Source organism: Pantoea sp. paga (genome assembly GCF_007558755.1).
GTDB lineage: Bacteria > Pseudomonadota > Gammaproteobacteria > Enterobacterales > Enterobacteriaceae > Pantoea > Pantoea agglomerans.
Genome location: NZ_VLTF01000009.1, coordinates 1 through 114460, shown reverse-complemented (window position 1 = coordinate 114460; position 114460 = coordinate 1). Strand labels below are relative to the sequence as shown.

At 55.5% G+C, this 114460-nt stretch carries 107 protein-coding genes, 6 tRNA genes and 2 pseudogenes (1 of these 115 cut by a window edge); 67 read left to right on the top strand and 48 right to left on the bottom strand.

Features of this window, described 5'->3' with window-relative positions:
* The 3 genes from guaB to FOV68_RS20005 form a co-directional block, all read left to right on the top strand.
* Positions 1–1204, top strand: the 3' portion of a protein-coding gene (gene guaB / locus FOV68_RS20015) for an IMP dehydrogenase (protein WP_039390792.1). It extends 263 nt beyond the left edge of the window; the window shows 1204 of its 1467 coding nt (coding positions 264–1467); the start codon falls outside the window, past its left edge; its stop codon occupies positions 1202–1204.
* A 68-nt stretch (positions 1205–1272) separates the two neighbouring features.
* Positions 1273–2853 (top strand): glutamine-hydrolyzing GMP synthase, encoded by a 1581-nt coding sequence (gene guaA / locus FOV68_RS20010; RefSeq protein ID WP_010671325.1) that lies wholly within the window; start codon positions 1273–1275, stop codon positions 2851–2853.
* A gap of 309 nt (positions 2854–3162) precedes the next feature.
* Complete coding sequence (locus FOV68_RS20005) at positions 3163–3936, top strand: DUF3750 domain-containing protein (protein WP_031594025.1); 774 nt, start codon at positions 3163–3165, stop codon at positions 3934–3936.
* 30 nt (positions 3937–3966) lie between these two features.
* On the opposite strand, the gene FOV68_RS20000 is transcribed toward FOV68_RS20005, so the two are convergent.
* Complete coding sequence (locus FOV68_RS20000; RefSeq protein WP_022624131.1) at positions 3967–4146, bottom strand: hypothetical protein; 180 nt, start codon at positions 4144–4146, stop codon at positions 3967–3969.
* A gap of 193 nt (positions 4147–4339) precedes the next feature.
* Here FOV68_RS20000 and FOV68_RS19995 point away from each other — a divergent pair, with 193 nt between their 5' ends.
* A complete protein-coding gene (locus tag FOV68_RS19995; protein WP_143991404.1) occupies positions 4340–4585 on the top strand; it encodes a hypothetical protein in 246 nt (81 codons plus the stop codon).
* Between the two features lie 20 nt (positions 4586–4605).
* A complete protein-coding gene (locus tag FOV68_RS19990; protein ID WP_134161081.1) occupies positions 4606–5103 on the top strand; it encodes an AlpA family transcriptional regulator in 498 nt (165 codons plus the stop codon).
* A gap of 3 nt (positions 5104–5106) precedes the next feature.
* Here the strand turns inward: FOV68_RS19990 and mgtE are convergent, their stop codons facing one another.
* The 5 genes from mgtE to ppk1 all read right to left on the bottom strand — a co-directional run bounded on the left by mgtE (position 5107) and on the right by ppk1 (position 11216).
* Positions 5107–6540, bottom strand: coding sequence for a magnesium transporter (mgtE, locus tag FOV68_RS19985; protein ID WP_010671330.1), 1434 nt, complete (start codon positions 6538–6540; stop codon positions 5107–5109).
* 140 nt (positions 6541–6680) lie between these two features.
* Positions 6681–6866: a YfgG family protein gene (locus tag FOV68_RS19980; protein ID WP_010671331.1), complete on the bottom strand. Its 186-nt coding sequence runs from the start codon at positions 6864–6866 to the stop codon at positions 6681–6683.
* 101 nt (positions 6867–6967) lie between these two features.
* Positions 6968–7582 (bottom strand): tellurite resistance methyltransferase TehB, encoded by a 615-nt coding sequence (tehB, locus tag FOV68_RS19975; RefSeq protein ID WP_010671332.1) that lies wholly within the window; start codon positions 7580–7582, stop codon positions 6968–6970.
* Positions 7583–7623: 41 nt separating this feature from the next.
* On the bottom strand, positions 7624–9150 hold the full coding sequence (gene ppx / locus FOV68_RS19970; protein ID WP_010260078.1) for an exopolyphosphatase: 1527 nt from the start codon (positions 9148–9150) through the stop codon (positions 7624–7626).
* Positions 9151–9155: 5 nt separating this feature from the next.
* Positions 9156–11216, bottom strand: coding sequence for a polyphosphate kinase 1 (ppk1, locus tag FOV68_RS19965; protein WP_010260075.1), 2061 nt, complete (start codon positions 11214–11216; stop codon positions 9156–9158).
* Positions 11217–11366: 150 nt separating this feature from the next.
* Here ppk1 and FOV68_RS19960 point away from each other — a divergent pair, with 150 nt between their 5' ends.
* Genes FOV68_RS19960 through pstB form a run of 3 tightly spaced genes read left to right on the top strand, consistent with a single transcriptional unit; the run spans position 11367 to position 15865 of the window.
* Positions 11367–13454: an ABC transporter permease subunit gene (locus tag FOV68_RS19960; RefSeq protein ID WP_143991403.1), complete on the top strand. Its 2088-nt coding sequence runs from the start codon at positions 11367–11369 to the stop codon at positions 13452–13454.
* Positions 13451–15085, top strand: a complete 1635-nt coding sequence (pstA, locus tag FOV68_RS19955; protein ID WP_143991402.1) for a phosphate ABC transporter permease PstA — start codon at positions 13451–13453, stop codon at positions 15083–15085. Before FOV68_RS19960 ends, pstA begins: the two co-directional genes overlap by 4 nt.
* 12 nt (positions 15086–15097) lie before the next feature.
* On the top strand, positions 15098–15865 hold the full coding sequence (gene pstB, locus FOV68_RS19950; RefSeq protein ID WP_010260068.1) for a phosphate ABC transporter ATP-binding protein PstB: 768 nt from the start codon (positions 15098–15100) through the stop codon (positions 15863–15865).
* 282 nt (positions 15866–16147) lie between these two features.
* Here pstB and purN read toward each other — a convergent pair whose 3' ends face one another.
* Positions 16148–16786, bottom strand: a complete 639-nt coding sequence (purN, locus tag FOV68_RS19945; RefSeq protein ID WP_115763804.1) for a phosphoribosylglycinamide formyltransferase — start codon at positions 16784–16786, stop codon at positions 16148–16150.
* Positions 16783–17823 carry a phosphoribosylformylglycinamidine cyclo-ligase gene (purM, locus tag FOV68_RS19940; protein WP_031592563.1) on the bottom strand — a complete coding sequence of 347 codons (1041 nt, stop codon included), beginning with the start codon at positions 17821–17823 and terminating at the stop codon, positions 16783–16785. The genes purN and purM overlap by 4 nt, the downstream gene beginning before the upstream one ends.
* Before the next feature lie 230 nt (positions 17824–18053).
* Between purM and upp the strand changes: the two genes are divergently transcribed.
* The 3 genes from upp (at position 18054) to hda (ending at position 20919) form a co-directional block, all read left to right on the top strand.
* Positions 18054–18680, top strand: coding sequence for a uracil phosphoribosyltransferase (gene upp, locus FOV68_RS19935; protein ID WP_009088774.1), 627 nt, complete (start codon positions 18054–18056; stop codon positions 18678–18680).
* 146 nt (positions 18681–18826) lie between these two features.
* The gene (gene uraA, locus FOV68_RS19930; protein WP_010671338.1) at positions 18827–20110 is read left to right on the top strand and encodes a uracil permease; all 1284 of its coding nucleotides are present in this window, start codon (positions 18827–18829) and stop codon (positions 20108–20110) included.
* A 107-nt stretch (positions 20111–20217) separates the two neighbouring features.
* A complete protein-coding gene (gene hda / locus FOV68_RS19925) occupies positions 20218–20919 on the top strand; it encodes a DnaA inactivator Hda (protein ID WP_195719715.1) in 702 nt (233 codons plus the stop codon).
* On the opposite strand, the gene arsC is transcribed toward hda, so the two are convergent.
* Positions 20916–21257, bottom strand: coding sequence for an arsenate reductase (glutaredoxin) (arsC, locus tag FOV68_RS19920; RefSeq protein WP_039390809.1), 342 nt, complete (start codon positions 21255–21257; stop codon positions 20916–20918). The two genes, hda and arsC, sit on opposite strands and share 4 nt — an antisense overlap.
* 32 nt (positions 21258–21289) lie before the next feature.
* Positions 21290–22753 carry a M48 family metallopeptidase gene (locus FOV68_RS19915; protein ID WP_039390812.1) on the bottom strand — a complete coding sequence of 488 codons (1464 nt, stop codon included), beginning with the start codon at positions 22751–22753 and terminating at the stop codon, positions 21290–21292.
* Between the two features lie 753 nt (positions 22754–23506).
* On the opposite strand from FOV68_RS19915, the gene FOV68_RS19910 reads away from it, so the two are divergent.
* The 9 genes from FOV68_RS19910 (at position 23507) to FOV68_RS19870 (ending at position 32143) form a co-directional block, all read left to right on the top strand.
* Positions 23507–24112, top strand: coding sequence for a DsrE family protein (locus tag FOV68_RS19910; protein ID WP_010671340.1), 606 nt, complete (start codon positions 23507–23509; stop codon positions 24110–24112).
* 31 nt (positions 24113–24143) lie between these two features.
* Positions 24144–24752 carry a DsrE family protein gene (locus tag FOV68_RS19905; protein WP_010671341.1) on the top strand — a complete coding sequence of 203 codons (609 nt, stop codon included), beginning with the start codon at positions 24144–24146 and terminating at the stop codon, positions 24750–24752.
* A gap of 124 nt (positions 24753–24876) precedes the next feature.
* Positions 24877–25902, top strand: a complete 1026-nt coding sequence (locus tag FOV68_RS19900; protein ID WP_143991401.1) for a LacI family DNA-binding transcriptional regulator — start codon at positions 24877–24879, stop codon at positions 25900–25902.
* Positions 25886–26908 carry an ABC transporter substrate-binding protein gene (locus FOV68_RS19895; protein WP_143991400.1) on the top strand — a complete coding sequence of 341 codons (1023 nt, stop codon included), beginning with the start codon at positions 25886–25888 and terminating at the stop codon, positions 26906–26908. The genes FOV68_RS19900 and FOV68_RS19895 overlap by 17 nt, the downstream gene beginning before the upstream one ends.
* Positions 26908–27783, top strand: coding sequence for an ABC transporter permease (locus tag FOV68_RS19890; RefSeq protein ID WP_143991399.1), 876 nt, complete (start codon positions 26908–26910; stop codon positions 27781–27783). Before FOV68_RS19895 ends, FOV68_RS19890 begins: the two co-directional genes overlap by 1 nt.
* On the top strand, positions 27780–28595 hold the full coding sequence (locus tag FOV68_RS19885) for an ABC transporter permease (protein ID WP_022624145.1): 816 nt from the start codon (positions 27780–27782) through the stop codon (positions 28593–28595). Before FOV68_RS19890 ends, FOV68_RS19885 begins: the two co-directional genes overlap by 4 nt.
* Positions 28592–29575, top strand: coding sequence for an ABC transporter ATP-binding protein (locus FOV68_RS19880; RefSeq protein ID WP_143991398.1), 984 nt, complete (start codon positions 28592–28594; stop codon positions 29573–29575). The genes FOV68_RS19885 and FOV68_RS19880 overlap by 4 nt, the downstream gene beginning before the upstream one ends.
* Positions 29576–29585: 10 nt before the next feature.
* Positions 29586–30416 (top strand): phosphodiesterase, encoded by an 831-nt coding sequence (locus FOV68_RS19875; protein WP_143991397.1) that lies wholly within the window; start codon positions 29586–29588, stop codon positions 30414–30416.
* Positions 30417–30577: 161 nt separating this feature from the next.
* Positions 30578–32143, top strand: a complete 1566-nt coding sequence (locus tag FOV68_RS19870) for a sensor domain-containing diguanylate cyclase (protein WP_115757921.1) — start codon at positions 30578–30580, stop codon at positions 32141–32143.
* Between the two features lie 99 nt (positions 32144–32242).
* Here FOV68_RS19870 and bcp read toward each other — a convergent pair whose 3' ends face one another.
* Complete coding sequence (gene bcp / locus FOV68_RS19865) at positions 32243–32710, bottom strand: thioredoxin-dependent thiol peroxidase (protein WP_010260016.1); 468 nt, start codon at positions 32708–32710, stop codon at positions 32243–32245.
* Between the two features lie 157 nt (positions 32711–32867).
* Positions 32868–33449: a glycine cleavage system transcriptional repressor gene (locus FOV68_RS19860; RefSeq protein ID WP_064703348.1), complete on the bottom strand. Its 582-nt coding sequence runs from the start codon at positions 33447–33449 to the stop codon at positions 32868–32870.
* 143 nt (positions 33450–33592) lie between these two features.
* Between FOV68_RS19860 and dapA the strand changes: the two genes are divergently transcribed.
* From dapA to ypfH, 6 genes are all read left to right on the top strand, one after another.
* Positions 33593–34471, top strand: coding sequence for a 4-hydroxy-tetrahydrodipicolinate synthase (dapA, locus tag FOV68_RS19855; RefSeq protein WP_010260008.1), 879 nt, complete (start codon positions 33593–33595; stop codon positions 34469–34471).
* 14 nt (positions 34472–34485) lie between these two features.
* On the top strand, positions 34486–35517 hold the full coding sequence (bamC, locus tag FOV68_RS19850; protein ID WP_109650972.1) for an outer membrane protein assembly factor BamC: 1032 nt from the start codon (positions 34486–34488) through the stop codon (positions 35515–35517).
* Positions 35518–35662: 145 nt separating this feature from the next.
* Positions 35663–36376 carry a phosphoribosylaminoimidazolesuccinocarboxamide synthase gene (purC, locus tag FOV68_RS19845; protein WP_010260002.1) on the top strand — a complete coding sequence of 238 codons (714 nt, stop codon included), beginning with the start codon at positions 35663–35665 and terminating at the stop codon, positions 36374–36376.
* Positions 36377–36505: 129 nt separating this feature from the next.
* The gene (locus tag FOV68_RS19840) at positions 36506–37372 is read left to right on the top strand and encodes a neutral zinc metallopeptidase (protein ID WP_010259999.1); all 867 of its coding nucleotides are present in this window, start codon (positions 36506–36508) and stop codon (positions 37370–37372) included.
* Positions 37372–39372 carry a tRNA(Met) cytidine acetyltransferase TmcA gene (locus FOV68_RS19835; RefSeq protein ID WP_143991396.1) on the top strand — a complete coding sequence of 667 codons (2001 nt, stop codon included), beginning with the start codon at positions 37372–37374 and terminating at the stop codon, positions 39370–39372. Before FOV68_RS19840 ends, FOV68_RS19835 begins: the two co-directional genes overlap by 1 nt.
* Before the next feature lie 73 nt (positions 39373–39445).
* Positions 39446–40126, top strand: a complete 681-nt coding sequence (ypfH, locus tag FOV68_RS19830) for an esterase (RefSeq protein ID WP_031592573.1) — start codon at positions 39446–39448, stop codon at positions 40124–40126.
* A 270-nt stretch (positions 40127–40396) separates the two neighbouring features.
* On the opposite strand, the gene FOV68_RS19825 is transcribed toward ypfH, so the two are convergent.
* From FOV68_RS19825 to narQ, 6 genes are all read right to left on the bottom strand, one after another.
* A complete protein-coding gene (locus FOV68_RS19825; protein WP_003848800.1) occupies positions 40397–40585 on the bottom strand; it encodes a YpfN family protein in 189 nt (62 codons plus the stop codon).
* 22 nt (positions 40586–40607) lie between these two features.
* On the bottom strand, positions 40608–41735 hold the full coding sequence (dapE, locus tag FOV68_RS19820; protein WP_143991395.1) for a succinyl-diaminopimelate desuccinylase: 1128 nt from the start codon (positions 41733–41735) through the stop codon (positions 40608–40610).
* Position 41736: 1 nt separating this feature from the next.
* Entirely contained in the window at positions 41737–42105 is a 369-nt protein-coding gene (locus tag FOV68_RS19815; protein WP_109650968.1) for an ArsC family reductase, read from the bottom strand.
* 581 nt (positions 42106–42686) lie between these two features.
* Positions 42687–45803, bottom strand: a complete 3117-nt coding sequence (gene acrD / locus FOV68_RS19810) for a multidrug efflux RND transporter permease AcrD (protein ID WP_039390832.1) — start codon at positions 45801–45803, stop codon at positions 42687–42689.
* A gap of 167 nt (positions 45804–45970) precedes the next feature.
* Positions 45971–46600, bottom strand: coding sequence for a two-component system response regulator NarL (narL, locus tag FOV68_RS19805; protein WP_010259976.1), 630 nt, complete (start codon positions 46598–46600; stop codon positions 45971–45973).
* 137 nt (positions 46601–46737) lie between these two features.
* Entirely contained in the window at positions 46738–48426 is a 1689-nt protein-coding gene (gene narQ, locus FOV68_RS19800) for a nitrate/nitrite two-component system sensor histidine kinase NarQ (RefSeq protein WP_143991394.1), read from the bottom strand.
* Between the two features lie 254 nt (positions 48427–48680).
* Here narQ and FOV68_RS19795 point away from each other — a divergent pair, with 254 nt between their 5' ends.
* From FOV68_RS19795 to FOV68_RS19780, 4 genes are all read left to right on the top strand, one after another.
* Positions 48681–48953, top strand: a complete 273-nt coding sequence (locus tag FOV68_RS19795) for a DUF1471 domain-containing protein (protein ID WP_031592576.1) — start codon at positions 48681–48683, stop codon at positions 48951–48953.
* A 280-nt stretch (positions 48954–49233) separates the two neighbouring features.
* Positions 49234–50730: an L-asparagine permease gene (gene ansP / locus FOV68_RS19790; protein WP_010671357.1), complete on the top strand. Its 1497-nt coding sequence runs from the start codon at positions 49234–49236 to the stop codon at positions 50728–50730.
* A 143-nt stretch (positions 50731–50873) separates the two neighbouring features.
* Positions 50874–51452, top strand: a complete 579-nt coding sequence (gene nudK / locus FOV68_RS19785; protein ID WP_143991393.1) for a GDP-mannose pyrophosphatase NudK — start codon at positions 50874–50876, stop codon at positions 51450–51452.
* A 189-nt stretch (positions 51453–51641) separates the two neighbouring features.
* Positions 51642–52715 (top strand): DUF1176 domain-containing protein, encoded by a 1074-nt coding sequence (locus FOV68_RS19780; protein WP_010259965.1) that lies wholly within the window; start codon positions 51642–51644, stop codon positions 52713–52715.
* On the opposite strand, the gene ampH is transcribed toward FOV68_RS19780, so the two are convergent.
* From ampH to amiA, 5 genes are all read right to left on the bottom strand, one after another.
* Positions 52712–53875, bottom strand: a complete 1164-nt coding sequence (gene ampH, locus FOV68_RS19775) for a D-alanyl-D-alanine-carboxypeptidase/endopeptidase AmpH (protein WP_186289764.1) — start codon at positions 53873–53875, stop codon at positions 52712–52714. The two genes, FOV68_RS19780 and ampH, sit on opposite strands and share 4 nt — an antisense overlap.
* A gap of 256 nt (positions 53876–54131) precedes the next feature.
* Positions 54132–56132, bottom strand: a complete 2001-nt coding sequence (gene tkt / locus FOV68_RS19770; protein ID WP_010259958.1) for a transketolase — start codon at positions 56130–56132, stop codon at positions 54132–54134.
* 57 nt (positions 56133–56189) lie between these two features.
* Positions 56190–57140, bottom strand: a complete 951-nt coding sequence (gene tal, locus FOV68_RS19765) for a transaldolase (RefSeq protein ID WP_010259954.1) — start codon at positions 57138–57140, stop codon at positions 56190–56192.
* Positions 57141–57486: 346 nt separating this feature from the next.
* Positions 57487–58401, bottom strand: a complete 915-nt coding sequence (gene hemF, locus FOV68_RS19760) for an oxygen-dependent coproporphyrinogen oxidase (RefSeq protein WP_143991391.1) — start codon at positions 58399–58401, stop codon at positions 57487–57489.
* Positions 58402–58501: 100 nt separating this feature from the next.
* The gene (gene amiA, locus FOV68_RS19755; RefSeq protein WP_010259947.1) at positions 58502–59350 is read right to left on the bottom strand and encodes an N-acetylmuramoyl-L-alanine amidase AmiA; all 849 of its coding nucleotides are present in this window, start codon (positions 59348–59350) and stop codon (positions 58502–58504) included.
* A 207-nt stretch (positions 59351–59557) separates the two neighbouring features.
* Here amiA and FOV68_RS19750 point away from each other — a divergent pair, with 207 nt between their 5' ends.
* The 10 genes from FOV68_RS19750 to FOV68_RS19705 all read left to right on the top strand — a co-directional run bounded on the left by FOV68_RS19750 (position 59558) and on the right by FOV68_RS19705 (position 68329).
* Positions 59558–59983: a GNAT family acetyltransferase gene (locus FOV68_RS19750; RefSeq protein ID WP_003848834.1), complete on the top strand. Its 426-nt coding sequence runs from the start codon at positions 59558–59560 to the stop codon at positions 59981–59983.
* Positions 59973–60440: a DUF2919 family protein gene (locus FOV68_RS19745; RefSeq protein WP_010259942.1), complete on the top strand. Its 468-nt coding sequence runs from the start codon at positions 59973–59975 to the stop codon at positions 60438–60440. Before FOV68_RS19750 ends, FOV68_RS19745 begins: the two co-directional genes overlap by 11 nt.
* Before the next feature lie 65 nt (positions 60441–60505).
* Complete coding sequence (locus tag FOV68_RS19740) at positions 60506–61123, top strand: RpoE-regulated lipoprotein (RefSeq protein ID WP_010671361.1); 618 nt, start codon at positions 60506–60508, stop codon at positions 61121–61123.
* 252 nt (positions 61124–61375) lie between these two features.
* Complete coding sequence (locus FOV68_RS19735) at positions 61376–62392, top strand: sulfate ABC transporter substrate-binding protein (RefSeq protein ID WP_010671362.1); 1017 nt, start codon at positions 61376–61378, stop codon at positions 62390–62392.
* Positions 62392–63225: a sulfate/thiosulfate ABC transporter permease CysT gene (gene cysT / locus FOV68_RS19730; RefSeq protein ID WP_010259932.1), complete on the top strand. Its 834-nt coding sequence runs from the start codon at positions 62392–62394 to the stop codon at positions 63223–63225. The genes FOV68_RS19735 and cysT overlap by 1 nt, the downstream gene beginning before the upstream one ends.
* Entirely contained in the window at positions 63225–64100 is an 876-nt protein-coding gene (gene cysW, locus FOV68_RS19725; RefSeq protein ID WP_143991390.1) for a sulfate/thiosulfate ABC transporter permease CysW, read from the top strand. Before cysT ends, cysW begins: the two co-directional genes overlap by 1 nt.
* A complete protein-coding gene (gene cysA / locus FOV68_RS19720) occupies positions 64090–65178 on the top strand; it encodes a sulfate/thiosulfate ABC transporter ATP-binding protein CysA (protein WP_031590525.1) in 1089 nt (362 codons plus the stop codon). The genes cysW and cysA overlap by 11 nt, the downstream gene beginning before the upstream one ends.
* A gap of 81 nt (positions 65179–65259) precedes the next feature.
* Positions 65260–66144 carry a cysteine synthase CysM gene (gene cysM / locus FOV68_RS19715; RefSeq protein ID WP_039390845.1) on the top strand — a complete coding sequence of 295 codons (885 nt, stop codon included), beginning with the start codon at positions 65260–65262 and terminating at the stop codon, positions 66142–66144.
* Between the two features lie 167 nt (positions 66145–66311).
* On the top strand, positions 66312–66992 hold the full coding sequence (locus FOV68_RS19710) for a response regulator transcription factor (protein WP_010671364.1): 681 nt from the start codon (positions 66312–66314) through the stop codon (positions 66990–66992).
* A complete protein-coding gene (locus tag FOV68_RS19705) occupies positions 66989–68329 on the top strand; it encodes an ATP-binding protein (RefSeq protein WP_143991389.1) in 1341 nt (446 codons plus the stop codon). The genes FOV68_RS19710 and FOV68_RS19705 overlap by 4 nt, the downstream gene beginning before the upstream one ends.
* 61 nt (positions 68330–68390) lie before the next feature.
* Here FOV68_RS19705 and crr read toward each other — a convergent pair whose 3' ends face one another.
* From crr to cysZ, 5 genes are all read right to left on the bottom strand, one after another.
* Positions 68391–68891: a PTS glucose transporter subunit IIA gene (gene crr, locus FOV68_RS19700; protein WP_010259911.1), complete on the bottom strand. Its 501-nt coding sequence runs from the start codon at positions 68889–68891 to the stop codon at positions 68391–68393.
* A 42-nt stretch (positions 68892–68933) separates the two neighbouring features.
* A complete protein-coding gene (gene ptsI, locus FOV68_RS19695; protein WP_003848857.1) occupies positions 68934–70661 on the bottom strand; it encodes a phosphoenolpyruvate-protein phosphotransferase PtsI in 1728 nt (575 codons plus the stop codon).
* A gap of 161 nt (positions 70662–70822) precedes the next feature.
* Positions 70823–71080: a phosphocarrier protein Hpr gene (gene ptsH / locus FOV68_RS19690; protein WP_003848868.1), complete on the bottom strand. Its 258-nt coding sequence runs from the start codon at positions 71078–71080 to the stop codon at positions 70823–70825.
* A 387-nt stretch (positions 71081–71467) separates the two neighbouring features.
* Positions 71468–72436, bottom strand: a complete 969-nt coding sequence (gene cysK / locus FOV68_RS19680) for a cysteine synthase A (protein WP_010259895.1) — start codon at positions 72434–72436, stop codon at positions 71468–71470.
* A gap of 141 nt (positions 72437–72577) precedes the next feature.
* The gene (gene cysZ, locus FOV68_RS19675; protein WP_134161051.1) at positions 72578–73345 is read right to left on the bottom strand and encodes a sulfate transporter CysZ; all 768 of its coding nucleotides are present in this window, start codon (positions 73343–73345) and stop codon (positions 72578–72580) included.
* Between the two features lie 218 nt (positions 73346–73563).
* Here cysZ and zipA point away from each other — a divergent pair, with 218 nt between their 5' ends.
* The 3 genes from zipA to FOV68_RS19660 all read left to right on the top strand — a co-directional run bounded on the left by zipA (position 73564) and on the right by FOV68_RS19660 (position 76877).
* Complete coding sequence (gene zipA, locus FOV68_RS19670; RefSeq protein ID WP_109650952.1) at positions 73564–74562, top strand: cell division protein ZipA; 999 nt, start codon at positions 73564–73566, stop codon at positions 74560–74562.
* A 76-nt stretch (positions 74563–74638) separates the two neighbouring features.
* Entirely contained in the window at positions 74639–76666 is a 2028-nt protein-coding gene (gene ligA, locus FOV68_RS19665) for an NAD-dependent DNA ligase LigA (RefSeq protein WP_143991388.1), read from the top strand.
* On the top strand, positions 76659–76877 hold the full coding sequence (locus tag FOV68_RS19660) for a DUF3820 family protein (RefSeq protein WP_003848878.1): 219 nt from the start codon (positions 76659–76661) through the stop codon (positions 76875–76877). The genes ligA and FOV68_RS19660 overlap by 8 nt, the downstream gene beginning before the upstream one ends.
* A gap of 27 nt (positions 76878–76904) precedes the next feature.
* On the opposite strand, the gene FOV68_RS19655 is transcribed toward FOV68_RS19660, so the two are convergent.
* Positions 76905–77915, bottom strand: coding sequence for a bile acid:sodium symporter family protein (locus FOV68_RS19655; protein ID WP_031590532.1), 1011 nt, complete (start codon positions 77913–77915; stop codon positions 76905–76907).
* 95 nt (positions 77916–78010) lie between these two features.
* On the opposite strand from FOV68_RS19655, the gene FOV68_RS19650 reads away from it, so the two are divergent.
* Entirely contained in the window at positions 78011–78931 is a 921-nt protein-coding gene (locus tag FOV68_RS19650) for a LysR family transcriptional regulator (RefSeq protein WP_010259882.1), read from the top strand.
* Here the strand turns inward: FOV68_RS19650 and FOV68_RS19645 are convergent.
* From FOV68_RS19645 to FOV68_RS19625, 5 genes are all read right to left on the bottom strand, one after another.
* The gene (locus tag FOV68_RS19645) at positions 78928–79269 is read right to left on the bottom strand and encodes a FlxA-like family protein (RefSeq protein WP_069026538.1); all 342 of its coding nucleotides are present in this window, start codon (positions 79267–79269) and stop codon (positions 78928–78930) included. The two genes, FOV68_RS19650 and FOV68_RS19645, sit on opposite strands and share 4 nt — an antisense overlap.
* A 450-nt stretch (positions 79270–79719) precedes the next feature.
* A tRNA-Lys gene (locus FOV68_RS19640) sits at positions 79720–79795 on the bottom strand.
* Positions 79796–79799: 4 nt separating this feature from the next.
* Positions 79800–79875, bottom strand: a tRNA-Val gene (locus tag FOV68_RS19635).
* Positions 79876–79909: 34 nt separating this feature from the next.
* Positions 79910–79985, bottom strand: a tRNA-Val gene (locus FOV68_RS19630).
* Positions 79986–80026: 41 nt separating this feature from the next.
* Positions 80027–80102: transfer RNA gene (locus FOV68_RS19625), tRNA-Val, on the bottom strand.
* 272 nt (positions 80103–80374) lie between these two features.
* Here FOV68_RS19625 and gltX point away from each other — a divergent pair.
* Entirely contained in the window at positions 80375–81790 is a 1416-nt protein-coding gene (gltX, locus tag FOV68_RS19620) for a glutamate--tRNA ligase (RefSeq protein ID WP_143991387.1), read from the top strand.
* 33 nt (positions 81791–81823) lie between these two features.
* Here the strand turns inward: gltX and FOV68_RS19615 are convergent, their stop codons facing one another.
* From FOV68_RS19615 to FOV68_RS19605, 3 genes are all read right to left on the bottom strand, one after another.
* A complete protein-coding gene (locus tag FOV68_RS19615) occupies positions 81824–82177 on the bottom strand; it encodes a YfeC-like transcriptional regulator (RefSeq protein ID WP_010257835.1) in 354 nt (117 codons plus the stop codon).
* A 24-nt stretch (positions 82178–82201) separates the two neighbouring features.
* On the bottom strand, positions 82202–82555 hold the full coding sequence (locus FOV68_RS19610; protein WP_010257838.1) for a YfeC-like transcriptional regulator: 354 nt from the start codon (positions 82553–82555) through the stop codon (positions 82202–82204).
* A gap of 111 nt (positions 82556–82666) precedes the next feature.
* Positions 82667–83455, bottom strand: coding sequence for a formate/nitrite transporter family protein (locus tag FOV68_RS19605; RefSeq protein WP_010257841.1), 789 nt, complete (start codon positions 83453–83455; stop codon positions 82667–82669).
* Positions 83456–83814: 359 nt separating this feature from the next.
* Here FOV68_RS19605 and FOV68_RS19600 point away from each other — a divergent pair.
* Both FOV68_RS19600 and FOV68_RS19595 read left to right on the top strand, forming a co-directional pair.
* Positions 83815–83890, top strand: a tRNA-Ala gene (locus FOV68_RS19600).
* A gap of 44 nt (positions 83891–83934) precedes the next feature.
* Positions 83935–84010, top strand: a tRNA-Ala gene (locus tag FOV68_RS19595).
* A 325-nt stretch (positions 84011–84335) separates the two neighbouring features.
* On the opposite strand, the gene FOV68_RS19590 is transcribed toward FOV68_RS19595, so the two are convergent.
* Positions 84336–85526 carry a NupC/NupG family nucleoside CNT transporter gene (locus FOV68_RS19590; protein WP_010671371.1) on the bottom strand — a complete coding sequence of 397 codons (1191 nt, stop codon included), beginning with the start codon at positions 85524–85526 and terminating at the stop codon, positions 84336–84338.
* Between the two features lie 369 nt (positions 85527–85895).
* Between FOV68_RS19590 and FOV68_RS19585 the strand changes: the two genes are divergently transcribed.
* The gene (locus FOV68_RS19585) at positions 85896–87137 is read left to right on the top strand and encodes an Nramp family divalent metal transporter (protein ID WP_031590537.1); all 1242 of its coding nucleotides are present in this window, start codon (positions 85896–85898) and stop codon (positions 87135–87137) included.
* 357 nt (positions 87138–87494) lie between these two features.
* Here FOV68_RS19585 and FOV68_RS19575 read toward each other — a convergent pair whose 3' ends face one another.
* Together FOV68_RS19575 and mgrA are read right to left on the bottom strand one after the other, a co-directional pair.
* Entirely contained in the window at positions 87495–87890 is a 396-nt protein-coding gene (locus FOV68_RS19575; protein ID WP_010257849.1) for a DUF2502 domain-containing protein, read from the bottom strand.
* A gap of 171 nt (positions 87891–88061) precedes the next feature.
* A complete protein-coding gene (mgrA, locus tag FOV68_RS19570) occupies positions 88062–89051 on the bottom strand; it encodes an L-glyceraldehyde 3-phosphate reductase (protein ID WP_010257851.1) in 990 nt (329 codons plus the stop codon).
* Between the two features lie 219 nt (positions 89052–89270).
* Here mgrA and ipdC point away from each other — a divergent pair, with 219 nt between their 5' ends.
* Positions 89271–90923, top strand: coding sequence for an indolepyruvate decarboxylase (ipdC, locus tag FOV68_RS19565; protein ID WP_143991385.1), 1653 nt, complete (start codon positions 89271–89273; stop codon positions 90921–90923).
* A gap of 160 nt (positions 90924–91083) precedes the next feature.
* Positions 91084–92049 carry a glucokinase gene (glk, locus tag FOV68_RS19560; protein WP_010257856.1) on the top strand — a complete coding sequence of 322 codons (966 nt, stop codon included), beginning with the start codon at positions 91084–91086 and terminating at the stop codon, positions 92047–92049.
* Between the two features lie 156 nt (positions 92050–92205).
* Here glk and FOV68_RS19555 read toward each other — a convergent pair whose 3' ends face one another.
* Complete coding sequence (locus tag FOV68_RS19555) at positions 92206–92934, bottom strand: LytTR family DNA-binding domain-containing protein (RefSeq protein WP_031590540.1); 729 nt, start codon at positions 92932–92934, stop codon at positions 92206–92208.
* Positions 92931–94601, bottom strand: a complete 1671-nt coding sequence (locus tag FOV68_RS19550) for a sensor histidine kinase (RefSeq protein WP_031590542.1) — start codon at positions 94599–94601, stop codon at positions 92931–92933. The genes FOV68_RS19555 and FOV68_RS19550 overlap by 4 nt, the downstream gene beginning before the upstream one ends.
* A gap of 278 nt (positions 94602–94879) precedes the next feature.
* Between FOV68_RS19550 and FOV68_RS19545 the strand changes: the two genes are divergently transcribed.
* Together FOV68_RS19545 and alaC are read left to right on the top strand one after the other, a co-directional pair.
* Positions 94880–95404: a GNAT family N-acetyltransferase gene (locus tag FOV68_RS19545; RefSeq protein ID WP_031590544.1), complete on the top strand. Its 525-nt coding sequence runs from the start codon at positions 94880–94882 to the stop codon at positions 95402–95404.
* 117 nt (positions 95405–95521) lie between these two features.
* Positions 95522–96754: an alanine transaminase gene (alaC, locus tag FOV68_RS19540; protein WP_033758563.1), complete on the top strand. Its 1233-nt coding sequence runs from the start codon at positions 95522–95524 to the stop codon at positions 96752–96754.
* A gap of 51 nt (positions 96755–96805) precedes the next feature.
* Here the strand turns inward: alaC and ypdK are convergent, their stop codons facing one another.
* The 3 genes from ypdK to FOV68_RS19525 form a co-directional block, all read right to left on the bottom strand.
* Entirely contained in the window at positions 96806–96880 is a 75-nt protein-coding gene (ypdK, locus tag FOV68_RS19535; protein WP_099257831.1) for a membrane protein YpdK, read from the bottom strand.
* Between the two features lie 202 nt (positions 96881–97082).
* On the bottom strand, positions 97083–98111 hold the full coding sequence (locus FOV68_RS19530; RefSeq protein ID WP_010257869.1) for an HlyD family secretion protein: 1029 nt from the start codon (positions 98109–98111) through the stop codon (positions 97083–97085).
* A gap of 2 nt (positions 98112–98113) precedes the next feature.
* Positions 98114–99712 (bottom strand): MFS transporter, encoded by a 1599-nt coding sequence (locus FOV68_RS19525; RefSeq protein ID WP_143991384.1) that lies wholly within the window; start codon positions 99710–99712, stop codon positions 98114–98116.
* A gap of 149 nt (positions 99713–99861) precedes the next feature.
* Here FOV68_RS19525 and FOV68_RS19520 point away from each other — a divergent pair, with 149 nt between their 5' ends.
* The 5 genes from FOV68_RS19520 to FOV68_RS19500 all read left to right on the top strand — a co-directional run bounded on the left by FOV68_RS19520 (position 99862) and on the right by FOV68_RS19500 (position 103867).
* On the top strand, positions 99862–100647 hold the full coding sequence (locus tag FOV68_RS19520) for an IclR family transcriptional regulator (protein WP_010257875.1): 786 nt from the start codon (positions 99862–99864) through the stop codon (positions 100645–100647).
* Positions 100648–100654: 7 nt separating this feature from the next.
* Complete coding sequence (locus FOV68_RS19515; protein ID WP_010257878.1) at positions 100655–101107, top strand: universal stress protein; 453 nt, start codon at positions 100655–100657, stop codon at positions 101105–101107.
* A 9-nt stretch (positions 101108–101116) separates the two neighbouring features.
* Positions 101117–101923, top strand: coding sequence for a hypothetical protein (locus FOV68_RS19510; protein WP_061901221.1), 807 nt, complete (start codon positions 101117–101119; stop codon positions 101921–101923).
* A gap of 274 nt (positions 101924–102197) precedes the next feature.
* Positions 102198–102479: a hypothetical protein gene (locus tag FOV68_RS19505; protein WP_031590547.1), complete on the top strand. Its 282-nt coding sequence runs from the start codon at positions 102198–102200 to the stop codon at positions 102477–102479.
* Positions 102480–102991: 512 nt separating this feature from the next.
* Positions 102992–103867: an SMP-30/gluconolactonase/LRE family protein gene (locus tag FOV68_RS19500; protein ID WP_143790180.1), complete on the top strand. Its 876-nt coding sequence runs from the start codon at positions 102992–102994 to the stop codon at positions 103865–103867.
* A 38-nt stretch (positions 103868–103905) separates the two neighbouring features.
* On the opposite strand, the gene FOV68_RS19495 is transcribed toward FOV68_RS19500, so the two are convergent.
* Positions 103906–105132 (bottom strand): OFA family MFS transporter, encoded by a 1227-nt coding sequence (locus FOV68_RS19495; RefSeq protein ID WP_031590549.1) that lies wholly within the window; start codon positions 105130–105132, stop codon positions 103906–103908.
* Positions 105133–105417: 285 nt separating this feature from the next.
* Between FOV68_RS19495 and FOV68_RS19490 the strand changes: the two genes are divergently transcribed.
* Positions 105418–105651 carry a hypothetical protein gene (locus tag FOV68_RS19490; protein WP_010257893.1) on the top strand — a complete coding sequence of 78 codons (234 nt, stop codon included), beginning with the start codon at positions 105418–105420 and terminating at the stop codon, positions 105649–105651.
* A 36-nt stretch (positions 105652–105687) separates the two neighbouring features.
* On the opposite strand, the gene FOV68_RS19485 is transcribed toward FOV68_RS19490, so the two are convergent.
* Complete coding sequence (locus FOV68_RS19485; RefSeq protein ID WP_031590550.1) at positions 105688–106587, bottom strand: DMT family transporter; 900 nt, start codon at positions 106585–106587, stop codon at positions 105688–105690.
* A gap of 177 nt (positions 106588–106764) precedes the next feature.
* On the opposite strand from FOV68_RS19485, the gene FOV68_RS19480 reads away from it, so the two are divergent.
* From FOV68_RS19480 to FOV68_RS19440, 9 genes and pseudogenes are all read left to right on the top strand, one after another.
* Positions 106765–107634, top strand: a complete 870-nt coding sequence (locus FOV68_RS19480; protein ID WP_143991383.1) for a helix-turn-helix domain-containing protein — start codon at positions 106765–106767, stop codon at positions 107632–107634.
* Positions 107635–108200: 566 nt separating this feature from the next.
* The gene (gene tssB, locus FOV68_RS19475) at positions 108201–108701 is read left to right on the top strand and encodes a type VI secretion system contractile sheath small subunit (protein WP_143790178.1); all 501 of its coding nucleotides are present in this window, start codon (positions 108201–108203) and stop codon (positions 108699–108701) included.
* 33 nt (positions 108702–108734) lie between these two features.
* A pseudogene (gene tssC / locus FOV68_RS19470) lies at positions 108735–109637 on the top strand (type VI secretion system contractile sheath large subunit); the annotation flags it as partial.
* Between the two features lie 365 nt (positions 109638–110002).
* A pseudogene (locus FOV68_RS24430) lies at positions 110003–110131 on the top strand (type VI secretion system baseplate subunit TssE); the annotation flags it as partial.
* A 14-nt stretch (positions 110132–110145) separates the two neighbouring features.
* Positions 110146–110616 (top strand): hypothetical protein, encoded by a 471-nt coding sequence (locus tag FOV68_RS19460; protein WP_143790158.1) that lies wholly within the window; start codon positions 110146–110148, stop codon positions 110614–110616.
* Positions 110617–110718: 102 nt separating this feature from the next.
* On the top strand, positions 110719–112104 hold the full coding sequence (locus FOV68_RS19455; RefSeq protein ID WP_143991382.1) for a VasL domain-containing protein: 1386 nt from the start codon (positions 110719–110721) through the stop codon (positions 112102–112104).
* 398 nt (positions 112105–112502) lie between these two features.
* On the top strand, positions 112503–113357 hold the full coding sequence (locus tag FOV68_RS19450; RefSeq protein ID WP_109651108.1) for a DUF6387 family protein: 855 nt from the start codon (positions 112503–112505) through the stop codon (positions 113355–113357).
* A gap of 99 nt (positions 113358–113456) precedes the next feature.
* Positions 113457–113663 (top strand): AlpA family transcriptional regulator, encoded by a 207-nt coding sequence (locus FOV68_RS19445; protein ID WP_050679705.1) that lies wholly within the window; start codon positions 113457–113459, stop codon positions 113661–113663.
* Between the two features lie 12 nt (positions 113664–113675).
* Entirely contained in the window at positions 113676–113999 is a 324-nt protein-coding gene (locus FOV68_RS19440; RefSeq protein WP_109650923.1) for a hypothetical protein, read from the top strand.
* A 94-nt stretch (positions 114000–114093) separates the two neighbouring features.
* Here the strand turns inward: FOV68_RS19440 and FOV68_RS24070 are convergent.
* The coding region (locus FOV68_RS24070) for a hypothetical protein (RefSeq protein WP_186289763.1) at positions 114094–114460 on the bottom strand (367 nt) is incomplete at its 5' end.

Here is a 114460-nt window from a genome sequence, read left to right as displayed (position 1 = left end):
ACATGAAAGCGGCGTGGTGACTGAACCACAAACCGTCCTGCCAACCACCCCACTGGCTGACGTTAAAGCGCTGACCGAGCGCAACGGCTTTGCGGGCTATCCGGTGGTTAACCGCGACAACGAACTGGTGGGTATCATCACCGGTCGTGACGTGCGCTTTGTCACTGACCTTTCACAGCCTGTCTCTGCAGTCATGACCCCGAAAGATCGTCTGGTGACGGTAAAAGAGGGCGAAGCCCGTGATGTCGTGCTGCACAAAATGCATGAAAAGCGCGTTGAGAAAGCGCTGGTGGTAGATGACAGCTTCCATCTGCTGGGCATGATCACCGTTAAAGATTTCCAGAAAGCCGAACGCAAACCTAACGCCTGTAAAGATGCGCAGGGTCGTCTGCGTGTCGGTGCGGCAGTTGGCGCCGGTGCAGGTAACGAAGAGCGTATCGATGCGCTGGTTGCAGCGGGCGTTGACGTGCTGCTGATTGATTCTTCACACGGCCATTCTGAAGGCGTGCTGTCACGTATCCGTGAAACCCGTGCCAAATACCCGGACCTTGAAATCGTTGGCGGCAACGTAGCCACCGGTGCCGGCGCACTGGCGCTGGTTGCGGCAGGTGTCAGCGCCGTTAAAGTGGGTATCGGCCCGGGCTCTATCTGTACTACCCGTATCGTGACCGGCGTGGGCGTTCCGCAGATCACTGCCGTCTCTGACGCAGTTACCGCGCTGGAAGGCACCGGTATTCCGGTGATTGCCGATGGCGGTATCCGTTTCTCCGGTGACATCGCGAAAGCGATCGCCGCCGGTGCGTCCTGTGTCATGGTCGGTTCGATGCTGGCGGGGACCGAAGAGTCACCGGGCGAGATCGAACTCTATCAGGGCCGTTCGTTCAAATCCTATCGCGGTATGGGTTCACTGGGCGCGATGTCTAAAGGCTCTTCTGACCGCTACTTCCAGACCGATAACGCCGCTGACAAACTGGTACCGGAAGGTATCGAAGGTCGCGTGGCCTATAAAGGCCGTCTGAAAGAGATCGTGCATCAGCAGATGGGCGGCCTGCGCTCGTGCATGGGCCTGACCGGTTGCCCGACCATTGATGACCTGCGCACTAAGGCGGAATTTGTCCGCATCAGCGGCGCCGGCATCAATGAGAGCCACGTGCATGATGTGACCATCACCAAAGAGTCACCGAACTACCGCATGGGTTCATAATCCCGATTTCCCGCCCGGCTTCAGCCGGGCGCTTTTATTGATCAAGTCACCGTTCTGGAAAACCCTCAATGACGACGGAAAATATCCATAAGCATCGCATTCTGATTCTCGATTTCGGCTCACAATATACTCAGCTGGTTGCACGTCGCGTGCGCGAGCTGGGCGTTTACTGTGAACTCTGGGCATGGGATGTCACCGAAGAGCAGATTCGCCAGTTCAACCCAAGCGGCATCATCCTTTCCGGTGGCCCGGAGAGCACCACCGAACTGAACAGCCCGCGTGCGCCTGAATATGTCTTCAGCGCTGGCGTACCGGTGCTGGGTGTCTGCTACGGTATGCAGACGATGGCGATGCAGCTGGGCGGCACCGTTGCTGGCTCAACCGAGCGCGAGTTTGGTTATGCGCAGGTTGAAGTGACGACGCCAAGCGCCCTGGTTCGCGATATTGAAGATGCGATCAGCGCCGCTGGCAAACCGCTGCTGGATGTCTGGATGAGCCACGGCGACAAAGTCACGGCGATCCCGGCTGACTTCGTGACCGTTGCCAGCACAGAAACCTGTCCGTTCGCCATCATGGCTAACGAAGAGAAGCGTTTCTACGGCGTGCAGTTCCACCCGGAAGTGACCCATACCCGCCAGGGCCTGCGGATGCTTGAGCGCTTCGTTATCGACATCTGTGAATGTGAAGCCCTGTGGACGCCAGCCAAAATCATTGAAGATGCGGTTGAACGCCTGCGTGTGCAGGTCGGCAACGACAAAGTGATCCTCGGCCTGTCAGGTGGTGTTGACTCCTCCGTGACGGCAATGCTGCTGCATCGCGCCATTGGCGACCGTCTGACCTGCGTGTTCGTGGATAACGGCCTGCTGCGCCTGAACGAAGCACAACAGGTTATGGATATGTTTGGCGACCACTTCGGCCTCAACATTATTCACGTTGAAGGCGAAGCGCGCTTCCTCGACGCGCTGGCAGGTGAGAATGAGCCGGAAGCGAAACGTAAAATTATCGGTCGCGTCTTTGTGGAAGTCTTCGATGAAGAAGCGCTGAAGCTGCAGGACGTTAAGTGGCTGGCACAGGGCACCATCTATCCGGATGTCATTGAGTCTGCGGCCTCTGCAACCGGTAAGGCGCACGTCATCAAATCGCATCACAACGTCGGCGGCCTGCCGAAAGAGATGAAGATGGGCCTGGTTGAGCCGCTGCGTGAGCTGTTCAAAGATGAAGTGCGTAAGATTGGTCTGGAGCTGGGCCTGCCTTACGACATGCTCTACCGCCATCCGTTCCCGGGTCCAGGTCTGGGCGTGCGCGTTCTGGGCGAAGTGAAGAAAGAGTATTGCGACCTGCTGCGCCGTGCCGATGCCATCTTCATTGAAGAGCTGCATAAAGCGGATCTCTATAACAAAGTCAGCCAGGCGTTCACCGTCTTCCTGCCGGTACGTTCAGTCGGTGTGATGGGTGATGGTCGCAAATATGACTGGGTTGTCTCGCTGCGTGCGGTGGAAACTATCGACTTTATGACCGCACACTGGGCGCACCTGCCGTATGATTTCCTGGGTCGTGTCTCTAACCGCATCATCAATGAAGTCGACGGCATCTCCCGCGTGGTGTATGACATCAGCGGTAAGCCACCAGCGACGATTGAGTGGGAATAACCTGGCCTCAGCCAGTTAAGCCCTGATAATTCTGAAGCCCGCTCCCCAGCGGGCTTTTTTATTGCTCTGACCGTGCGCAGACTCGCTGTTTTAACCTTTCAGCGCATCCAGGTCCATCGCTGGTGTTTTCATGTTCACTTTACTGTGAATTACGCTATCCTCCATGCAGTAAAAGCCCGCAACTGACGTCAGTGGTGTCCCGCTCTTACCCGCCGCTTTCACCGATCGTCCGTATCTCAAAGCCGCCGCTTACTGAAACCGCCTGCTGAACAGGCGATTCGCGATTCTTACGTCACCAGGAATGTTGTCATGCTCTCACTTAAAGTGTTCAGCCTGTTTTTTGTTGCCGTACTGCTGCTATCGCTGGGAGCCAGCATTGCGCAGGCGACGCGTCACAGCGAAACCGCAGAGCCAGGCGGCTGGGCGACCGCCCGACGTGATTCGTCCGGGATAGCACCCGACCCGCGCGCTTTATATAGCCTGGCTATTGTACAGGTCTATGCTGCGCCGACCTATGGCTGGAAAGGGGCGGTGGCGGTGCATCCGTGGATCATCTTCAAGCGCGCAGGTGAAACGCGATTCACTCGCTACGAAGTGATTAGCTGGGGCAGCGGCGATAAAGTCCGGCGCAACACCAACCTGCCTGATGGCTACTGGTATGGCGCAAAACCGCGGCTGCTGGTGGAACATCGCGGACCGGAAGCAGAAGCGATGATCCCGCAGATTGAAGCCGCCATTAAATCCTATCCGTGGCCGACAACCTACCGCGCCTGGCCAGGACCGAACAGCAACACCTTCCTGGCGCATATTGGCCGCGAAGTACCCGCTTTAAGGCTTGATCTGCCCGCTAACGCGCTGGGTAAAGATTACCGGCCACTGTGGCGTCCGGTCGGGCTGCCGCCATCCGGGCGCGGCCTGCAGGTGTCGATTCTGGGTGTGGCGGGAGTGACGCTGGGTGCAGAAGAGGGATTTGAAGTGAATCTGCTGGGTCTGAACATGGGAGTCGATTTCACACCGTTCCGGCTGCGTCTGCCGTTTATTGGCGGCCTGGGAAATGACAACCTTCAGCAGGATAAGCCCTGACAGTCTGGCCCCGTCAGGGGCCGTTTCACCTCAGCACACGCCAAAGTCACCCTCTTCGTGATAGAGATTGACGCTCTCTGCTTTCACTTCGATCTCTTTTTTCGCTGCATCATCAACGCGTGCACACCATAAGGTGTCACCTTCGACGCGCAGCACCTGCATTTTCGGGCCGCCGGTTTTCGACTGAACAAAATCCTCTGCTTTAAACATATTGCCTCCGTTGTTAATCGTTTCTGCTGCCAGATGACTTCTGGCGCTGATCGTTTTTTGTGTGACGTTTTCCAGTTTATACCCTGACTGTTTTACTGCGAGAAAAAGTCTGCGCATGCTGAGCCGCACTAAGATAATTTCATCGAGTTGTCAGTTGACAACTTATCAATTCAGCGTCAGGATAGGGAAAAACATGGCAAGGAAGCGGCATCCCAACAAAGAGATCGAAGCGGCGTTACGTTACGCCGAATCCCATGGCTGGCTGGTCGTCACGGGAGGCCATCACGCCTGGGGCAAAATGTACTGTCCGAAAAATCTGTTGATGTGCCGATGTGGGGAGTTTTGTCTGACCTGTATCTGGAGCACACCAAAAAACGCACATCAGCATGCCCGTGCGCTGCGGCGCGTGGTCGACAACTGTCACTATCTGAAGTCCTGATGCAGCACAAGGAGAAGCATATGGAATATTGTTTCACATTACGGTTCAGCCTGCCGGAAGGGCACGCGCCGGTGGATGAACTGCTGGAAACGCTGGCAGCGGCAGGCTGTGATGATGCGCTAATCGGCCTGGGCATGCCGGGCAGAATTGCACTGGAGTTCACCCGCGAGTCTGACTCCGCAATGGATGTATTGAAACAGGCAGAAGAGGATGTGCTGCGTGCGATACCGGGTGCCACGCTGGTGGAAGCCGCACCCGATTTTGTGGGATTGACGGATGTGGCGGAGATCATCGGCATGACGCGTCAGAATATGCGTAAGCTGATGCTCAGCCACCGCCCGCCGTTTCCGCTGCCGGTGCATGACGGTAAAACCGCCATCTGGCACTTAGCGGATGTGCTGGAGTGGCTGAGTCAGCGTGGTAACTATACGCTGCCTGCGGCGACCCGAGAGCTGGCACAGGTAACGCGGCAGCGCAATCTTAACGGGTCGCTGCAACGTTACGGCCTGCAAGCCTGACGATTAGTGCGGCAGCAGGAAGATCGTCGCCAGCCCCAGGAAAATAAAGAAGCCGCCGGTGTCAGTAAGGGCGGTGATCAATACGCTGGAGCCGACGGCGGGATCGCGATTCATTTTAGTCATGACCAGCGGCACCAGCACGCCCATCAGCGCGGCCAGCAGCAGATTCAGCGCCATGGCCAGCATCATAACGCCGCCCAGCGCCATATTGTCATACATCAGCCAGGTGATACCGCCCATGATGCCGCCCCAGAACAGGCCGTTGATCAGCGCCACGCCAAGCTCGCGGACGATCAAAAACGAAAAGTTGCCCGGTTCAACCTGATGTAAGGCCAGCGCCCGCACAATCATGGTGATGGTCTGATTACCGGTATTGCCGCCGATACCCGCGACGATCGGCATCAGCGTGGCCAGCGCCACAATTTGCGAAATCGTCCCTTCAAACAGCCCGATAACCCGTGAGGCGACAAAGGCGGTGCAGAGGTTAATCGCCAGCCAGGCCCAGCGTTTACGTACCGATTTACGCACCGGCGCAAACACATCCTCTTCCTGACTGATCCCCCCCATTTTACGAATGTTGCTTTCGTTTTCGGCATTCACCAGGTCGATGATGTCTTCAATGGTCACGCGGCCAATCAGCTTGCCTTTGGCGTCGGTGACGGCGGCAGAAATGAGGTTATAACGTTCAAAGGCGCTGGCTGCGTCTTCGGCCTTATCATTGAGCTGGAAGGTGGTAGGGCGCGCGTTCATCACGTCGCTCACCAGGGTTTTGGGTTTGTTAAGCAGGATGTCCGTCAGCAGCAGCTCGCCCAGCAGCTGATTATCTTTATTGGTGATAAAGAGTTTATCGGTACCGCCCGGCATGCTTTTGCGCTTGCGCAGAAAGCGTTGCACTGTTGCAAGCGTGACATCTTCACGCACCGTCAGGATATTGAAATCCATCACCCGGCCCACGCGGTCACGGTCAAGCTGCACCATATCGAGCATGCGGGCGCGCAGGGCGGGCTCCACAGTTGCCAGCAGGCGTCCGGTCAGGTCACGTGGCAGATAACGCGCCAGCCAGACCTGATCGTCGATATCCAGCGGCTGGATAGCGCGCAGGATATCGCGGTCGCTCATCTCTTCGGTGAGGCTGGCCCAGACCGTTTCAGACGCTTCAACCAGCACATGGCCGCGCCGCTCGTTCGGCACCAGCCGCCACAGCGCCTGACGTTCTTCTTCGGGCAGGGCTTCGAGAATATCCGCGAGGTCAGCGGCATGCAGTTGCAGAATGTCCTGTTCCAGCGCGTCACGCTGGGCCGCATTTTCACGTTGCTGTTCAGGATTGAGATCGCCCGATTTCTCCAGCAGGGCATCAACCAGATCGTGCTCGCTGAGCAGCAGCGTCAGAATGCGATGACGTATTTCACTTAAACGTTGAGAGTGAGAGGCAGACACATTGGATCCCTTAAGTCTGAAAGCACCAGCACGAAGTGTAGCGTTTTGCCTGAAAAAGGGATGCAAAAAAGAGTCCAGTTATCTGGATAACGTTTAAGTTTCAGGTGCGTTTCAGGCGAAATGTCGTTATTGGTTATTCGCTATCGCGTATCGCCTGATGTTATGGCAACCGGTTCAGGAATAGCTTTCTGTTGCTGATGATGCTCGAAGGCAGCAGGCAGGATAAAAATCAGGCGACTAAAAAGAATGATAAAACTAATCAGCAGCACAATGCGGGTCATGGTGCCGGTTTTTTGACGTCTTCGGGGAGAAATAGCGCTGTTCACGCGGGGTGGTTCCTGTAATGACCCCATCTGGGGCGACTGCAATATTTAGTCACAGTCGCCTGATGAAATCAATCGCTGTTGAAAAAAACAGCAGATAAAGATCAGTAACTCGCTTTTTGCGCCAGCAGCGTCGCAAACCGACAGGTGATGCGGTTGCCATTTTCATCTGTGCGATGCAACTGACCGGGGTGCTCGTTGTACTTCACGATGTGCCAGTTGCGGTAGTAGTGGCTGAGCTCGCCTGATTTAAACGCAAAGGAGAAATCAGCCGGGCAGGGCATATCGTCCGTGTTCATTGCCGCTACGATCAGGTTAAAACCGTCTCTGACCGTACAGGCTTGCATGTCGGCAATCAGCTGCGGAATGGTCTGCGGCTGCAGAAACATCATCACCACGGTCGACAGCACAAAGTTGAAGCCGCCATTAAAGCGCGTGTTGTTCAGGTCGCGCTGCTCGGTATGAATGCCGCTGAGATTTTCCTGCGCAATAATCTCCTGCAGGCGCGCCAGGCTTTGCGGATTATGATCCCACGCCGTGACGTCAAAACCGTGCTGATTCAGAAACAGCGTATTGCGTCCCACGCCACAGCCAAGGTCAAGTGCCTTGCCGACGTTAAGCTGGGGCAGCGCCGCAACCACTTCGGAGTGGGGCGGCGTTAAACCATAGGTTTCGGCAAAATAGTTTTCGCCTGAAAGTGGTGCGGTTGGTTGTGTCATATTCATCAATTCAGTTAAACGGGCGCCAGGCGCCCGGGTTGTCAGACTTCTTCTTCGAGGATCAGTTTCCATCCCGTGACGTCATTCCAGTAAACCTGCTCCCGTTCAAGATCGAGCTGAACCAGGTTGTTCTGCGTGAAGTAGCCCGCCGGAAAGGTCAGCGTCCAGTGGCCGTCATCGCATTTCAGGGTTAACGCCTCCGGACGCGTGGTGGCCTGTCGCTGATTATTCAGCAGGGTACCCAGGCGCAGCAGGAAAATCAGCGGCACAAACTGCTTTTTCTTGAACAGCGTCACGCGCGGCAGCTCATCAAGCTTTATCGCTTTACGATGGAATCTGACCAGCGCCGCCAGCAGCATCTGCTGATCCTGATTGAAGCCCGGCAGGTTGGTGTTTTGCAGAATATAGGCTGAATGGCGTTGCAGGCCGCTGTGATTAATGGTCAGGCCCACTTCGTGCAGCATCGCCGCCCATTTCAGCAGTGCGGCCAGTTGTGGATTCGCCAGTTTCTGATTCTGCTCGCGCCACTGCAGATAAAGCTGCTCGGTGGTGTCGAGCACGCGTCGTGCCTGATCGCTGTCGATGGCGTAATGGTTTGCCAGACTCTGTGCCGTACGGCTGCGAATATCCTGATGGCGGAAACGGCCCTCCATCTCATAGAGCACGCCTTCACGCAGCGCACCGTCGGAGAGGCGCAATTCGCGAATGGCCAGCGCATCAAAGACGCCGCACAGAATCGCCAGCCCGGGTACAAACACGCCTTTACGCTCTTCCGACAGACCCGGCAGGCTGAGTGCAGCAAAGGATTTGTGTTTCATCACTTCGTCATAGAGCTTTTCAAGGCGCTCAGGCGTAATCAGCTTCTCTTTTTCATCCATCGCCAGCAGCACTTCGCAGGCGGCTTTGATGGTGCCGGACGCGCCCAGCGCATATTGCCAGCCATGCAGACGATATTGCCACGCCAGCGTTTCCAGCTTCTGCGCGGCCGCTAAACGCGCGCGACGGAAGTTTTCACGGCTGATTTCACCTTTCGGGAAATAGAGCTGGGCGAAACTGACACAACCCATGCGTCGGCTCTCAACCAGTTGCGGTTCAAAATCCTCGCCAATGACCAGCTCGGTTGATCCGCCGCCGATATCGATTACCAGCTTGCGGCCTTTCTCCGGCTGGGTATGTTCAACGCCCATAAAGATCAGGCGAGCCTCTTCATGGCCCGAAATCACCTCTATCGGATAAGGGATCACCTCGGCCGCACGTTGCAGGAAGGTTTCGGCGTTGACCGCCTCGCGCAGCGTATGGGTACCGACAATCGTCACGTTGCTCGGACTGAACCCCTGCAGGCGCTCGGCGAACAGGGCCAGGCAGGCTAACCCCCGCTCCATCGCTTCCTCGCTGAGGTTGTGCCGGGCATCCAGCCCGTCAGCCAGATGGACGCGCTGCTTAAGGCGGCCCAGTACCTGCATCGCACCATCGACAACCCGCGCAATCACCATATGGAAACTGTTCGAGCCCAGGTCAATCGCCGCAAACTCCTGGGGTTTTGGCGTACTTTTATGAGAAATTGGCATAGGATTTATTCAGGTTGTTCCAGTTTCTTGATGTAATCATAAATGGCCAGCTGCGATCGCACTTTACGACGATTGCCGCGCTGGACGTAATGGTTACTCAACTCTTTATCCACGATGCGGGCTTTCACCGTATCACTCAACTGAATAGCAATAATGTCGAGTATGCGCTGCCGGATGTGGGGATCGAGAATCGCCACTGCCACTTCGATACGGTAATCAATGTTACGTGTCATCCAGTCAGCGGAGGAGAGGAACACCTTCTTATCGCCGCCATTCTCAAAAATATAGACGCGATCGTGTTCCAGATAACGGTCAACAATACTGATGACACGAATATTTTCACTGATCCCGGGCAAGTCAGGGATTAATGAGCACATTCCGCGCACCAGAAGATTGACCTTCACCCCTACGCTGGAGGCTGTATAAAGCCGATCAACCAGACCTTTGTCCACCAGATTGTTGATTTTCAGAGTAATGCCGCAGGGCTTATTCTGCTGCGCATTAGCAATTTCGGTGTCGATTAGCTCATACAACATCCGGCGCGAGTTCTGCGGCGAGACCATCAGATGATCGAACGTCACGGGCCGGTAGGGATTCTCAATAAAGTTGAACACCCGACGTACTTCATTGGTGATGCGCGCATCCGCGGTCAGCAACGAGTAGTCCGTATAGAGACGCGCGGTTTTCTCGTTAAAGTTGCCGGTACCGATATGCGCGTAGCGCACAATCTCTTCGCCTTCGCGGCGTGAAATCAGGAACAGCTTGGCGTGGATCTTCAGGCCTGGTGCGGAGAAAATGACATGCACGCCCGCTTCAGTCAGGCGTTTCGCCCAGTAAATATTGGCTTCTTCATCGAAGCGCGCCTGCAGTTCCACCACCACCGTGACTTTTTTACCGTTATAAGCGGCATGGATCATCGCATCCATGATGCGGGAATGTTTAGCAACGCGGTAGATGTTGATTTTGATCGCCAGCACGCTGGGGTCGAACGACGCCTGACGCAGCAGCTCCAGCACATGCTCAAAGGTGTGGTACGGGTAGTAGAGCAGTACGTCGCGATTGCGAATCGCATCGAAGCCGTTGCGGAAACCATCAAAGCCGATGTGGCGAATCTGCGGCAGCGGGCGGTTCACCAGGTTGTTTTTGCCGACGTTCGGGAAGCCGATAAAGTCTTTGAAGTTGTGGTAGCGGCCGCCTGGCAGGATGGAGTCCAGGTTTGAGATGGAAAGCTTGTGGCACAGCAGCGACACCATCGTGTCGGGCATATCGCGCTGGTAGACGAAACGCACCGGTTCCGCCGTCAGTCGCTGCTTCAGGCTGGAGGACATCAGTTCCAGCAGGCTCGACTCCATCTCCGTGACCAGGTCGTACTCGGCGTCACGCGTCATTTTCATTGAATAGGCGTTGAGCGCGTCGTAGTCGTAGAAGCCTTTAAAAATGTCATCCAGGCAGTAACGTAAGATGTTATCCAGCAGGATCATCGGCTTACGGCGGCGCGGTGGCTCTGCCGGTAAATTGATGAAACGCGGGACTTTGTCGGACGGAATTTCCAGCAGCGCATACTGAATATTGTCACCGCGAATTATCTCTACCGCCAGATAGGTGTAGTCATCTTTTAGGAATTCGGTCAGATCCGTTTCATGGGTGATCAGAATCGGCGAGATATGCTGACGCAGCTCGTGCTTGAAGTAGTGGCGCAGCCACGCCTGCTGATTGGATGAGAGCTGACGTTCGTTGATCAGGAAGATCTGGTTACGTGCCATCTCCAGCAGCAGATCGTTATATAGCGCATCAAACTCCTGATCGGACTTCATCACCCGCTGCTGAATTTTCTTAAACAGATGGCGTGGCGTACTGGCGGAACCCTGCTCTTCACCAATCAGAATGCGGCGTTTGAGGTCGGCAAAACGCACTTTATAGAATTCGTCGAGATTATTGGAGTAGATACCCAGAAAGCGCATCCGCTCAATCAGTGGATTGCTTTTGTCTGCTGCTTCCTGCAAAACCCGTTCATTAAAGGATAACCAGCTTAATTCTTTTTCAATATAAAGCTTTACCTGACCCATTCTCACTCCATTTAGCGGTTGCAGGACTGAAGATCCAGTATCCACCAACATTATGGCGAGAGTATGGCAGCGTTGTCCAACGCCAGGAGTTGTCTTATCAATCGGCTACGGGCAACATAGCGGCTTATTTTGGCCTGCTAGCGGAACCGCATGAGCGCAAACCACATTCCTGTCCAATTCAGCGATCGTAAGCGTCGTGCCGTTGACCGTCTGACACGGCGACTGGTCACCTGCTGTGGCGTGGCGATCCTGCTATTGATGCTGCTGCTCTTCTGCTGGCTGATTGGCGTGGTATTACCGCTGTTTAATGCGCCGGGCCTGCAGATTGCGGCCAGCCAGCAACTCTGGGATCGTGCGCCAGCCTTAGCGATTGGCAATCAGGGGAAGGTCGGATGGCGCATCAGCGAGCGCGGTGCGGCGCGTTTTATCCCGCTGGATGGTCAGCCTGCGGAACCGGCACTGGCCCTGACCCCGCCGCCCGGCGAGATAGTGCGGAGTGCCGATGAGCAGACGCTACTGCTGAATATGCAGGGTGCGCTGACACTGATGCAGCCCACGGCCGACCAGCAGTGGCGTTTTCCGCTGGGCGACAAACCGTTTCATCTGCCCGATGGCGCAGTGACGAAGATGGCGCTGGCGACGCGCCATGCGGGTCAGTGGCGTATAGCCGCACTCACTGAGGCCGGACTCCGGGTGCTGACGCTTGGGACCGATCGCCAGGCCTCGGTTATCCCGCTGCCGCAACGCCAGCTGGATCTGCTGGCGCTCTCGCCGTCCGGCGATCTGCTCTACACCACCGAAGGCAATCTGCTGCGGGTCTGGCAACTTGATGATGACCGTGCACTATTGCGCGAAACGCACACCCTGCCGCATCAGCCAAAAAGTCTGCATCTGCTGGTGGGCGGCAGAAGCCTGCTGATCCAGGATCGCAGCGGTGTCACGCAGTGGTTTGCTATCGCCAGCGAACAGGGGCCGCGCCTGCAGCGCATTCGTACCTTTGCCAGCAGCGACGGCGAGACCATTCTGGTGACGGAATCACAACGTCGCGTGTTTGCGACGCTCAGCAAACAGGGGCTGTTACGGCTGTTCGCCAGCAAGCAGAATGGCCCGATACTGGAGCGTCAGCTGGAACCTGGCATTGTGCAGGCGCAGTTTTCGCCACGTGGCGACAGCCTGCTGATTGAACGGGCGGGAAGCTGGCAGACCCTGCGGCTTGATAATCCGTGGCCGGACGTTACCTGGCGCAATTTCTGGCAAAAAATCTGGTATGAAAATTATCCCGGACCGGACTGGATCTGGCAATCGACCGCGGCGGGTGACAGTTATCAGGCCAAGTTCAGCCTGATGCCGATGGTGATGGGTACGCTGAAAGCGGCGAGTTTAGCGCTGCTGTTTGCCACACCGCTGGCGCTGGCGGCGGCGATGTACACCGCCTGGTTTATGGCGCCCGGCCTGCGACGCTGGGTCAAACCGGCCATTGAGATGATGGGTGCGCTGCCAAGCGTGGTCGTGGGGCTGATTGCCGGGATCTGGCTCGCGCCGCATATTGGTCAGGCGCTGGTGGGTGTGCTGCTGCTGCCGCTGACGCTGGCGGGCACGTTGCTGCTGTGCGGCGTATTCAGCGCGCGTTTACCGCCGCGCTGGCGTCAGCCGGGTCGTGAAGTGCTGATTCTGCTGCCGCTGTTGCTGCTGGTCACGCTGCTGACGCTGTGGCTGCCCACGCTGTTGATACCGGATGCGGGCGACTGGCTGCCGCATTACGAACAGCGCAATCTGCTGGTAGCCGCGCTGGCGATGGGCTTTGCGCTGGTACCGCTGATCTTTACCCTCTCTGAGGATGCGCTGTTCAGCGTGCCCGCAGCGTTAGGGCAGGGCTCGCTGGCACTGGGCGCGACGCCGTGGCAAACCCTGACACGCGTCGTGCTGCCGGGTGCTTCCGCCGGTATTTTTGCCGCCCTGATGATTGGTCTGGGGCGTGCCGTAGGAGAAACCATGATTTTGCTGATGGCGACCGGCAACACGCCGCAAAGTGAAGGTGGCCTGTTCAGCGGCCTGCGCGCGCTGTCCGCCAATATCGCCATTGAGATGCCGGAAGCGGCGGCGGGGAGTGCTCATTATCGCGTGCTGTTTCTCAGCGCCCTGATGCTGCTGCTGTTTACGCTGGTGATCAACACGGTTGCCGAGCTGATCCGTCAGCGACTGCGCCAGCGCTACAGCCAGCACGAGGAGCAGGCATGAAAGCGATGCGACAGAACGATCGCTGGCGCTGGCTAACCGCCGGTGCCGTAGCCGTCTGCCTGCTGGCCTTTACGCTGCTGATTGGGTTACTGGCCTGGCAGGGCGTGCGCGCTTTCTGGCCGCAGCGCGTCGATCTCTACACGTTTAGCCAGCCTGAAGGGGGCGAGACGCGGCTGCTGGGTGAAACCCTGGAACATCAGCGGCGCTTTCCGGCCCCGGCAGATGAGCAGGGCAACAGCGGCGGACAGGTTAATCGCTATCTGATTAAAACCGGTAACCGTGACTGGGACGCACCCGATTTCCGGGTAGTTTACAGTCGCACGGCGGCGCAGGTCAGCCAGCCAGCGGACATCATGGTGCTGCAGCGCCGTAGCCACGGTCAGGCATACGGCTGGTTTGTCGGCCTGCGTGAAGATGATGAAGAGCTAACTGCGCAGGATCCCGATGCGCTGCTGCATCAGCGGCTCGGACAGGTGCAGATGCTGGTGCGGCAGGCTAATCAGATTCGCCGGGTCGATATGGCGCGCCTCAACAGCCAGCGTGAGCAGCTTGATGAGCAGGCGACCACAAACCGTGCTGCCGGGCGCTTTGATCTGCAGGCCGAGTCAGAATATCAGGCCAATCAGGCCGCTTTGCAGCGCCGTTTTAATCAGCTGAGCGAGACACTGGCTTCGCTGCAACAGCAGAGTCAGCGCGATCTGTTAATCCTGCGGGATGTGCATGGCACCGAACATGCGATCCCGCTGACCGAAATCGTTGACAGCTGGAAGCCGAACGCGATGACGCTGACCGGCAAAACGCTGCATTTCCTGGAGCAGCTGTGGCGTTTCGTCAGTGATTCACCCGCTGAAGGCGAGAGTGAATCCGGGGCGTTCCCGGCGATCTTTGGCACCGTGCTGATGGTGTTGCTGATGTCGGTGGTCGTGATGCCGCTGGGTGTCATCGCCGCCATCTGGCTGCATGAATATGCCGGACGCAATGCGCTGACCAGACTGGTGCGCATCGCGGTGGTCAATCTGGCAGGCGTCCCTTCAATCGTCTATGGCGTATTTGGTCTGGGCTTCTTTGTCTGGCTGGTGGGCGGCACGATAGACCAGCTCTTCTTCGCCAGCGCGCTGCCCAATCCCACCTTCGGAACACCTGGTTTGCTGTGGGCGTCGCTGACTCTGGCGTTATTAACGCTGCCGGTGGTGATTGTGGCGACCGAAGAGGGATTATCCCGCATTCCCAACAGCCTGCGGCAGGGTTCGCTGGCGCTGGGCGCGACTCAGGCGGAAACCCTGTGGAACGTGGTGCTGCCGATGGCGGTGCCTGCCATGCTGACCGGCCTGATTCTGGCGGTGGCGCGTGCCGCCGGTGAAACCGCGCCGCTGATGCTGGTTGGCGTGGTAAAAATGGTGCCGGAACTGCCTGTCGACGCGGTGTTTCCTTATCTGCATCTGGACCGCAAGTTTATGCATCTGGGCTTCCAGATTTACGATCTGGCGTTTCAGAGTCCGAATATTGAAGCTGACCGGCCGCTGGTGTTCGCCACCGCGCTGCTGCTGGTGCTGATTATTCTGTCGCTTAATCTGCTGGCGATGGGCCTGCGTCACCGTCTGCGTGAACGCTATCGCCTTATGACTCAATAACAGGCTATGACTATGACGTCCGACACGGATATCGCGCTGACCGTTAACCAGCTGTCGCTGTGGTATGGCGAGCGCCAGGCGCTGCAGGCTATTTCGCTGCAGGTGCCGAAAAACAAGATTACCGCGCTGATTGGCCCCTCCGGCTGTGGCAAATCGACGCTGCTGCGCTGTTTTAATCGCATGAATGATGTGATTGATCATTGCCGGGTCGAGGGTGAGGTGTTGCTGGGATCGCAGCCGATCCTGCGACCTGAACAGGATCTCTCGGCGCTGCGTCGTCGGGTCGGCATGGTGTTTCAGCGCCCCAATCCTTTTCCAAAATCGATCTATGAAAATGTGGTCTACGGGCTGCGCTTACAGGGTGTACGCGATCGGCGGGTGCTGAACGAAGCCTGTGAACGTGCGCTGCGCGCGGCGGCGTTGTGGAGTGAGGTCAAAGATCAGCTGTCACAGAATGCACTGACGCTCTCGACCGGACAGCAGCAGCGACTGGTAATTGCCCGTGCCATTGCGATTGAACCGGAAGTTCTGCTGCTGGATGAGCCGACTTCCGCACTCGATCCCATCTCCACGCTGGTGATTGAAGAGCTGATGACCACGCTCAAGCAGCATTTCACGCTGGTGCTGGTGACGCACAACATGCAGCAGGCTTCTCGCGTGTCAGATTACACCGCGTTTATGCATCAGGGCGCGTTAGTGGAGTTTGATGAGACTGACCGTATCTTCACCGCGCCAAAACAGCGACGCACCGAAGATTACATTACGGGGCGCTACGGCTGAGAAAGGGGAAAAGCAGGCTTTCGTAAGGTGGGAATGAAGCACCGGCTCAGGGAGCCTGTACCCTTCGTAAAGACGCAAAAAACGCCATCCCTGGCGGCTCAGCGCGGGCGATTACGCACCTCATCCCTGAGGTGCGCCCGTAGCCGGGCCAACGCTTTGCGTTGTTCAAAACGCTCCCGACGTTTTTGTCCATGGCCCGCGATGCTTTACTACGGGTACAGTCTCCCATCGCTTTGATTTTTTCAGCCGTCTGTGGGAAAACCCGCAACGGCTTCTGAAGCGTCAGTCGTTAGCATAACCCTGCGGCGGCAGCGGTTCGCCATCCAGCCAGGCCTGGCCGTCACGCATCGCCAGACGATCCTCCACAAACCAGCCGATTACCATCGGATAGATGGCATGCTCCTGGTGCTGCACCCGCTCCGTAATCTCCGCTTCGCTGTCGCCGGGAAATACCGGGACTTTTGCCTGCAGGATCACCGGCCCCCCATCCAGTTCGTCAGTGACGAAATGCACGGAGGTGCCATGTTCGCTGTCGCCATTTTCCAGCGCCTGACGATGCGTATGCAGACCCGGATATTTCGGCAACAGGGAAGGGTGGATATTCAGCAGGCGATCGTGAAAATGGGCCACGAACGCGCTGCTGAGAATGCGCATATAGCCGGCCAGCACAATCAGGTCTGGAGTGTAGGCTTCGATTTCAGCGATGAGCTGGCGATCGAAGGCTTCGCGGTCGGCGAAGTCGCTGGCGGCAAGCGAGTGGGCGGGAATCCCCGCCTCCTGCGCCCGCGTCAGGCCATAAGCGGCGGCACGATTGCTGAACACGGCAGCCACGCTGCCGTGAATCCGCCCGCTTGCACAGGCGTCAAGGATGGACTGAAGGTTACTTCCGTTGCCGGAAATCAGTACAACCAGCTTTTTCATCCGTTGATGACCACACGCTCTTCGGCATCAGACGCTTTAATCACGCCGAGCTTCCAGGCTTTCTCGCCCGCAGCCTGCATCAGCGCAATCGCGTTATCCGCGTCTGCCGGACTCAGGGCGATGATCATGCCGACACCGCAGTTAAAGGTACGGTACATCTCGAAACGGCTGACGTTGCCCGCCTGCTGTAACCAGCTGAAGACGGCCGGCCACTGCCAGCTCTTCTCGTCGATAACGGCCTGAGTATTGTCGGGCAGCACGCGCGGAATATTTTCCCAGAAGCCGCCGCCGGTCAGGTGTGCGATAGCGTGCACATCGACCTGCTCAATCAGGCTCAGAATATTTTTCACGTAGATGCGGGTCGGTTCCAGCAGATGATCGGCCAGCGGTTTACCTTCCAGCTGTTCAGTCTGTGGATCGGTGTTGCTGACTTCCAGAATCTTGCGCACCAGCGAATAGCCGTTGGAGTGCGGGCCGCTGGAGCCGAGGGCAATCAATACGTCGCCATCCTGCACCTTGCTGCCATCAATGATCTCTGACTTTTCCACCACGCCAACACAGAAACCGGCCACGTCGTAATCTTCGCCGTGATACATGCCTGGCATCTCAGCGGTTTCACCGCCCACCAGCGCACAACCCGACTGCAGACAACCTTCGGCGATGCCGGTGATCACCGCAGAAGCGGTATCCACATCCAGTTTGCCGGTAGCGTAGTAGTCGAGGAAGAAGAGGGGCTCGGCGCCCTGTACTACCAGGTCGTTGACGCACATCGCCACCAGGTCAACACCAATGGCATCGTGACGTTTGAGATCCATCGCCAGACGCAGCTTGGTGCCAACGCCATCGGTGCCGGAGACCAGCACCGGTTCACGGTATTTTTGCGGCAGCGCGCAAAGCGCACCAAAACCGCCCAGTCCACCCATCACTTCCGGGCGACGCGTCTTTTTCACTACGCCTTTAATACGGTCAACCAGAGCGTTACCAGCATCTATATCAACACCGGCGTCTTTGTAACTGAGAGAGGTTTTGTCGGTCACTGCGAGGTCCCCACGCGAGTTGCGGTTGGTGGTTTAAAATAAAGCGCGGCAATTCTATCAGTGCAGGCAAACGTTTGCGAGTCCGGGATTGCGCATCGGACGATTTTCATTAATCCTCTATTTGTCCCGGTAAAACCCGCGGCTTTGCGCAAGAGCAGGTGGCGCGGAGCGCAAAAGGCGGTATAATCCCGCGATTTTTTTTTAGCTCAACTCATTCCGGGAGAACACCAATGAAGATCGTGGAAGTCAGACACCCGCTGGTCAAACATAAACTGGGCTTGATGCGTGAGCACGATATCAGTACAAAGCGTTTTCGCGAGCTGGCGTCTGAAGTGGGCAGCCTGCTGACCTACGAAGCGACCGCCGATCTGGAAACAGAGCGCGTAACCATTGAGGGCTGGAACGGCCCGGTAGAGATCGATCAGATCAAAGGCAAAAAAATCACGGTGGTGCCGATTCTGCGTGCCGGCCTTGGCATGATGGAAGGGGTGCTGGAGCACGTTCCCAGCGCCCGTATCAGCGTGGTGGGTGTTTACCGTGATGAAGAGACACTGGAGCCGGTTCCCTATTTCCAGAAGCTGGTCTCTAACATCGAAGAGCGTCTGGCGCTGGTCGTCGATCCTATGCTGGCGACCGGCGGTTCCATGATCGCTACCATCGACCTGCTGAAGAAAGCGGGCTGCACCAGCATCAAAGTGCTGGTACTGGTTGCCGCACCAGAAGGGATTGCCGCGCTGGAGAAAGCGCATCCTGACGTTGAGCTTTACACCGCGTCAGTGGATCAGGGACTGAATGAGAAAGGTTACATCATTCCCGGACTCGGCGATGCCGGGGACAAGATTTTCGGAACCAAATAATCGCACAGCCGACCAGAGAGTCGGCTTTTTTTTGGCAAAAAAAAGATCCCCGAACGGGTTTGGTGTGGCTGCAAGGCTCACCGGCGTGCCTGCTGCTGTGCCAGAGGCGCGCGCCCTGGGGGATAAATAACACAAGGGGATAAATGATGACTCGTCGCGCCATTGGCGTCAGTGAACGACCGCCGTTACTGCAAACCATTCCACTCAGCCTGCAACACCTGTTCGCCATGTTTGGTGCCACGGTACTGGTACCGATTTTGTTCCACATCAACCCGGCGACGGTGCTGTTATTCAACGGCGTAGGCACGCTGATCTACCTCTTTATCTGTAAAGGCAAAATTCCCGCTTACCTCGGTTCCAGTTTTGCCTTTATCTCGCCAGTACTGCTATTGCTGCCGCTGGGTTATGAGGTCGCGCTGGGCGGATTTATCCTGTGTGGCGTGCTGTTCTGTCTGGTGGCGCTGATTGTCAAACGCGCGGGCACCGGCTGGCTCGATGTGATGTTTCCCCCGGCGGCGATGGGCGCGATTGTCGCCGTCATCGGTCTGGAGCTGGCAGGGGTAGCCGCCAATATGGCAGGTCTGCTGCCCGCGGAAGGCAGCGCGCCCGACAGTACAACCGTGCTGATTTCGCTGGTCACGCTGGCAGTGACGGTATTCGGTTCCGTGCTGTTTCGTGGCTTCCTGGCGATCATCCCGATTCTGGTTGGGGTGGTGGCGGGTTATCTGCTCTCTGCATTTATGGGCATCGTTGACTGGAGCGGCGTGGTCAAAGCCCCCTGGTTTGCGCTGCCAACCTTCTATACCCCGCGCTTTGAGTGGGTGGCGATGCTGACGATCCTGCCTGCGGCGCTGGTGGTGATTGCCGAGCATATCGGTCATCTTGTAGTCACCGCCAACATCGTAAAGAAAGATCTGATTCGCGACCCTGGCCTGCATCGTTCGATGTTCGCCAACGGCTTATCAACGGTCATCTCCGGCTTCTTTGGTTCAACGCCTAACACCACCTACGGTGAAAACATCGGTGTGATGGCGATTACCCGCGTCTACAGTACCTGGGTGATTGGCGGTGCGGCGATTCTGGCGATCCTGCTCTCCTGTGTCGGCAAACTGGCGGCGGTGATTCAGGCGATCCCGGTACCGGTAATGGGCGGCGTGTCGCTGCTGCTGTATGGCGTGATTGGCGCATCCGGTATCCGGGTGTTGATCGAATCCAAAGTCGATTACAACAAAGCGCAAAATCTGATCCTGACCTCGGTGATCCTGATCATCGGCGTCAGCGGTGCGAAGGTGCATATCGGTGCTGCGGAGCTGAAAGGCATGGCGCTGGCGACGATCGTGGGGGTGGGATTAGCGCTGATCTTCCGTGTGATCTCGCTGTTGCGCCCGGAAGAAGTGGTGCTGGAGGCTGAAGAATCGCGCGAGCCGTGATCGCAGCAAGCCTGACAGGATCGGGGCAGGGACGCCCCATTCATCTCTTTCTGAAAACTGTGTTAGACTTCCCCCGATTTTTTGCTTGTTCTCTTGCTGAGGTGCTTCTGAACACGCCGGCACAATTGTCATTGCCACTCTATTTACCTGACGATGAAACCTTCTCCAGCTTCTGGCCGGGGGAAAACCCGTCGCTGATTGCCGCGCTGAAAGGCGCTCTCAACCAACAACATGGCAGCTATCTCTACTTCTGGTCACGCGAAGGCGGAGGGCGGAGCCATTTGCTGCACGCCGCGTGCGCCGAGATGTCAGCGCGCAGCGAAGCGGTCGGTTACGTTCCGCTGGATAAACGCACCTGGTTTGTACCGGAAGTACTGGAAGGGATGGAGCAGCTGTCACTGGTCTGCATCGATAACATCGAGTGCATTGCAGGCGAGCCTGAATGGGAAATGGCGATCTTCGATCTCTATAACCGTATTCTGGAAACCGGTAATACGCGCCTGTTTATTACCGGCGATCGTCCGCCACGCCAGCTTAATCTGCAACTGCCCGATCTCGCCTCGCGGCTGGACTGGGGGCAGATCTATCGCCTGCAGCCTCTCTCCGACGAAGACAAATTACAGGCGCTGCAACTGCGCGCCGGGTTACGCGGATTTGAGCTGCCGGAAGATGTGGGACGCTTCCTGCTGAAGCGACTGGATCGTGAAATGCGCACCCTGTTTGATACGCTGGATCGGCTTGATCGCGCCTCGATCAGCGCCCAGCGTAAACTCACCATTCCGTTTGTGAAAGAGACACTCGGCCTTTAAAACAGGTCGAGCACCGCTTCGGGCGGACGTCCGATCCGCGCCTTGTCGCCATTGATCACTATCGGCCTTTCAATCAGCACCGGATGTTCCACCAGCGCATCCAGCAGCGCACTTTCGCTTTTGTCGCTGAGTGCCAGTTCGCTATAGATCGCCTCTTTAGTCCGCATCAACTGCTGTGCGCTCTGCATTCCCAGTTTCTTTAACAGGATTTGCAGCGTCTCGCGATCGGGCGGCGTTTGCAGATAGAGCACCACTTCCGGCTCTATCCCGCGGGCGTTCAGCAGCGCCAGCGTCTCGCGGCTCTTGCTGCAGCGCGGGTTGTGGTAAATCGTCACCATCTCAGACTCTCCTTTATTCGCAGCATGAATGCTCAGCCTTTCTGATATTGCTTAAAGCGCTGTTGTAACTGGCGCAGCTGATCGATACGGGCATCGTAGCGCGCCTGTTTCAGGCTGCCGAGCGGCACCTGTGCGCTGGCGCTGCCAAGTGCGGTGATCGCCTGATCGAGCTGGCCATTCAGCGCCAGACTCTCTGCCCGCGCCGATAACTCTTCATCATTCAGTCCCTGCTGTGCAGACGCCTGGGCCAGCAAATCCCAGCCGTTAGGATCATCTTTATTAGCCCAGGTGTAGCGATTCAGAATGCGGCTGGCGTTGGCATACTGTTTCGCTTCAACGTAGGCGTTGGCCAGGTTGAGCTGCACCACCGGGCTGTTTTTTGCACTGGTGGCGGCGCTGAGCAGGGCGATCGCCTGTTGGGGCTGATTCAGGCCGATATCGATGTCTGACATAAGATCCAGGAACCAGACGTTATTCGGCTGTTTGGCCAGCAGCGGCGTCATAATCCGCTTCGCATCGGCAAAGCTTTTCGCCTGCAAAAACTGTATGGCTTTGCCATATTGTGACGCCAGCTGCTCACGAGAATTGCCGCTGGCATACTGGTTCAGCAGTTCGTCGGTAAGCTGATTACGCCCGGTGGAGTACATGCCCAGTGAACGCACCTTTGCCAGATAGAAATCTTCTGTAGATTGCACCACCACCGGCCGCATCTGGTTAGCGCGGTTACGGGCATCCGCCAGACGGCTGTCGGGCAGGGGATGCGTCAGCAGAATTTCAGGTGGCTTCGAGGAGAAGCGGCTCTGATCGGCCAGCTTCTGCAGAAAGTTCGGCATCGCCTGGGGATCAAACCCGGCGCGCTGCAGTACCTGAATTCCGATGCGGTCGGCTTCCTGTTCATTACCCTGGGTAAAACTGATAATTCCCTGCTGAGTTCCCGCCAGGGTGCCGGTCAGTGCTGCCATGCCCGCCTGCGGATTGGCCATCGCCAGCAGAATAGAGCCCAGCGCACCGACCCATGTCAGTGGCGCATTGCGCTTCTGATCTTCCATTGCGCGCGCCAGATGGCGCTGGGTAACGTGTGAAATCTCATGCGCCATCACTGACGCCAGCTGGCTTTCATTTTCGGTATAGCGGAACAGCGCTGAGTGCAGCACCACGTTGCCTCCAAAAAAGGCAAAGGCGTTGAGCTCATCGTTCTGAATCAGAAAGAAGTGGAACGGGGTTTTCACCGAATCGGCATGCGACACCAGTCGCTGACCCAGCTGATTAATATACTGATTAAGCAGCGGATCGTTGATCAGCGGCGCACTGGCACGCAGCTGGCGCACATAAAAGTCGCCCATCTGCAGTTCCTGATTAATCGACAGCGTCGAACCGGCCGTAGTGCCAATATCGGGAAGTGAATCACTGACATCGGCGTAAGCAGGTGACAGAGTAGTGAAAATGAGCGTCGGAAGGAGCGCGGCGATCAGCGTTTTCTTTAACCGGTTCAACATGCCTTAATCCTGTAGAGAGGCCCTGAAAATGGACAGGTGCGCAGCGGGAATGTTCCATTTTTCGCAGATAACGACGGTTCGTGACTATCTTAACCAGAGCATCAAAAGAATGAAATGTCGTTTTCTGGCAAACGACCGGCGTGATTTGTGCAAGATCGCCCATTTTGACGAAAAAAATTGAACATCCTTCCAACGTAAACCGCAGCTAAACGAACAGAAACCGGCGGAGTATCGCCGGGTTTGTGAGCGTTTAAGTGACGCCTTATTCATTTATTCCCAATGCGCTTCGGCAGAATAAAGCAGAATCTGCTGCCACGCAGATTTAGCCAGTGAGCGTATTTTTTTAAAGTTATGTAAATTCACTCAAAAAAACTGACTATGGCATGAGTTTTTCCAGGTCTACTCTGAAAAAATAGCCCTCTCTGAGCCGTTAATCTCCTCTTTGCCATTGATAAATTAAATCGTAACCCCCGCCTTTATCCTGCTTATTCCAGCTATGCCTGGCTGTTATTTATTTCTGTTAATGTCACAGGAAGGGATAAGAGCTAAAAGAGTCAGGTCCATTCTGATTAAGACCTTTTTTTCCTCATAATGAAAATTTTCGATTAATTCGGAAGGTGAATAATTTCAGCAGTTATCAGCCGCGCGCTGACCTGAATTTACACAGGCGAGAATTATGCCTGCGCTGTGATATAGATAGCCGACCTGATTCTGTCCTGAATCTGCCAGACATATTTGCCGGAGAGAAGTGTTATGCGTTCAGTGGTTTCATACGCGTTAATCGCCATTATTGGCGGAGTCGTTGGCGCGGCTGTCACTCAGAGTGGCGAGATTTATGACAAAGTGACACGCCATTTTGCAACCGAGCCTCAGGAAGCTCCGGGATTCTGGAGCACACCGGCGATTGAAGGTTACGGCAAAATTCATTATGAGCCCGACGCCGCGTTTAAACCGGTGGCGGGCCTGAGCAATAAAATTGTTTTCCAGATTACCCGAAGCGATGGCGCGATGACCGCGCCCAATCTGGGACTGGAGCGTGTGGCGCGCGTGGTGAATTTATATATCGCCTCCGGCATTCCGGCCGATCAGCTGAAGTTTGTTGTTTCGGTCACCGGCGACGCGACCCCCGCCATGCTGGATAACGCCCATTTTAAAAAGTTTTATGGCATCGAAAATCCAAACCTGAAGCTGATTAATGAGCTGAATCAGGCGGGAGTGAAAGTCTCGGTCTGCGATCAGTCCGTGGCATTCCATCACTATCCCAATAACTGGATTGATAAATCTGTAGTCCATGCACTTTCCAGTCCGACCACCGTATCAACCCTGCAAAACCAGGGATACGCGTGGCTGGCAATGTAATTAATGTTTTAAACGATCGGGAGAAGAGTTAATGCGTCCAGCAGCTTTAGTGGTGATGGCAGCCGTAGCGGGATTTATCGGCGGCAATGTTTTACAGTTGCCGGAATTATTCGATAAAGTCAGCGGAAAAATGGCGGATAATAAATCCGAACCTGCTGATTTCTGGAGTACGCCAGCGATTGAAGGCTACGGCAAAATACATTATGTCGATACGCCTGCATTTAAACCCGGCACGACAGCGGGCCTGAGTAATAAAATAGTATTCCAGATCAACCGCAGTGAAGGGGATATTCGTAAGCCGAATCTCGGTCTGGAGCGCGTAGCGCGCGTCACCAACCTCTATTATGCGGCGGGTGTGCCACTCGACCAGCTGAAATTTGTGGTGTCAATTAACGGCGACGCGGTTTCATCAGCGCTGAATAATGACCAGTTCAGCAAAGCCTACGGCGTCGATAACCCGAACCTGAAGCTGATCAGCGAGCTGAAAAAAGCGGGCGTTCAGGTCACTATCTGCGATCAGTCAGTGGCGTTTCATCAGCTTGAGCGCAACTGGATCGACCCGATGGTCACTCACACCATCTCCAGCGGCACCACCGTTGCCACCCTGGAAAACAGCGGTTACGCCTTCCTGATGCTTTAATTCCCCCACAGCGGCGTCACTGCCGCTGTCATCTGCCCGTCAAATTGCTGTGATGCCCCTGTCATAGAACGCCACTAATGTTGTCGCAATGAGATCGATCTCATCGACAATAAATGAGGCAGTCATGACCGATTTAATCAGCGTAGCCAGACTGGCAGGGGTCTCCCGCGCAACCGCTGCGCGCGCCTTTTCTGACCCTCATCTGCTAAAACCTGGCACGCTGCAAAAGGTGCTTGCCGCCTCGGAACAGATCGGTTTCCGCCCGAATCATATTGCCCGTCAGCTCCGCACCCAGCACTCCACCACGCTTGGCGTCCTGTTGCCTTCGCTGCTCAATCCGGTTTTTGCCATGCAATTACAGGCGATGGAGCAGCAGGCTCGTCTGGCGGGATATGGACTGCTGGTGGCAACCAGTGATTATCAGGCTGAGCGGGAAGCGGCCATTGTCGAACATATGCTGCACCAGCGTGTCGCCGGTCTGGTACTGACGGTGGCAGATGCCGACAGCAGTGCGCTGCTGCCAACACTGGCGGCGGCGAAGATGCCCTTCGTGCTGACCCACAATGTTCCGCAACAGCACGAATGGCCCGCGCTGTGTGTAGATAACCGCAAAGCCATTGCCGAAGCGACCGCCCATCTGGTGTCACTGGGCCACCGCCACATCGTGATGGCTGCGGGTCCTATGCAGCAATCTGACCGCGCCCGTCTGCGCTACCTCGGCTACTGCGATGCCATGCAGCAGGCCGGTCTGACGCCGCAGGCGATGATTGAGATGCCCAGCCATATCCAGTCCGATTTCCATCCGCTGCTGCCGCTGATTACTGCACCTTCGCCGCTGACGGCGGTGATTTGCAGTAACGATCTGCTGGCTATCAGCCTGCTGGGTGCCGCTGCGCGTGCCGGCGTCAGCGTTCCGAATCAGCTCTCCGTGATCGGCTTCGATGGCATTGAGCTGGGCGAACAGCTTTCACCTTCACTGGCCAGTGTGGTGCAGCCGATTGCGCTAATGGGCGCGCGCGCCATTGACCTGCTTCTGAATCCCATCGGCGGTAAAACCCATCTGCTGGCACATCATTTACGTCTCGGGGAGAGTGTCGCCCCGGCATTTCATGGCTCTTTTTCAGGGGAACATCATGTCATTCACCGTTAACTTCAAACCTATCGCCAGCGCTGCGCTGCTGGCCGGATGCACGCTTGCCTCATCGTGGGCGCAGGCGGCAGAAAATGCTATCTGCTACAACTGCCCGCCAGAGTGGGCCGACTGGGCGACACAGCTCCAGGCGATCGAAAAAATGACGGGCATTCATGTGCCGCAGGATAATAAAAATTCGGGTCAGGCGCTGGCGCAACTGGTCGCCGAGAAAAGCAACCCGGTCGCCGACGTGGTCTATTACGGCGTCAGCTTCGGCATTCAGGCAGTCAGCGCAGACGTGGTCAGCGCTTACAAACCGGCAAACTGGGATCAGATCCCGGCAGGCATGAAAGATCCTGCTGGTAAGTGGGTGGCGCTGCACTCCGGTACCATGGGCTTTATGGTCAACGTTGATGCGCTGGGTGGCGCGCCGGTGCCGCGTTCCTGGGATGATCTTCTGAAGCCGGAATATAAAGGCATGGTGGGCTATCTTGATCCGGCCAGCGCCTTTGTGGGCTACGTTGCAGCCGTCGCGGTGAATCAGGCCAAAGGCGGCAACCTGCATGACTTCACCCCGGCCATCAACTGGTTCAAAGCGCTGCAACGCAACCAGCCGATTGTGCCTAAGCAGACCGCCTATGCCCGGCTGATTTCAGGCGAAATCCCGATTCTGATCGACTACGACTTCAATGCCTATCGCGCCCGCTATAAAGATCACGCCAATGTGGAATTTGTGATCCCCAGCGAGGGGACGGTCACGGTGCCTTACGTCATCAGCCTGGTGAAAAACGCGCCGCATCCGTCCAATGGTAAGAAAGTGATCGATTTCGTGCTGTCAGATGCTGGTCAGGCGATCTGGGCTAATGCCTGGCTGCGTCCGGTCCGGGCGGGGGCGATGTCACCCGAAGCGAAGAAATATTTTCTGCCTGACAGCGACTATGCGCGCGCTCACACGGTGGATTATCAGCAGATGGCCGACGCGCAGAAGAGTTTCTCCGCCCGTTATCTGAGCGAGATCCGCTGATGTCACTCTCAGAGATCAATCCGTTTGCTGCTGGCGGCCCGGTTCGCCACCGCCTTCGGCCGCTGGGGGCAAACTGGCCGTGGATGCTGCTGCCTGCGCTGCTGTTTTTTGCTGCCTTCTGGCTGTTGCCGTTTGCTCGTCTGTTGCAGATCGGTATGACGGAGGATCGCACGACTCACCAAAGCGGCTACTGGACGGTAATCAGCCAGCCGCAATATCTGCAAAGCCTGCTGAATACCGTGCTGCTCTCGGCGGCAGTCACACTGGTAACGCTGCTGATTGCTGCGGTGGTGGGCTGCTTTCTGGCACGGCAGCGCTTTACCGGGCGAGGCACTCTGCTGGCGCTGCTGACCTTTCCGCTGGCCTTTCCGGGCGTGGTGGTGGGATTTCTGATGGTCATGCTGGCGGGGCGTCAGGGGGTTCTGGCGCAACTCAGTCTCAGTCTGTTTCATGAGCGCTGGATCCTGGCCTATTCGCTCAGCGGCTTATTTATTGGCTATCTCTATTTTTCGCTGCCGCGCGCCATCGTGACGCTGGTGGCGGCCAGTGAAAAGCTGGACCGTTCGCTGGAAGAGGCCGCCCGATCGCTGGGGGCCAGCCAGTGGCGCATCATCATTGACGTCATCATTCCTGGGCTGAAACCGGCGCTGCTCTCCTGCGGCGCGCTCTGTTTCGCCACCAGCATGGGCGCCTTTGGCACCGCATTTACCCTTGGCACAGAGCTCGCGGTGCTGCCGCTGACCATTTATGGCGAGTTCACTAATTACGCCAACTTTGCCACCGCAGCGGCGCTTTCGGTGGTGATGGGGGCGGTGGCCTGGCTGGGGCTGATGCTGGCGAACGGACTGGCTGCCCGCCGCAAGGAGAGGGTATGAAGCGCCGGGGGCTGTTCTGGCTGCAGGTGGTGATCACCAGCCTCACCGCGCTGTTTATGATTGTGCCGGTTGTGCTCTCGATGCTGGCGGGCGTCACGCAGAACTATTTCACTGGCCTGCGCAGCGGCCTGACGCTGAAGTGGGTGGAACAGGTGTGGCAGATGTATGCCGACACCTTCTGGCTGTCGCTGCTGATCGCTCTGAGTTGTCTGGCGGTGACGGTTATCGCTGGCGTGCCGGCCGCCTGGGGCTTACTGAAATCACCGTCACGCTGGGCCAGCCGCATTGAGGAGTGCCTGATGCTGCCAGTCGCATTGCCGGGCCTGGCCACCGCTCTGGGCATCATTCTGCTTTATGGTCAGTTCAGCGCGTTGCGCGACAGCTGGCTCTTCATCCTTATCGGCCATGTACTCTTTACCTTGCCCTTTATGATCCGACCGGTGCTGTCGGTGATGCAGGCAATTGATCTGCCGCGCCTTGAAGAAGCCGCCGCCAGCCTGGGGGCGGGCTTCTGGCGCCGCTTCTTTACCGTGGTCGTCCCGAACTGCCGCAACGGCATTCTGGCGGGCGCATTTATGGTGATCACCCTGTCGGTGGGGGAGTTCAACATTACCTGGATGCTGCACACGCCACTGACCAAAACCCTGCCGGTTGGTCTGGCCGACAGCTACACCTCGATGCGGCTGGAAGTCGGGTCCGCCTATACCCTGATCTTTATTATGATGATTTTACCGCTGCTGCTGTTGCTCAACGCCTGTAATCACTGGCTGGAACGGCAATCTTCGCGGCAGCAGAGAGAGGAAACCGTATGAAAGAGGCCGTCAATGTGACGCTGCGCCACTGCTCGCGTCGCTTTAATCAGCAGGTCGCGCTGCATCCGCTCGACCTGCAGGTTCACGCCGGTGAAACACTGGTACTGCTGGGGCCGTCAGGCTGTGGCAAAACCACGCTGCTGCGTATTATCAGCGGTCTGGATAGCAGCGATTCCCCGGGAGAGATCTGGTTTGACAAGCGTAACGTCACCGCGCTGCCGATTGAGAAACGCAATGTTGGCATGGTGTTTCAGAACTACGCGCTGTTCCCGACGCTCAACGCGGCGCAGAACGTCGCCTATGGGCTGAAGGTGCAGGGCGTGCCACGTGCCGAGCGTGACGCACGGGTCGCGGAGATGCTGGCACTGGTTGACCTGACACATCTGTCCCACCGGGCGATTGATAAATTGTCCGGCGGGCAGAAGCAGCGGGTGGCGCTGGCACGTGCGCTGGCCGCCCGGCCCAAAGTCCTGTTGTTCGATGAGCCGCTGGCGGCGCTTGACGCCAGGCTGCGCGATCGGCTGCGACTGGAGATCGGCGCGCTGCTCAAGCGGCTGGCGATTACCGCGGTTTACGTCACCCACGATCAGCAGGAGGCGATGGCGCTGGGCGATCGCATCGCGGTGATGGAGCAGGGCCGTCTGGTGCAGTTGGATACTCCGCAGGGAATTTATCAGCGCCCGGCCTCCCGCTTTGTGGCGGATTTTGTGGGCGCCATTAACTGCATTGCGCACGATCCCGACGGTCATCCCCTGCGTTTTTGCCGCCCGGAAGATGTGCTGCTGGCCGACGACACACGCTATGCCCAGCGCGGTGTGGTGGTGGGCAGTACGTTTCTTGGCGCCTCGCAGCGCTTACTGATCGATATCGGGCTGGATAACCCCATTCAGGTCGAGCGTCATGCCCGCGAAATCTGGCAGGCGGGACAGCGCATCAGCTGGTCGCTGACCCGCCAGGCCGCGCTGGAATTTAGTTGCTAAGGAGTCTGTTGTGTCTGTTCAACCCACGGTCATCGCTCAAATCAGCGATCTGCATATCAAGGCCTTTGGTCGTCTCTCTTATAAACAGGTCGATACCCATGCCGCTTTACTGCAGGTTATCGATACTCTTAACGCGCTGCAGCCGCGCCCCGATGTGGTGGTGATTACCGGCGACCTGGTCGATTTTGGCAGGCCGGAAGAGTACCAGACGCTGCGCGAAGCCCTGCAGCGCCTCCAGCTGCCCTTTTATCTGATGGCGGGCAATCACGATGATCGCCAGGCACTGCGGGCTGCCTTCCCGGATCACACCTACCTGCAGGCGGGACCAACCCTGAACTGGCAGCTTAGCGTGGGCGGCGTCAGGCTGCTGGCCCTGGACTCCAGCGTACCGCAACAGCCGTGGGGCGAGGTGGATGAGCAGCAGTTGCAATGGCTGGATCAGGCACTGCGCGAGGCCGCGGATCAGCCCACGCTGGTGATGCTGCATCATCCCCCTTTTGCCTGTGGCATTGCGCATATGGATCGGCAACGGTTACGCCATCCTGAGGCACTTGCGGCGATCATTGCCCGCCATCCGCAGGTTGAGCGGGTGCTCTGTGGTCATCTGCATCGCAGCCTGCAGACCCGCTTTGCCGGAACCCTGGCCTGTGTCGCGCCAGGCGTGTCGCATCAGGTGGCTCTGGATCTGCATCCGGAGGGGCCGGCTCACTTTATTCTGGAGCCGCCTGGCTTTTTGCTCCATTGCTGGCAGCCAGTGCAGGGAATGGTCACGCATCAGTGCGCGATTGGCCACTTTTCGGGACCCTGGCCATTTTACGATAGTCAGGGGTTAATCGATTAGTGCCAGCTAAATCTGTATTAAGCGGGGTGATATTTGTCTTAATGCTGCTCAAAAATGCCGACACAGTGTAGACTTAAGCCCGGCTATCAGGGCTTCTGGCACACATTAAAAAAATAATCAGGCATTCACGACATGACACTCTTCTCCAGGGCGGCGACGCCATGCTAAAGCTCTTTCGGCCCAAGGCCGACTTGCGCAATCTGATCGCCCTGCTGGTGATTGTCAGCATTGTTATCACGCTCGCGAATACGCTCTACGCCACCTGGCGGGTGCAGCGCCAGGTACTGATTGACACCACGCTTGAGGCTAACCGGGCCTATGCCGCCAAGCTGGCCTCAACCAGTGAAATCTTTTTCCAGCTGGCGCAGTCACAGCTGCACTACAGCGCCAACCAGCTAAGCCGTGATTTTAATAATGAAGAGCTGCTGAATAGCGAAGTCAATCGTCTGCGTGAGCAGACCACCAGTTTCAACTCGGTGGCCGTGGTGGATGAGCAGGGCGCGATCAAAGCGATCTCGCCCGAATCCCTGACGCTGAAAGGGATGCGTGTCACCAGTGACGCCTCCCGCGAAGCGCTGACGCTGCGGCAGCCGATCATCAGTAAACCGACCCTTTCTGCAGCCAATAATCTGCTGGTGTTTGTCTCCTGGCCAATCTGGAGTCCCGATGGCGACTATCTGGGCTACATCGGCGGCACAATCTATCTGAAGAAAAAAAGCATTCTGAATGCGTTACTGGGTGAACAATTCTACCGTGATGGCACCACGGTCTATGTGCTCGACAGTAATAATGAGGTGTTGTATCACCAGAATCGTCAGCTGATTGGTAAAGTTCTGCCCGCCATCGTCAGTCCGCGTGACGAGAAGACCAATGGCTCGCTGATGCTTGCGGGTGCAGGTGAGTCCACGCAGCTGGCGGGCTATGCCGTCGTGCCGACCACCGGCTGGACGGTGGTGGCGCTGAAGCCGATTAACGTCACGCTGAACCCGCTCTCAGGCCTGTTAATGAAAGTCCTGAAAAACTCGGTGCCGTTCGCGTTGCTGACCCTGCTGGTTGCGTTGGTGCTGGCACGGCTGATTGCCCGCCCGCTGTTCCAGCTGGCCCGCAAAGCCAGCCGGATGGATGCGCAGGGCGTATCAAAAGAGATTGGCGGCATCAGTGCCTGGTATTTTGAGGCGGCGCAGGTCAAGCGCGCGCTGCTCACCGGCATCGGACTGGTGCAGGATAAGATCGGTCGTCTGAGTTCGGAAGCCCAGACCGATCCCCTGACTCAGTTGCTGAATCGGCGTGGTCTTAATGCGGTACTGGAGTATTACCGCACGCTACGCCAGCCTTTCTCGGTGCTGGCGCTGGATATCGATCACTTTAAAAGCGTCAACGATAGCTGGGGCCACGATGTGGGTGACCGGGTGATTCAGCAGGTCGCTAGCACGCTGCGTGCCAGCGCCCGTCAGTCTGACGTGGTGTGCCGCAACGGCGGAGAGGAGTTTCTGATGCTGCTGCCGGGAACGGCGCTGGATGAGGCGCAGATTATCGCCGAGCGCGTGCGACTGGGTATTGCAGAAGCCTGGCTCACCGACGTAGGACGCATAACCTTGTCTATCGGCGTCGCGGCCTGGAATGGTTCGCAGGATGCCGGGCTGGAAGGCAGTTTAAAACAGGCGGATGCGGCGCTCTATGAAGCGAAAAATGCCGGGCGCAACTGCGTTATCGTGGCCGCCGCGTAATCGCGTGAACTCAGAGTATTTCGCAACGGCAGGATAAAAACGGGCGGGGAAGAGGCAGCTAAGCAGGGCGCGGCGTTAAGGCTACCGCGCCCCTCAACATCAGGCTGACTTGACGTAATCCAACACCATGTCGTGGTGATTCGAAGTCTTAAAGTTATCAAACACTTTTTCGATCCTGCCCTCAGCATCTATCAGGAAGCTGATGCGATGAATGCCGTCATAGGTTTTCCCCATAAACGTTTTTTCACCCCAGACGCCAAACGCCTGGCAGACTTCATGGTTTTCATCGGAGAGCAGGGTAAAGTTCAGCAGCTCTTTTTCGACAAACTTTGACAGTTTTTCCGGTTTGTCGGTGCTGATGCCCAGCACTTCCACGCCCGCTTTTTTCAACTCATCCATGTTGTCACGCAGACCGCACGCCTGCACGGTGCAGCCTGGTGTCATCGCTTTCGGGTAAAAGTACACCAGAACGCGCTGTCCCTGGAAGTCGGTCAGATTCACGTGTTCGCCGTCCTGATCGGGCAGGCTAAATGCGGGTGCAGTATCTCCGGCTTTCAGTGGATTCATCACATCTCTCCATTTTCTTATTCAGGCTGTGGGTAATACACCATCCGGTCAGAAACGGCCAGAGGGAAAATTACCATCAGGGGGTATTTCACCACATAGCCGATCACCTTTCAGTGGCAGTAATGTGGAGAAATAACTCCGGTTAATTGACCAAAGCTTAGCGTACCGCGCTGACAGATTCGCTGCTGTCGGCATCTGACACACTGTAAAGACGCAGCGTTCCCTTGGCATTCAGCTCCTGACACAGGGTATTAAACGCCTGCTCAAACGGGGTGCCACTGGTTCGCGTCGGACTGTGAGCGGTCATTTGAATATAGAGCGTAGGTGGCAAATTGTGTTGCGCTGGCGTAATGCGCGACACCAGTTCAGCCACATTCATCTGATGCTTATCGATAAGATCGGTAAAGCGTTCAATAATATGCGGCGAATCAGCCACCTCAACCTGAATGAACGCGGTGTCGGGCATCGGCGGACGGAGCCGGGCATTGGTGCGCTTCATGACGATCAGCAGTTCCAGTTCTGCCCCTTTCAGTGGCAGGGTCGATTCAATCAGCGTGATCGCGTTCCAGCTGCCCGACAGCAGCATGATAAAGGTGAACTCATCCCCAAGCATGGCAAGACGGCTATCTTCAATATTGCAACCGCAGCTGCTGACGTGTCGGGTAATGGTGTTGACGATACCCGGACGGTCAACACCGAGCGCGGTGATCACCAGATGATGGGGCTGAGATTGCGGCAAAATGGCTTTTCCTCTGCTTTCGCTAATAACCATAAGGTAAACATAAAAAAAACTGCTGACAAGCGCGGGAATGGCGTGGCTGGCTTGCTTTTCCCTAAGTGTAAAACGTACCATGAAGCACTTGTTTGTCGAGGGGATCGCCAATGTTTACGGGAAGTATTGTTGCACTCGTTACGCCAATGGATGACAGCGGTAATGTCTGCCGGTCGAGTCTGAAAAAACTGATTGATTATCACGTCGCCAGCGGCACCGCGGCGATCGTTTCCGTCGGCACCACAGGCGAATCTGCTACCCTGAGCCATGAAGAACATGGTGATGTGGTGATGCTGACCCTGGAGCTGGCCGATGGCCGTATTCCGGTGATTGCCGGAACCGGGGCAAACGCCACCGCTGAAGGCATCTCTCTGACTAAGCGTTTTGAAAATTCCGGCGTTGTGGGTTGCCTGACCGTGACCCCATATTACAACCGTCCGACGCAGGAAGGGCTGTTCCAGCACTTTAAAGCGATTGCGAATAGCACCAGCCTGCCACAGATGCTGTATAACGTTCCCTCGCGTACCGGTTGTGACATGCTGCCGGAAACCGTTGCCCGCCTGGCCGAAATCAAAAATATTATCGGAATCAAAGAGGCAACCGGGAACTTATCGCGGGTTAGTCAGATCCAAGAGCTGGTTAATGAAGATTTCATTCTGGTGAGTGGCGATGACGCGACTGCGCTGGACTTTATGCAACTGGGCGGCAAAGGCGTCATTTCGGTGACGGCCAACGTGGCTGCGCGCGAAATGGTCGAACTGTGTCAACTCGCACAGCAGGGCAATTTCGTCGAGGCACGCCGCCTGAATCAGCGTCTGATGCATCTGCACCAGACGCTTTTCTGTGAACCCAATCCTATCCCGGTGAAATGGGCTGCGAAACAGCTAGGATTAATCGCTAACGACACGCTGCGTCTGCCAATGACGCCACTGACTGCAGCCGGCCAGCCGAAAGTGGAGCAGGCGCTGGTGAAAGCGGGTTTGCGATAATTTAGGGAGTTTGAATGAATTACTCAGTAAAGCGGTCAACAGTAGCCACAGTGGTGGGGCTTTCTACCCTGATGCTGTTGTCGGCCTGTTCAAGCGATCAGCGTTATAAGCGCCAGGTCAGCGGTGACGAATCTTATCTTGAAGCCAGTCAGTTAAATGAACTGAAAGCGCCTGCCGGAATGATCCTGCCGGTGCAGCGTGGTGATTTCGATGTGCCGCGCACGACCAGTCAGGCACCCACCGGCAAGCAGCTCGACATCCGTCCGCCAGCCCAGCCGCTGGCGCTGATGAACGGCACCCGCGCACAGTTCAGCAACAATACCGGCGCGCTGATGATTGATAACAGCCGCGGTTCAGTCTGGTCGCAGGTCGTCAACGTGGTGCAGTCATACAAATTCCCGATTGCCTCCCGTAATGATGCAGGCCAGCAGCTGACGACGGACTGGGTGCAGTGGAACCGTGCTGATGAAGATCAACAGTATCGTGGCCGCTACCAGATCAGCGTGCAGCCGCAGAGCTATCAGCAGCAGTTAACCGTTCGTCTGCTGGAGCTGCAGCAGGATGGTAAAACCATTACCTCGCCTGTGCAGATCCAGCGTTACACCGCGCAGATGCTGAATGACATCAGCACCGGTATGGACAAGATTGATACGGCGAGTGAAAACGCGGCCTCTGGTCGGGTGAATGGGGCCATTGACGTGCAGAGCGGTGCAGATGATACCGGCCTGCCACTGCTGATCCTGCGTACGCCATACAACGTGGCATGGCAGCGTCTGCCTGATGCAATGAAACGCGTTGGGATGGAAGTGACCGACACGACCCGCTCAACCGGCAGCATGAAGGTGACCTACAAGTCACTGAGCAGCAGCGACTGGGATTCAGTCGGTGCGAAAGATCCGGAATTACCAAACGGTGATTACAAAGTGCAGGTCGGCGATCTCGACAACCGCACCAGTCTGCAATTCATCGACCCGAAAGGGCATGTGCTGACCCAGTCGCAGAACGATGCGCTGGTGGCCGTGTTCCAGGCGGCGCTGAACAAATAAAGTTGCCCCAGGCCGGAGATTCTCCGGCCTTTTTATTTTGTTTTTGGCATAATAGCGCGCGGCGAAGTAAACGATTGCGTCAAGGCAATCGCCGCAGCGGCACTGGCCGCTGAACACCCGTTATTTCAAGTCTGGAGTGAACAAGATGCAAAAGCGAGCTGAGTTGTATCGCGGTAAAGCGAAAACCGTATACAGCACCGATAACCCGGATCTGCTGATACTCGAATTCCGCAACGATACATCAGCAGGTGATGGCGCCCGAATCGAGCAATTTGATCGCAAGGGAATGGTTAACAACAAGTTTAACCATTTTATCATGACTAAATTGCAGGAAGCGGGTATCCCGACCCAGATGGAAGCGCTGCTGTCAGATACTGAAGCGCTGGTGAAGAAGCTGGAGATGGTGCCGGTAGAGTGCGTGGTACGTAACCGCGCCGCAGGCTCGCTGGTAAAACGTCTGGGCGTGGAAGAGGGCATTGTGCTCAATCCGCCGCTGTTTGATCTTTTCCTGAAAGATGATGCAAAGCATGACCCGATGGTCAATGAATCCTACTGCGAAACCTTTGGCTGGGTCAGCAAACAGAACCTGGCGCGGATGCAGGAGCTGACCTTTAAAGCCAACGAGGTGCTGAGCAAACTGTTCGACGATGCGGGCCTGATTCTGGTCGACTTCAAACTGGAGTTTGGTCTGTTTAACGGCGAAGTGACGCTGGGCGATGAGTTTTCGCCAGACGGTGCGCGCCTGTGGGACAAAGAGACGCTGGATAAAATGGATAAAGACCGTTTCCGCCAGAGCCTCGGCGGCGTGGTGGAAGCCTATGAAGCGGTTGCACAGCGGCTGGGCGTGAAGCTCGACTGAGTTTGCCTGCCGCGCAGAAAGAAAAAGGAGAGCCCCGGCTCTCCTTTTTTCATTTCAGGGTAAAGCTGGTGATTGCTGCCTCACACAACTAAAATCATGCCATCTGAAAAATGACTGAGGGAATACAGCATGCGCTGGCAAGGGCGTCGCGAAAGCGACAATGTAGAAGACCGTCGCGATCAATCGTCCGGTTTAGGCGGCGGAGGCCGCCAGATTCGTCTGCCGCGCGGTAAAGGCGGTATTGTGCTGCTGATTGTCGTGGCCATCGCAGGTTATTACGGTTACGACCTGACCGCACTGCTGACAGGTGGCGAAGTTGCACCGACCAGCCAGCAGCAACAGCGCAGCGTCAGCGCCAATGATGATGAGGCTGCGAAATTCACGAAGGTGATCCTGGCCACCACGGAAGACACCTGGGGCAAACTGTTCCAGCAGATGAACAAACAGTATGTGGCACCAAAGCTGGTGATGTATCGCGGCGCAACCCGCACCGGCTGTGGTACCGGACAGTCAGTCATGGGGCCGTTCTACTGTCCTGCCGATCAGACCGTCTACATCGACCTCTCTTTTTATGACGAGATGAAAACCAAACTCGGCGCGGACGGTGACTTCGCCCAGGGCTACGTCGTCGCGCATGAAGTTGGCCACCATGTCCAGAAACTGCTGGGCATTGAACCGAAAGTGCGTGAGATGCAGCAGGGCGCCAGCCAGACGCAGGTCAATCAGCTCTCCGTCAAAATGGAACTGCAGGCGGACTGTTTTGCCGGTGTCTGGGGACACTATATGCAGCAGGAAAATATCCTTGAAGCGGGCGATCTGCAGGAAGCGCTGAATGCCGCCGAGGCAATTGGCGATGACCGCCTGCAGCAGAAAGGTCAGGGCCGCGTGGTGCCGGACAGCTTCACCCACGGGACGTCTGAGCAGCGCTACACCTGGTTCAAGCGCGGTTTTGATGGTGGCAATCCAGGACAGTGCAACACCTTCGCCAGCAACTGATGAGTCTGCAGCCTCTTACGCAGCTTATGCAGCAGGCCGGTGTGCGTCGTCTGGCGGTGATCAGCGGCGACCCGGCCTGGTGTTTACTACGGGCTGCGGCGTGGCGTGAAACGCTGACCGGCGACTGGCTGGAGTTGAGCCCGGAACCGCTGTTCTCTGCTTCAGATATAGGGCCGGGTCAGTATAAAACGCCTGTCCTGCACAAACAGCCTGCTGCGGTGCGCACGCTGCTTGGCCGTGAATTTCGTCATGCCCTGTTTGACGCCCGTCAGGGCTTTCATGCCGACGCTTTCGCTGCGCTGGCTGGCACGCTCACCGCCGGTAGCTGGCTGTTACTGCTGGTGCCGCCCTGGGAACAGTGGGCGCAGCAGCCTGACAGCGACAGCCTGCGCTGGGCAGATGTCGCTGAACCCATCGCCACCCCTTATTTTGTTCACCACCTGCAACAGCTGATATTAGCGGATGACCAGGTGCTGCTGGAGCGGCAGCATCAGCCATGCCGTTTTCCGGCGCAGCCGGACTGGCCGCAGTGGCACTGTCAGGCACCGCAGCAGCAGCAGGCGATACTCGCTCAGTTGATGAGGCTGCCAGCGGGGGTTGCCGTGCTGACCGCGCCCCGCGGACGCGGTAAATCGGCGCTGGCGGGCATGCTGGCACGAATGAACGGACATTGTCTGGTGACGGCTCCGGCCAAAGCCTCAACGGAGGTGCTGAGCACCTTTGCCGCTGACGCTTTTCACTTTATGGCACCCGATGCGCTGCTGGCGGTGGAGGCGTCGCCGCAGGCGGAATGGCTGATTGTGGATGAAGCGGCGGCGATCCCGACACCGCTGCTGCAGGCGCTGGTCAGTCGATATCCCCGCGTATTGCTCACCACCACCGTACAGGGCTACGAAGGAAGCGGGCGCGGGTTTATCCTTAAATTCTGCGCCGGGCTTCCTGATGCACACTATTTTACGCTCGATGAGCCGCTGCGCTGGTCGCGTTTCGATCCGCTGGAGCAGTGGCTGCACCAGGCGCTGCTGTTTGACGATACCGCCGCACCCGCACCCGATTCTCCTGTAACGCCTCATCGTGTTGAGCGCCACGATTTCGGTGCGCTGGAGGCCGCGTATCGTCTGCTGACCAGTGCGCACTATCGTACCTCGCCGCTTGATCTGCGCCGCCTGCTGGATGCTCCGGGCATGCAGCTGTGGCGGGCCGGTGATGCGCCGGCGTTACAGGGCGCGCTCTGGCTGGTGGAAGAGGGCGGTCTTGAACCTGCACTGGCACAGGCGGTCTGGGCGGGCACCCGGCGACCCCGCGGGAATCTGGTGGCGCAGTCGCTGGCAGCCCACGCCGGTCTGGCTGAGGCGGCGACATTGCGCTCGCTGCGCATCAGCCGTATTGCCGTGGCGGCGGAGCGACGTCGTCTGGGAACCGGACAGCAACTGGTTGCGGCAGCGGCCAGTGCGGCCGCCGGATATGACTACCTCTCCGTCAGCTTCGGCTACACTGAATCTCTCTGGGCGTTCTGGCGCGCCTGTGGCTTTAGCCTGGTGCGGATTGGCAGTCAGCGCGAAGCCAGCAGCGGCTGCTACGCGGCGATGGCCATGTTGCCCTGTTCTGCTGCGGGTGAGGCATTGCAGCACCGCGCTGCAGAACAGCTGGCGCGAGACTGGCCGCTGTTGCGCCAGCATATCGCACTGGAACTGCAGTTTGATCAGGTTACTGACGACGGATTGACCGCGCAGGATATCCATCTGGCGGCGGGTTTTGCCTGGGCGCAGCGGCCACTGGAAGCGAGCCTGCCGGTGTTGCAGCGTCTGGTGCAGGCCAGTTCAGCCTCTTTACCGCTGCTGGCTGCGGCGGTTGCCACACCCACAGCCCTGGGCGAACTGGCCCGGCAGGCGGGAGTGAGCGGGCGCAAAGCGCTGATAGCTAAGCTGCGTCAGCAGGCGGCAGCGGCCCTCCAGACACTGGGCGCTGATGCGGCCTTGCTGCACCTGCCGTTGAAATAATTCGACCAGCTGGTTCAAATTATCCTTATATGATTTTGTGCCAGGCGGCGTAGAGTGAATACAGGAGGTCAACATGACACTGAAATATGTAATCGTTCAACAGCCTGCCACTACAGCGCAGCTGTTTCTGCTCTACCATGGCGTTGGCGATAATCCGGATTCAATGGGCGAGATTGGCAACTGGTTTGCCCGAACGTTTCCCGACGCGCTGGTGGTGTCCGTCGGCTCGCCTGGTGCGGGTCGTCAGTGGTTCGGCGAAACCGACCTGCACGATCAGACCGTCCAGCAGCGGGTTGATGCGGCCATGCCGCAGTTTGTTGAGTCTGTGCGCCACTGGCAAAAAAAGAGCAGCGTGCGGCCGGAAGCGACAGCGTTAATCGGCTTTTCGCAGGGCGGCAGTATGGTGCTGGAAGGGGTTAAGGCGCATCCGGATCTGGCGGGCCGCGCGGTGGTGTTTAATGGCCGGTTTATCACCCTGCCAGAGAAGGCCAGTACCCGCACCACCATTCACCTGATCCACGGTGATTATGATGAGCAGATCCCGCTGCATCATGCGCAGCAGGCGGAGCAGCGGCTGACCGCCTGCGGTGGCGATGTTACCCTGGATATCGTTGACGATCTGGCGCACGCCATCGATCACCGCAGCATGGAGCTGGCGCTGAATCATCTGCGTTATACGGTGCCAAAACGCTACTTTGATGAGGCGTTAAGCGGCGCAAAACCGGGTGACGATGATGTTATCGTGATGATGTAAAAAGCCCCTGCGCAGCAGGGGCATTTCAGACTGCTGACAACGCCGAATCGGGGTAATCCCACCGCCACGCATAAATTCAACACGCAGGGAACACGGTCAGAGGAGGAAAGCGTCCCGCGCCAGGGATGGTGCGGGCCGAGCGGCCAGGGAATGGCTTTAGCGACTTTCCGATCTGACCGTGTTCTCTGCGCAAGCTCGATCTTAACGCTGATGAGAGCTGACTTTGTGAAGAACCATAAAAAAGCCCCTGCATAGCAGGGGCTTTTTCGTTTACTTTTTCTTCGGCCAGTTGTCGTCGTCATCCCATTTATCGTTGAAATCACGATGCGGCGGCAGGTCAGGTTTGTTATCCATAAATTTTTTATGATCGATGCGTTTCAGATCTTTATAAACGTTCATCAGCACGCCAACCATCAGCAGGATCACCAGGATCCACCAGTAATCTTTAATAAATTCCATTTGCTGCTCCTTAAAACCGCCGTCAGGCGATCAGTTGTTCCATGATGCGTTGGTACATCCGGCTCAGCATCTGCAGGTCGGAGGCTTTCACACACTCATTGATTTTATGAATGGTGGCATTCACTGGCCCCAGTTCCACCACCTGTGCACCCATCCGGGCAATAAAGCGGCCATCGGAGGTTCCGCCCGTGGTCAGCAGCTGCGGCTTAATTTCATTATAGTGCGCTACAGCTTTCACGACGGCATCAACCAGTTTACCGCGCGTGGTCAGGAAGGGCTGGCCAGAGAGTTTCCACTCAATGGTGTAACGCAGCTGGTGACGATCCAGCAGCTCTGCGACCCGCTGACGAATCATCTCATCGGTAAGTTCGGTACTGAAGCGGAAGTTAAACTGCACAAACAGCTCGCCGGGGATCACATTGTTACTGCCGGTGCCCGCCTGGACGTTGGCAATCTGCATGCTGGTCGCCGGGAAGAACTCATTCCCCTGATCCCACTCGGTCGCGACCAGCTCGTTCAGCGCCGGCATCGCCCGGTGAACCGGATTATCCGCCAGATGCGGATAGGCGACGTGGCCCTGCACGCCATGCACCATCAGGTTAGCGGTGATTGAGCCGCGACGGCCATTTTTCACCACATCACCCACTACTTCTGTGCTGGAGGGCTCGCCGACCAGGCAATAGTCGAGCCGTTCGCGACGCGCCATCAGTCGTTCAACCACTTTAACTGTGCCGTTGGCCCCGCTGGCCTCTTCATCGGAGGTAATCATAAAGGCGAGTCGCCCTCGGTGATTGGGACGCACCGCAACAAAACGTTCGGCAGCCACCACCATTGCCGCCAGCGATCCTTTCATGTCGGCCGCGCCGCGACCGAACAGCATGCCGTCGCGGATGGTGGGTTCAAACGGCGGATTAATCCAGCGGCTGGCATCGCCAGGCGGCACCACATCGGTGTGACCGGCAAACGCCAGCGTTTCACCTTCGCCACGGGTGGCCCAGAAATTCAGGGTGTCGTCGATGTTCATCTTTTCAATCTTAAAGCCAATGGCTTCAAGACGGGCGATCAGCAGAGCCTGACATCCGGCATCATCGGGGCTGAGAGAGGGGCGACGAATAAGCTGCTGCGTCAGCTCAATGACCGGGCAAAACATATTATGACTTCTCCTGGATAGCATTCTGATAGGTGGCTTCGCTGAAACCGGCGAGCAGGGAGCCATCCGGGGCGCGCAACAGCGGACGCTTAATCATGGCGGGATGCGCCAGCATCAGCGCTTTGGCGCTGCTGGCATCGGTAACCGCGTCGCGATCACTCTCAGGCAATTTACGCCAGGTGGTGCCCCGGGTGTTAAGCAGAGCCTGATAACCCAGTGCATCGATAAACTCCTGCAGCAGGGCATCGCTCAGGCCATCCGCACGGTAGTCGTGGAAGTGATAGTTAACGCCTGCGTCTGTTAAAAAGCGCCGGGCTTTTTTTATGGTGTCGCAATTTTTAATCCCGAACATCACCCACTGCGTGCTCATGGCCCGATCCTTATTGTCCTGTGAGAAGTGAAAGCTGAAAAAAGCAGCCAAAGTGCGAGTTTACCATAGTGTGATCCGTTGCGGCATCTGCCACGGCGCGGGAACAGGGCCGCAGGGCACGGCAGCGAGGCCATCGTCTGGCATCGGGTAAACGCTATCAATTTCGCAGCTAATCATTACCCTGCTTATCAATAAGAGCTTAGGAATTTCGCCATGTTGATAAAATAGTCTACCGTTGGGTTTAAAATAAATTATTTTCAACGGGGTTAAGGAGTTGCTGAAGTGTGCGTCAGCTTGCAAAACCAGCAACATTCATGTTTTTATGACGGTTGCCGATAGATATAACAGGTGTAAACGTATTCACCTGTATAAAAAAAGCGCGTAATATTGCCAGCACAATAAGAGAGGGCATTATGATTGACACTGAAATGGGAACCTGGAAAGAATTTATCGAAGCGATGTTACGCAACAAGTAACGCGCGAAGAAAAAAGCAGGTTAATCCCGCTTGCTGGAATTCTTACCACACACAGAAATAAGGCGGCCACTGAAATCAGTGACCGCTTTTTATTTGCGCCTCTATTTAGTCGAGCGGCTTCTCTTTGAGCGGGAAGCGGCGGCGTACCAGCACAAAGAACAGCGGCACAAAAAAGATCGCCAGCAGTGTGGCAGAGATCATTCCGCCCATCACACCGGTTCCCACGGCATGCTGGCTGCCGGAGCCCGCTCCGCTGCTGATCGCCATGGGCAGTACACCAAAAATAAAGGCCAGCGAGGTCATCAGAATCGGCCGCAGACGCTGACGCGATGCCTCCAGCGTAGATTCCACCAGCTCGCGTCCACGGCTGTTGATCTCATTAGCAAATTCTACAATCAGGATGGCGTTTTTGGCGGATAACCCCACTACCGTCAGCAGGCCAACCTGGAAATAGACATCATTTTCCAGCCCGCGCATCCAGGTGGCGATTAGCGCCCCGACCACGCCCAGCGGCACCACCAGCATCACCGAGAACGGGATCGACCAGCTTTCATACAGCGCGGCCAGGCAGAGGAAGACCACCAGCAGCGAAATCGCATAAAGTGCCGGCGCCTGCGAACCGGAGAGCCGCTCCTGATAAGAGGCACCGGTCCACTGAAACCCGACGCCAAGCGGCAGGGCATTAACCAGTTTTTCCATCTCATCCATCGCCGTGCCGCTGCTGACGCCGCTGGCCGCTTCACCGACAATCTCCAGCGACGAATAGCCATTGTAGCGTTCAAGACGCGGGGAACCGGTCTCCCAGCGGCTGGTGGCAAATGCGGAGAAGGGCACCATTTTGCCGCTGCTATTGCGCACGTACCATTTGTTGATGTCGTCTGGCAGCATGCGGAATTCAGCGGCGGCCTGCACATAGACCTTCTTCACCCGGCCACGATCCAGGAAGTCATTCACGTAGCTGGAGCCCCACGCAGTGGTCAGGGTGTCGTTGATGGTATCCAGCGACACGCCCAGAGCCTGCGCTTTACGTGCATCAACATCGATCTGCAGCTGCGGGCTGTCATCCAGTCCATTGTGTCGTACCCGCGACAGCGCGTTGTCATTGCCCGCCATCTCCAGCAGTTTGTCACGCATCGCCATCAGTTGGGTATGACCGACGCCCGCGTGATCCTGCAGTTGCAGGTCAAAGCCGGAGCTGCTGCCCATGCCGGTGATGGCTGGCGGGCTGCTGGCAATCACCCGACCCTCTTTGATCTTCTGGAATGCCTTCGTCGCGCGATCGATAATCGCGAACGAGGTGCGATCCGCACCGGGCCGCGCTTCCCAGTCTTTCAGCCGCACAAACAGACGCGCCACGTTTTGTCCATTGCCGCCCGGACCTGCGCCGATGGTGGAGAAGACCGACAGCACATTGGCCTTCTCCTCGGTGAGATAATAGTTTTCGACTTTGGCGACGACGCTGGCAGTTTGCTCAAGCGTCGCGCCAGCCGGAAGCTGAACCTGCGTCAGGAATACGCCGCGATCTTCCAGCGGCAGAAACGACGTCGGCAGACGCAGAAACAGAAAGGCCATCAGGCCGATGATGCCGAGATAGAGCAGCAGCCAGCGACCGCCCTTGCGCAGGATACCCGCGACCCCGCGCTCGTAGCGGTCAGCATTGCGATTAAAGTGACGATTGAACCAGCCGAAGAAGCCGCGACGCTCAGGCTGCTCGCCCTGCGCCACGGGTTTGAGCAGCGTGGCACAGAGCGCCGGTGTCAGGATCATCGCCACCAGCACCGACAGCACCATCGCCGACACAATGGTAATTGAGAACTGACGGTAGATGGCGCCGACGGTGCCGCCGAAAAACGCCATCGGCACAAACACCGCAGAGAGCACCAGCGCGATGCCCACCAGCGCGCCCTGAATCTGGCCCATCGATTTTCGGGTGGCGGCACGCGGCGAGAGTCCCTCTTCATGCATGATACGTTCAACGTTTTCCACCACCACGATGGCATCATCCACCAGCAGCCCGATCGCCAGCACCATGGCAAACATGGTCAGGGTATTGATGCTGAACCCGCAGGCATAGAGCACGCTGAAGGTGCCGAACAGCACTACCGGCACCGCAATAGTAGGAATTAAGGTGGCGCGGAAGTTCTGCATAAACAGGTACATCACGCCAAATACCAGCACAATCGCCTCCAGCAGCGTCTTCACCACATCGGTGATTGACGCTTTAACGAAAGGGGAGGTTTCATAGGCGATTTTTGCTTCCAGACCGTGTGGGAAGTAGTGGGACAGCTCCTCAATGCGCGCCCGCACCAGCTTATCGGTGTTCATCTCGTTGGCACCGGACGCCAGCTTCACCCCCAGGCCTGACGCGGGCTGGCCGTTGTAACGACTCAGATAATCATACTTCTCAGCGCCCAGCGCCACGCTGGCGACATCGCCCAGCGTCACCACCGAACCATCGGGATTGTTCTTCAGGGTAATCGCCCGGAACTGCTCAGGGGTCTGCAGCATCGACTGGGCGTTGACCGTGGCGTTAAGCGCCTGTTTCTCTACCGACGGCAGGCCACCCACCTGACCCACGGCAACCTGGGTGTTCTGCGACTGGATTGCGCTGACCACATCTTCCGTGGTCAGCGAGTAGGCGATCAGTTTATTGGGATCGAGCCAGATACGCATCGCATATTGCGAGCCGTAAGCATCAACCTGGCCGACGCCATCAATACGGCTTAGCGGATCCTGAATATTACTGGCGACATAGTCTGAAATATCCTGCTTATCCATGCTGCCGTCGGTTGAAACGAATGCCACCATCAGAATATTACTGTCACCGGTTTTATTGACGGTCACACCCTGCGACTGCACCGCCTGCGGCAATTTGCGCAGTGCGGATTGCAGCTGGTTCTGTACCTGCTGACGGGCTTCATCGGGATTGGTCCCGGCGGTAAAGGTGAGGGTGATCTGTGCCTGGCCGGTGTTGCTGCTGTTAGAGGACATGTACATCAGATTATCGATGCCGGTCATGTTCTGCTCGATCACCTGGGTAACGGTGTTTTCCAGCGTCTGGGCGGATGCGCCCGGATAGTTAGCGGTGATGCGCACGTTGGGCGGTGCCAGATCGGGGTACTGTTCAATAGGCAGCGAAATAATCGAAAGCGTGCCACACAGGCACAGCAGAATCGCCAGAACCCAGGCAAAGATAGGGCGGTCGATAAAGAAATTCGACATTAAATCGACACTCCTCACTACTTTTATCGTTGGTCAGGCCCACCAGCAACGGGCGCTCTGGCAGGAAAATCGGCGGGTCTTTGCCATGATTCTCCGCCGCCGTTTACTCTACGTGCGGCAGCGGGGGAAATCGTGGAGAAATTGAGGAGAAAATGTAAATTCGTTGGCTATTTGCGGCTTTCAAGCCACATCACCGTAGCGGCGACGCGTGAGCGGACATCCAGTTTCCGCAGCAGGTTACGAATGTGCACTTTTACCGTCTCTTCAGAGATATGCAGAATAGCGGCAACCTCTTTATTCGACAGGCCACGCGCCACCTCCTGCAGCACATCCCGTTCGCGCTCGGTGAGCTGACGTAGAGGATCGGCACTGTGCTGGCGATTAGCCAGATAGCGGGTGACGCCCTCGCTGAAGACCTTTTCGCCCCGTGATGCCTGCAGGATATGCGCCAGCAGGACCTCCGGCTCGCTGTCCTTGAGCAGATAGCCGTCAGCACCGGCATCCACCATGGCAAAAATATCGCTGCGGGCGTCAGAGACGGTCAGCACCAGAATGCGCGAACTGATCCCTTCATGGCGCAGCGCCTTCAGCGTATCCAGTCCGGACATGCCTTTCATATTCAGGTCGAGCAGAATGATGTCCGGTTCCTGATGACGGGCCTCCGCCAGCGCTTCAGTGCCGTTGCTGGCTTCGGCGATCACCTCCAGCCGGGGATCGAGCGCCAGCAACTGACGGACACCGCGGCGCATCAGCGGATGGTCATCCACAATCATCAATGTTAATGCGGGCTGTTGCATATTTTCTCCGTTTTATCGGTTTCAGACTGCGGCAGATCAGACGGTATTGTTCAGGGACAACACCCTGTTCTGTATCGAATAGTCCGCGGTCGCAAACCGATAGATTATTTTAATGAATTAAGATTAGCTCTGGCCTGCTATTCCAGCGGGCGCGCCGGTTGCGGTGGAAAGCGCAACTCCACCCTGGTACCCCGTGGCTGTGCGTGGAGGGTCAGATGGCCGCTCAGGCGCTGAGCGCGCTCCGCCATAATAGTCAGGCCGTAATGGCCCGGCGGTTCGTCAGTGCTGTTCATCCCCACGCCATCATCCGTAATTGTCAGTAAGTGCTCACCTTTTTCACTGTGCTGATAATCCACCCGGATAACTTGGGCACTGGCGTGACGAATCGCATTCAGCAGCGCCTCACGGACGATCTGCAACACATGCACCTGCTGTTGTGCTTCCAGACTCTGCAGGCCGGTCTGATAGTTAAAGTGTATCTCTGCGCTGCTCTTCTCCTGCAGCGAGGCGATCATCGCCTGCATGGCCGCCACCAGATCCGCCTGCTCAATGGTCAGACGGAAGGTGGTCAGCAGTTCGCGCAACTGACGATAGGCTTCGGCCAGCGCCTGATCGAAGTCCGCGATAATGGTATGGGCGGCGCTATCGTCTTTATCAACGGCGCGGCGTAGCAGGGTCAGCTGAATGCGTAAAAACGAGAGCGACTGCGCCAGCGAGTCATGTAATTCCCGGGCAATGGTCGTGCGCTCTTCAATCAGCAGCATCTGCTGATACTGCTGCTGTGCCTGCCAGATCCAGATAGCTCGTCCCAGCATCGCCGCCAGGCTGCGCATCAGTTCATCCGGAGGCGGGGCGCCAGCTGTCTGCCAGCGCAGCTCGCCGATCTGCTGCTCGTCCTGCTGTAACGGCAGACGTTGCCACTGACCGGCGGCCTGATCATCACCGGCGCGAAACTGAAACTGGTCACTGTCGAGCCGGACCGCCGTTAGTTTCTCACGCGTCAGTACATTGGTTAACACGGCTTCAAACAGTGCCGGATGCAGCGGGCTGGCGGTCAGCATTTGTGAGCTGTCATAGAGTAGCGACAGCGTGCGATTCGCCTGGGTTAAATCTTCCGTTTTGGCGCGCACCGTGCTTTCCAGCAGCTGGTAGTGCGAATGCAGACGTGCCGCCATGCCACTGAAGGCATGCGACAGCACCCGCAGTTCATTCTGCTGTTCAACGTGCAGTGGCGGAAAAGCAAAGTTGCCGCTCTCAACATAGCGACTGGCGGTGACCAGCGCATTAAGCGGGCGCACCACCTGCAGTCGGGTAAAGCGAATCGTCATCAGTGCCAGCGCCACAATCGCAATGACCCCCACCAGGCTGCTGGCGGCCACCAGATGCATTTTCAACTCGGTATAGCGCTGCAGACCCAGTACAAAGCGATCGATTTCACCGACGTAGATCGGCACCTGCTGCTGATAAGCCACGGTATCGCCCTGTTGCAACTGCTGCTGCAGCGAGGGCCAGGCGGCACGCAGCCGTTGATAGCGAACACTTACTTCACGGGGTACCCAGGGCCGATCGAGTTTTTGCAGCACCGGCGCATCCAGCGTTTGCTGATAGCGCGCCAGATGATGAGCCAGATTTTGCGGCTGACGGCTGGCATCCCAGGCCATGCGATAGCTCTGCATGCGCAGTGAACCCGCCAGATTGATCGCCTCCGCGTCGCGCTGGCTGCTCAGGAGCGTGACTAATGCCAGACCGGTGGTGAGCAGCGACAGCAGGACAATGGCGCTGAGCGCCTGAGCGATGCTTTGAGTTACGGAACGTTTAACAATCACATGAATGGCCCTGTTGAGAGTGCGGGAATTATAAGAGCGCATTAACGTAACGCAAATGATCCATTCCCTGTTTATCGCACAGGACGTTACACATCGCACATAAAATGACCGCAACTGACAGTTCCCAGGACGTGCTGCTATTCCACGCTTAAAAAAGGAACAGGTTTACATCGTCCCGATGTTGCTTTTCATTGCAGCGCTAATAATTCATCCAGTCATCAAATCAATCCCGATCACAGATTAAGGAGCATCCAATGAAAAAGCTGAATGCTGTCCTGGCGGGCGCATTACTGGCTACCGCCTCATTTGCCACTTTCGCCGCCACGCCGGTCGATCAGTCGCAGGCGCAGAGTATGCAAAGCATCGGTAGCGTTTCGGTCTCCGGCGTTCGCGGCTCACTGGACGATGCGAATCGCCAGCTGTCGCAAAAAGCGGAAGAGATGGGCGCCAGCCATTACCGCGTTATCGGTGTCGATAACCCAGGCGACTCCAGCCTGTGGAGCGGCACCGCAGAGATTTATCGCTAACCCAACCCTCCTGTTTCCATCCCTGTAGCTTTTACCGGCCTGAAAATGGCCGGTTTTTTTGTTTTTGTGCATCAGGATGGATTCTTACAAATCAGCCTGTGCATCTGCCCGGTATATTTTGCTTCGTTCTTGCAGAACGGGTAGGATTCATCGCCGTAAATTCCCGCGCTGCCTGGCACTCACTCACAGGCAAACGCACAGAGGAAAATACCCCATTTCACAGGGCATTACGCCTGAAATAGGGATGCGACGACTGATAGTCAGGACAAACAGGAATGCTATGAAATCTAAAAACAAAACCCCAGGCGAGATGCGCGCTGCGAAACGACGCTGGCTCAATTCTCATGACGCCGGCTACCAGAAGGCGATGGGTAACCGTCACGTACAGATGATTGCGATCGGCGGTGCCATTGGTACCGGTTTGTTCCTGGGCGCAGGTGGCCGTTTGCAGGCTGCTGGCCCCGCCTTAGCCATCATCTATCTGGTGTGTGGCATCTTCTCCTTCTTTATTCTGCGTGCGCTGGGCGAACTGGTGTTACACCGTCCCAGCAGCGGCAGCTTCGTCTCCTACGCCCGTGAATTCCTGGGTGAGAAAGCCTCCTACGTGGCGGGCTGGATGTACTTCGTCAACTGGGCAATGACCGGCATCGTCGATATCACCGCCGTCGCGCTCTACATGCACTACTGGGGCGCATTTGGTGATGTGCCACAGTGGGTGTTCGCCCTGGGCGCGCTGGCGATTGTCGGCACCATGAACATGATCGGCGTAAAGTGGTTTGCCGAGATGGAGTTCTGGTTTGCGCTGGTGAAAGTGCTGGCGATTGTGATCTTCCTGGTGGTGGGCGTGGTGTTCCTTGGCACCGGCAAACCGCTGGATGGCAACAGCACCGGCTTCCATCTGATCACCGATAACGGTGGCATGTTCCCACACGGCTTACTGCCTGCGCTGGTGCTGATTCAGGGTGTGGTGTTCGCCTTTGCCTCTATCGAACTGGTAGGTACGGCGGCGGGGGAATGTAAAGACCCGAAAACCATGCTGCCGAAAGCGATCAACAGCGTGATCTGGCGTATCGGCCTGTTCTACGTCGGCTCTGTGGTCCTGCTGGTGCTGCTGCTGCCGTGGAACGCCTATCAGGCGGGTCAGAGTCCGTTTGTTACCTTCTTCTCGAAGCTGGGCGTGCCTTACGTTGGCAGCATCATGAATATCGTGGTGCTGAGTGCGGCGCTCTCCAGCCTGAACTCGGGCCTCTACTCAACCGGGCGTATTCTGCGCTCCATGTCGATGGGTGGCTCTGCACCGAAATTCATGTCTAAGATGAACGGTCAGCAGGTGCCTTATGCCGGTATTCTGGTGACCATCGCCGTCTATGTGATTGGTGTGGTGCTTAACTACTATGTGCCTTCTCAGGTGTTTGAGATCGTCCTGAACATCGCCTCGCTGGGGATTATCTCCTCCTGGGCCTTTATCGTGGTTTGTCAGCTGCGTCTGCGCAAAGCGATTAAAGAGGGCAAGGCGGATGATGTCAGCTTCAAGCTGCCAGGCGCGCCGTTTACCTCATGGCTGACGCTGCTGTTCCTGTTCAGCGTGCTGGTGCTGATGGCGTTTGACTACCCGAACGGGACTTACACCATCGCCTCCATTCCGCTGATCGCGGTATTGCTGGTGCTGGGATGGTTTGGCGTGCGTAAGCGTGTTCACGCCATAGCTGAGACCGAACAGGATCATCACGAAGAGGAGCCTCAGCCGACCCGACTGGCTGACGACACCTCGCGCTGATAAGCTCTGCAGCAATCAGGCCAGCCTTCGGGCTGGCTTTTTTTTGTCCGCCAACCGCCTCATTCACCGCGAGAATTAGGATAGTTTTCCCGCAAGCTTGCCCCTATGATGAAAGGCTCCCTTTATGCGGTAGCGGAGTCCTCATGTCGTTTAAGATCAACATCATCAAAGATAAGCTCCTGTCCGAAAACTGGTTTGTGCTGCGTAACTACACCTATGAGATCACCGATGGTCGTGGCGAGGTTATCCGCCATAAACGTGAAGTCTACGATCGCGGAAACGGGGCGGCCATCCTGCTCTATAACCGTGAAAAGAACAGCGTGGTCCTGACGCGCCAGTTCCGTATCGCCACTTACGTCAACGGTAACGAAGGCGGCATGTTAATCGAAGCCTGCGCTGGCTTGCTGGACGACGACTCTCCGGAAGATTGCATTCGCAAAGAGGCGATTGAAGAGACCGGTTATGCGGTGGGCGAGGTGGAGAAACTCTATGCCTGCTATATGTCGCCGGGCGGCGTCACTGAATTGATCCACTTTTTCGCAGCGGAATATAATGAATCGCTGCGCGACAATGCGGGCGGCGGCGTTGAAGATGAGTCGATCGACGTGCTGGAACTGCCTTTCCCTGATGCACTGGCAATGGTCGCCGATGGCCGCATTCGCGACGGCAAAACCGTCATGCTGTTGCAGCATGCGCAGATTGCTGGCTGGCTGATACCATAAAAAATCATGCAGTTAGCCTGTTGCAGCGTGACGGCGTTGAGCGTGGAAAGTGAAGCATAATCCACTTTTCATGCACGCTTTTTAAGCAGTTAACTGCGCTTTTTGCACAGGTTCACAGAATGGGAACCCTGGCAGGCCCGTTGATGCGCTATCCTCTCCACTCTGGGTATTCGGGAATCGATTTTCTTAATGTCGTATTGGATGAAATCGCTGTGGCTGTTGCCGTCTCTGTGGGTTGCCTGTGTTCAGGCGGAACCGTTGCAAAAGTCATTCAACGACTGGCAAATCACCTGCAACAATGAAGCCTTTTGCGTGGCGCGCAATATTCCGGGCGACAAAGGGTTAGTAATGACGATTTCGCGGCATGCGGGCGTCAACGATCGCCCCTTGCTGCGAATCGACTACGGCAGTGCCTACAGTGGCGCGCTGCCGGGCGGTTCGCTTCAGGACAACCTGCTACTGGACCAGCGCCGTCTGAAACCCGACCTCAAACACTGGACGGTTGAACCGCATCATCTCGCCACCAGCAATGCCATCGCAATTGATGAGTTTCTTGATCTGGTGATGGAGGCGAAAACCCTTCAGCTCACTTTCGATCCCAATGCGCTGATCTCCCTGCGCGGCATGAAGGCCGCGCTGTTGCTGATGGATGACACCCAGGGGCGGGTCAACAGCATGAGCGCATGGGTCAAACGTGGCGATCGCGCCAGCTGGGATGTTCCGCCACCGCCTGCGCTGCCGCCACTGCCGCCTGCTGTCGAGCCACCCGCGGCATTAACACGCGACGAGACCAGCGGATTAATTGATTACGGCACCTGGCGGGTCAATACCGACTCCTGCTCACTCGATCCACTGCGCCGTGAAGTCAGCGTTGCGCCACTCACCGATCAGCGCGCGCTGCTGCTGGTGAGTTGTGAAATGGGGGCTTATAACGTGATCGATCTGGCGTTTGAAGTGACGCGCAGCCAGCCGTATGTCGCGCGCGGCATCACCTTAACTCTGCCGTTTACCCCACCAGGTGCCAGCGATCGGCAGCTTGAGCTGATCAACGCCGAATATGATGCGGCCAGCGGCCAGCTCTACACCTTTGGTAAAGGGCGTGGATTGGGTGACTGTGGCAGTGCCACACGCTGGCAGTTTGATGGCACGCGTTTTGTGTTAGCGGAGTATGCGGAAGAGTCGACCTGTGACGCCTGGCACAGCAGTGATGACTGGCCAACCCTGTGGGTCAGCCAGTCTGACGGTGGCGTACAGCAGCGTTAACGAATCGCCTGCACCATCATCGGTGAGCCAAGCTGATTACCGACCAGTTCGGCCAGCATATTATTCACGCCGTCGCTCATTGGCGTAAAGCGGGTCAGCGGCGAGCGTGTCACCACCACAAATACCCCCACATTATGCTGCGGCACCATCGCCATATAGGTGATGAAACCGCCGCCGCCGCCGGTTTTCTGAATAATGCCAGGGCGACCATTTTTCGGCCCCATAAAGACCCAGCCCATCCCCAGCGCATCCGCTTTGCCCGGCACATCCATGCCTTCTACTTTGCTCAGCTGATCGCGACGATAGATCAGCGTCTGCAGTCGATCGATCTGCGGCGTGCGGTGGTTAACCCAAGAGTTAAGGAACTGCTGCATCCAGCGGCCCATATCATCCGGCGTGGAGTAAACGCCGCCGCTGCCAATCGCCGCCAGGGTGTTATTGCACGGACTGGCCCCTTTTTCCGCCACCATCAGGCGTCCGCACTGCTCAGGCGACGGCGTAAACGTCGTGTCCTTCATGCCGAGCGGGCGGGTAATCAGCTGCTGAAACAGCGCCGGATAGGGTTTGCCGGTGGCGCGCGACAGCGCATCACCCAGCAGATCGTAGCCCAGGTTGGAGTAGGCGGCACTGCTGCCCGGTGCCGCTTTGAGGTTAGCGCGCGACAGCCACGCCCAGCGTTCACCACGGGTCGGCCAGACAAATACCGGACGCTGCGCTTTGCCGCCTGGCTGTTCGCGCGGCAGTCCGCTGGTGTGGGTCGAGAGGTTGATCAGGCGAATGGGCTGACCATTGTAGGTAGGCACGCGTGTACCCGGCGGCGCATATTTACTCAGGGGATCGTCGAGGCGAATCTGTCCGCGCTCAGCCAGCTTCACCATCACTTCACTGGTCATCAGCTTACTCAGTGAGGCGATGCGAATCAGCGAATCTTTCTGCGGACGGATATTGTTGCCGGGACGGGTTTCACCAAAGCTGGCGAACACCCGCTGATTGCCATCAATCGCCACCAGTGCCATGCCGGTTGCACCGCTGCCATAAAAGATATGTTCCGCATAGCGATCAACAATCTGAGAGGCCAGCAGCGGATCGGGCGCGACCTGCGCCATGCTTTTTAATGGAAGCAGTGAAACCATCAGGGCCAGTAAATAGGGTGTGCGCATGTTCAACGGAAGTGGCTTCGCTATAAAATCGGAGGAAATCTGCCTTCACTCATCGGGATGCATCAGGACAGAACCGCGTTATCCCGGCAGAACAACAGCAGGAACAGACGGACAGTCAGCGCACAGGCAGCATTAAGTATGACGGCTCTATAGTAATGAGTTTGCGCAGGGCGGGAAGAGGGGAATGGAGTTTTTTTTATGTATCAGGCTATAAGTGGAAATGGCCCTTCCCGGTGAGCCGGGAAGGGCATAAGCATTAAACTGGCTTGAGTAATGCTTCAGCGTGGCTGACGATATTCTCAACCGTGAAGCCAAACTCCGGGAACAGCTGACTGGCCGGGGCCGATTCACCAAAGGTGGTCATACCGACAATCGCACCGTCCAGACCGACATACTTGAACCAGTAGTCAGCAATACCCGCTTCTACCGCCACACGCGCCTTCACGCCGCTCGGCAGTACGGATTCGCGGTAAGCGGCATCCTGCGCATCAAACAGGTCAGTAGAAGGCAGTGAAACCACCCGCACCTTGTGACCGCCTGAAGTGAGCTTGTCTGCTGCACCCAGGGTGATCTCAATCTCTGAACCGGTTGCGATCAGAATCACTTCTGGTGTGCCGTCGCAATCCTTCAGCACGTAGCCGCCGCGTTTGATGTTTTCGATCTGCTCCGGGGTACGTTCCGGCTGCAGCAGATTCTGACGCGAGAGGATCAGCGCTGTCGGGCCGTGATGACGTTCGACGGCGGCTTTCCACGCTACAGCGGTTTCGACCTGATCGCACGGACGCCATACGCTCATGTTTGGCGTCAGACGCAGGCTGGCGATCTGTTCTACCGGCTGGTGCGTCGGACCATCTTCGCCCAGACCGATGGAGTCATGGGTGTAGACCAGAATCTGTCGTGCCTTCATCAGTGCAGCCATACGCGCGGCGTTACGCGCATATTCGACAAACATCAGGAAGGTTGCGGTGTAGGGAACAAAACCGCCATGGTGCGCGATACCGTTACCAATCGCCGTCATACCAAATTCACGCACGCCGTAGTGAATGTAGTTACCGGCCGGATCCTCTTTGATCGATTTAGAACCGGACCAGATGGTGAGGTTACTCGGTGCCAGGTCAGCAGAACCGCCGAGGAACTCCGGCAGCATTTTGCCGTAGGCTTCCAGCGAGTTTTGTGACGCTTTACGGCTGGCGATTTTCTGCGGGTTAGCCTGCAACTCCTGAATGAACCGGGTCGCTTCGGTTTCCCAGTTGGCGGGCATTTCGCCATTCATCCGGCGCTCATACTCTTTCGCCAGCTCGGGATGGGCTTCTTTGTAAGCCGCAAATTTTGCATCCCAGGCTTTTTCACGTTCAGCTCCCGCCGCTTTAGCATCCCACTGCTGGTAGATTTCAGCCGGGATCTCAAACGCCGGATAGTTCCAGCCGAGCTGTTTGCGGGTCAGGGCAACTTCTGCCTCACCCAGCGCCGCGCCGTGCGACTCCTCTTTACCGGCTTTGTTCGGCGAACCGAAACCGATAATGGTGCGGCAGATAATCAGTGAAGGCTTATCGGTGACGCTCTGCGCCTCTTTGATCGCCTCACGAATGGCATCAGCGTCATGGCCGTCAATGTCGCCAATCACATGCCAGTTGTAGGACTCAAAGCGTTTATGGGTGTCGTCAGTAAACCAGCCTTCGGTCTCGCCATCGATCGAGATACCGTTATGGTCATAGAAGCCGATCAGTTTGCCGAGACCCAGGGTCCCCGCCAGTGAACAGACTTCGTGCGAGATCCCTTCCATCAGACAGCCATCGCCCATAAACACATAGGTGTGGTGATCGACAATCTCATGATCCGGACGGTTAAACTGCGCGGCCAGCGTGCGTTCTGCAATCGCTAAGCCCACGGCGTTAGCCAGTCCCTGACCCAGCGGGCCGGTGGTGGTTTCAACGCCTGGGGTGTAGCCGATTTCCGGGTGACCTGGCGTTTTAGAGTGCAACTGACGGAAATTTTTCAGCTCTTCAATCGGCAGGTCATAACCGCTCAGGTGCAGCAGGCTATAGAGCAGCATCGAGCCGTGGCCGTTGGAGAGGATAAAGCGGTCGCGATCAAGCCAGGCGGGATTGGTCGGATTATGCTGGAGGAAGTCGCGCCACAACACTTCGGCGATATCGGCCATTCCCATTGGCGCACCGGGGTGGCCTGAATTTGCCTTCTGTACCGCATCCATGCTCAGTGCACGAATCGCGTTTGCCAACTCTCTGCGTGAGGACATAAAGTTCTCCCTTGTTATGCATCAGGGCGGGAAAGTCCCGCCCGACTAAAATAAAGACTACAGGCGTGCGGCGAGCACATCTTCCAGCTTCTGCTGGTCAACCGCGAACTGGCGGATGCCGTCAGAGAGTTTTTCAACTGCCATCGGATCCTGATTATGTTCCCAACGGAACTCCGCCTCGGAGAGCGGCGACGGCTGGTGGAAGCCTTCAGTTGAAGGCTCCAGTTTGCGCTCAAGCGGCGCATCACTGTTCTGCAACTCTTCCAGCAGGTTAGGTGACAGGGTCAGGCGGTCGCAGCCTGCCAGCGCGATAATCTGCTCCACTTTACGGAAGCTGGCGCCCATGATGATGGTGCTGTAACGGTGCTTTTTGTAGTAATCGTAGATGCGACGCACGGATTTCACGCCCGGATCTTCATCTGCCACGTAGGGGTCCATGGGTTTGCGCGAGTTATACCAGTCGTAGATGCGGCCAACGAACGGGGAGATCAGGAACACGCCCGCTTCGGCACAGGCACGCGCCTGAGCAAAGGAGAAGAGCAGTGTCAGGTTGCACTGAATGCCGTTTTTCTCCAGCTCTTCCGCAGCGCGGATGCCTTCCCAGGTCGAGGCCAGCTTAATCAGTACGCGTGAGCGATCAATACCGTGCTCTTCATACATCCGAATCAGTTTTTCTGCTTTGGTCACACACATGCCACGATCGAAGGAGAGGCGCGCATCCACTTCGGTCGAAACACGGCCCGGTATGCTTTTCAGGATTTCCATACCAAGGTTGATCGCCACTTTGTCGCTGGCGTTGATAATCTGCGTCTCTTTGCTGCCGCCCTGTTTTTTGGCGTACTCAATCGCGTCATCCATCAGGTGCTTATACCCTTCGAGACCGGACGCTTTCAGAATGAGTGAGGGGTTGGTGGTGGCGTCTTCCGGATGGTAATTACGAATCGATTCGATATCACCACTGTCCGCCACCACGGTGGTGAACTGTTTTAGGGCTTCTAGCTGGTTCATCTCTAAACTCCTTGAAAAGAAAAATGAAAGCGAACAGGGGGCACCTCAGGCCTCGCAGCCGGTCTGTGGCATGTTCTGCTACCGGGAACGCGAACCCATAACATTGCAACAGAGAGTTTCTGATGAACATGCGGTTTCTCTGATTGTTGCGCTGCGAGGCGGTGCGAAGGAGCCGTCATGCGGTGTTAACCGTGGGGTGCGCCATATTCCACCCATAAGCATAGCAGTCAGGAGGAATGACGCAGGCCACACTGTAGCAATCTGTGCCCTGTCAAAAAGAAGAGGCCGATCAGGCGAGAGGTAAGCGCAGCGCGGGTTGAGACCCGCGCTGCAGCGGCAGAAACGATCAGACTGGCAGGTTCAGCCAGTTCTTAACCGGCAGGAAATCGCGATAGAGGGCGGCTTCAGGTGAGTCGGCATCGGGCTGATAATCATATTCCCAGCGTACCAGCGGTGGCATCGACATCAGGATCGACTCAGTGCGACCGCCTGTCTGCAGACCAAACAGCGTGCCGCGGTCCCACACCAGATTAAACTCCACGTAGCGACCACGGCGATAGAGCTGGAACTGGCGCTCACGATCGCCCCACGGGTGCGCTTTACGGCGCGCTACAATCGGCCGATAGGCATCCATAAAGCCGCGGCCAACCGACTGCATAAAGCTGAAGCTCTGCTCAAAGTCGGGCGTGTTGAGATCGTCAAAAAACAGGCCGCCAATGCCGCGCTGCTCATCACGATGCTTCAGGTAGAAATAGTCATCACACCACTTTTTATAGCGCGGATAGACATCCTCGCCAAAAGGCTGGCAGAGGTCAGCGGCAGTCTGGTGCCAGTGCAGCGCATCTTCTTCGAAGCCATAAAAAGGGGTCAGGTCAAATCCGCCGCCAAACCACCAGACGGGATCGGCACCCGGTTTCTCCGCGATAAAAAAGCGCACGTTGGCGTGGCTGGTGGGCACATAGGGATTGTTCGGGTGGATCACCAGCGACACGCCCATCGCTTCAAAGCTGCGACCCGCCAGCTCCGGCCGGTGTGCAGTGGCGGATGCCGGCATCTGATCGCCATGCACGTGCGAAAAGTTGACGCCGGCCTGCTCAAACACCGCGCCGTTGCGCAGAACGCGGCTCTGACCGCCGCCGCCGCCAGGACGCTGCCAGCTATCTTCGGCAAACGCTGCGCTGCCATCTTCAGCCGCCAGCTGGTTACAAATCTCATCCTGCAATGCGAGCAGGAATGCTTTTACGCGGGAAATATCAGCCATTTTTTCGCTTATGGTTTGTCAAAGTCTGACGCGATTATACGCAAAACCGCGCCGCTTGCATGAGTGCGGCGAGTCGCACGGCCTGAACCGGCGACACGCATCAGGCGTTGCGCCGATCAAACTCATCAAAGTAATTGACGATGCCGCTGGCAATAGCCGAGGCGATTTTCTGGCGAAACGCGGTGGTGCCAAGCAGCTGCTCTTCACGCGGATTGGTAATAAAGGAGGTCTCGACCAGCACCGAGGGGATCGACGGTGACTTGAGTACCGCGAAGGCAGCCTGCTCGGTGTGCTGGCTGTGAAGATGATGAACCGGGCGGATCTGATCCAGTACATGCTTGCCCAGCGTCAGGCTGTTTTTGATGGTGTCCGTCTGCACCAGATCGAACAGGATCTGCTGCAGATAGTGATCCTGCTGCTGCGCTTTCACGCCACCCAGCTTGTCCGCATCGTTCTCCCGCTGTGACAGATAACGCGCCATCGAGCTGCTGGCACCGCGATTAGAGAGCGCAAACACCGAGGCACCGCTGGCATCGGGACTGGTAAAACCGTCGGCATGAATCGACATAAAGAGATCTGCGCCGTGCTGGTGGGCGATCTCCACCCGCTGATAGAGCGGAATAAAGTGGTCGCTGTCGCGGGTCAGACGCACTTCTATACGCGGATGGCTCTGTAACTGACGCTGCACGTTGCCGGCAATCTCCAGCACGATGTGTTTCTCTTCGGAACCCTCTTCGCCAACGGCACCAGAGTCGATGCCGCCGTGACCGGGGTCGATCATCACGATACGTTTCCCGTTCTTTGCGGGCGGGGCAGGGCGCGAGTGACGATTTGCACCAGTAAGTGCAGACTGCTCTTTAGCCTGAACCGCGCGCGGCGATAGAATGGCCAGAGCCAGCCCGGAAAGCAGTAACTGACGGCGATGAATCAAACGTTTAAGCAGGTGCATGTGCGGGTCCGGTAACAGGAATCTTGCCGGTGTTATAGCCTAAGGGGCTGCTGCCTGCGATCACAGAACCATTTCAGGGCATTACTTTGTATTGCAGGTCGCGAACAGTAAATTTGCGCTTTTTTATTTGTCGCCCGTCTTGGAGGGTTGCGTGCGGCAGAGAATGCGTGATAATCAGCAAATTGTGCTTATTTGCAGGTAAAGAAGATGGAAATCCGCGCCTTCCGCCAGGAAGATTTTGAAGAAGTGATCACCTTATGGGAACGTTGCGATTTGTTACGGCCATGGAACGATCCGGAGCTGGATATCGAACGCAAAATGAATCACGACCCCGATCTCTTTCTGGTCGCTGAAGTGGGCGGCGTGGTCGTTGGCACACTGATGGGCGGCTATGATGGCCATCGCGGCGCGGCTTACTATCTGGCCGTGCATCCCGACTATCAGGGACGCGGCTTTGCGAATGCGCTGATGAACCGTCTGGAGAAGAAGCTTATCGCGCGCGGCTGTCCGAAACTGCATCTGATGATCCGTGAAGAGAATGACCAGGTGGTGGCGTTCTATGAGAAGCTTGATTATGAGCCGGTCGATGCGCTGCTGTTTGGTAAACGTCTGATCGAAGATCGTGAATACTAAGCCGTCACCGGGCTATCTGCCGGACGAGTATGACGCCAGAGGGCAGCTGCGGCTGCCGTTTCTTTTTTGGCTGATCCTGTTACTCCAGGCGCGGACCTGGCTGCTGCTGGTAATGGCCGGGGCGTCACGGCAGCAGGGCAACGATCTGCTGGCGCTGTTCTATCCGGATCGTCAGGCGTTCTGGATCGGCCTTGCGCTGGGTTTACCGGCGCTGGCGGGCCTGCTGCTGACCGGCTATCGCACCCGACTGCCGCGACTCTGGCAGCACTGGCGCAGCGTGCTGGCGCTGTCGCTGCTGGTGAATCTGCTCTGGCAGGGAATGCAGTTTGTGCAGGGCGATCTGCTCACCTCACCGCTGCCATTGCTGCTGACTCTCTTTGACCTGCTGGCCCTGATCTGGCTGCAATCCAGCCGCCGCTGTCGCGACTGCTTTCTGCCCGAACATCATCTTCACTAAACTTTTTGTCGCTTTGCGACTCCAATCAGTTCCGCCTTTCCGGCATCGCATTTACAGGAGTTCTCATGAAAGCTGTTCGTTCCACGCTACTGATCGCCGCCGTTGTACTGAGCGGCTGTGCCAGTTCGGGTTCCGGCGCTGACAGCAGCCAGCAGGCAAGCTGGTGGAATCCGCTGACGTATCACTGGTCTTCGGCGCTGCCGTGGAACTGGTTCGGTTCCTCGCTGACCGCGACTGAACAGGGCGTGGGTGGGTTAACTGCCTCGACCGCCATGAAAGAGGACGCGATTAATGCCGGACTGAACGGTGACTATAGCCTGCGTCAGGGCATGCGCAGCCAGAACGGTCAGGTGGTCTCTTTCTGGCAGGCGCTGGATGATGGCAACGTTAAGCTGGTGATTTACGGGCAGTCGCAGGTCGAACGTATTGAGGTCATGGACAGCGCAATCGCCAGCAGCGATGGCAGCAAAGTGGGTGATGTCTTCAGTAATAAGTTCAGCAAAGCCTTCGACAACTGCACCTTAGCCAGCGGCACCGATGCACGTGACGTGGCGTGCCGCGCGCCTGGAAGTCAGCATCTGACCTATGTTTATCAGGGTGACTGGCATGGACCTGAGGGATTAATGCCCTCTGACGATACGCTGAAAAGCTGGAAAATCAGCAAGATTGTCTGGCAGCGTTAATTCCTCGTCTTCAGCGCGCCGCCCGTCAGGCGGCCGCTGAGCCTCCCAAACCCTTGCCGGAGCGTGCGGCACGGGGTTCCTCCTCCCCATCGGCTTTTGCTGATTTCTGCATAAACAGTGCCGTCGTCTTATGCTTTTTTCGACTTTGAAATCATCAAACGATATATAAAACCGTTACTGGTTTTCACTGAGTTATAAATAAACTGGTGCCTCAGCGGGTGAGATCCGCATCAAACTTTTTCAGGGTGCCAAATGACATTACAAGCGATGAAAAAAATCGTGAGCGGTATCGCGTTGTCGCTGAGCCTGGCCGGCGCAGCCAATGCCACTGAACTCCTTAATAGCTCTTACGATGTTTCGCGGGAGCTGTTTGTCGCCCTGAATGCTCCCTTCGTTAAACAGTGGGATGCCAGCCATCCCGGCGATCCACTGACCATTAAGATGTCGCACGCTGGTTCATCAAAGCAGGCGCTGGCTATCCTGCAGGGACTGCGCGCGGATGTCGTCACGTACAATCAGGTTACGGATGTGCAGGTGCTGCACGATAAAGGCAACCTGATTGCCGCAGACTGGAAAAGCCGTCTGCCGAATAACAGCTCGCCTTTCTACTCCACAATGGCGTTTCTGGTGCGCAAAGGAAATCCAAAACAGATTCACGACTGGTCAGATTTGACCCGCAGTGATGTGAAGCTGATTTTCCCGAATCCGAAAACTTCCGGTAATGGCCGCTATACCTATCTGGCCGCCTGGGGCGCAGCGGATAAAGCGGACGGGGGCGATCAGGCCAAAACCCGTGCCTTTATGACGCAATTCCTGAAAAACGTTGAAGTGTTCGACACCGGCGGTCGCGGTGCGACCACGACCTTTGCTGAGCGTGGCCTGGGCGACGTATTAATTAGCTTTGAGTCCGAAGTGAATAACATCCGCAACCAGTACGGCAAAGATGAGTATGAAGTGGTGGTGCCGAAAACCAACATTCTGGCGGAGTTTCCGGTGGCATGGGTGGATAAAAACGTCGCGACCAATAAAACCGCTGATGCGGCCAGCGCTTATCTGAACTATCTCTACACGCCTGAAGCGCAGAATATTATTACTCACTACTACTATCGCGTGAACAATGCACAGCTGATGGCGGAGCAGAAAGATCGCTTCCCGCAGACCAGCCTGTTCCGGGTGGAAGAGGCGTTTGGCGGCTGGGATAAGGTGATGAAGACGCACTTCGTCAGCGGCGGTGAGCTTGATAAGTTGTTAGCGGCGGGGCGCGGATAATGTTTGCAGCCAGCCAGAAACGTGTGTTGCCCGGCTTTGGTCTCAGCCTCGGCACCAGCCTGCTCTTTACCTGTCTGATACTGCTGCTGCCTATCAGCGCGGTGATCATGCAGCTGTCGCAGATGACGCTGCAACAGTACTGGGATGTGGTGACCAATCCGCAGCTGATTGCCGCCTATAAAGTAACTCTGCTCTCTGCAGGCGTCGCCTCACTGTTTAATGCGGTGTTCGGCATGCTGATGGCATGGATCCTGACCCGTTACCGTTTTCCGGGCCGGACGTTGCTGGATGGCCTGATGGATCTGCCATTTGCACTGCCTACGGCGGTGGCAGGTCTGACCCTGGCCGGACTCTTTTCGGTCAACGGCTGGTATGGACAGTGGTTCGCCCAGTTCGACATCAAAATTTCCTACACCTGGATTGGTATCGCCATCGCCATGGCCTTTACCAGCATTCCGTTTGTGGTGCGTACCGTACAGCCGGTGCTGGAAGAGTTAGGTCCGGAGTATGAAGAGGCGGCCGAAACGCTGGGTGCCACGCCATGGCAGAGCTTCCGCCGCGTCGTGTTGCCGGAAGTGGCACCGGCGCTGCTGGCCGGGACTGCGCTCTCCTTTACCCGCAGCCTGGGTGAATTTGGTGCGGTGATCTTTATTGCCGGTAACATCGCCTGGAAAACGGAAGTCACCTCGCTGATGATTTTTGTCCGGCTGCAGGAGTTCGACTATCCGGCGGCCAGCGCCATCGCCTCGGTGATCCTGGCGGCATCGCTGATTCTGTTATTTGCGATTAACACATTACAGAGCCGCTTTGGCCGTCGTCTGGGAGGTCACTAATGGCTGAGGTTTCACAAATTACTCACGCTGCTCGTCAGCCAGTGAACTGGGGCAAGTGGCTGCTGATTGGTATCGGCGCGCTGATCTCGATTCTGCTGCTGGTGGTGCCGATGGCCTCCATCTTCTGGGAAGCGCTGAATCAGGGGCTGATTGTCGCCCTCAGCAATCTGGCAGACCCGGACATGCTGCACGCCATCTGGCTGACCGTGATGGTGGCGCTGATCACCGTACCGGTTAACCTGGTGTTCGGCACGCTGCTCGCCTGGCTGGTGACGCGCTTTACCTTCCCGGGTCGTCAGTTGCTGCTGACCCTGTTTGATATTCCTTTTGCCGTGTCCCCGGTCGTGGCCGGTCTGATGTATCTGCTGTTCTGGGGCGTTAATGGCCCGGCAGGCGGCTGGCTGGATGCGCATAACATCCAGATTATGTTTGCCTGGCCTGGTATGGTGCTGGCGACGGTGTTTGTGACCTGTCCGTTTGTGGTGCGCGAACTGGTCCCGGTGATGCTGAGTCAGGGCAGTCACGAAGATGAAGCGGCGGTGTTGCTGGGCGCCTCTGGCTGGCAGATGTTCCGCCGCGTAACGCTGCCGAACATTCGCTGGGCGCTGCTGTATGGCATCGTGCTGACCAACGCCCGTGCGATTGGTGAATTTGGTGCGGTCTCGGTGGTATCGGGATCGATTCGCGGTGAGACCTACACGTTACCGCTTCAGGTTGAATTATTGCATCAGGACTACAACACCGTTGGCGCGTTCACCGCGGCCGCCCTGTTAACCCTGATGGCAATTGTGACGCTGTTTCTGAAAAGTATTGTGCAGTGGCGTTTAGAGCAACAGCACAAACGCCTGCAACAGGAGGGAAATCATGAGCATTGAGATTAACAAGATCAACAAATCCTTTGGTCGCACATCGGTGCTGAACGATATCTCTCTGGATATTGCCTCGGGTGAAATGGTGGCGCTGCTTGGCCCGTCAGGCTCGGGTAAAACCACGCTGCTGCGCATTATTGCCGGGCTGGAGCATCAGAACAGCGGTCACATCCGTTTTCATGGTAACGATGTCAGCCGCCTGCATGCGCGCGATCGTCAGGTCGGTTTTGTCTTCCAGCACTACGCGCTGTTCCGTCATATGACGGTATTCGACAACATCGCCTTTGGCCTGACCGTGCTGCCACGTCGTGAGCGTCCTTCAACGGCGGAGATCAAACAACGTGTTACCCGTCTGCTGGAGATGGTGCAGCTGGCCCATCTGGCGAATCGCTTCCCGGCGCAGCTGTCGGGCGGCCAGAAACAGCGTGTGGCGCTGGCGCGTGCGTTAGCGGTTGAACCACAAATTCTGCTGCTGGATGAACCTTTTGGCGCGCTGGATGCTCAGGTACGTAAAGAGCTGCGCCGCTGGCTGCGTCAGCTGCATGAAGAGCTGAAATTCACCAGCGTGTTTGTCACCCACGACCAGGAAGAGGCGATGGAAGTGGCGGATCGCGTGGTGGTGATGAGTCAGGGCAACATTGAACAGGTCGGCACGCCAGATGATGTGTGGCGCGATCCGGCGACCCGTTTTGTGCTGGAATTCCTGGGTGAGGTGAACCGCTTTGATGGCGAGATTCAGGGATCACAGTTCCATGTTGGCGCGCATCACTGGCCGCTGGGCTATACCTCGGCCCACCAGGGCGCGGTTGAGCTGTTCCTGCGTCCGTGGGAAATCGACGTTTCACGCCGTAGCAGCCTGGAAACCCCGCTGCCGGTTCAGGTGCTGGAAGTGAGCCCGCGTGGACACTTCTGGCAGCTGGTCGTCCAGCCTGTCGGCTGGCAGAGCGAGCCGGTCTCGGTGGTGTTTGAAGGTGAGCAGGCTGCGCCGATTCGCGGCGAGCGTCTGTTTGTTGGCTTGCAGCAGGCGCGTCTCTATAAGGGCGATACGCCACTGCGTGCAGTTGCCTTTGCACAAAGCGCCTGATATTTTCTCTTCAATACCGGGCGGGAGTGTCACTCCCGCCTTTTTTTCGCATCTGGTTTGTAAGATGCCAGGAACCGCACCGTGACGACTCTCGAAAATACCATCGGCAATACCCCGCTGATTATGTTGCAGCGCCTGACGCCCGCCAACGGCAGCGAGGTCTGGCTCAAGCTGGAAGGCAATAATCCGGCAGGTTCGGTAAAAGATCGCGCGGCCTGGTCGATGATCAATCAGGCAGAGCTGCGTGGTGATATTGCACCTGGCGATCAGCTGATTGAAGCTACCAGCGGCAACACCGGGATTGCGCTGGCGATGATCGCGGCGATGAAAGGCTACCGACTTCGCCTGCTGATGCCCGACAACATGAGTCAGGAGCGGCAGGACGCGATGCGCGCCTATGGCGCAGAGTTAATTCTGGTGCCACGTGAACAGGGCATGGAGGGTGCACGCGATCTGGCCCAGGCGATGGCGGCGCGCGGTGAAGGCCGGGTGCTGGACCAGTTTAATAATCCCGATAATCCGCTGGGCCACTATCAGACCACCGGCCCGGAATTGTGGCAGCAGTCGAACCAGCGCATGACTCATTTTGTCTCCAGCATGGGCACCACCGGCACCATTACCGGCGTGGGACGTTATCTTAAAGAGCTCAACACGGGCGTGCAGGTGATCGGTTTGCAGCCCAGCGAAGGCAGCAGTATTCCGGGTATTCGTCGCTGGCCGCTGGCTTATCTGCCGGGGATCTACCGCCCCGATCTGGTGGATGATGTGATAGATATGACGCAAAAGGAAGCGGAAGAGACGATGCGCGCGCTGGCACGCCGTGAAGGCATTTTCTGTGGCGTCAGTTCAGGCGGCGCGGTGGCGGGTGCGCTGCGTATTGCGCAGGCCAATCCTGGCAGCGTGGTGGTGGCGATCGCCTGCGATCGCGGTGACCGTTATCTCTCTACCGGACTCTATCATCAGTAACCTCTGCTGATGCGGAATCAGGCCTGTGCGCGCATTAACTGCCCACAGGCCTTTTTTAACCCCAATTTTCGGTGCCAGATAGACTGAATCTGTAAGGATCGCGTAAATCAGGCTGCGCGAATGTTCAGCACAGGACAAAATAGCGGCAATTCTCCAGAGAGATAACTATGAAAATTTTGCTTGTTGATGATGATGTTGAATTAGGCACGATGTTAAGCCAGTACCTGATCGGGGAAGGGTTTGATGCTCAGCTGGTTCTGACCGGCAGCGCTGGCGTGCAGGGCGCGTTATCGGGAGAGTTCACCGCCATGATTCTGGACATTATGCTGCCCGACATGAGCGGCATTGATGTGTTGCGTCAGGTGCGCCAGAACAGCCGGATACCGGTGATTATGCTCACCGCCAAAGGCGATAATATTGATCGCGTGATCGGTCTGGAAATGGGCGCGGATGACTATATGCCCAAGCCCTGCTATCCCCGTGAGCTGGTGGCGCGACTGCGCGCCGTATTACGCCGTTTCGAAGAGCAGGCACCGCAGCCAGATGCCAGAGAGCCGCTGCGCTGGGGGGAGCTGATGCTTAATCCCGCCACCCGCATCAGCGAATGGCAGGGTAAAACCTTTGATCTGACGGCGTCGGAATTTAATCTGCTGGATCTGCTGCTGCGTGCGCCGGACAGAGTGGTGTCAAAAGATGAGCTCTCTGAAAAGGGACTCGGTCGTCCGCGTGAAGCCTATGACCGCAGCGTCGATGTACATATCAGTAACATTCGTCAGAAGCTCAGTGCATTAACCGCTGACAGCATCAACATCGAAACCGTTCGCAGCATCGGTTACCGTATTCGATGAAACAGAGTTACCGTGGACGCATGTTCTGGAAGATCTTTATCGGCTTCTGGATCGTTTTTGTCATCATGAGCCAGCTTATCTGGCTCGGCTTTACGCTCTCCGGTAAACGGCATGAACCGCCTGAACTCGTGGCTATCCGTCGTATTGTGGATCTGCAGATGACCTCCGCCGCGTCCGTGCTGGAGCGGGGCGGGCCTGATGCGCTGAATGCGATGCTGTCAGACTGGGATAACAGCGATCGGCAGTTCTTCCACGTCACCCAACAGACAAAACCGTCGCAATCAGAAAACAGCGGCAACATGGATATCAGAGGGCGCTTTCCTGAAGAGGTGGTGCGCTGGGTTCGTGGCGCGGATGGCAAAGCCTATCAGCTGCGCTACGACCTTGATGGCATGCGTAAAGACAGCACGCTGAACATGATGCCGCGCAAATTTCTGAATATTCCTGAGCCGATGTTTGTCTTCGCCGGCTCGGTGGGATTGCTGTTCAGTCTGCTGCTGGCCTGGAATCTGACGCGACCTATGCGTCAGCTGCGGGAAGGATTTTCCCGCGTGGCTGAGGGCGATTTAAGCGTGCGGCTGTTTCCGATCATGCGTAAGCGCCACGACGAGATCTCAAACGTCGCTGAAGCCTTTGACGCCATGGTCGAGCGGCTCGATACCCTGGTGCGCGCCCGTGAAGAACTGTTGCATGATATCTCACATGAGCTTCGTTCACCGCTGGCCCGACTGCAGCTGGCGACCGGGCTGGCCAGACAGACGCCAGAAAGTGTGAACAGTTCGCTTGATCGCATTGATGAAGAGGCGCGTCGGCTGGACAAGATGATCGGTGAACTGCTGACACTGTCGCGGGCTGAGCATGAAAGCATCCCGGATGAGCAATATTTTGATCTGACCGGCTTGCTGCAGGCGGTTATTACCGATGTCCGTTATGAAGCGCAGATCCCTGGCGTGCAGGTAGAGTTGCAGGTCGACGATCGGGCTGATTACACCGTGCGGGGCAATGCAGAGCTGATACGGCGCGGAGCAGAAAATGTGTTACGCAACGCACTGCGCTTCTCTCTGCCAGGGCAGCGGATTGATGTTCATCTGCACGCAGAACAGCAGTGGCTGGTGATTCAGGTGCGCGATCAGGGGCCAGGAGTCGATGAGGAGAAACTCTCCAGCATCTTTGACCCGTTTGTGCGGGTTAATTCGCCGCTGATGGGCAAAGGTTATGGTCTGGGACTGGCTATCGTGCGCAAGGTGGTGCTGGCGCATCATGGTGAGGTCGAGGCAAGAAACCGGCCAGAAGGCGGACTGGAACTGACGCTGCGTCTGCCGCACTGGCAGCCCTGAACAGGTATACAGCAGAAACGATAACGGCACCCGCGGGTGCCGTTATGTTATGAACGAATGCTTACTTTCTGATGCGAATCACCGGCGTTTCGCCGACGGTGACCTGGCCAGTCAGCTTAATCAATTCCTTGATTTCATCCATATTGGAGATGACAACCGGTGTCAGGGTTGATTTCGCTTTCTCTTCCAGCAACGGCAGGTCGAACTCGATAACCACGTCGCCTTTTTTGACCTTCTGGCCTTCTTCAGCGATGCGTTTGAAGCCTTCACCTTTCAGTTCAACCGTATCGATACCGAAGTGGACGAACAGCTCAATGCCATTGTCTGATTCGATCGAAAAAGCGTGATTGGTTTCAAAAATCTTACCGATAGTGCCATCAACAGGGGCAACCATTTTGTTGCCGCTGGGCTTGATCGCAATACCGTCGCCCACGATTTTTTCTGCAAACACCACATCTGGTACGTCTTCAATGTTGACGATTTCGCCTGACAGAGGCGCTACGATGTCAATTGTCCCAGCGCTATCCGTTTTTTCGCCAAAAAGTTTAGAAAACAAACCCATGATCTTCTCCTAAGCAGTAATTTGGGGCCAGCATCATGCAGATTAGCAGAGCGTTTTTTCCTTAATGAACTTGTTTACCAGGTTCATTAAATCTTCCGCTGTCGGTTGAGCCAGTGCCTGCTCCGCCAATGCCTTCGCATCTTCAAAATTAGTATTACGAATGATTTTCTTGATGCCAGGGATAGAAATGGCACTCATGCTGAACTCGTCCAGCCCCATTCCCAGTAACAGTAGTGTAGCACGTTCATCACCTGCCAGCTCACCACACATGCCGGTCCATTTACCTTCAGCGTGAGATGCATCAATGACTTGCTTGATTAAGTTAAGCACAGACGGCGTCATTGGGTTGTACAGGTGCGAGATCAAATCATTACCACGATCGACCGCCAGAGTATACTGCGTCAGATCGTTTGTCCCAATACTGAAGAAGTCGACTTCCTTCGCCAGATGATGAGCAATCACGGCTGAAGCCGGGGTTTCCACCATGATGCCGACTTCGATGCTCTCATCAAAGGCTTTACCTTCTTCACGCAACTGCGCTTTCAGCAGCTCCAGTTCCGCTTTCAGGCTGCGTACTTCTTCAACCGAAATAATCATCGGGAACATGATGCGCAGTTTACCGAAAGAGGAGGCACGCAGGATGGCACGCAGCTGCGCATGCAGAATCTCTTTGCGGTCCATGGCGATACGGATAGCGCGCCAGCCGAGGAACGGGTTCTCTTCTTTTGGCAGGTTCATGTAAGGCAGGTCTTTGTCGCCGCCGATGTCCATGGTACGCACGATAACGGCCTGTGAACCCATGGCTTCTGCGACGGCTTTGTACGCCTGGAACTGCTCTTCTTCGCTTGGCAGTGAGTCACGATCCATGAACAGGAATTCGGTGCGGTAGAGACCCACGCCTTCAGCGCCGTTACGTTCAGCACCGGCGATATCGCGTACAGTACCGATGTTGGCGCAGACTTCAACCTGATGACCATCCAGCGTAACGGCTGGCAGATCTTTCAGCTTGGCTAATTCATGTTTTTCCGACAGATACTGGTTCTGTACGGCTTTCAGCTCTTCCTGAATCGCTTCTGAAGGATTGACGTGAATCGCATTGTTAACGCCATCCAGAATCAGGAAATCGCCATTTTTAACCGTGACGGTCACATTGCCGGTACCGACAATGGCTGGGATCTCTAGCGAGCGCGCCATGATTGAGGTATGTGAGGTACGGCCACCCAGATCGGTGATAAAGCCCAGCACCTTCTTCAGGTTCAGCTGTGCGGTTTCTGACGGCGTTAAATCTTTTGCCACCAGAATGGATTCGTCCGGAATAGCGCTCAGGTCAACGATATGCAGACCGAGGATGTTTTGCAGCAGTCGCTTACCGATGTCACGTACGTCAGCCGCACGCTCTTTCAGATATTCGTCATCTAACTCCTCCAGTGCTTTCGCCTGGCCATCGATGACCGAGTAAGCAGCAGCATCGGCAGAAGCGTGATCTTTTTTGATCAGGTCGATGATTTCCTGCTCCAGCTCTTCATCTTCCAGCAACATAATGTGGCCTTCGAAGATTGCTGCTTTCTCTTCACCGAGGGTTTCACCCGCTTTGACGCGAATCGCTTCCAGTTGTAATGCCGCTTTGCTGCGGCCATCGAGGAAGCGCTGAACTTCCTGCTCAACCTGGTCATCAGAAATTTTCTTGCGGTTGATGACGATCTCGTCTTCTTTCAGCAGCAGTGCTTTGCCGAAAGCGATACCTGGTGATGCTAAAATGCCTGAAATCATAACGCTACCTTTTAATCACGATGGCTGATGGGACTCTGTGCGGTGCCATTGTCGCGGGACACGTACTCTACGAAAGCAATAACGCGGACAGGTTGTCCGCGATCAAGATGTTTGCACTCAATGGCGCAGAGGAGTCGATTTGCTGGAGAGCTGAGCGGAGATTACTCCAGTTCAGCCATCAGTTTGACCAGATGCTCAACTGCTTTCTGCTCGTCTTCACCTTCCGCGGAAAGGGTCACAACAGTTCCCTGGGTTAAACCCAGTGTCTGCAGCTTGAACAGGCTCTTCGCGCTCGCTGATTTACCGTTAGAGGTCACGGTAATTTCTGACTGGAAAGCTTTGGCTTCTTTAACGAATTGCGCAGCTGGGCGAGTGTGCAGACCGTTTGGTGCAGTAATGGTAACTTCTTGCTGGAACATTCTATTTCCCCAACGTTATCAGGATGAGTGTTATGGATCTAAAGTCTAGCCTGGAGCCTTTACTTTAGCCTGTGTAGGTGCGCGGGTATAGCTTCATGCTGACCAAAGACGCGCATGCGTCAAATCTACAGTCCGTTGCGTCTCAAAACCGATTCTACACGTCACCGGTTAATTATGCCGTGATTCGCCGTTTCACTGAATCTGTAAATCGATTCAGCTTGATCCACTTCAAACGCGGATTAATTTCAGGCATCGAAATAATTGGCAGTCTAAATACCAGAGCGGCGTCACTGAAATCAATCTGCCGGGTGATGAAAGTGAGATCTGCACCACAAAAAAGCACCCGATTGGGTGCTTTTTTCTCCATTTTCGGACTATCGGCCTCTGCTACTGAAGCTCTTTTTCAGTGAAGAGATCGGCAAACAAGGCGGTACTCAGATAGCGTTCACCGGAGGAGGGGAGGATCACCACAATATTTTTGTTGGCGAAGGCTTCATCTTCCTGCAGCTTCAGCGCCGCGGCAACGGCAGCACCGGATGAGATACCGGCCAGAATACCTTCCTCTTCCATCAGCCGACGCGCCGTACTGATCGCTTCTTCATTGGTGATGGCCACAACGCGGTCCACCAGATTCAGCTCAAGGTTGCCCGGGATAAAGCCTGCGCCGATACCCTGAATTTTGTGTGGGCCGGGCTTGATCTCATCGCCCGCCAGCGCCTGAGCAATCACCGGTGAATCGGTCGGCTCAACCGCGACGGTAATCAGATCTTTTTTGCCTTTGGTGTTTTTGATGTAGCGGCTCACGCCGGTCAGCGTACCGCCGGTGCCGACACCGGCAATAAAGACATCCACTTCGCCGTCCGTGTCTTCCCAGATTTCCGGGCCGGTGGTCTTTTCATGGATTTCCGGGTTGGCCGGGTTGCTGAATTGCTGCAGCAGCACATATTTATCCGGATTGCTGGCAACAACCTCTTCAGCTTTGCTGATGGCACCTTTCATGCCTTTGGCGCCTTCGGTCAATATCAGCGTCGCGCCCAGCGCCTTCAGCAGCTTACGGCGTTCCACTGACATGGTTTCTGGCATCGTCAGCGTTAATTTATAACCGCGCGCTGCGGCGACATAGGCCAGAGCAATACCGGTGTTGCCGCTGGTCGGTTCCACCAGTTCAACACCCGGTTTCAGAATACCGCGTTTTTCTGCGTCCCAAATCATATTGGCACCGATACGGCATTTTACGCTGAAGCTCGGGTTGCGGGATTCAACTTTCGCAAGGATGCGGCCGTTACCGATGCGGTTCAGTCGAACCAATGGCGTATGACCAATTGTCAAAGAGTTGTCTTCATAGATCTTACTCATAGCCTGTCCTTAACTGTATGAATTATTGGGAACCCTATGAGCATACCTGTTCTGCCTGGGGGCGGAAGGAAAGAAATCGCATATCTATATGTCACCCGGCAATAAGCCCTGCTGAAAAGAGCATAAGGCGCGCTGATAATTTTAGCGCACTTCACTGCGTGCCAGCTGTGGCCGGTAGCGATCGACCCACATGGCGGTGGCACCGCAGACGGCAACCGGCATGATCACGAGGTTCAGAACCGGAATCATGGTGAACAGACTGATTAGCGCGCCAAACTGCATATTGGCCGTTTTGTGCTGACGCAGGGCGTTGCGCATCTGCTGAAAAGGCACTTTATGGTTATCGAACGGGTAGTCGCAATACTGGATGGACAACATCCAGGCGCTGAACAGGAACCACAGCACCGGCGCAACGGTCTGACCAAAACCAGGAATAAAATAGAGCAGCAGTAGACCCAGCGCGCGGGGCAGGTAATAACCCAGTTTTTGCAACTCGCGCTTCATGATGCGCGGCACATCTTTAATCAACCCAGCCCAGCCGCTGTCCGGCAGGGGCTTGCCTGTCAGACGCCCTTCGAGCTGTTCTGCCAGCAGACCGCAAAAGGGTGCGGCAATTAAGTTTGCCACGGTCGAAAAGAAGTAGCTAAACACCAGCACAATCGCAATCACCGACAGCGGCCATAACAGATAGCTCAGCCACTGCAGCCAGTCCGGAATATGAGCCATCAGACGCGGGATCCAGTCACCGAGACGATAGAAAAGCCAGATGAAAGCGCCACCCAGCATCACAATATTGATCAGCAACGGCATCACCACAAAGCGGCGAATACCAGGCAGACGTACCAGTTTCCAGCCCTGGCTAAAGTAGTGCATGCCGTTAAAATTTGAGACGGAATTCTCAAGGGCCATAAAGCCAGTTCTCCTGAAGATGTTAAGGCGTGCCCACTATAACCTGGCTTTTTCTCCAGGCCAGGTGCCGTTTGGGTAAAAAAACAGCGAAAAAGCGTGGGTTGCCTATCTTATTTGTCAGAAAATAGTGCACAGACTTGCACTTGTGTAGCAGGGCAAATACAGTTAGAGGATAAAGTTTGCCGCGGTGGCAAGGTATTGGAACAACAGAGAATACAATGATGCAGGATTTGCGTCTGATATTAATCGTTGTTGGCGCGATCGCCATTATAGCGCTCCTTCTTCACGGGCTGTGGACCAGCCGTAAAGAGCGTTCGTCAGTGTTCCGCGATCGCCCGCACAAACGTCTAAAACAACGTGATGAAAATGATGAGCAGGACCTGATTGACGACGAGGATGATGGCGTCGGCGAGGTTCGCGTTCGTTCTGATCGCAACGTACATCAGGAACCGCGTTTCGATGAGATTCGCGAGCCACAGCCAGAAGCGCCGCGTAAGCCTGCGCCCGCTGAGCCTGTGCGTCAGCCTGCGCCACGACCCGCACCGCAACCCGAATCTGAAAGCGACCCGCTTTTTAACACGGCACCGCAGCCTGCTCCGCAGTCGCGCCCTGAACCGGTTCGTCAGCAGCCCGCACCCACTTTTGTCGCGCCGCCGGTTCAGGCCGACCCGCTGCTGGATCTCGACCCGCTGGAATCTGTACAGCCAGCACCGCAGTACCAGGCAGAACCTGAGCCGCAGCCTGAAGTGACACCGGCGCCCGCGCCGGCACAGCCTGCTGCTAAAGCGCCAGCGGAAAAACCGAAAGAAGCGGTACTGGTGCTGCATGTTGCCGCACACTCGGGCGGTGAACTGAACGGTGAGGCACTACTGCAGGGTATTCTCCAGGCGGGCTTCCAGTTTGGTGAAATGAACATTTTCCATCGTCATCTCAGTCCGGCTGGCAGCGGCCCGGTATTGTTCAGTCTGGCCAATATGGTTAAGCCGGGTTCGTTCAATCCTGATCTGATGACCGATTTCAGCACGCCTGGCATCTCTATCTTTATGATGGTGCCTTCTTATGGCGATGCGAATCAGAACTTCAAGCTGATGCTGCAGTCGGCTCAGCGTATCGCTGATGATGTGGGTGGCGTGGTGCTGGATGATGAGCGTCGCATGATGACGCCACAGAAGCTGGAAACTTACAAAGCGCGTATCCGCGATGTGGTTGGCGTCTGAGACCTGCGCTAAACGCTATCTGAATTGTTAAAAACAAACCCCCGCCTGTCGGGGGTTTTTTATCTGATGGGGCTTTATGAAATCCGTCCAGGATCACATCACCGAACTGCGCACCACGTTGCGACATCATGAATATCTCTATCACGTTATGGATGCGCCGGAAGTGCCGGATGCTGAATACGATCGTCTGATGCGTGAACTGCGTCAGATGGAAGAGGAGCACCCGGATCTCATTACGCCGGACTCGCCGACACAACGCGTGGGTGCCGCGCCGCTGACGGTCTTCGAGCAGGTGCGCCATGAAGTTCCGATGCTGTCGCTGGATAACGCCTTTGATGAAGCCACGTTTATGGCCTTCAACAAGCGGGTGCAGGATCGGCTGAAAAGCAGTGACGACATTACCTACTGCTGTGAACTCAAGCTTGATGGCGCTGCGGTCAGCCTGATGTATGAAAATGGTCTGCTGGTCCGGGCCGCAACGCGCGGTGACGGCACAACCGGCGAGAACATTACCGCCAATGTCCGCACCATTCGCGCTATCCCGCTGCGGCTTAAAGGCGACAACATTCCGGCACGGCTGGAAGTGCGTGGCGAAATATTTATGACGCAGCGCGGCTTTGAAAAGCTGAATGAGGAAGCACGCCGGACTGATGGCAAAGTCTTTGCTAATCCGCGCAATGCAGCAGCCGGTTCTCTGCGTCAGCTGGATCCGCGCATTACCGCCAAACGTCCGCTGACCTTCTTCTGCTACGGTTTTGGCCTGCTGGAAGGCGGTGAGATGCCGCACAGTCACATGGGGCGTCTGCAACAGTTTAAAGCCTGGGGCCTGCCTGTCAGCGACCGCATTAAGCTGGTGCACAACGCAGAAGAAGCCCTGGCTTTCTATCGTGATATTGAACAACAGCGTCCGAATCTGGGTTTTGATATTGATGGCGTGGTGATCAAAGTCGATTCACAGGAACTGCAGGAAAAGCTGGGCTTTGTGGCGCGTGCGCCGCGCTGGGCGATTGCCTTTAAATTCCCGGCACAGGAACAACTGACCTGGGTGCGGGACGTCGAATTTCAGGTTGGCCGCACCGGGGCTATCACACCGGTGGCTCGCCTGGAGCCGGTGCAGGTCGCGGGCGTGATCGTCAGCAATGCCACGCTGCATAATGCGGATGAAATTGAGCGGCTGGGATTACGCATCGGGGATCGGGTCGTCATTCGCCGCGCCGGTGATGTGATCCCGCAGGTGGTCAACGTGGTGATGGCCGAGCGCCCTGAACAGACGCGTGAAGTCCTGTTCCCGGCACACTGTCCGGTCTGTGGTTCCGAAGTAGAACGGGTCGAAGGGGAATCGGTTACGCGCTGCACGGGTGGTTTAATCTGCGGTGCTCAGCGCAAAGAGGCGCTGAAGCATTTTGTCTCGCGCCGGGCGCTGGATGTTGATGGCATGGGCGATAAGATTATCGACCAGCTGGTGGAGAAAGAGTACGTCAACACACCTGCGGATCTGTTCCGTCTCACGGCGGGCAAACTGACCGGACTGGATCGCATGGGGCCGAAATCGGCACAAAACGTTGTCGACGCGCTGGAGAAAGCGAAATCGACTACGCTGGCGCGATTCCTCTATGCACTGGGCATTCGTGAAGTGGGTGAAGCCACCGCTGCCAATCTGGCTAACCATTTTGGTGAATTGCAGAAGGTTATGGATGCCGATCTTGAGGCGCTGATTGCGGTGCCGGATGTCGGCAAAGTCGTTGCGGCACACGTGCGCAACTTCATGGAAGAGGAGAGCAACCGTGAGGTTATCCGCCAGCTGGTCGAAGATATCGGCATTCACTGGCCGCAGGTGGTGGTGGTGAGAGCCGAAGAGATCGACAGTCCGTTCGCCGGTAAAACGGTGGTGCTGACCGGCTCACTGTCGCAGATGAACCGCGATGATGCCAAAGCGCAGCTGATCGCACTGGGCGCAAAAGTCAGCGGCAGTGTCTCGAAGAAAACCGATTTGCTGATTGCCGGTGAAGCGGCCGGTTCAAAGCTGGCGAAAGCAGCGGAGCTTGGCATCGAAGTGATTGATGAAGCGGAAATGATCCGCCTGCTGGGAGCCTCAGATGGATGAACATCAGCTGGTGGCGATAGCTAATACGCCTATGCCGTTTGGCAAATATAAGGGGCGGATGCTGATCGATCTGCCTGAGCCTTATCTGCTGTGGTTTGCCCGCAGTGGGGACTTTCCGTCTGGTCTGCTGGGCGATCTCATGCAACTCACCCTGACAATAAAAATTGAGGGTCTGGAAGGGTTAGTTAAACCGCTTCAGACCCGTAAGTAACGCTGCCCGCACAGGCGGGCAGCCGATCTATTTCTGAGACTCCATCACCGAATCTTTGACCTGCACAGCCTGCTGCTTCTCATTGGTCTTCTTATAACGTCCGGCAATAAATGAGCAGACCATCAGCTGTACCTGATGGAAAATCATCAGCGGCAGCACAATAATCCCCACGGTACTGGCCGGGAACAGGATATTCGCCATCGGCACGCCATTCGCCAGACTCTTCTTCGAACCACAAAACAGCACCACAATCTCATCGGCGCGTTTAAAGCGGAACAGACGCGAGGCCAGCAGGTTGATAATCAGCACAGCGGTCAGCAGGATGATTGAGCCTGCCACAATCCACAGCAGCGTAATCAACCCAACGCGATGCCAGATGCCGTTAACCACCGCTTCACTGAAGGCGGAGTAGACCACCAGCAGAATGGAGGTCTGGTCGGTTTTGCCAATCAGGCTGCGGTGCTTCTCAACCCAGCCACCGATCCAGCGCCGTGAGAGGTGTCCCAGCACGAAAGGCACCATCAGTTGCAGCATAATCTTCCCGATCTGCTCCAGTCCATCGCTGGGCGCGCTGCTGTGAATATCCATCACCAGGTTCACCAGCAATGGCGAAATAAACACACCCAGCAGGCTTGATGCAGAGGCGCTGCATACCGCTGCCGCGACGTTACCGCCCGCCATGGAGGTAAACGCGATAGCGGACTGCACGGTCGCAGGCAGGATACAGAGGTAGATAAAGCCGGTATAAATTTCCGGGCCGACATTAACCGGATGCCACCAGACCAGCAACAGACCCAGCACCGGAAACAGCACAAAGGTGCTGAACATAATCCACAGATGCAACCGCCAGTGACTGCTGCCTGAGATGATCTTTTCACGCGACAGCTTGGCACCATGCATAAAGAACAGCAGTGCTATCGCTGCCGTCGCGAGATAGCTGAATATATCAACGTAGATCCCTCTGGCTGGCAGGAAAGAGGCCAGCAGCACGGTGATGATGAGTTTAATCATCATCGGATCGAGTTTTAAAAATCCCATTGTTAAATTCCGGTAAATTTTTCAATAGCGCGATTGTGCGTGAAACCTGTTTAGAAATAAAATTGATTTATTGAATTAATCTATGAGCAGAATCGATGAATTATACCCTGCGTCAGCTACGAACCTTTATTGCGGTGGCACACTATGGCGGATTCAGCCAGGCGGGGCAGGCGATAGGTCTGAGTCAGTCGGCGGTCAGCCACAGTATTAAAGAGCTGGAAGCGGAAACCGGCGTGCGATTGCTGGATCGAACCACCCGGGAGGTGATGCTTACTGAAGCGGGAAAACAGCTGGCGTCACGCATGGAGCGCCTGCTGGAGGAGATTCATACCACGCTGCTGGATATCCGCAGTTTTGGCGAACAGCGCAGTGGTACCGTCAGGGTGGCAGCCAGCCAGACCATTTCCGCTCATCTGATGCCGCAATGTCTGGCCGCCAGCCAGCAACACTTTCCTGATATCAAAGTGATACTGCACGATCGCGCCCAGCAGTGGGTGCTGCAAAGTGTGCGTAACGCCGAAGTCGATTTCGGGATTGTGATTGGGCCACTCAGCGACAGCGATTTTGACAGCATCGCGATTCTGGATGAGCCTTTCCTGCTGCTATGCCGTGATGATGATCCGCTGGCGCAGGTGGAAAGGGCAGAATGGTCAATGCTGGATGGCCGCACCATGGTGCTTCAGGACTACGCTTCGGGCAGTCGGGTCCTCATTGATGCGGCGATGCAGCAGCAGAATATCAGGGCTGAAGTCGTTCAGGAGATTGGTCATCCTGCTACGCTGTTCCCGATGGTACAGGTGGGGATCGGCATCAGTATTCTGCCCGCGCTGGCGTTACCGTTACCGGCGGATCGCGCATTAACGGTGCGGCGTCTATATCCTGAAATCAATCGCAGCCTCACGCTGATCAAGCGTAAAAACCGCTCGCTGACGCCTGCTGCCGAAGCGATCTGGCAGGAGGTGCGCCAGCAGGCGACGCTGCTGGCGCAACAACGCGAGGCCAGGCCCGCATTTTAGATGTAGACGTCAATTTTGTTGGTGTCGGTAGGGCGGTTAATCCCGTCTGCTTTGCTCTCACTGACAGGCGAGCTGTCACTCTTTGGCTGATCCTGCTCGGCCTGCTTCTGTTCCAGCTGAGCAATCTGTGCCTGCAGCATGGTGATTTGTGACTGATACATCTGCTGCATTTCAGACTTCTGTTCGTCAGTCAGTTCTTTGTTGTCGGCCAGCTCTTTGACTTGCGTTAAGACGTTCTGAATCTGTTTATTCAGCGCCGCGACCTGCGAGGCAACACTGCCGCCACCGCTGTCACCGCCACTGACCGCACTGCTTAGAATTCCGGAAATTGAAGACATCATTTTTCTCCCTGTAAGTTGTCAGATACGTTATCGGCACGCTGTGAAACGACTTGAGAGCTGAAATTGTTAAGGTTGCGAAAAGGCGAGAGCTTATCTGTTAAGCCAATGTCAGTGCAGCAGAAAAAAACAGGCACCAAAAAGAGCTAACAGACAGCAGATAAGCTTAAAGCGAGGGGAGCACAGGCCTGTAGCAAAGCATCGCGGGACAGGGACAAAAACGCAAAGCGTTGGCCCGTCTGCGGGCGCACCTCAGGGATGAGGTGCGTAATCGCCCGCGCTGTGCCTGCCATGGAAGGCGGTTTTGCGTCTTTGCGAAAGGCCTGTGCACCCTGAGCCAGCACACTGTTTAAAGCCTGAAGTCGCAGAAAAGGTCAGTTCAGCTTTAAGGATGGTTTAGTCAGTGCAGCAGAAACGAAAAAAGCGCCTTAAAGGCGCTTTTTTCTGAATTGGTGGGTCGTGCAGGATTCGAACCTGCGACCAATTGATTAAAAGTCAACTGCTCTACCAACTGAGCTAACGACCCGAAGTGGTGGGTGATGACGGGTTCGAACCGCCGACCCCCTCCTTGTAAGGGAGATGCTCTACCAACTGAGCTAATCACCCACTTCGTACTTCAGTACTACTAACAGGCAAGATATGGTGGGTGATGACGGGTTCGAACCGCCGACCCCCTCCTTGTAAGGGAGATGCTCTACCAACTGAGCTAATCACCCATATCTTCATACCTGTTCACTGCGGGCCACGCTGTTAAGAGTGGTGGGTGATGACGGGTTCGAACCGCCGACCCCCTCCTTGTAAGGGAGATGCTCTACCAACTGAGCTAATCACCCCCGCTGTGTGGAGTCGCATTATAGGGATAGTTGATTTTGAGTCAACGCTTTTTAAAACATAAATGTGCGTTCGGTTTATTTTTAAACACCCTGTCGCGCTTTTAGCCAATGTGCTGGTTTTACTGGCAGAAAAGCCCCTTTTCCCGGGTGGCAACCGGCGGGCATGCATTGAGGATTCACCGTCAGATGCTAGAATGTGCCCACTGTTTTTTCGCGTCTAACCTGTTTTTTGTCATCCAGACAGAGAACCCGCGCATCTAAGGCAATACTCAATGAAAATCAAAACACGCTTCGCGCCCAGCCCGACTGGCTATCTGCATGTAGGTGGCGCTCGTACCGCACTTTACTCCTGGCTCTTTGCCCGTCACAACCAGGGCGAGTTCGTGCTGCGCATTGAAGATACCGATCTGGAGCGCTCCACGCCGGAAGCTATCGAAGCCATCATGGATGGCATGAACTGGCTGAGCCTCGACTGGAATGAAGGCCCTTACTACCAGACAAAACGTTTTGATCGTTACAACGCGGTCATTGATGAAATGCTGGAAGCGGGCACAGCCTATAAATGCTACTGCTCGAAAGAGCGTCTGGAAGCCCTGCGTGAAGAGCAGATGGCCAACAACGAAAAGCCGCGTTATGACGGCCGCTGCCGTGACAGCCATGAACATCATGCAGACGATGAGCCGTGCGTTGTGCGTTTCCGCAATCCGCAGGAAGGTTCGGTCATCTTTGACGACCAGATCCGTGGCCCGATTGAGTTCAGCAACCAGGAGCTGGATGACCTCATCATCCGCCGCACCGATGGTTCGCCAACCTACAACTTCTGCGTCGTAGTGGATGACTGGGATATGGGCATCACCCATGTGATTCGCGGTGAAGACCACATTAACAACACGCCACGTCAGATCAACATCCTCAAAGCGATTGGCGCGCAGGTTCCGGTCTATGCCCACGTCTCAATGATCCTGGGTGATGATGGCAAAAAGCTCTCCAAGCGTCATGGCGCGGTAGGGGTGATGCAGTATCGTGATGATGGCTACCTGCCAGAAGCGCTGCTCAACTACCTGGTGCGTCTGGGCTGGTCACATGGCGATCAGGAAATCTTCAGCGTGGCCGAAATGGTTGAGCTCTTTACCCTGGATGCGGTCAGTAAGTCTGCCAGTGCGTTCAACACTGAGAAACTGCAGTGGCTGAACCACCACTACATCAATACGCTGCCGCCAGAATATGTGGCGACACATCTGCAGTGGCATATTGAAGAGCAGAAAATCAATACCCGCACGGGTCCGGAACTGGCGAAGCTGGTTGGTCTGTTAGGCGAGCGCTGCAAAACGTTAAAAGAGATGGCTGCATCCTGCCGCTACTTCTATGAAGACTTTGCAGAATTTGATGCCGATGCCGCGAAGAAACATCTTCGCCCGGTAGCACGTCAGCCGCTGGAAGTAGTACGCGATAAGCTGGCCGCGATCGAAGAGTGGACGGCTGAAAACGTACATCAGGCTATTCAGAGCACCGCAGATGAGCTGGAAGTCGGGATGGGGAAAGTGGGCATGCCGCTGCGCGTGGCCGTAACCGGTGCCGGTCAGTCACCCGGACTGGATGTCACCGTGGAAGCGATAGGCCGCAGCCGCAGCGTTGCACGTATTGAGCAGGCGCTGGCCTTTATCAGCGAGCGTGAAGCGCAGGCTTAATCAACAGAGCCGGAAGCTACGCGCTTCCGGTTTTTACTCTTCAGTGATATCCAGACGCTGCAACATGCCTTTAATACCTATCCGTAATATCAGCGCTGATAGCTGCTCCTGTTCAGCCTGACTCATTTGCGGAACCGCATTCACCAATAGTGCCGTCAGTGAATCTGCCGGAACCCTATACATTGCAGCGGGTTCGTGCAGGCTACGCGTCGAATGGATAAATTTTTCTACGCGATCATCGACATGAATCAATCGCGCCTTGCCGCCCTGAATGCCGGGTCTGGGCAGGGTGGTCCAGTTTTCGCGCTTAATCCATTTGTTCACTGTCTGTCGGCTCAGGCCCGTCTCTGAGGCGAGTTCTTCGGGTGTTAACCATTCCTTTTTCATCATACCTTCCCTGATAAATACACCTTACTCTTCGCTGATTCCCAGTCGCTGCAAAACGCCCTTGATACCTTCGCGTAAGATTAGTGCAGTGAATTGATCCTGCTCGTCCTGAGTCATTTGCTGGACGGAACTTATTAATAACGCAGGCAATGAATTGGACGGAGTGCCATAAGTTGCCGTCGGCTCGTTAAGGTTACGGGTCGACTGAATAAAACTTTTTACGCGCTCATCAATGTGAATCAATCGGGCTTTACCGCCTTGCACACCGGGCTTCGGCGTGGTCGTCCAGTTTTCCCGCTTGATCCATTTATTCACCGTTTGCCGACTGTAACCCGTCTCTGCAGCCAGCTCTTCGGGGGTAAGCCATTCCTTTTTCACGATGCAGTCCCTGATTAATACATTAGCAGGACATATTACAGCAAAACGTAACGGGTGAAAGTAACTGAAGCTGAAATTGCCTTTTGTCTCTCGACAAAAGGCAAAACATCATTACTGAGGATTACTGGCGGGTTCAGCGGCAGGGCGGAATGCAAGGAAATAGGCCAGACCAACGAACACGGCACCACCCACGGCATTGCCTGAGAAGACGGCAATAAAATTAGGGAAATACTCTGCCCAGCTCATCTGACCGGCAAAAATGGCGGCCGGAATAATAAACATGTTGGCGACAACGTGCTGGAAGCCAATGGCCACAAACGCCATCACCGGGAACCACATGCCGAAGATCTTGCCGACCACATCTTTACTGGCAAAGGCCAGCCATACCGCCAGGCAAACCAGCCAGTTACAGCCGATGCCGGAAATAAAGGCGTGCAGGAAATCAGCGTGGACTTTTGCAGAGGCGATAGCAACGGTCTTCTTCAGGTAATCGCCCTCGGTCATACCCAGCATGTGACCAAAGAACCAGGCGACAGCCACGCTGCCGAGAAAGTTAGCCAGGGTAACCCAGAACCAGTTGCGCGCCACGCTCATAAAGCTGATGCGACGGGCGAACCAGGCCACCGGTAAGGTCATCATATTACCGGTCAGCAGTTCACCACCCGCCAGTACGGTCATGATGATCCCCACCGGGAAGACCGCGGCGCCTAACAGGCCGCCAAAAGAGCCCCATTCAGCGGGCAGGGTGTTGATCACGTGAAGATCCAGCAGGAAGCCGGTCGCAATAAATGCGCCCGCCATAAAGCCGAGAATCAGAAGGATGCTGACAGGTGCACGGCTTTTAGCCACGCCTGACTGGATCGCCAGTTGTGCGATTTCTTTAGGTGTATGCAGCGACATAGTATCTCAGTAGTTTTTTTATGATTAATGGGACGATAACGCCTGGTGGACGCGTGGTACGCGGGAGAGGGTCCCGGCGACCACTTAATTAGCGGGCTAAGTTTTGCATGCGAAAAAGCCGAAGACAAGAAAATTCCTATAACATATTTAACCGTGAATTAACCTGACGGCAGACTGAATAACAGTTAAAAAACGGTCCTGTGTGAACAGACACGATTTTCCCCTGCAGCATGCTGCTGAAACTTCGCAGGTTGCCGCCTTTTTCAGCGATCAAACAGAGAATGTCATTTTGCCGTTGACACCCCGGAGGGGGTTTCATATTATGCCGTCCGTCGCTTAACGCGACAGTTTTTCGGTTCGGGGCTATAGCTCAGCTGGGAGAGCGCCTGCATGGCATGCAGGAGGTCAGCGGTTCGATCCCGCTTAGCTCCACCAAACTTCTTCCCAAAAGTTTGGCACTGAAAAACGATTCCAGATGTGGGGGTATAGCTCAGCTGGGAGAGCGCTTGCATGGCATGCAAGAGGTCAGCGGTTCGATCCCGCTTATCTCCACCATTTTCTGACACGCCGTTGTCAAAATCCTTTCTGATTAATCTCTTATTCGCCAGTTGCTGCGGATCCCAACGCTATTGCTTTGCCATTCACGCTGCTGCGCACGCTTAAATACGTTATTACCGGCATGATCCGCCATAACATCCGATGCTGTTTGCAGGACGCTGTGCCGCCTGTTGTGCACGATCTGAATGCAGATGTGACATGTGCAATGGAAGAGTTAACGCGGGAAAGGGAAATCAGCGGGAAGCAGAGCAGGAACAGAGCAGAAAGAGAAGGGCGAGACCTGCTCGCCCTTTGATGCTAAGAGTAGTGCGCAGAACCGTGCTTAGAACGCCAGAACCAGACCGGCGATAGCGGCGGAAAGCACGCTGACCAGCGTAGAGCCGTACAGCAGCTTCAGACCAAAGCGGGAAACCACGTTGCCCTGTTCTTCATTCAGACCTTTAATCGCACCGGCCACGATGCCGATAGAAGAGAAGTTGGCGAACGAGACCAGGAACACAGAAAGAATACCTTCTGAATGTGGCGACAACTGACCCGCGATTTTCTGCAGATCCATCATGGCAACAAACTCATTCGATACCAGCTTGGTTGCCATAATACTGCCGACCTGCAATGCTTCACCAGCAGGCACGCCCATCACCCAGGCAAACGGATAGAAGACAAAGCCGAGAACGCCCTGGAAGGAGATGCCGAAGATCAAATCAAACAGCGCATTCAGACCTGAAATCAGCGCGATAAAACCAATCAGCATGGCGGCAACGATAATCGCGACACGGAAACCAGCCAGGATATATTCGCCCAGCATCTCAAAGAAGCTCTGGCCTTTGTGCAGATCCTGCAACTGCAGATCTTCTTCGTTCTCTACGCGATAAGGGTTGATCAGCGACAGCACGATAAAGGTGCTGAACATGTTGAGCACCAGCGCGGCGACCACATACTTCGGCTGCAGCATGGTCATGTAAGCACCGACGATCGACATCGATACGGTCGACATCGCGGTCGCGGCCATGGTGTACATGCGGCGCTGTGACATTTGGCCCAGGATATCTTTATAAGCGATGAAGTTTTCTGATTGTCCCAGTATCAGAGAACTCACGGCGTTGAAAGATTCCAGTTTTCCCATGCCATTCACTTTCGACAGTACGGTACCGATACCGCGAATCACCCATGGCAGGATACGGAAATGCTGCAGAATACCGATCAGCGCAGAGATAAAGACGATAGGGCACAATACGTTAAGGAAGAAGAAGGCCAGGCCTTTATCGCTCATGTTGCCGAAGACGAAGTTGGTACCCTCAGCGGCATACTTCAGCAGATGGTCAAAGAAGCCCGCGAATCCTTTGACGAAACCGAGTCCCGCTTCTGAGTTCAGGAAGAACCAGGCGAGCACAATTTCAATCACCAGTAGCTGTATAATGTAGCGAATGCGAATGCTTTTACGATCGTGACTGACCAGCAAGGCGAGTATCCCGACCACCACCAGTGCTAAAAGAAATTGCAAAATATGGGACATGGTTGCTCCAAATTTGAGGAGGGTTGTATTTTGTTGCGTATTCTATGTAACGCGTTACTTAAAAACGAGATCTGAACCACAATATAAGTATTCGCTATCGCTATATTTTCCAGAAAAGTTCTAGAGATCACGTCCTGTTTACAAATACTTCACTTCAGATAACCACATAATTATTGTCTGAATTTTACACCGGGCGTAAAGTGACACTATTGCTCACATTTTTAGCAATCACATCCTTTACTGTAATGTATAGCAATGGCTATACTTTATAGCAGCATCTATTACACCGATAACAATAAACGAATTTCACTTGCACCTGCTAACCCCTAAGCTGCCGGGGCAGGCAAATGTTCAGACAGGGTACCGGATATGTTTGAAAGTCGTACCGCCGAGCGCGCCGCTCGCGGAGTCAGAAAAGTCAAACTCGCACTGCTGGGGCCCGCTTTTATCGCCGCTATCGGCTATATCGATCCGGGCAACTTTGCGACCAACATTCAGGCGGGCGCTGCTTACGGCTACAAATTGCTGTGGGTGGTGGTATGGGCCAACATCATGGCCATGCTGATTCAGCTGATGTCAGCCAAGCTGGGTATCGCTACCGGCAAAAACCTCGCTGAACACATTCGCGATCGTTTTCCCCGGCCCGCCGTCTGGTTTTACTGGGTGCAGGCGGAAATTATCGCGATGGCCACTGACCTGGCGGAATTTATCGGAGCCGCGCTGGGGTTCAAACTGCTGCTCGGTATTTCATTGATGCAGGGCGCGGTGCTGACCGGCATCGCCACGTTCCTGATATTGATGTTACAGAGCCGTGGGCAAAAGCCGCTGGAGCTGGTGATTGGCGGACTGCTGCTGTTTGTGGCGGCGGCCTATATCGTCGAACTCTTCTTCTCCCAGCCCAATGTCAAAGAGCTGGTAATCGGCATGGCGCTGCCCGCGTTACCGACGTCGGATGCTGTATTCCTGGCTGCGGGTGTGCTGGGTGCGACCATTATGCCGCACGTGATTTATCTGCACTCCGCGCTGACGCAGGGTAAAAGTGAGGACAGCAAAGGCCAGCGTTACTCCTCAACCAAACTGGATGTGGCGATTGCCATGACCATTGCCGGATTTGTTAACCTGGCGATGATGGCGACCGCCGCAGCGGCATTTCACTTCAGCGGCCACAGTAAAATCGCTGAACTCGATCAGGCCTATCTGACGCTGCAACCGCTGTTAGGCCAGGCGGCGGCGATAGTGTTTGGTCTGAGCCTGGTAGCGGCCGGATTATCTTCAACGGTGGTCGGTACGCTGGCGGGGCAGGTGGTGATGCAGGGCTTTATCCACTTCCATATTCCCCTGTGGGTGCGCCGAACCGTCACCATGCTGCCCTCCTTTATTGTCATCTGGGCAGGCTGGGACCCGACAAGGGTTCTGGTAATGAGTCAGGTGCTGCTGAGTTTTGGTATTGCGCTGGCGTTGATTCCGCTGCTCTCCTTTACCGGCAATCGCGAGCTGATGGGCGATGATATGGTTAACTCGCGCCTGATGCAGAACACCGGGCGACTGATCGTGCTGCTGGTGATTACGCTGAATCTTTACCTGCTGGTGGGTGAAGCGCTGGGGCTGTAGCGACTGTGAAACCTGAAACGCCCGGTTCTGCCGGGCATTGCAGACAACTGACAAACTCAAGCCAGATATCTTTCAGCCGCGAATTAGCTTAAAGCACAGGGAATCCGGTCAGAAGAGGAAAGCGTCCCGCGCCAGGGACAAAAACGCCGGGAGCGTTTTTGAACAACGCAAAGCGTTGGCCCGGCTACGGGCGCACCTCAGGGATGAGGTGCGTAATCGCGCGGGCCGAGCATGTCAGGGATGACATCTTTTGCGTCTTTCCGATCTGACCGGGTTTCCTGTGCTGGCTCCGTCTGGCAGCAATCAGGCCTGACCTAATCAATTAATAAAAACGCCCGGTTCTGCCGGGCGTTTTTATTAATGGCGATCGTGTCCGTGATGGTCTGGACCGCGATGGTCAGGACCACGACGGTCATGATGATCCCAGCCACGATCACGATCGCGGCGATACTGATGTTCCCAGCGACGCTCGCGGTCGCGCTCATGCCAGCGGCGTTCGCGCTCCCACTGCTGCTGACGACGCCACTCTTCGTGTCGCCACCAGCGGCGTTCGTTGTAAGAATAGCGGTCGTTCCACCAGCGCGGTTCACGCCAGCGGCCACCATCCCAGTAATAGCCACGGCGATCGCGATCGCCAAGATTCAGGGTGACGCCGGGGGCCAGAGTAATAGAGGCACTGGAGGCCTGGGCTGTGTGGTGTGCCAGCGGCGACAACAGGGCCAGCAGGGCAGCAAAAATAAGGGCTCTTTTCATTTTCTTCTCCTCATCAACAGTCTGATGCTGTTGCGGCGCAGCGAGTATGCCTGCGTATTGCTGTTGTTACCGCATCATTGTGTCGGAAGATTGTGAGGAAATTGGGGAGAGAAAGGGGTTTGAGACTATTCTGGCGCAGAAACGCCCGGCGTCAGCCGGGCGCTAAAACCGTTACAGTAGCGCCGCGTCAATCGCAGCTAACTCGCTGTCGCTGAACTGACGGCGAGCGAGCATCGCCACCGCGTCATCGATCTGGGCCGTTTTGCTGGCTCCGATCAGTACTGAAGTCACACGCTCATCGCGCAGCACCCACGCCAGCGCCATCTGCGCCAGCTTCTGTTCGCGCTGCTGCGCAATAGCATTAAGCTTGCGGACTTTCTCCATCTTCTCATCCGTCAGCTGGTTCTCATTCAGGAACTTGCTGCCGCTGGCCGCGCGCGAATCTTCCGGAATGCCCTGCAGATAGCGATCGGTGAGCACGCCGCCTGCCAGCGGAGAGAAGGCGATACAGCCGACGCCCGCATCGCCCAGCGTCTGAATCAATCCCTGCTCAGGTGTGCGTTCAAACATCGAATAGCGCGGCTGGTGAATCAGACAAGGGGTGCCGAGATCGCGCAGGATAGCTATCGCTTCGGCGGCAAGGTCGGCCGGATAGTTTGAAAGGGCAGCGTAAAGCGCTTTGCCCTGGCGCACCACATGATCCAGCGCGCGCATCGTCTCTTCCAGCGGGGTTTCCGGATCGGGACGGTGATGATAGAAAATATCCACATACTCCAGCCCCATTCGCTTCAGGCTCTGATCCAGACTGGCGACCAGATATTTACGCGAACCCCAATCCCCATAAGGCCCCTGCCACATGGTATAGCCCGCTTTAGTGGAGATGATCAGCTCATCACGATGGGCACGAAAATCTTCCCGCAGAATACGTCCGAAGTTCTCTTCGGCTGAGCCAGGGGGGGGACCGTAATTGTTGGCTAAGTCGAAGTGCGTGATGCCAAGGTCAAACGCATGACGCAGCAGCTCACGGCTGTTATCGACCCGGGTACTGTCACCAAAGTTATGCCACAGTCCCAGCGAAATGGCGGGCAGTTTGATGCCGCTGCGGCCGCTGCGGCGATATTCCATCTGTTGATAGCGATCGGGATGAGGGAAAAGGGACATTCAGCGCTCCTGGATAAAAACGGGGATATGTGCCAAAAGTGTATCAGTGTATACGGTTACACTTAGTGACAGCGCGCTGCAATTCGCATTTTTACAGAATATTCCGCCAGCGTAACGTCGCCTTTCCAGCCATTGCGGCTGGCTAAAATAGCGGCACGCCTCGCTAATTTCATCCTCTGTCAGATACTTAACCCGACTCTTCCCTGAAAGGAATGCGCAATGTCCATATTCACTGTTGGAGATTACCTGCTGACCCGTCTGCAGGAGATTGGTGTAAAGCATCTGTTTGGCGTGCCGGGCGACTATAACCTGCAATTTCTTGACCACGTCATCGCCCATCCGGCCATCAGTTGGGTAGGCTGCGCTAATGAGCTTAACGCAGCCTATGCGGCAGACGGTTATGCACGCTGCAACGGCGCGGGAGCGCTATTGACCACGTTTGGTGTGGGCGAGCTCAGCGCGATTAATGGCATTGCGGGCAGTTATGCCGAGTATCTGCCGGTGATCCATATCGTTGGCGCGCCTGCGACGCAGGCCCAGTTGCAGGGGGATTGTGTTCATCATTCGCTGGGCGATGGCGATTTCCAGCATTTTATCCGCATGGCCGCAGAAGTCAGTGCGGCAACGGCACAGCTTACCGCTGACAACGCCACGGCTGAGATCGATCGGGTGATCGTCAGTGCGCTGCAGGCTCGTCGTCCCGGCTATTTGTCACTGGCCGTCGACGTGGCGGCCATGGAGGTGCAGCCACCCACGCAGCCCCTGAACAGTCATCAATCCTCTTCGCCCGCTGCGCGTCGCGCTTTCAGCGATGCGGCGGAACGGTTACTGGCACCGGCAGAGCGGGTTTCACTGCTGGCCGATTTTCTTGCGCTGCGCTGGCAGCAGCAGTCCGCCCTGGCCGCGCTGCGTGAACAGCGTGCGATTCCCTGTGCCAGCCTGCTGATGGGCAAGGGGGTTCTGGATGAACAGCAGCCGGGTTACGTCGGTACCTATGCCGGTGAGGCCAGCGCAGGTCAGGTGTGCGAACAGATTGAGCAGGTGGATGTGGCGATCTGCGTCGGGGTGCAATTTACCGACACCATTACTGCAGGCTTCACGCAGCAGTTTAACCCTGAGCGACTGATTGATCTGCAGCCCTTCAGCGCCAGCGTGGGCGGTGAAAATTTTGCGCCGCTGTCGATGGCGGAGGCGCTGAGCGAACTGCTGCCGCTATTTGAACGCTATGGCCGGCAGTGGCAACCCGCCGCCACACCGCCCGCTGCGCAGCCTGCAGAACCGGCGGCAGTGATCAGCCAGCAGGCGTTCTGGCAGGCGATGCAGGCATTCCTGCAACCCGGTGACCTTATTCTGGCCGAGCAGGGGACTGCCGCCTTTGGCGCCGCCGCGTTAAGATTGCCCTCGCAAGCGCAACTGGTGGTTCAGCCATTATGGGGATCAATCGGCTATACTCTTCCGGCAGCGTTTGGCGCGCAGACTGCCGATCCTGATCGCCGGGTTATCCTGATCATCGGAGACGGTTCGGCGCAGCTGACAATTCAGGAACTGGGTTCGATGCTGCGTGACCAGCAGCGACTGATACTCTTTTTGCTGAATAATGAAGGCTATACCGTCGAACGGGCGATTCATGGCGCAACACAACGTTACAATGATATTGCCCAGTGGAACTGGACGGCCTTACCGCACGCCCTTAGCCTGCAGGGCCAGGCGCAGAGCTGGCGTATCAGCGAAACGGTGCAGTTAGAGGAAGTGATGGCGCGACTCTCAGAGCCGCAATGGCTCTCTCTGGTTGAAGTCGTCATGCAGAAAGAAGATTTGCCGCCACTGCTACGAAAAGTCACCGCCTGCCTGAATCAACGCAACGGCGGCTAAGATTCAGATAGTTGCCGCTGTGCAGGGTGGACTATCGCGGTTAGGCTGTAGCACACCTGAGTAAGACGCTCACCAATCGCACCGGTGAGCGTTGTTGTTTTATGGGCAGAATTTTATAGTGTCCTCCAACTCTTAAGACCCCAAGCGGAGCAACAGAAGAATGACAACCTATGCCTTGGTCGGCGATGTCGGCGGTACTAACGCACGCCTCGCCCTGTGTGAGGTGGAAAGCGGCAGCATCACCCAGGCCAAAACATTCTCAACATCAGAATACGACAGCCTCGAAGCCGTCATCCGCCACTATCTTGATGAACAACAGCAGGACGTTAAAGATGGCTGTATTGCCATTGCCTGCCCGATTACCGATGACTGGGTTGAAATGACCAACCATGACTGGGCGTTTTCCACGCGCAAGCTCAAAGAGAACATCGGTTTTGAACACCTGGAAATCATTAACGACTTCACTGCGGTATCCATGGCGATCCCGATGCTGACCGCCGAAAACGTGATTCAGTTTGGCGGTACAGAGCCAGTCAAAGATAAACCTATTGCGATTTATGGTGCCGGCACCGGATTAGGCGTCAGCCATCTGGTGCATGTGGACAAGCGCTGGGTCAGCCTGCCAGGTGAGGGCGGTCATGTCGACTTCGCTGCCAACAGCGAAGAAGAAGATCAGATCCTGGAAGTGCTGCGCGAAGAACTGGGCCATGTTTCAGCGGAACGTGTGCTGTCAGGTGCCGGTCTGGTTAACCTCTATCGTGCGATTGTTAAAGTGGATAATCGCGTGCCGGAAAATCTGAAGCCGAAAGATGTCAGCCAGCGTGCGCTGGATGACAGCTGCACCGACTGCCGTCGCGCGCTGTCAATGTTCTGCGTCATCATGGGCCGTTTCGGCGGCAACCTGGCGCTGAATCTCGGCACCTTTGGTGGCGTCTATATTGCCGGCGGCATCGTGCCACGCTTCCTGGAGTTCTTTAAGTCGTCGGGTTTCCGTGCGGCGTTTGAAGATAAAGGCCGCTTCCGCGACTATGTTGCCAGCATCCCGGTTTATATGATTACGCATGACCAGCCTGGCCTGCTGGGCGCGGGCGCGCATCTGCGCCAGACGCTGGGTCGCGAAATCTGATTCTGCTTTACCTCGCGCGCATTGCCATTCTGCGCGCGAGCGATTTTCCCGGTCTGCCTGCTTCAGCGGGGCAGGATCGGGGAATTCCCTCCCGACTTTTTGCTGCTCTCCTGCTTCGCCATCCCCCTTTCTGAACAGGTCTTTAACCGTACTGCGCTACAGGCGCATCAGCTGTCGAAACTGCTTCACCTTACTGCGGCTGACCGGCACCTGAAACTCCAGATCGCGCAGCTTCAGCAGATAGGTGTTGTTAAACCACGGCTCGATTTCACGAATCTTGCTGAGGCTGACACAGAAAGAGCGGTGGCAGCGGAAAAATTGCTGTTCCGGCAGGCGTGAACAGAACTCGGTAATATTCATCGACATCACATAGGATTCGCGCCGGGTATAAACAAACGTCAGCTTCTCATGCGCCTCAACGTAGTAAATATCATTCACGTCAGTGACGATAATACGCTCATCTTTGATCAGGTTAACTGTCTGCGGCGCGGGCGTGGCAGTGAGATGGCTGACCGCCTGCTGCGCCTGCGCTGTGGCTTCAAGCTTGTTCAGCATGGTGACAATTCGCGACTCCTGATAGGGCTTGAGAATGTAGTCAAACGCCTCCAGCTCAAACGCTTCCACCGCATGCTCTTTCCACGCGGTAATAAAGACAATCAGTGGCTTGTGGGCAAACTGATGGATATTCTGTGCCAGCAGCATGCCATCCAGTGAGGGGATGTTGATGTCGAGGAAAATCACATCAACCCGATGCTGTTGCAGGTACTTCAGCACGTCCAGACCATCGTCAAAACAGGCTTCAATCTCGATTTTGCTGTGATGCTGAATCATCCAGCTCAGCTCCTGCTGCGCCAGGAATTCATCTTCCACAATAATGGCTTTCATAACAGATTCTCCGCCAGGCGCTGGCCATTCTTACTCAGCGTAAAGGAAATCTCGGTGCCCGGCTGATGCCGCACGATATTCAATCCCTGACCCGACAAAAGTTTTACCCGATGATGCACATTGAGCAGGCCGATTTTATTACCGGGCATCTCGTTGCGTGCCACCCGTGCTATCACTTCGTCACTGATGCCCTGGCCGGTATCCCGCACCGAGATCCGCACCTGATCGCCCAGATCACGGACGCTCAGCGTCACCACGCCTTTGCCTTTACAGGGCTGGATGCCATGGACAATGGCATTCTCCACCAGAGGCTGGATCAGCAGACTCGGCAGCAGAAAATGGAGATCCTCATCGACGTCATAGATCATCGTCAGCTTATCGCCAAACCGGGCCTGCTCGATGGCGATGTAATCTTTCACCTGCCACAGCTCTTTACGGATGTCGATTAGCTCATCGTCGTTCAGTTCCAGGTTATAGCGCAGATAGCGTGACAGGTTGATCACCAGCTGGCGGGCGGTATCGGGATTGAGCCGGATAGAAGAGGAGATAGCATTCAGGGCGTTGAACAGGAAATGAGGATTTATTTTACTTTGCAGCGCGCGCAGTTCCGCTTTATTCGCCATCTCGCGCAGCTGCTCGGCACGCGACACTTCAAGCTGGGTTGAGATGATTTGTGACAGGCCGATCGCCATCTCCTTCAGCGAGCCGGTAATACGGTGTGCGCGGCGATAGTAGATTTTCAGCGTGCCGGTGACTTTGCCTTTCTCCCACAGCGGGATCACGATCATGGAGTGAATATCTTTGGTGCGATGCGCTTCATCGTTGTTCTTAATGATAATTTTACCGCTGGCGATCGACTGCGCCGTGGTGGGGCTGATGCCATCATCCCCATGTTTATAATTGTGTTCGCCATAGCCGACGTAGGCCAGAATCTGTTTTTTATCGGTCATCGCCACTGCATCGGCTTTGATCTCCCGTCGGATAATGTCACAGATGTTGCGCAGCGAGTCGCTGTTCACCTGACGAAACAGCGGCAGAGTTTTATTGGCGATCTCCAGCGCCAGCTTGGCCTGGCGGGCGGCAATCGCCTCTTTTTCCCCCTCGACGCTCTGCACCAGCAGCACAATGATGCCGATACTGGAGGCACCGAGGATCATCGGCAGAGCAATTTCTGACACAATCGCCAGCCCGAGTGAGGTGGGGCGCGCCCACACAACGATGAGCAACATCGTCAGGGCTTCACAGAGCATGCCGCCGACGATACCGGCACGCCAGCGGTGTTCTTTCAGTACCCGGCGATTAATACCGCCCGCGACGACACCCGCAATGATGCTGGTAATCAGGCAGGGCACGGAGGTCACGCCGTGAATATCGATCAGAAAACGGTGCAGACCGGCGATAACCCCGGTGGCGATCCCGACCCAGGGACCAAACAGAATGCCACCCGCCATCACGGCGATGACCCGCACATTCAGCAGTGAACCATCGACATCGACACCCGACCAGGTACTGAACAGCGCAAACAGGGAAAAGATGGCAGTAACCGCCACTTTCTCCGCACGGGTGTGTTCATCTTTTTGCAGCAGCTGACGAAACGGGCGGGTGCGTGTCAGGAAGAACAGGCAGATCAGCATCAGGGCGGCGCGGTCAAACACTGCCAGTAACATCGTGAAGTGGGAGGACACAGGCGACTCGTCGGCAATGGAAAGTGCCTCTATGATAAAAAATGTGATCGCGAACCGCTAGCGTCCCGATCAATCACGGTGGGAGTTAGTGCTTCAGATCAATTTTTACGACATATCTGCAAAAAGAGGAAAGGTTGAGTGCATTAAAGGGGAACAGTTTTTCGCCCTGCAGAGGCTGGTCGCTAAGGTGCCGTTTTGCTATGTTGCGCGATGAGGTGCGCCAGTGACCGCTGGAAAACCGCGCCCATCGGGAGCAGCAGATGCAACTAGTCACCGCCAGATTAACCCTGAGTAAATTACAGCCAGAAGACTGGCAACTGTTTCGTGCCGTCCATGAAGATCGCGACACCATGACCTGGGTGAGCGAAGTCCCCGATGAAGCGGATATCCGCCAGCGCTTCACCGAGCGTCTGGCGCCCTGGCAGGCGAGCAGTTTTCATATGCTCTGCCTGGTTGCACGACGTCGTGACAACGGTGAGCCGATTGGCCTGTTTGGATGCAGCCCCGAATGGGAGCCATACCGTCAGGCAGAGGTGGGCTATATGCTGCTGCATCGCCACTGCGGTCAGGGATATGGCAGCGAAGCCCTGGCGGCGCTGTGTCAGTTTTTGCTTGAAGCCGATTTCCACAAACTCAAAGCGATGGTGATTGAAGGTAACTGGGCATCACGCCGTATTCTGGAGAAAAACGGCTTTCAGCTGGAGGGCACGCTACGGGATAATTATCTGCTGAACGGCTGCTGGGTGAACGATTGGCTGCTGGGGCGGCTGAATCCGCAAAAATAAAAATATTTTCCGCCACCCTCGACAAAATGATCCTCGCCACGTTATGTTCGTAACGGGTCACCACAGTGACCCGCGTCGCTCGGACGGTCCGGGCGCTTACGTAATCCAGAGGACATCATGGCTGATAACAGCACACCCCGTCGTTTCTCGCGTATCGAACGCTTACCCCCTTACGTTTTCAACATCACTGCTGAACTGAAGATGGCTGCGCGTCGGCGCGGCGAAGATATCATCGACTTTTCAATGGGCAACCCGGATGGCCCGACTCCGCCACACATCGTCGAAAAGTTATGCCAGGTGGCGCAGCGTGACGATACCCACGGTTATTCCACCTCGCGCGGTATTCCGCGTCTGCGCCGGGCGATCTCGCGCTGGTACGCCGATCGCTATCAGGTTGAGATCGATCCTGAATCAGAGGCGATTGTCACCATCGGTTCCAAAGAAGGCCTGGCGCACCTGATGCTGGCGACGCTGGATCACGGCGATACCGTGCTGGTTCCCAATCCGAGCTATCCGATTCATATCTACGGTGCGGTGATTGCCGGGGCTCAGGTGCGCTCGGTGCCGCTGGTGGCAGGTGTCGACTTCTTCAATGAGCTGGAACGCGCCATCCGCGAGAGCTATCCCAAGCCAAAAATGATGATCCTCGGCTTCCCGTCCAACCCCACCGCACAGTGTGTGGAGCTCGACTTTTTCGAACGGGTGATTGCGCTGGCGAAGCAGTACAACGTGCTGGTGATCCACGATCTGGCCTATGCCGACATCGTCTATGATGGCTGGAAAGCGCCATCGATTATGCAGGTACCGGGCGCGCGTGATGTCGCCGTCGAATTCTTTACCCTGTCAAAAAGCTACAACATGGCAGGCTGGCGCATCGGTTTCATGGTGGGCAACAAAGAGCTGGTTGCCGCGCTGGCGCGAATCAAAAGTTATCATGACTACGGCACCTTTACGCCACTGCAGGTGGCGGCGATTGCGGCGCTGGAAGGGGATCAACAGTGCGTGCGCGACATCGCAGAGCAGTACAAACGCCGCCGTGATGTGCTGGTCAAAGGATTGCATGAAGCGGGCTGGATGGTGGATAACCCGAAAGCCTCAATGTACGTCTGGGCAAAAATACCGGATCATTACGCACATCTTGGGTCGCTGGAGTTCGCTAAGCAACTGCTACAGGAGGCGAAAGTCTGTGTCTCGCCCGGTATCGGGTTTGGCGACTATGGTGACACGCACGTGCGTTTTGCGCTGATAGAGAACAGCGATCGTATTCGTCAGGCGGTACGGGGAATTAAAGCGATGTTTCGTGCCGATGGCATATTGCCAGGCAGCATAAAAATGGAAGAAGAACGCTGACAGCCAGCAGGGGCGACTCAGGGGTCGCCCCGTGGCGGCACTGTCACGCCATTACTTCAGCAGCAGAACAAAGGTTCCGAACCAAAGTAACGCGAAAAAAGATATTCCCATCAAGGCATATTTCACAAAGCAACTCCTCTGAGCGGTTACGATGATGGCGATCCCAAACCAGTGCAACGCGAACAGATGTGGAAAAGAGATCGCCATTTACAGTCATGGTCTGCTCTTTTCCGGGTTGATCTGAATAACTCAGAACAGGATCGAGCGCTAATTTACGCGGAATCCTCCCCAAATGAAATAGGTCCGTTCTGAGATATTGCTCACAATTTTACGGCACTTCGATTTCAGGGATCGCCGACATGCCTACACGTAACTGAGCCAGATGCTGTTGGTCGCCATCCAGCACAATTTTCACCGGCAGACGTTGAACGACTTTAGTGTAGTTGCCGGTGGCGTTATCGGGAGAGATCGCCGAAAAAGTTGCGCCGGTGGCCGGTGCGATGCTGTCCACATGACCAGTAAAGGTCTCGCCCGGCAGGGCGTCCACCCGGATCCGCACCCGCTGGCCGGGACGCACATCGCTTAACTGCGTCTCAAGATAGTTAGCAGTAATGTAGGTTTGCTGCAGTGGCACTACCGCCAGCAGACGGGTGCCGGCTGATACGTACGCGCCGGTCCGCACCGAGCGCTGACCCACCATGCCGTCAACGGGCGCAGTAATGCGGGTGTAGGAGAGATTCAGCCTGGCCTGATCGACGCTGGCCTTCGCCGCTGCAACGTCCGCTTCTGCTGAACGCACCGCCGCCTGTAGCACTCCCACCTGTTTTACTGCTGACGCCAGCGCGGCCTGACTCTGATGCACGGCTGCCAGCGCCGAGCGCTGGTTTGAGCTGGCTTTCTGCTGATCGTCGGCTGCCACGGTACCGCTTTTATAGAGGCGGTTATAACGATCGGCGCTCTGACCGGCATACTGCGCAGAGGCTTCGCTGGCCGCGACGCTGGCTTTCTGCTGATCAATCACTGACTGCTGCTGCTCCAGCTGTGCCTGGCTGCTCAGCAGTTTCGCCTGGCTCACCTGCAGGTCAGCCTCCGCACTCTCCAGCGCCACACGATAGTCACGATCGTCCAGCGTCGCCAGCAGCTGACCCGCTTTGACCTGCTGATTATCCTGCACCTGCACATGGCTGATGTAGCCCGAGACTTTCGGTGCCACAAGGGTGTAGTCCGCATTGACGTAAGCGTCGTTGGTGCGATGATCGTTGCCGGTCATCAGTGACCAGACCACAAAAGCGATGGCCAGTAACACCAGCAGCAACAGACTCAGCAGCAGGGTTCTTTTCATTTCGAAAGCACGCATATTCAGTTATTCCGGGAAGGGTTTTGAATCAAAGTTTGAGGCGGCCACACCCGTTTTGGCAGGATGGCGGTAAGCAGTAACAGGCAGGCGGCAAAGCCGGTCAGCATCAGCCAGCTGTCGCTCAGGCCAAGGATCGTGGCCTGATGCCTGACCAGGGTGGCGAATCCGCTGAGATTATCGGCGGCGCTGATGCTGCCATCCGGCAACAGCGGCAAGCTGCTGCTGGCCTGACTGGCCGTCGGCGCTGTCATCAGCCAGCTGCGACTGGATGCCTGATTAATCAGCACACTGGAGTGAAACTGCTCACGATGCGAAAGGAAAACCTCAACCAGCGTAGAGGCAGCGATGCTGGAAAAGCCGCGCACCGTATTAAACATCGCCGAGGCAAACGGGCCTTCTGGTGGGGCCACAACGCTGGTGGCGCTCATCAGTATCGGCAAAATGATCATCGGTTGTCCGAACGCCTGCAGGATCTGCAGCAGCCAGAAATTCTGTCTTGCCCAGTCACTGGTGATCTGTGTGCCCAGCAGGCAGGAGGTCACCAGCAGGCCAACGCCCGCCGTCAGCATCCAGCGGCAGTCGATCCAGCGGATATTCAGCAGGGCCGCAATCAGCGGTGCGATCAGCAGCTGCGGCAGACCCACCGCCAGCGCCAGCGGGGCAAACTCAAGGGTGCGAAATCCGCTGACCTGAGCAAAATAGGCCGAAGGCAGCGCGGAGCCTGAAAGCCCAAGGATGAGCACGCAGGCCAGCCCCAGCAAGCCGTGCGCCAGATTTGGCCGTCGGAGCATCTGCAATTTAAACAGCGGCAGCGGGTGAAACCACTCATTAATCAGGAAAACCAGCAGCAGCGGCAGCGCGGTGAGCAACATACCGGTAATCAGTGGCGAGTTCAGCCAGTCGAGGCGCTCACCCTGGGTCAGCACCAGAATCAGGAGCGCAACACCACTGCAGCCGGTCACCATGCCGAACAGATCGATCTGCTGAAAGCGTTCTGGCCGCAGCGGATCCTGGGGCAATCCCCATCCTGTCAGCAGCATAGCGATCAGCATCAACGGCACGACCTGCCAGAACACCATCATCCAGCTGACGTGATCGGTCCACAACGAGGCCAGCGAGGCCGCCATATTGGGGCCAAACGTAGCAGTCAGGGCATAGCCCGCCAGGCCAAAAAGTTTAAAGGGCGGCGGCAGAAAGCGCAGGGCGACCGTCATCAGCATCGGTGGTAAGGCGCCGCCAAACAGGCCCTGCAATACGCGCAGGCTGATAAACAGCGTCGGATCCCGCACCAGCGGCAGCAGAATGCCGGTCAGCATAAATCCCGCCGACACGCCTAACGTAAAACGCCGCAGCGACAGGGTGACGGCAAACCAGGGCGCAATCATCATGGCGGCTACTTCTGCCGCCTGATAACCAGAGATAATCCAGCTACCCTGATCGTAACTGATGCCGATCGCGGCACGGATATCGGCCAGCGCGATATCACTGACGCGATCGTTCAGCCCGGAGGTCAGGGCGGCGATGAGCACGCCGACTAATCCCAGTGCCAGTCGCAGTGTAAAAGGATGAGGGGCCGGCGCGGTGGCAGGCTTAGCATTCATTGCAGGCGATCTCGTTATTATGATGCAGTGTACTGCGATGTGATACAGGTCGTAATATTACATCCCGGTATGCTGTATTGCAATGTGGTACAGGCTGTAAAAAGTGCGGCATTCGCGCTACAGTAAGGCAGCTCAAACAGGACGACGCTATGGCACATCAACCCTCCAGCCGCGAGGATGAAAAAACGGGCGGTATACAGGTCATCGCCCGTGCGGCAAAAATTCTTAATGCGCTTGGCGAACAGCCCGGCGGCATGAGCCTCGGTGAGATCGCTCAGGCGGTCGAACTGCCGCGCTCAACGGTGCAGCGTATTGTTGCCGCGCTCGACAGTGCAGAGCTGGTGCGCAGCAGCGGGGCGGGCGGACTTCGTCTGGGGCCGGCGCTGTTAAAACTGATCTCCAGCGTACATACCGATGTGGTTGATCTGGTCAGTCCGCTGCTGGAAAAACTCTCTTCCGACACCAATGAAACCGTCTCGCTGGCGCGCGCCAGCGGCAGCCAGCTGGCGATTATTCACCACGTGGTGGCGTCGCGTGAGCTTCGGGTGGTTCCGCATATGGGACTCAATCTGCCGCTCTACAGCACCTCCGGTGGACGGGCGTTGCTGGCGCTGGAGTGTGAAAAAGATGTACGGACGATCGTTGGCGACGCCTGGCAGGAGTTAACCGATATGACGGTGAAAACGCTGCCTCAGTTGCTGCAACTTATCAGGGAAGTGCGCGAAACCGGTATCGCCGTGGATCGCGGTGAAACGCTGGAAGGTATCTCTACCATGGCGTTTGCGCTGGATACGCTGTTTGGTCGCTTTTCTGTCTCTTTGCTGGTGCCCTCTGCACGTTTTCTGCGACACGAAGCCCGTTTTCGTGACGAGATGCTGAAGTGTAAAGAGGCACTGGTGCGTGAAATCGGCAAAGTCGCCGCGATAGAAGGATAAGCATTCGATGAAAACCCTGCTGATGGCCATTGATCACTCTCCGGTAGCGGAAAAAGTGGTCGCCTTAACCATTGAAGAAGCGCTGGCGCATCGCGCCGAGGTGGTCGTGCTGTGCTGCGTCGATCCCGCTTACTCCTCCTGTAATCAGCCAATGGAAATCGATGCGGGTGAAGATCCGGCCGATTTTGTGGCCGCGCAGGATGAGCAGAATACGGCAGAAATGGTGGTGCGCCATGCACTGGCTCCGTTACTGCGCGCGGGCATTAATGCGCGGGGCATGATTCTGGCGGGTGACGCGGCAGATACTATCGTTGCCCAGTCGCAACAGCTCAAGGCCAGCATGATTATCATGGGACGTCGCCATCTCTCCTCTTTGAATCGGCTGTTAAAAGGCTCGGTCAGCGCATCCGTTATTGAGCGCGCTCACTGTCCTGTGCTGATCGATGTGCGTAAGGATTAATCCCGCCGCATGAATGCTCTGCTTTTTATTACGCTGGCCGCGTTTGCGCTGCTGGCGCTGATTGTAATTGTACTGATCAAAACCACCCGGCTGCGTTTGTGGCAGGGGCTGATCATCTTTCTGCTGCCCCTGATACTCGCAAATCTGCTCTGGTTCAGCTGGGTTGCGCCGCATCAGTTGCAGGCCAGTCAGCGTGAGCAGGCGGTAAATCAACTGGCAAAGATGCCCGGTTATCGGGTGCTGCAGACTCAGGAACCGGCGTTATGGCTGTTGCTGACCCAGGAGCTGACCCGGCGCATCCGTGCGGGGGAGCCAGCTGAAAAGGCGACGGGCGAGCTACGTGGCTGGCTGATTGAGGTGATTAATCAGCGGCTGATGCGCGGAACTGACGCGGCGGTCGTCAACTATATCAGCGTCTCGGTTGAAGAGATGCGGGCGCTGAACCAAATCGATCCGGGTCTCTGCTTCCGTTATCTCTATCCGCAGGTGAGTGGTGGCATCAATCTGCTGACCACGCTGCCGCCGTCGCTGAATCGCAAAGAGGCGGATGCCATGGAGCAGCTGCTGCTGAACAGTCCATTGCCCGAACAACCGCTGGATAAGGCGCTGGCGCAGGATGATCTGCAAAAGATTGTCGCCCGGCTCTATCAGCAGTGGGGGGATAAGCTGCAGCAGCTGAATATGCCTGCCGACACGGCGGTTGATCGCTCATCGTTGTGTGCCATGTCGATTGACCTCTACAGTGCGATTCTGGCATTACCTGACAAGCGCGCCGCTAACCTGTTACGTAGAATGATTGCACTGACTGGCCAGTAAGCGGCAGCGGAGCAGCGGAATGGCGGGCGAAAAAAAGCCCGCTAAGCGCGGGCAGGGAAGAGAGGAACAGATTTTTATTTTTGGCATTTCCTGGTGTGGTGCAGTCTTCGTTTTGTCTGAATGCATCTTGTCACGCCGCGTATGATAGTGCTAGCCGTTTAATCGTATTACATTAATCGGTAAAAGCTTCTCAAGTTTTGATTTTTCGCGCATTAATCCTATGGATGCGCGGCATGCTGCGTCATAAACTGCGCGGCAACGTGAGGATAACTAAATGAAAAAACTAATTACCAGCGCACTGGCGCTGATTTTGCTGAGTGGATGTACTGCCAGCAAACCCGGGGCATTTGAACGTGTAGATGAAGATCCAGGCTCAAATACCGTGCAGTACCGTTTTGACCCGGTAAAGGTCAATCGTGATGCAATGAATATTGATCTGGCGAATTACTGCAGTAATAAAGGCTTTGATAAAGTCGAGGCGTTACCTGCGCAGGAGAGTCATATTCCGGGACTGCAGAAAGCGTGGTTCCAGTGTAATTATGCTGTGAAAAGCTAAATAAAACGGGCGGGATAATTATCCCGCCCTTAAAGTTTAATGCTTTTATTTTATGCTGTGTGACATCTTTGCCCGTTAGCGGCGATGGTGACCGCCATGATACCCACCGTGATAACCTCCATAGTAGCCTCCATGATATCCGCCGCCACCCCCGCGGTGCCAGCCATTGTCGTGTCTGGGGCTGATGATACAACCACTTAATAAGGTCATCAGCGCAACTACCGAAGCGACTTTAATTAATCTCTTCATCGGAAGCTTCTCCTCTTTTCCAATGACTATGACACTACGCTGGAAAAGTGGAGTGAAGATGCAGACTTTGTAGAGTTATTTAAGAAGGTATGACCGAATATTTCAGAGTGCTGCGTTTTGCAGCGGAGAATAATAAAGAAATAAGAATGAACTGAATAGTAAATACTATCAAAGAGAATAGTCTCAAAATCAAGCGAAAATAATTCTCATTTGAAAGTTTTTACAACTACATTATTAGCATGTCAGTTCAATGGGAGAGAAACATGGCGCATGACGTTAAAAATATTCTGGCTTTACAGGCTGAACTGGGCGAATGCCCGCTCTGGTCAGTGGAAGAACAGGTGCTGTACTGTGTCGATATTCTGGCACCCGCCATTCACCGTTTTGATCCGGTCAGCGGTGAACTGCAAACCTTCCCGCAGGCGGAAGAGGTGGGATGCATCGGTCTGCGTGAGCAGGGCGGTCTGATAGCTGCATTGCGTGGCGGTGTCTGGCTGCTGGATGCGCAGGGCAAGCCAGAGAAAAAGATCGCAGAGAATCCTGGTGTGGCTGCGCAGAGCCGATTTAATGATGGCCGCGTCGATCCCTGGGGGAATTTCTGGTGCGGCAGCCTGTGGGAACCGCAGGACAAAAATGGCGGGCTGTTGTGCCGCGTGACGCCTGACCTGACGCTGGAGGTCAAAGCGCGCGACATTAAAATTTCCAACGGGCTCGCCTTCTCTCCCGACCGGCGCTGGATGTATCACAGTGACACGCCGAATGAAGCGCTCTATCGCTATCCATTAAACGCGCAGGGCGAACCGGGCGAACGCACCCTGTTCCGCCGTTTCGACGCGAAAGGGGGATTGCCGGATGGTGCCGCAGTGGATAGCGAAGGATTTTACTGGTCCGCACAGTTTGATGGCGGACGCGTAGTACGCATCGATCCCCAGAGCAGCGAAATCGTCGATGAGATCCTGCTGCCGGTGAAGTGGCCAACCATGGTGGCCTTTGGTGGCGCCGATCTTAAAACGCTGTTTATTACCAGTTCACGGGAAGATCGCACCGAAGAGGAGCTGGCGCGCTATCCGCAGTCAGGCGATATCTTTGCGGTGGACGTCTCTGTGGCGGGCGTGGCAGAGCCGCGATTTCGCGGCTAAACGTGAACGGGCCGCTCTGGCGCGGCCCGTCGTGATGGTTAATGACGTTGCAATACAGGTGTTGCTGTAACAGAACTCTGTGGTAAGCGGATGGTGAGTGACAGGAACAGGGAGATGACCAGCAGCGTCATAATCAGGCTGAAGGTGACGGTGAACCCGCCAAACAGCGAGGCAACCAGTGAGCCCAGCACGCTACCGATACCAAATCCGAGATAGAGCAGACCATAGTTTTTTGTCAGGTTGTTGAGGCCGAAAAAGTCACTGACCAGCGACGGGAATACCGTGATGGTACCGCCAAAGCTGAAGGCTACACAGGCGAGTGACAGGAAGAAGGTGATCTCATTCATCCGGGTAAACAGCAGCACGCTCATCCCGATCAGCGACACGATTTGCGCCAGTGAAATAACCCGGATGCGCATCATTTTGTCAGACAGTATACCCAGCACCAGGCGGCCACTCAGGTTGGCAATCGCGATCACCGTTACGGCACTGGCAGCGGTCTGCGTAGTCAGATGCACCAGCCCTTCGCCGATATCTTTAGCAACGCCTATCACATAGAGACCGCTCATGCAGGCTGTCAGGAACATCAGCGCCAGCATCCAGTACTGAGGCAGACGCACCGACTGTGCCAGCGTGTAATCCCGCGCATGTTGCTGACCATTCGTGCTGCTCCCGGCATCCTGAAGGGGGGCTTCACGCATCAGCAGTGCACCGAGGATAATCATCGACATCGCGAGCACGCCCCAGATCATAAAGGTCTGCTCCAGACCCACCGTCGCCAGCAGCGCCCCGCAGATAAATTTGAATCCCAGACTGCCAAGACCGTAAGCGCCAATTGCACAGGCAGAGATCATCCCTTTGCGCTCCGGAAACCACTTCACGCAGTTTGAGAGCGTCATCAGGTAACCTGCGCCATCCGCCAGACCCACCAGCAGTCCGGCGCTGAAATAGAGCATCATCAGGTTATTAGCATGCGCGGTAAGCCAGAAACCCAGCGCCATCAGCACACCCGCCCCGATAGTGACGCGGCGTACGCCAAAACGTTCCTGTAATTTACCGGCCAGCGAGGAGGCAATAGCCAGCCCCAGGCTCAGCAGACCAAACGAAAAAGCGACCTGACTGACCGTCGCATCCAGCTTCTGGGACAGCTGGCCGTTGAACAAACTCCATGTGTAGACTGACCCCAGTGCGAACTGAGTGATTACCGTTCCGAACAATGTAAGCCAGCGAGCACGCTGGTAAGAAGCCTGTTGAGTCTGGTTCATAATTTATCTCTCCCGTCCGGGAATCTGGAAACTGCGGTCAGAATAAAGCAGTGATTCGCGCGCGTGAGCAGTAAAGGCATGAACGGAACGGATTGGGGAATGAAATGCCATTCAGGCGGTATGAATGGCATCGGGAGGGGTTAGCGACGTCGCGTCAAAAGTAAGCAAAGCGGCAACTTAATAAGTAAGCGTAATTAGCCGTAAGATAATGTTTCATTAAGATGATTCTGTGAGCAGGTTTTCAGATTATTTGCCAGGCTAACAGTTCACTTATCAGGAGGAAATATGAAAGACCGGACATATGAATCCAGCACCAGTGAGGATGAAGTTTGCTGCATTATCGGTCAGGCGGTGATTGAACTCAGTACAGAACAGCAGCCTGTGACCAAATCGACGCTGGCATTAAAACTGCTGTCGATGGCCGATCGTGATAGTGACGATGAGCGTGTTCTGCTTTACTGGATTGCGCGTAAAGCGATCAATAAACCACAGAAACTCCTTCAGCAGCAGTGGGCGTAAAGCCCATACGGGCGCGGGCCTCAGCCCGCCTCCGCGTCAGATGATTACCCGGCGACGACTTGCCGGCCAACGGGCAAACATCACGATATTGCCCAGCAAAATCATGACAAGGCCAGGGATGGCGCTGGCATGCCACTCATATCCTTCGTAACGGGTAGAGAGTGCCAGCGCCACCAGCGGAAACAGAACGGTTGTATAGGCAGCCCGACTGGCTCCGATACGTCCCACCAGTGTAAAATAGGCCCCGAATCCCATCACCGATCCCACGATAGCCAGATAGATCAATGCCCCAAACCACTGTGTATTCCATGTCGGCTGCAGCGAAACACCCTGCAGCAGCGAGACCAGTGCCATGATCAGCGCACCGTATAACATGCCGTAACTGTTGGTTGTCAGCACGTCACGTTGCAGACGCTGATGCCGCTGACTGATCATATTGCCGAATGAAAATCCCAGTGTGCCCAGCGCACTTAACCCAATGCCCCACATCAAGCCGGCCGAGGCCTGAGTGCTGCGCAGATCGTGCCAGAACAACGCAACAATGCCCGCCATGCCGAGCACTATCGCCGGAATCAGACGTGCAGAAGGGCGCTGACGGAAAAATATCCAGCTGTTAATGGCGTTATACATCACAGCCATAGAGAAAATGACCGACTCTAGTCCGCTGCTGATATAGCCAGAGGCGTAATAGAAGCAGACAAAGTTGAAGCCAAAAACGCAACAGCCCTGCAGCACACAGAAAAGGTGATCCTGCAGCGTCAGCCTGTGCAGACGCTTTATCAGCTTAAGCAGCAATAACATGACCAGCGAGGCCAGCAAAAAACGCCAGAAGACAGCGACAGTTACGGCGCTGATGCCTGCAGACTGTTGCGCATAAATCGCAATCCAGGTCGTGCCCCAGATGAGCACGACTGAGAGATACAAAAACAGGTTCATTGCCAGATTCTCCACCGCAAAACGCCGAGTCTGCACCCGCAACGCTCCCAGGTCTTGCAGCGGATTGCGCAGGGTTTGCAAAATCTTGCGCATTTTTATTCGCTGTCCCGATGTGCTCTGTTTTCTGTCCCGCGCAATCCGTAAACTGGCACTCTGTTTATCTGAACTGATACCCCGATGAGTCGCTTCCAGACCTTTGACATGCTGCAACGCCACAAAGCACAACTGCGCGATCAGGTGCAACTTAACAGCGGCATTCAGCTGGCAGCCTGGTTTAATAGTGGCGATCGCGTGACAAACCTCAGCGATCATCACACGCTAAGCCTTTACGTGGCGGGCGGCTACGATACCTGGCATAAAACCCCGCATGGCTGGCGTAACGGTGGCGCACCCGATCGCTTCTGTCTGATGCCGGCTGGCACGGAATCGACCTGGGATCTGCGTGCCGATCTCGCCTTTGTTCATCTCTATTGCAGCGAGAACCAGTTGCGGCAGCTAGCCGAACGGGTCTGGGACCGCAGTCCGGCGCAGTTAAACCTGCATGAGAAAATCTTTTCTGTTGATGACCGCATTACCCAGCTCTATCGACACTTTCTGCTGAGCAGCGACTGGCAACAGCCCGCCAGCCAGCTGACGCTGAGCAGCGCATCAACACTCCTGCTGACCCATCTGCTGCAGCACTACAGCGAAGTTAAGTGGCAACTGCCCCAGGTGAGGGGCGGACTGGCTCCCGCGGTATTACGTCGGGTTCTCGACTTCATTGAGGCTCACATTGACCAGCCTTTAACCCTGGCTGTGCTGGCGCAGGAAGCGGCATTGAGTGAGTTTCACTTTGCCCGCATGTTCCGCCATACCACTGGCGAGGCGCCACACCAGTTCGTGATGCGTCGTCGAATGGATCGTGCAAGGATGTTGCTTGAGCGGCCCGAGCTGACGCTGACCGATATTGCCCTTCAGTGTGGCTACCACTCATCAGCCCACTTCAGCCATCGTTTCCGTCAGGTCTATGGCATGACTCCCTCGGCGTGTCGTCAGGGGAGTCGCTGAACTTCTTAACGGCAACAGGCACATTAGCAGCGTATAACAGCGCCACAAATCATTAACATAACTTATCATGCAAACTAACCTGTTTGGGTTTGTTCTCGTTTTCGCTTTCTGCCGCTATCCTGTAAAAAAGAGCATGAACCGCACTTTTTAGCATTGGATGATTTTACTGCTCAATCCTGCAATGAATAACTCACTGAAACATTCGGTAGCCCCGGCTGTCATGCGACTTACAGCCTGATCATTAAGAAAACTCTTATGTATCAGATCAGTATCAGAGGTTTTCTGGTGAGGTTATGATGTTACATTTGGTTACATTTTATCATTTCCTTTAGCCGGTTCACTATTTCTAAACTCGCGCTATGGGTGTTTATCTGAAAAATAAATTTCGGTTTTACGCTCTTTCATCGCGTCATATCGCCAGTAAATGGAATGTACTCGCTTCTGACCGCAGGTTCTGCTTTTCACTGAATGTTTAATAGCAGGAATGTTTTATGGCAGGGTAAGCCGTTCTTAATATTTGACACTGGCTGTGGCGGTTTCTATCACTCCATAGAACAGGGACAGCCATGTCTAACTCTTCCTTTCAGTCCGAAATACCCAAGGCACGTATCAATTTAAAACTTGATTTGCATACGGGCGGGGCGAGCAAGAAAACCGAACTCCCCCTGAAATTACTGGTGGCGGGCGACTTCAGTAATGGTCAGGAGTCTGCTCCACTCTCTGAACGCAAAAAAGTTAATCTGAACAAAAATAACTTTGACTCAGTGCTTTCCGAATATTCCCCAAAAGTCAATCTGACCGTTAAAAACACGCTTGCCGGTGACGGTAGCGAAGACAATATCAATCTGACATTCCAGAGTATCAAGGATTTCACCCCTGAGCAGGTTTCCCGGCAGATACCTCAATTGAAGGCGATGCTTTCCATGCGCAATCTGCTTCGCGATTTAAAAGCTAACCTGCTGGACAATCAGGCTTTCCGGAAAGAGCTTGAAAAAGTTCTGCTCGACCCGGCATTAAGCGCAGAACTCAGATCTGAGTTGTCTGCTCTGGCCCCTAAACAGCCATAACGGTCAGGATGTTTTAACGGATTAATAAGGAAGATGCTGATGTCTGTAAAAAATGAGAATGCCGCGGGTGGCGAGAGTGTGGCGCTGGAACGTCCGGCCGCTGGTGGGGTTTATGCGTCTCTGTTTAAAAAAATCAATCTGAAGCCGGTCTCCGAACTCAGTGCACTGGATATCTGGCAGGATGCGCAGGCGATGTCGGATGCGACTGCGGATGAGCGTTTAACGGCCGGGATGCAGGTGTTCCTGGAGTGCCTGACAAAAGCGGGCTCAAAAGTTGAAAAACTCGACAAAAACCTGATTGACCATCATATCGCTGAGCTGGACTGGCAGATTAGTCGTCAGCTTGACGCTGTCATGCACCATGAGGACTTCCAGGCGGTAGAAAGTCTGTGGCGTGGCGTGAAATCGCTGGTCGACAAAACCGATTTCCGCCAGAACGTGAAAGTTGAGCTGCTGGATATGTCCAAAGAAGATCTGCGTCAGGACTTTGAAGACTGCCCGGAAATCATCCAGAGCGGACTATATAAACATACCTATATTGATGAGTATGACACCCCTGGCGGTGAGCCGATTGCCGCGCTGATTTCCGCCTACGAATTTGGTGCTTCCGCTCAGGATGTAACGCTTCTGCGCAACATCTCTAAAGTGTCTGCTGCTGCGCATATGCCGTTTATCGGCTCCGCCGGCCCCAAATTTTTCCTCAAGGATTCGATGGAGGAAGTGGCGGCTATAAAAGATATCGGTAACTACTTTGACCGCGCTGAATACATCAAGTGGAAATCATTCCGCGAGACGGACGATTCCCGCTATATCGGTCTGGTGATGCCGCGTGTGCTGGGTCGCCTGCCGTATGGCCCGGACACTGTGCCGGTTCGTAGCTTCAACTACGTAGAAGAAGTGAAAGGCCCGGATCACGACAAATACCTCTGGGCTGACCTCCCGGAAGCCACTTACCGTCAGCCCGTGGTGCTGGTCTGTGGCGATCTGCCGCTGGAATGTATGCAGCAGTCACCGGTGCTTACGGTCAAGCAGGGTTGCTGGATCCGTGTAGAGGATCATCAGGATCTGGAGCAGGCCGCCCGCCAGTTGCTGTGGTTGCGACCTGACTGGGGTCGCCAGCTGTCGGTGATGGTCAGCGTCTGTCCGCAGAAACATGCCGACAGCGAGCGGCTTACCAGCCGTCTGCTGGCCCTGCGATGGCAAATCAGCCAGCTACGTAAAGAGACGGGTCAATCTGTGCCGCTGGTTCTGAAAGGTCAGGTTGGCAGCGCGATGATGAATGATCTGCTCTGGCAGGCGGCTATGCCATTGATGCTGAGCTTAAGGGGATTGGCCTCGTGCGTTACGGCACCGAGTTTATGCCCGAGGGACGAGTGATGCTCAGACACCTGAAGCAACAGCAGTATATCGAGACCACAACCCGTCTGTAAGGCCAGATAATACCATGTCAGTAAAATCACATTTCCTCGAAAAACTACAGGCCAGAAAACCAGCCCCGATCTTGTTTACCAGCAAGAGTCAGGCCGATATTGCGGAGTTTCGCCTGCGAATGGTGCAGCTTCAGGAGCAGATGGATGCGTGGCTGGTGGGTACCGGATTGAATGTGGAAACATTTATCGTCTCTGTTACGGACCTGCTGGCGGCGGACGGGACTTTTGAGCTTGTCGCTATCACCCTGCGTTACGACGACCGGTCTGTAAAATTTATCCCGGTATTTTTGTACGGTCAGGGCGTGACAGGATGCGTGGAAGTGACCCTTTATGCAGAAGGCAGTGTGACGTCTGTGGGGCGCCTTTTCATGCGGGCAGGTCATTTCAGTGACTGGTCCTTTACTCCGCCGGGAGCATTATCCCGTCCCGGACAGAGTTTTGATGAAAACACCTTTTTTAGTCTGATTCTGGCGCTTCTGCCATAACTGCCGGTATTGCAGTCCCCGTTCCTCTGAATATGCCGAAAGCGAAGCCGCATAAACGTTAATCCTCCATATTTCCGGAAGCGTCAAAATGGACAACTGGTCATGAATGACATCCCCCCACGTAAAATCAAAACCGGCGGTGACCCGCGCACGCTGCCGGATTATGTCGCCCTGCGTGATGAACTGAGTAAGCTGACACATCCGGCTCGTCCGGATGTGAACTGGCAGTATGTCGAAAAACTTTGTCTCTCACTTTTTGAGCAGAATGGCGTGGAATTACAAACAGCAGCCTGGTATACGCTTGCGCGTACGCAACTGGCCGGCTTATTCGGGCTCAATGAAGGGCTGACGATACTCGAGGCCCTGATAAGTCCTCAGTGGGGAGCGCTGTGGCCTCAGCCAGTCCATGCCCGCATGGAAATCCTCAGCAGTCTGAGTCAGCGCCTGCAGCAACGAATGCGCTCGCTCCCGCTGAATTACAGCGACCTCAGCCAGTTGTACCGGGCGGAGCAACTGCTTACGGGTCTGGGAGAAGTATTGCAGCGCCTGGAGCTTAAACATCTGAGCCAGCTCGATACGTTGCGTACCCTGATGCACAACAGTGCTGTCCGGCTGGAAAACAGCGATGGTATTACCAGCACCGGGTCGAACATTCAGCCAGGTATTGTGTTGCCTGCCACCGTGATGAATGCTGCGACAGCATCCACGAGAGACTTTGCTGGTGGTCCGGATGAAGAAACGTCAGAGAGTGCAGTGAAGTGGGTTTACGTTGCGCAACCGGAACAACAGCCGAATATTGAAGTGCTGTCGACAATGCCTGCTCCGGTTAAAAAGTGGAAATCCTTTGCTGCCGGGATGTGTACCATGCTGGTAGTAAGCGTTGCGGCAGTGTGGGGATGGCAGCATTTTCACCAGCCAGTCCCGCTACAGACTCAACTTACAGCCTCACTGGTGCCATTTCCTGCACCTCTTACGTCTGAACAGCTGGATATGTCGCGTCAGCAAGCTCCGTTACCACAGGTTTTAATAACGCAAACACAGCAGCAGCTTGCCCGGCTGGATAAATTGCCTCCTGACTGGAATATTGACTACAGTCGACAGTTGCTGGAACAGGTCCGGGTACTTTGGCAGGAGCAGGCTAAGCCACTAATCCAGCACTGGCAGCAACAGCTTAATGCTGCCGCATTGCCAGCAGAACAGCTGAATGGCTGGTCTCAGGGAATGGCGACACTACAAAAACTGAGTGACAGGCTGAACGAACTGGATGGGCAGAAAGGAAAATACATGACGGTCAGTGAGCTGAAGTCAGTCGTTTTTTCCGCTATTCAGTCCTTTAATCAATCCATACCGGCTGAAGAGCAGCTAAGGGTATTGTCACAAAATCCGGCAGACGAACCTTTGCCTGCGGCTGCCAGAGCTCAGCTGGAGATGCATCTGAAGCAACTGATTGCCCGTTATGCAGAAATAAAACAGGATTCATTAAAATAAAAAAGATATTTAAAGCACAGGTATCCAGCTAATAACCCAGACCTGGCAGGTCATAATCACAACTCATTCACTGGTGTTGATGGATTTGCCTAAAGAACATAGCCAGGGCCGGCAAATGATTATTGAAGGGCAAAGGGGATAGCCGTCAGTAATGGCTTGTTATTGATTATTAAGAGTTTTAATTGATAGGGCGGGTTTAAGTACAGGGCAGGCCTGGTGTCCCCTGCAGGAATCGAACTTACAGTTAAGTGACTTATTTTAAGCGAAAAATATGATTTAGAATCATTTGTACCAACAAAGATACCAACAAAAGCTTCTTTCTTCAAAACAGCTTTATAACGTTGATTGAACAGTGTTGATTATACTCTTTTCATGGAGAAATCGTGAAGGAGTTAGCTTTGAAAAACTGGTCAACAGAAGATACCAAAGCAGTCAAATCCTGGCTGAACATTTCTAGCTATAGAAAGTTCGAAGAGACCACGCTTAACTGTCTCTATCATGAGCTGTGGGCAAGGGCCTTACTCTTTAAACCCTGGCCCACAGAAGAAGAAAAGATCGGCCTCGGTGGGTATATGAGACAGATCTTCAATGGGAAGCCTTTCCTCTTCGATCCCGAACAGCTTAACTACATGCAAGATGATCAAACTCTTCAAAGCCCACCGCATATCTTCATCACAGACATAAGCCGACTTGCTCAACTTAGTGTAACGGGTCTCCGGGTCAATCTGTTCTCCTGGGAGCAAGGTAGTGACGAGTACTGCGTAAACCTTCCCCACCATGAAGCCTATGTATCTACGGTTATGTCAGCGGTATGTGAGAGAACCGTCCTTTTAGAAATAGACCTTGCCAGTGGTACAGACGATGAGATTGCAGAGTCTATCAAGTCAGCTCTTCCGCAATGGAGACGCGTGAAGGGGATTGAAGCTGACGAGTCAGGGGCTGTGCGCTTCGGCTACGGCACAATCAAGAAGATTATCTCTTATCGTCTCATCGCAATGCTCGATGTTCTTTTATGGGCAAAGATGTATGAGCTGCGCGTTTCAGACGAGCGGCTTTCCAGACTGCTGTACACAGATGAAGACGACGAGGCAGTTATCCGTCTTAATTACCATATCAAAGACGCCGATAGACCACTGGCTATGAAAGCAGCAACCATTGATTTCGTTCGCCAATTCAACTTCTTCATAAATCGAAACCCCCACCTTAAAAATATGAGAGTTTCAGACGTCATGAAACTCTCGGATTCCAACTGACCCAGCCTCCAGTGGCTCCGTTGTCACGAGCCACACTCACCCTCCTAATCTTCCACCTGGTAATGTAGCTCTCATCGAAACAGAAGAGAGAGCGACAGCATGAACATTTCAAATATAAAACTCATTCGCTTAAGTGCGGTAATAAATAAAACAGGATATAGCAAGTCATGGATTTATAAGCTTATTAGGAACAAGCAATTTCCTCAACCTATCAAGATTGGCTCTCGTGCGGTGGCGTTTATTGAGGGTGAGATTGATGAATGGATTGAGATGTTAATTTCTAAATCACGAAACGAAACCATTTAAGAGGGGTTTAATATGAAACTGAACGATTTTATTAGTACTAATAAATATTTTAAGTCTATGAAAAAAGAATCATTTGATAAAAGATTCGACCATGATGCAGTTACAGCCATGTGTAATGATGAATTTTCTAAAAGCATTGCTTTCTGGTTAGGGGAATATCTCTCAGGAAATATAAAGAGTGCAGTATCTACTATTTTTGAATTTGAGTTTAAATTACAGTACGCAGTCTTTTCAATATGGATGACTTTGTTTAAGCAGAAAGAAGATGTTGAGAATCTGGCCAAAATGATCCTTTTGTTTAAATCTGAGCATGAATTCAAGGATTTTAAGCTGTAAGATTATTTTAAATAAATCGTATTTTTATATGGTTAATTTAACAGTGATAGGAATGGGGCCATGTATCATATGCATGGCCCTTCATATAAATGAATTACAACCTATCTTGCTTTTTTATGGTTTCTGCTAGTTGTTCAATATTGGAACCCAATAGTTGCTGTTCATTTTTAATCCTTTGGGTTAAATGTTCGCTTCTAAGATCGGCAACACGTGATTGAATAGACTGAAAGTTTTCAAATTTTGGTTCTCCGTCGAGAGTGGATTTTTGATCAAAGCCATAGCTAATGAGCTGAGATATTGAATGTTTATCATCAAGATTATTATCGATTTTGTAGTCTAATAAATATTGGAAGAAGTCAAGGAACTCCCTTGCTGATAACTCCAATAGGTAGCGTTCGTAGAACTCGAAGGAAGATGATTCATGTAATTCTTGCAAGATTTCATTTTCATTTTCAAGAAAG

Excerpts from the sequence above, each read along its gene's own strand:
- guaA (WP_010671325.1), top strand. The coding sequence starts at position 1,273 with ATGACGACGGAAAATATCCATAAGCATCGCATTCTGATTCTCGATTTC.
- FOV68_RS20005 (WP_031594025.1), top strand. The coding sequence starts at position 3,163 with ATGCTCTCACTTAAAGTGTTCAGCCTGTTTTTTGTTGCCGTACTGCTG.
- FOV68_RS20000 (WP_022624131.1), bottom strand. The coding sequence starts at position 4,146 with ATGTTTAAAGCAGAGGATTTTGTTCAGTCGAAAACCGGCGGCCCGAAA.
- FOV68_RS19995 (WP_143991404.1), top strand. The coding sequence starts at position 4,340 with ATGGCAAGGAAGCGGCATCCCAACAAAGAGATCGAAGCGGCGTTACGT.
- FOV68_RS19990 (WP_134161081.1), top strand. The coding sequence starts at position 4,606 with ATGGAATATTGTTTCACATTACGGTTCAGCCTGCCGGAAGGGCACGCG.
- tehB (WP_010671332.1), bottom strand. The coding sequence starts at position 7,582 with ATGACACAACCAACCGCACCACTTTCAGGCGAAAACTATTTTGCCGAA.
- ppx (WP_010260078.1), bottom strand. The coding sequence starts at position 9,150 with ATGCCAATTTCTCATAAAAGTACGCCAAAACCCCAGGAGTTTGCGGCG.
- ppk1 (WP_010260075.1), bottom strand. The coding sequence starts at position 11,216 with ATGGGTCAGGTAAAGCTTTATATTGAAAAAGAATTAAGCTGGTTATCC.
- FOV68_RS19960 (WP_143991403.1), top strand. The coding sequence starts at position 11,367 with ATGAGCGCAAACCACATTCCTGTCCAATTCAGCGATCGTAAGCGTCGT.
- pstA (WP_143991402.1), top strand. The coding sequence starts at position 13,451 with ATGAAAGCGATGCGACAGAACGATCGCTGGCGCTGGCTAACCGCCGGT.
- pstB (WP_010260068.1), top strand. The coding sequence starts at position 15,098 with ATGACGTCCGACACGGATATCGCGCTGACCGTTAACCAGCTGTCGCTG.
- purN (WP_115763804.1), bottom strand. The coding sequence starts at position 16,786 with ATGAAAAAGCTGGTTGTACTGATTTCCGGCAACGGAAGTAACCTTCAG.
- upp (WP_009088774.1), top strand. The coding sequence starts at position 18,054 with ATGAAGATCGTGGAAGTCAGACACCCGCTGGTCAAACATAAACTGGGC.
- uraA (WP_010671338.1), top strand. The coding sequence starts at position 18,827 with ATGACTCGTCGCGCCATTGGCGTCAGTGAACGACCGCCGTTACTGCAA.
- arsC (WP_039390809.1), bottom strand. The coding sequence starts at position 21,257 with ATGGTGACGATTTACCACAACCCGCGCTGCAGCAAGAGCCGCGAGACG.
- FOV68_RS19915 (WP_039390812.1), bottom strand. The coding sequence starts at position 22,753 with ATGTTGAACCGGTTAAAGAAAACGCTGATCGCCGCGCTCCTTCCGACG.
- FOV68_RS19910 (WP_010671340.1), top strand. The coding sequence starts at position 23,507 with ATGCGTTCAGTGGTTTCATACGCGTTAATCGCCATTATTGGCGGAGTC.
- FOV68_RS19905 (WP_010671341.1), top strand. The coding sequence starts at position 24,144 with ATGCGTCCAGCAGCTTTAGTGGTGATGGCAGCCGTAGCGGGATTTATC.
- FOV68_RS19900 (WP_143991401.1), top strand. The coding sequence starts at position 24,877 with ATGACCGATTTAATCAGCGTAGCCAGACTGGCAGGGGTCTCCCGCGCA.
- FOV68_RS19895 (WP_143991400.1), top strand. The coding sequence starts at position 25,886 with ATGTCATTCACCGTTAACTTCAAACCTATCGCCAGCGCTGCGCTGCTG.
- FOV68_RS19890 (WP_143991399.1), top strand. The coding sequence starts at position 26,908 with ATGTCACTCTCAGAGATCAATCCGTTTGCTGCTGGCGGCCCGGTTCGC.
- FOV68_RS19885 (WP_022624145.1), top strand. The coding sequence starts at position 27,780 with ATGAAGCGCCGGGGGCTGTTCTGGCTGCAGGTGGTGATCACCAGCCTC.
- FOV68_RS19880 (WP_143991398.1), top strand. The coding sequence starts at position 28,592 with ATGAAAGAGGCCGTCAATGTGACGCTGCGCCACTGCTCGCGTCGCTTT.
- FOV68_RS19870 (WP_115757921.1), top strand. The coding sequence starts at position 30,578 with ATGCTAAAGCTCTTTCGGCCCAAGGCCGACTTGCGCAATCTGATCGCC.
- bcp (WP_010260016.1), bottom strand. The coding sequence starts at position 32,710 with ATGAATCCACTGAAAGCCGGAGATACTGCACCCGCATTTAGCCTGCCC.
- dapA (WP_010260008.1), top strand. The coding sequence starts at position 33,593 with ATGTTTACGGGAAGTATTGTTGCACTCGTTACGCCAATGGATGACAGC.
- bamC (WP_109650972.1), top strand. The coding sequence starts at position 34,486 with ATGAATTACTCAGTAAAGCGGTCAACAGTAGCCACAGTGGTGGGGCTT.
- purC (WP_010260002.1), top strand. The coding sequence starts at position 35,663 with ATGCAAAAGCGAGCTGAGTTGTATCGCGGTAAAGCGAAAACCGTATAC.
- FOV68_RS19840 (WP_010259999.1), top strand. The coding sequence starts at position 36,506 with ATGCGCTGGCAAGGGCGTCGCGAAAGCGACAATGTAGAAGACCGTCGC.
- FOV68_RS19835 (WP_143991396.1), top strand. The coding sequence starts at position 37,372 with ATGAGTCTGCAGCCTCTTACGCAGCTTATGCAGCAGGCCGGTGTGCGT.
- ypfH (WP_031592573.1), top strand. The coding sequence starts at position 39,446 with ATGACACTGAAATATGTAATCGTTCAACAGCCTGCCACTACAGCGCAG.
- FOV68_RS19825 (WP_003848800.1), bottom strand. The coding sequence starts at position 40,585 with ATGGAATTTATTAAAGATTACTGGTGGATCCTGGTGATCCTGCTGATG.
- dapE (WP_143991395.1), bottom strand. The coding sequence starts at position 41,735 with ATGTTTTGCCCGGTCATTGAGCTGACGCAGCAGCTTATTCGTCGCCCC.
- FOV68_RS19815 (WP_109650968.1), bottom strand. The coding sequence starts at position 42,105 with ATGAGCACGCAGTGGGTGATGTTCGGGATTAAAAATTGCGACACCATA.
- acrD (WP_039390832.1), bottom strand. The coding sequence starts at position 45,803 with ATGTCGAATTTCTTTATCGACCGCCCTATCTTTGCCTGGGTTCTGGCG.
- narL (WP_010259976.1), bottom strand. The coding sequence starts at position 46,600 with ATGCAACAGCCCGCATTAACATTGATGATTGTGGATGACCATCCGCTG.
- FOV68_RS19795 (WP_031592576.1), top strand. The coding sequence starts at position 48,681 with ATGAAAAAGCTGAATGCTGTCCTGGCGGGCGCATTACTGGCTACCGCC.
- ansP (WP_010671357.1), top strand. The coding sequence starts at position 49,234 with ATGAAATCTAAAAACAAAACCCCAGGCGAGATGCGCGCTGCGAAACGA.
- nudK (WP_143991393.1), top strand. The coding sequence starts at position 50,874 with ATGTCGTTTAAGATCAACATCATCAAAGATAAGCTCCTGTCCGAAAAC.
- FOV68_RS19780 (WP_010259965.1), top strand. The coding sequence starts at position 51,642 with ATGTCGTATTGGATGAAATCGCTGTGGCTGTTGCCGTCTCTGTGGGTT.
- ampH (WP_186289764.1), bottom strand. The coding sequence starts at position 53,875 with ATGCGCACACCCTATTTACTGGCCCTGATGGTTTCACTGCTTCCATTA.
- tkt (WP_010259958.1), bottom strand. The coding sequence starts at position 56,132 with ATGTCCTCACGCAGAGAGTTGGCAAACGCGATTCGTGCACTGAGCATG.
- tal (WP_010259954.1), bottom strand. The coding sequence starts at position 57,140 with ATGAACCAGCTAGAAGCCCTAAAACAGTTCACCACCGTGGTGGCGGAC.
- hemF (WP_143991391.1), bottom strand. The coding sequence starts at position 58,401 with ATGGCTGATATTTCCCGCGTAAAAGCATTCCTGCTCGCATTGCAGGAT.
- amiA (WP_010259947.1), bottom strand. The coding sequence starts at position 59,350 with ATGCACCTGCTTAAACGTTTGATTCATCGCCGTCAGTTACTGCTTTCC.
- FOV68_RS19750 (WP_003848834.1), top strand. The coding sequence starts at position 59,558 with ATGGAAATCCGCGCCTTCCGCCAGGAAGATTTTGAAGAAGTGATCACC.
- FOV68_RS19740 (WP_010671361.1), top strand. The coding sequence starts at position 60,506 with ATGAAAGCTGTTCGTTCCACGCTACTGATCGCCGCCGTTGTACTGAGC.
- FOV68_RS19735 (WP_010671362.1), top strand. The coding sequence starts at position 61,376 with ATGACATTACAAGCGATGAAAAAAATCGTGAGCGGTATCGCGTTGTCG.
- cysT (WP_010259932.1), top strand. The coding sequence starts at position 62,392 with ATGTTTGCAGCCAGCCAGAAACGTGTGTTGCCCGGCTTTGGTCTCAGC.
- cysW (WP_143991390.1), top strand. The coding sequence starts at position 63,225 with ATGGCTGAGGTTTCACAAATTACTCACGCTGCTCGTCAGCCAGTGAAC.
- cysA (WP_031590525.1), top strand. The coding sequence starts at position 64,090 with ATGAGCATTGAGATTAACAAGATCAACAAATCCTTTGGTCGCACATCG.
- FOV68_RS19710 (WP_010671364.1), top strand. The coding sequence starts at position 66,312 with ATGAAAATTTTGCTTGTTGATGATGATGTTGAATTAGGCACGATGTTA.
- FOV68_RS19705 (WP_143991389.1), top strand. The coding sequence starts at position 66,989 with ATGAAACAGAGTTACCGTGGACGCATGTTCTGGAAGATCTTTATCGGC.
- crr (WP_010259911.1), bottom strand. The coding sequence starts at position 68,891 with ATGGGTTTGTTTTCTAAACTTTTTGGCGAAAAAACGGATAGCGCTGGG.
- ptsI (WP_003848857.1), bottom strand. The coding sequence starts at position 70,661 with ATGATTTCAGGCATTTTAGCATCACCAGGTATCGCTTTCGGCAAAGCA.
- ptsH (WP_003848868.1), bottom strand. The coding sequence starts at position 71,080 with ATGTTCCAGCAAGAAGTTACCATTACTGCACCAAACGGTCTGCACACT.
- cysK (WP_010259895.1), bottom strand. The coding sequence starts at position 72,436 with ATGAGTAAGATCTATGAAGACAACTCTTTGACAATTGGTCATACGCCA.
- cysZ (WP_134161051.1), bottom strand. The coding sequence starts at position 73,345 with ATGGCCCTTGAGAATTCCGTCTCAAATTTTAACGGCATGCACTACTTT.
- zipA (WP_109650952.1), top strand. The coding sequence starts at position 73,564 with ATGATGCAGGATTTGCGTCTGATATTAATCGTTGTTGGCGCGATCGCC.
- ligA (WP_143991388.1), top strand. The coding sequence starts at position 74,639 with ATGAAATCCGTCCAGGATCACATCACCGAACTGCGCACCACGTTGCGA.
- FOV68_RS19660 (WP_003848878.1), top strand. The coding sequence starts at position 76,659 with ATGGATGAACATCAGCTGGTGGCGATAGCTAATACGCCTATGCCGTTT.
- FOV68_RS19655 (WP_031590532.1), bottom strand. The coding sequence starts at position 77,915 with ATGGGATTTTTAAAACTCGATCCGATGATGATTAAACTCATCATCACC.
- FOV68_RS19650 (WP_010259882.1), top strand. The coding sequence starts at position 78,011 with ATGAATTATACCCTGCGTCAGCTACGAACCTTTATTGCGGTGGCACAC.
- FOV68_RS19645 (WP_069026538.1), bottom strand. The coding sequence starts at position 79,269 with ATGTCTTCAATTTCCGGAATTCTAAGCAGTGCGGTCAGTGGCGGTGAC.
- gltX (WP_143991387.1), top strand. The coding sequence starts at position 80,375 with ATGAAAATCAAAACACGCTTCGCGCCCAGCCCGACTGGCTATCTGCAT.
- FOV68_RS19615 (WP_010257835.1), bottom strand. The coding sequence starts at position 82,177 with ATGAAAAAGGAATGGTTAACACCCGAAGAACTCGCCTCAGAGACGGGC.
- FOV68_RS19605 (WP_010257841.1), bottom strand. The coding sequence starts at position 83,455 with ATGTCGCTGCATACACCTAAAGAAATCGCACAACTGGCGATCCAGTCA.
- FOV68_RS19590 (WP_010671371.1), bottom strand. The coding sequence starts at position 85,526 with ATGTCCCATATTTTGCAATTTCTTTTAGCACTGGTGGTGGTCGGGATA.
- FOV68_RS19585 (WP_031590537.1), top strand. The coding sequence starts at position 85,896 with ATGTTTGAAAGTCGTACCGCCGAGCGCGCCGCTCGCGGAGTCAGAAAA.
- FOV68_RS19575 (WP_010257849.1), bottom strand. The coding sequence starts at position 87,890 with ATGAAAAGAGCCCTTATTTTTGCTGCCCTGCTGGCCCTGTTGTCGCCG.
- mgrA (WP_010257851.1), bottom strand. The coding sequence starts at position 89,051 with ATGTCCCTTTTCCCTCATCCCGATCGCTATCAACAGATGGAATATCGC.
- ipdC (WP_143991385.1), top strand. The coding sequence starts at position 89,271 with ATGTCCATATTCACTGTTGGAGATTACCTGCTGACCCGTCTGCAGGAG.
- glk (WP_010257856.1), top strand. The coding sequence starts at position 91,084 with ATGACAACCTATGCCTTGGTCGGCGATGTCGGCGGTACTAACGCACGC.
- FOV68_RS19555 (WP_031590540.1), bottom strand. The coding sequence starts at position 92,934 with ATGAAAGCCATTATTGTGGAAGATGAATTCCTGGCGCAGCAGGAGCTG.
- FOV68_RS19550 (WP_031590542.1), bottom strand. The coding sequence starts at position 94,601 with ATGTTACTGGCAGTGTTTGACCGCGCCGCCCTGATGCTGATCTGCCTG.
- FOV68_RS19545 (WP_031590544.1), top strand. The coding sequence starts at position 94,880 with ATGCAACTAGTCACCGCCAGATTAACCCTGAGTAAATTACAGCCAGAA.
- alaC (WP_033758563.1), top strand. The coding sequence starts at position 95,522 with ATGGCTGATAACAGCACACCCCGTCGTTTCTCGCGTATCGAACGCTTA.
- FOV68_RS19530 (WP_010257869.1), bottom strand. The coding sequence starts at position 98,111 with ATGCGTGCTTTCGAAATGAAAAGAACCCTGCTGCTGAGTCTGTTGCTG.
- FOV68_RS19525 (WP_143991384.1), bottom strand. The coding sequence starts at position 99,712 with ATGAATGCTAAGCCTGCCACCGCGCCGGCCCCTCATCCTTTTACACTG.
- FOV68_RS19520 (WP_010257875.1), top strand. The coding sequence starts at position 99,862 with ATGGCACATCAACCCTCCAGCCGCGAGGATGAAAAAACGGGCGGTATA.
- FOV68_RS19515 (WP_010257878.1), top strand. The coding sequence starts at position 100,655 with ATGAAAACCCTGCTGATGGCCATTGATCACTCTCCGGTAGCGGAAAAA.
- FOV68_RS19510 (WP_061901221.1), top strand. The coding sequence starts at position 101,117 with ATGAATGCTCTGCTTTTTATTACGCTGGCCGCGTTTGCGCTGCTGGCG.
- FOV68_RS19505 (WP_031590547.1), top strand. The coding sequence starts at position 102,198 with ATGAAAAAACTAATTACCAGCGCACTGGCGCTGATTTTGCTGAGTGGA.
- FOV68_RS19500 (WP_143790180.1), top strand. The coding sequence starts at position 102,992 with ATGGCGCATGACGTTAAAAATATTCTGGCTTTACAGGCTGAACTGGGC.
- FOV68_RS19495 (WP_031590549.1), bottom strand. The coding sequence starts at position 105,132 with ATGAACCAGACTCAACAGGCTTCTTACCAGCGTGCTCGCTGGCTTACA.
- FOV68_RS19490 (WP_010257893.1), top strand. The coding sequence starts at position 105,418 with ATGAAAGACCGGACATATGAATCCAGCACCAGTGAGGATGAAGTTTGC.
- FOV68_RS19485 (WP_031590550.1), bottom strand. The coding sequence starts at position 106,587 with ATGAACCTGTTTTTGTATCTCTCAGTCGTGCTCATCTGGGGCACGACC.
- FOV68_RS19480 (WP_143991383.1), top strand. The coding sequence starts at position 106,765 with ATGAGTCGCTTCCAGACCTTTGACATGCTGCAACGCCACAAAGCACAA.
- tssB (WP_143790178.1), top strand. The coding sequence starts at position 108,201 with ATGTCTAACTCTTCCTTTCAGTCCGAAATACCCAAGGCACGTATCAAT.
- FOV68_RS19460 (WP_143790158.1), top strand. The coding sequence starts at position 110,146 with ATGTCAGTAAAATCACATTTCCTCGAAAAACTACAGGCCAGAAAACCA.
- FOV68_RS19455 (WP_143991382.1), top strand. The coding sequence starts at position 110,719 with ATGAATGACATCCCCCCACGTAAAATCAAAACCGGCGGTGACCCGCGC.
- FOV68_RS19445 (WP_050679705.1), top strand. The coding sequence starts at position 113,457 with ATGAACATTTCAAATATAAAACTCATTCGCTTAAGTGCGGTAATAAAT.
- FOV68_RS19440 (WP_109650923.1), top strand. The coding sequence starts at position 113,676 with ATGAAACTGAACGATTTTATTAGTACTAATAAATATTTTAAGTCTATG.